This is a genomic window from Dongia sp. agr-C8 (assembly GCF_054658695.1).
On record NZ_BAAGHZ010000003.1, the window covers coordinates 1,106,324 to 1,218,456 of the forward strand.

Annotated in this window: 106 protein-coding genes, 2 tRNA genes and 2 pseudogenes (2 of these 110 running past the window's edge); 72 read left to right on the forward strand and 38 right to left on the reverse strand. The window is 66.0% G+C overall.

From position 1 onward, the window contains the following. From nthA to ACYQ4T_RS19585, 10 genes are all read left to right on the forward strand, one after another. On the forward strand, nt 1-606 hold the 3' portion of the coding sequence (gene nthA, locus ACYQ4T_RS19540; RefSeq protein ID WP_459857717.1) for a nitrile hydratase subunit alpha. Its footprint begins 27 nt before the window's first position; only the last 606 of its 633 coding nucleotides appear in the window; its start codon lies beyond the left edge, outside the window; its stop codon occupies nt 604-606. Next, on the forward strand, nt 603-1,262 hold the full coding sequence (nthB, locus tag ACYQ4T_RS19545) for a nitrile hydratase subunit beta (protein WP_459857719.1): 660 nt from the start codon (nt 603-605) through the stop codon (nt 1,260-1,262). The genes nthA and nthB overlap by 4 nt, the downstream gene beginning before the upstream one ends. Then, entirely contained in the window at nt 1,249-1,629 is a 381-nt protein-coding gene (locus ACYQ4T_RS19550) for a nitrile hydratase accessory protein (RefSeq protein ID WP_459857722.1), read from the forward strand. Before nthB ends, ACYQ4T_RS19550 begins: the two co-directional genes overlap by 14 nt. A 67-nt stretch (nt 1,630-1,696) precedes the next feature. Then, the gene (locus tag ACYQ4T_RS19555; RefSeq protein WP_459857725.1) at nt 1,697-2,326 is read left to right on the forward strand and encodes a DUF6655 family protein; all 630 of its coding nucleotides are present in this window, start codon (nt 1,697-1,699) and stop codon (nt 2,324-2,326) included. A gap of 71 nt (nt 2,327-2,397) precedes the next feature. Beyond that, nucleotides 2,398-3,030, forward strand: coding sequence for an SGNH/GDSL hydrolase family protein (locus ACYQ4T_RS19560; protein WP_459857727.1), 633 nt, complete (start codon nt 2,398-2,400; stop codon nt 3,028-3,030). 219 nt (nt 3,031-3,249) lie between these two features. Further along, nucleotides 3,250-3,660 carry a hypothetical protein gene (locus ACYQ4T_RS19565; RefSeq protein ID WP_459857730.1) on the forward strand — a complete coding sequence of 137 codons (411 nt, stop codon included), beginning with the start codon at nt 3,250-3,252 and terminating at the stop codon, nt 3,658-3,660. 396 nt (nt 3,661-4,056) lie between these two features. Beyond that, on the forward strand, nt 4,057-4,641 hold the full coding sequence (locus tag ACYQ4T_RS19570) for an RNA polymerase sigma factor (RefSeq protein ID WP_459857732.1): 585 nt from the start codon (nt 4,057-4,059) through the stop codon (nt 4,639-4,641). A gap of 17 nt (nt 4,642-4,658) precedes the next feature. Then, nucleotides 4,659-5,345: a hypothetical protein gene (locus ACYQ4T_RS19575; RefSeq protein ID WP_459857734.1), complete on the forward strand. Its 687-nt coding sequence runs from the start codon at nt 4,659-4,661 to the stop codon at nt 5,343-5,345. Further along, nucleotides 5,342-6,820, forward strand: a complete 1,479-nt coding sequence (locus ACYQ4T_RS19580) for a S8 family serine peptidase (RefSeq protein ID WP_459857736.1) — start codon at nt 5,342-5,344, stop codon at nt 6,818-6,820. Before ACYQ4T_RS19575 ends, ACYQ4T_RS19580 begins: the two co-directional genes overlap by 4 nt. A gap of 160 nt (nt 6,821-6,980) precedes the next feature. Further along, nucleotides 6,981-7,817 (forward strand): hypothetical protein, encoded by an 837-nt coding sequence (locus ACYQ4T_RS19585; protein ID WP_459857739.1) that lies wholly within the window; start codon nt 6,981-6,983, stop codon nt 7,815-7,817. Nucleotides 7,818-7,926: 109 nt separating this feature from the next. Here the strand turns inward: ACYQ4T_RS19585 and ACYQ4T_RS19590 are convergent, their stop codons facing one another. Together ACYQ4T_RS19590 and ACYQ4T_RS19595 are read right to left on the reverse strand one after the other, a co-directional pair. Beyond that, nucleotides 7,927-9,474 carry a UxaA family hydrolase gene (locus tag ACYQ4T_RS19590; protein ID WP_459857742.1) on the reverse strand — a complete coding sequence of 516 codons (1,548 nt, stop codon included), beginning with the start codon at nt 9,472-9,474 and terminating at the stop codon, nt 7,927-7,929. Nucleotides 9,475-9,627: 153 nt separating this feature from the next. Continuing rightward, on the reverse strand, nt 9,628-9,831 hold the full coding sequence (locus tag ACYQ4T_RS19595) for a cold-shock protein (RefSeq protein ID WP_395018530.1): 204 nt from the start codon (nt 9,829-9,831) through the stop codon (nt 9,628-9,630). Between the two features lie 522 nt (nt 9,832-10,353). On the opposite strand from ACYQ4T_RS19595, the gene ACYQ4T_RS19600 reads away from it, so the two are divergent. Further along, nucleotides 10,354-10,992 (forward strand): TetR/AcrR family transcriptional regulator, encoded by a 639-nt coding sequence (locus ACYQ4T_RS19600; RefSeq protein WP_459857744.1) that lies wholly within the window; start codon nt 10,354-10,356, stop codon nt 10,990-10,992. Nucleotides 10,993-11,143: 151 nt separating this feature from the next. Then, complete coding sequence (locus tag ACYQ4T_RS19605; protein WP_459857746.1) at nt 11,144-12,352, forward strand: aromatic ring-hydroxylating oxygenase subunit alpha; 1,209 nt, start codon at nt 11,144-11,146, stop codon at nt 12,350-12,352. A gap of 16 nt (nt 12,353-12,368) precedes the next feature. Here the strand turns inward: ACYQ4T_RS19605 and ACYQ4T_RS19610 are convergent, their stop codons facing one another. Beyond that, a complete protein-coding gene (locus ACYQ4T_RS19610; RefSeq protein ID WP_459857748.1) occupies nt 12,369-13,115 on the reverse strand; it encodes an SAM-dependent methyltransferase in 747 nt (248 codons plus the stop codon). 321 nt (nt 13,116-13,436) lie between these two features. Between ACYQ4T_RS19610 and ACYQ4T_RS19615 the strand changes: the two genes are divergently transcribed. From ACYQ4T_RS19615 to ACYQ4T_RS19640, 6 genes are all read left to right on the forward strand, one after another. Beyond that, entirely contained in the window at nt 13,437-13,886 is a 450-nt protein-coding gene (locus ACYQ4T_RS19615) for a PilZ domain-containing protein (protein WP_459857750.1), read from the forward strand. Between the two features lie 108 nt (nt 13,887-13,994). Continuing rightward, nucleotides 13,995-14,594, forward strand: coding sequence for a TetR/AcrR family transcriptional regulator (locus ACYQ4T_RS19620; protein WP_459857752.1), 600 nt, complete (start codon nt 13,995-13,997; stop codon nt 14,592-14,594). Beyond that, nucleotides 14,591-16,417, forward strand: coding sequence for a bifunctional alpha/beta hydrolase/class I SAM-dependent methyltransferase (locus ACYQ4T_RS19625; protein ID WP_459857754.1), 1,827 nt, complete (start codon nt 14,591-14,593; stop codon nt 16,415-16,417). The genes ACYQ4T_RS19620 and ACYQ4T_RS19625 overlap by 4 nt, the downstream gene beginning before the upstream one ends. Then, the gene (locus ACYQ4T_RS19630; RefSeq protein ID WP_459857757.1) at nt 16,414-17,718 is read left to right on the forward strand and encodes a phosphatase PAP2/dual specificity phosphatase family protein; all 1,305 of its coding nucleotides are present in this window, start codon (nt 16,414-16,416) and stop codon (nt 17,716-17,718) included. The genes ACYQ4T_RS19625 and ACYQ4T_RS19630 overlap by 4 nt, the downstream gene beginning before the upstream one ends. After that, on the forward strand, nt 17,715-17,867 hold the full coding sequence (locus tag ACYQ4T_RS19635) for a hypothetical protein (RefSeq protein WP_459857760.1): 153 nt from the start codon (nt 17,715-17,717) through the stop codon (nt 17,865-17,867). Before ACYQ4T_RS19630 ends, ACYQ4T_RS19635 begins: the two co-directional genes overlap by 4 nt. A gap of 20 nt (nt 17,868-17,887) precedes the next feature. After that, on the forward strand, nt 17,888-18,298 hold the full coding sequence (locus tag ACYQ4T_RS19640) for a DUF1801 domain-containing protein (protein WP_459857762.1): 411 nt from the start codon (nt 17,888-17,890) through the stop codon (nt 18,296-18,298). Here ACYQ4T_RS19640 and ACYQ4T_RS19645 read toward each other — a convergent pair. The 3 genes from ACYQ4T_RS19645 to ACYQ4T_RS19655 are packed head-to-tail and all read right to left on the reverse strand — an operon-like array spanning nt 18,295 to nt 20,067. Beyond that, a complete protein-coding gene (locus tag ACYQ4T_RS19645) occupies nt 18,295-18,438 on the reverse strand; it encodes a hypothetical protein (protein WP_459857765.1) in 144 nt (47 codons plus the stop codon). The two genes, ACYQ4T_RS19640 and ACYQ4T_RS19645, sit on opposite strands and share 4 nt — an antisense overlap. Nucleotides 18,439-18,441: 3 nt before the next feature. After that, the gene (locus ACYQ4T_RS19650) at nt 18,442-19,215 is read right to left on the reverse strand and encodes a hypothetical protein (protein WP_459857767.1); all 774 of its coding nucleotides are present in this window, start codon (nt 19,213-19,215) and stop codon (nt 18,442-18,444) included. Nucleotides 19,216-19,221: 6 nt separating this feature from the next. After that, a complete protein-coding gene (locus tag ACYQ4T_RS19655; protein ID WP_459857769.1) occupies nt 19,222-20,067 on the reverse strand; it encodes a DUF2167 domain-containing protein in 846 nt (281 codons plus the stop codon). 210 nt (nt 20,068-20,277) lie between these two features. On the opposite strand from ACYQ4T_RS19655, the gene ACYQ4T_RS19660 reads away from it, so the two are divergent. Together ACYQ4T_RS19660 and ACYQ4T_RS19665 are read left to right on the forward strand one after the other, a co-directional pair. After that, nucleotides 20,278-21,645, forward strand: a complete 1,368-nt coding sequence (locus tag ACYQ4T_RS19660) for a DUF2142 domain-containing protein (protein WP_459857771.1) — start codon at nt 20,278-20,280, stop codon at nt 21,643-21,645. A 104-nt stretch (nt 21,646-21,749) separates the two neighbouring features. Then, nucleotides 21,750-23,120 carry a DUF2142 domain-containing protein gene (locus ACYQ4T_RS19665; protein WP_459857773.1) on the forward strand — a complete coding sequence of 457 codons (1,371 nt, stop codon included), beginning with the start codon at nt 21,750-21,752 and terminating at the stop codon, nt 23,118-23,120. Between the two features lie 21 nt (nt 23,121-23,141). On the opposite strand, the gene ACYQ4T_RS19670 is transcribed toward ACYQ4T_RS19665, so the two are convergent. Beyond that, nucleotides 23,142-24,011, reverse strand: a complete 870-nt coding sequence (locus ACYQ4T_RS19670) for an endonuclease/exonuclease/phosphatase family protein (RefSeq protein ID WP_459857775.1) — start codon at nt 24,009-24,011, stop codon at nt 23,142-23,144. A 179-nt stretch (nt 24,012-24,190) separates the two neighbouring features. Here ACYQ4T_RS19670 and ACYQ4T_RS19675 point away from each other — a divergent pair, with 179 nt between their 5' ends. Continuing rightward, a complete protein-coding gene (locus tag ACYQ4T_RS19675) occupies nt 24,191-25,762 on the forward strand; it encodes a peptide ABC transporter substrate-binding protein (protein ID WP_459857777.1) in 1,572 nt (523 codons plus the stop codon). A gap of 147 nt (nt 25,763-25,909) precedes the next feature. Continuing rightward, nucleotides 25,910-26,857 (forward strand): cation diffusion facilitator family transporter, encoded by a 948-nt coding sequence (locus ACYQ4T_RS19680; protein WP_459857779.1) that lies wholly within the window; start codon nt 25,910-25,912, stop codon nt 26,855-26,857. Between the two features lie 96 nt (nt 26,858-26,953). On the opposite strand, the gene ACYQ4T_RS19685 is transcribed toward ACYQ4T_RS19680, so the two are convergent. From ACYQ4T_RS19685 to ACYQ4T_RS19720, 8 genes are all read right to left on the reverse strand, one after another. Next, nucleotides 26,954-27,247: a DUF2160 domain-containing protein gene (locus ACYQ4T_RS19685; protein WP_459857781.1), complete on the reverse strand. Its 294-nt coding sequence runs from the start codon at nt 27,245-27,247 to the stop codon at nt 26,954-26,956. Nucleotides 27,248-27,258: 11 nt separating this feature from the next. Next, nucleotides 27,259-28,056: a carbohydrate ABC transporter permease gene (locus ACYQ4T_RS19690; protein ID WP_459857783.1), complete on the reverse strand. Its 798-nt coding sequence runs from the start codon at nt 28,054-28,056 to the stop codon at nt 27,259-27,261. Then, nucleotides 28,056-28,919: a carbohydrate ABC transporter permease gene (locus tag ACYQ4T_RS19695; protein WP_459857785.1), complete on the reverse strand. Its 864-nt coding sequence runs from the start codon at nt 28,917-28,919 to the stop codon at nt 28,056-28,058. Before ACYQ4T_RS19695 ends, ACYQ4T_RS19690 begins: the two co-directional genes overlap by 1 nt. 5 nt (nt 28,920-28,924) lie before the next feature. Continuing rightward, nucleotides 28,925-30,001 (reverse strand): ABC transporter ATP-binding protein, encoded by a 1,077-nt coding sequence (locus ACYQ4T_RS19700; protein ID WP_459857787.1) that lies wholly within the window; start codon nt 29,999-30,001, stop codon nt 28,925-28,927. After that, the gene (locus ACYQ4T_RS19705; RefSeq protein ID WP_459857789.1) at nt 30,001-31,089 is read right to left on the reverse strand and encodes an ABC transporter ATP-binding protein; all 1,089 of its coding nucleotides are present in this window, start codon (nt 31,087-31,089) and stop codon (nt 30,001-30,003) included. The genes ACYQ4T_RS19700 and ACYQ4T_RS19705 overlap by 1 nt, the downstream gene beginning before the upstream one ends. 110 nt (nt 31,090-31,199) lie before the next feature. After that, on the reverse strand, nt 31,200-32,936 hold the full coding sequence (locus tag ACYQ4T_RS19710) for an ABC transporter substrate-binding protein (protein WP_459857792.1): 1,737 nt from the start codon (nt 32,934-32,936) through the stop codon (nt 31,200-31,202). A gap of 114 nt (nt 32,937-33,050) precedes the next feature. Continuing rightward, on the reverse strand, nt 33,051-34,580 hold the full coding sequence (glpD, locus tag ACYQ4T_RS19715; RefSeq protein ID WP_459857795.1) for a glycerol-3-phosphate dehydrogenase: 1,530 nt from the start codon (nt 34,578-34,580) through the stop codon (nt 33,051-33,053). 255 nt (nt 34,581-34,835) lie between these two features. Continuing rightward, nucleotides 34,836-35,603 (reverse strand): DeoR/GlpR family transcriptional regulator, encoded by a 768-nt coding sequence (locus ACYQ4T_RS19720; protein ID WP_459857798.1) that lies wholly within the window; start codon nt 35,601-35,603, stop codon nt 34,836-34,838. 141 nt (nt 35,604-35,744) lie between these two features. On the opposite strand from ACYQ4T_RS19720, the gene glpK reads away from it, so the two are divergent. Genes glpK through ACYQ4T_RS19735 form a run of 3 tightly spaced genes read left to right on the forward strand, consistent with a single transcriptional unit; the run spans nt 35,745 to nt 38,455 of the window. Beyond that, a complete protein-coding gene (gene glpK / locus ACYQ4T_RS19725; protein ID WP_459857801.1) occupies nt 35,745-37,235 on the forward strand; it encodes a glycerol kinase GlpK in 1,491 nt (496 codons plus the stop codon). 9 nt (nt 37,236-37,244) lie between these two features. Then, nucleotides 37,245-38,048: an SDR family NAD(P)-dependent oxidoreductase gene (locus ACYQ4T_RS19730; protein WP_459857803.1), complete on the forward strand. Its 804-nt coding sequence runs from the start codon at nt 37,245-37,247 to the stop codon at nt 38,046-38,048. Between the two features lie 11 nt (nt 38,049-38,059). Further along, complete coding sequence (locus ACYQ4T_RS19735; RefSeq protein WP_459857806.1) at nt 38,060-38,455, forward strand: methylglyoxal synthase; 396 nt, start codon at nt 38,060-38,062, stop codon at nt 38,453-38,455. On the opposite strand, the gene glk is transcribed toward ACYQ4T_RS19735, so the two are convergent. Continuing rightward, on the reverse strand, nt 38,452-39,423 hold the full coding sequence (gene glk / locus ACYQ4T_RS19740) for a glucokinase (protein ID WP_459857809.1): 972 nt from the start codon (nt 39,421-39,423) through the stop codon (nt 38,452-38,454). The genes ACYQ4T_RS19735 and glk overlap by 4 nt on opposite strands. A 104-nt stretch (nt 39,424-39,527) precedes the next feature. Further along, nucleotides 39,528-40,418: a transcriptional regulator GcvA gene (gene gcvA / locus ACYQ4T_RS19745; RefSeq protein ID WP_459857811.1), complete on the reverse strand. Its 891-nt coding sequence runs from the start codon at nt 40,416-40,418 to the stop codon at nt 39,528-39,530. A 118-nt stretch (nt 40,419-40,536) separates the two neighbouring features. Here gcvA and ACYQ4T_RS19750 point away from each other — a divergent pair, with 118 nt between their 5' ends. From ACYQ4T_RS19750 to ACYQ4T_RS19760, 3 genes are read left to right on the forward strand one after another with little or no spacing between them, the layout of a single operon-like run. Next, a complete protein-coding gene (locus ACYQ4T_RS19750; protein ID WP_459857813.1) occupies nt 40,537-40,956 on the forward strand; it encodes a tautomerase family protein in 420 nt (139 codons plus the stop codon). A gap of 11 nt (nt 40,957-40,967) precedes the next feature. After that, nucleotides 40,968-41,186, forward strand: a complete 219-nt coding sequence (locus tag ACYQ4T_RS19755) for a hypothetical protein (RefSeq protein WP_459857815.1) — start codon at nt 40,968-40,970, stop codon at nt 41,184-41,186. A 25-nt stretch (nt 41,187-41,211) separates the two neighbouring features. Further along, nucleotides 41,212-41,841 carry a glutathione S-transferase family protein gene (locus ACYQ4T_RS19760; RefSeq protein ID WP_459857818.1) on the forward strand — a complete coding sequence of 210 codons (630 nt, stop codon included), beginning with the start codon at nt 41,212-41,214 and terminating at the stop codon, nt 41,839-41,841. An 84-nt stretch (nt 41,842-41,925) separates the two neighbouring features. On the opposite strand, the gene ACYQ4T_RS19765 is transcribed toward ACYQ4T_RS19760, so the two are convergent. Next, the gene (locus ACYQ4T_RS19765; RefSeq protein ID WP_459857820.1) at nt 41,926-42,300 is read right to left on the reverse strand and encodes a nuclear transport factor 2 family protein; all 375 of its coding nucleotides are present in this window, start codon (nt 42,298-42,300) and stop codon (nt 41,926-41,928) included. A gap of 236 nt (nt 42,301-42,536) precedes the next feature. Here ACYQ4T_RS19765 and ACYQ4T_RS19770 point away from each other — a divergent pair, with 236 nt between their 5' ends. From ACYQ4T_RS19770 to ACYQ4T_RS19800, 7 genes and pseudogenes are all read left to right on the forward strand, one after another. Beyond that, a complete protein-coding gene (locus tag ACYQ4T_RS19770) occupies nt 42,537-43,709 on the forward strand; it encodes an ROK family transcriptional regulator (protein ID WP_459857822.1) in 1,173 nt (390 codons plus the stop codon). Next, entirely contained in the window at nt 43,706-44,449 is a 744-nt protein-coding gene (locus ACYQ4T_RS19775; protein ID WP_459857824.1) for an ATP-binding cassette domain-containing protein, read from the forward strand. The genes ACYQ4T_RS19770 and ACYQ4T_RS19775 overlap by 4 nt, the downstream gene beginning before the upstream one ends. 32 nt (nt 44,450-44,481) lie before the next feature. Continuing rightward, nucleotides 44,482-45,528 (forward strand): sugar ABC transporter substrate-binding protein, encoded by a 1,047-nt coding sequence (locus ACYQ4T_RS19780; RefSeq protein ID WP_459857827.1) that lies wholly within the window; start codon nt 44,482-44,484, stop codon nt 45,526-45,528. A gap of 85 nt (nt 45,529-45,613) precedes the next feature. Then, on the forward strand, nt 45,614-46,612 hold the full coding sequence (locus tag ACYQ4T_RS19785) for an ABC transporter permease (RefSeq protein ID WP_459857829.1): 999 nt from the start codon (nt 45,614-45,616) through the stop codon (nt 46,610-46,612). 10 nt (nt 46,613-46,622) lie between these two features. Continuing rightward, nucleotides 46,623-47,393, forward strand: coding sequence for an SDR family NAD(P)-dependent oxidoreductase (locus ACYQ4T_RS19790; RefSeq protein ID WP_459857831.1), 771 nt, complete (start codon nt 46,623-46,625; stop codon nt 47,391-47,393). Nucleotides 47,394-47,410: 17 nt separating this feature from the next. Beyond that, nucleotides 47,411-47,872, forward strand: coding sequence for a RidA family protein (locus tag ACYQ4T_RS19795; RefSeq protein ID WP_459857833.1), 462 nt, complete (start codon nt 47,411-47,413; stop codon nt 47,870-47,872). 960 nt (nt 47,873-48,832) lie between these two features. Continuing rightward, a pseudogene (locus ACYQ4T_RS19800) lies at nt 48,833-49,099 on the forward strand (DUF2280 domain-containing protein); the annotation flags it as partial. A gap of 164 nt (nt 49,100-49,263) precedes the next feature. Here the strand turns inward: ACYQ4T_RS19800 and ACYQ4T_RS19805 are convergent. After that, nucleotides 49,264-49,911, reverse strand: coding sequence for a pyroglutamyl-peptidase I (locus ACYQ4T_RS19805; protein ID WP_459857835.1), 648 nt, complete (start codon nt 49,909-49,911; stop codon nt 49,264-49,266). A gap of 208 nt (nt 49,912-50,119) precedes the next feature. Between ACYQ4T_RS19805 and ACYQ4T_RS19810 the strand changes: the two genes are divergently transcribed. The 4 genes from ACYQ4T_RS19810 (at nt 50,120) to ACYQ4T_RS19825 (ending at nt 54,091) form a co-directional block, all read left to right on the forward strand. Then, nucleotides 50,120-51,139 carry a sulfate ABC transporter substrate-binding protein gene (locus tag ACYQ4T_RS19810; protein WP_459857837.1) on the forward strand — a complete coding sequence of 340 codons (1,020 nt, stop codon included), beginning with the start codon at nt 50,120-50,122 and terminating at the stop codon, nt 51,137-51,139. A gap of 104 nt (nt 51,140-51,243) precedes the next feature. Beyond that, nucleotides 51,244-51,459, forward strand: a complete 216-nt coding sequence (locus ACYQ4T_RS19815) for a hypothetical protein (RefSeq protein ID WP_459857839.1) — start codon at nt 51,244-51,246, stop codon at nt 51,457-51,459. Nucleotides 51,460-51,463: 4 nt separating this feature from the next. Continuing rightward, nucleotides 51,464-52,867, forward strand: a complete 1,404-nt coding sequence (locus tag ACYQ4T_RS19820; RefSeq protein ID WP_459857841.1) for an FAD/NAD(P)-binding protein — start codon at nt 51,464-51,466, stop codon at nt 52,865-52,867. 96 nt (nt 52,868-52,963) lie between these two features. Beyond that, on the forward strand, nt 52,964-54,091 hold the full coding sequence (locus ACYQ4T_RS19825; protein ID WP_459857843.1) for a porin: 1,128 nt from the start codon (nt 52,964-52,966) through the stop codon (nt 54,089-54,091). Nucleotides 54,092-54,151: 60 nt separating this feature from the next. On the opposite strand, the gene ACYQ4T_RS19830 is transcribed toward ACYQ4T_RS19825, so the two are convergent. After that, nucleotides 54,152-54,784: a response regulator transcription factor gene (locus ACYQ4T_RS19830; protein WP_459857845.1), complete on the reverse strand. Its 633-nt coding sequence runs from the start codon at nt 54,782-54,784 to the stop codon at nt 54,152-54,154. Next, entirely contained in the window at nt 54,772-55,938 is a 1,167-nt protein-coding gene (locus ACYQ4T_RS19835) for a sensor histidine kinase (RefSeq protein ID WP_459857847.1), read from the reverse strand. Before ACYQ4T_RS19835 ends, ACYQ4T_RS19830 begins: the two co-directional genes overlap by 13 nt. 616 nt (nt 55,939-56,554) lie before the next feature. On the opposite strand from ACYQ4T_RS19835, the gene ACYQ4T_RS19840 reads away from it, so the two are divergent. The 7 genes from ACYQ4T_RS19840 (at nt 56,555) to ACYQ4T_RS19870 (ending at nt 64,003) form a co-directional block, all read left to right on the forward strand. Further along, complete coding sequence (locus tag ACYQ4T_RS19840; RefSeq protein WP_459857849.1) at nt 56,555-57,607, forward strand: patatin-like phospholipase family protein; 1,053 nt, start codon at nt 56,555-56,557, stop codon at nt 57,605-57,607. Then, a complete protein-coding gene (locus tag ACYQ4T_RS19845; protein WP_459857851.1) occupies nt 57,574-58,029 on the forward strand; it encodes a response regulator transcription factor in 456 nt (151 codons plus the stop codon). Before ACYQ4T_RS19840 ends, ACYQ4T_RS19845 begins: the two co-directional genes overlap by 34 nt. Before the next feature lie 178 nt (nt 58,030-58,207). Next, the gene (locus ACYQ4T_RS19850; RefSeq protein WP_459857853.1) at nt 58,208-58,687 is read left to right on the forward strand and encodes a hypothetical protein; all 480 of its coding nucleotides are present in this window, start codon (nt 58,208-58,210) and stop codon (nt 58,685-58,687) included. A 14-nt stretch (nt 58,688-58,701) separates the two neighbouring features. After that, entirely contained in the window at nt 58,702-59,238 is a 537-nt protein-coding gene (locus ACYQ4T_RS19855) for a hypothetical protein (protein WP_459857855.1), read from the forward strand. A gap of 7 nt (nt 59,239-59,245) precedes the next feature. Continuing rightward, nucleotides 59,246-59,719, forward strand: coding sequence for a glycine zipper family protein (locus ACYQ4T_RS19860; RefSeq protein WP_459857857.1), 474 nt, complete (start codon nt 59,246-59,248; stop codon nt 59,717-59,719). 119 nt (nt 59,720-59,838) lie between these two features. Next, entirely contained in the window at nt 59,839-60,906 is a 1,068-nt protein-coding gene (locus ACYQ4T_RS19865; protein WP_459857859.1) for an efflux RND transporter periplasmic adaptor subunit, read from the forward strand. 19 nt (nt 60,907-60,925) lie between these two features. Continuing rightward, nucleotides 60,926-64,003, forward strand: a complete 3,078-nt coding sequence (locus tag ACYQ4T_RS19870) for an efflux RND transporter permease subunit (protein WP_459857861.1) — start codon at nt 60,926-60,928, stop codon at nt 64,001-64,003. Between the two features lie 8 nt (nt 64,004-64,011). Here ACYQ4T_RS19870 and ACYQ4T_RS19875 read toward each other — a convergent pair whose 3' ends face one another. The 5 genes from ACYQ4T_RS19875 to arcA all read right to left on the reverse strand — a co-directional run bounded on the left by ACYQ4T_RS19875 (nt 64,012) and on the right by arcA (nt 69,139). Beyond that, nucleotides 64,012-65,358, reverse strand: coding sequence for an amino acid permease (locus ACYQ4T_RS19875; protein WP_459857863.1), 1,347 nt, complete (start codon nt 65,356-65,358; stop codon nt 64,012-64,014). A 16-nt stretch (nt 65,359-65,374) separates the two neighbouring features. Beyond that, nucleotides 65,375-65,812, reverse strand: a complete 438-nt coding sequence (locus ACYQ4T_RS19880) for a hypothetical protein (RefSeq protein WP_459857865.1) — start codon at nt 65,810-65,812, stop codon at nt 65,375-65,377. Nucleotides 65,813-65,928: 116 nt separating this feature from the next. Further along, nucleotides 65,929-66,864: a carbamate kinase gene (gene arcC, locus ACYQ4T_RS19885; RefSeq protein ID WP_459857867.1), complete on the reverse strand. Its 936-nt coding sequence runs from the start codon at nt 66,862-66,864 to the stop codon at nt 65,929-65,931. 2 nt (nt 66,865-66,866) lie between these two features. Continuing rightward, nucleotides 66,867-67,871, reverse strand: coding sequence for an ornithine carbamoyltransferase (locus ACYQ4T_RS19890; RefSeq protein ID WP_459857869.1), 1,005 nt, complete (start codon nt 67,869-67,871; stop codon nt 66,867-66,869). Nucleotides 67,872-67,912: 41 nt separating this feature from the next. Further along, a complete protein-coding gene (gene arcA / locus ACYQ4T_RS19895; protein WP_459857871.1) occupies nt 67,913-69,139 on the reverse strand; it encodes an arginine deiminase in 1,227 nt (408 codons plus the stop codon). A 312-nt stretch (nt 69,140-69,451) separates the two neighbouring features. Between arcA and ACYQ4T_RS19900 the strand changes: the two genes are divergently transcribed. From ACYQ4T_RS19900 to ACYQ4T_RS19920, 5 genes are all read left to right on the forward strand, one after another. Continuing rightward, entirely contained in the window at nt 69,452-71,707 is a 2,256-nt protein-coding gene (locus ACYQ4T_RS19900) for an Orn/Lys/Arg family decarboxylase (protein ID WP_459857873.1), read from the forward strand. Then, nucleotides 71,704-74,067, forward strand: a complete 2,364-nt coding sequence (gene speC, locus ACYQ4T_RS19905) for an ornithine decarboxylase (protein ID WP_459857875.1) — start codon at nt 71,704-71,706, stop codon at nt 74,065-74,067. The genes ACYQ4T_RS19900 and speC overlap by 4 nt, the downstream gene beginning before the upstream one ends. A 17-nt stretch (nt 74,068-74,084) precedes the next feature. Beyond that, entirely contained in the window at nt 74,085-75,410 is a 1,326-nt protein-coding gene (gene potE / locus ACYQ4T_RS19910) for a putrescine-ornithine antiporter (protein ID WP_459857877.1), read from the forward strand. 15 nt (nt 75,411-75,425) lie between these two features. After that, on the forward strand, nt 75,426-76,313 hold the full coding sequence (locus tag ACYQ4T_RS19915; protein WP_459857879.1) for an amino acid ABC transporter substrate-binding protein: 888 nt from the start codon (nt 75,426-75,428) through the stop codon (nt 76,311-76,313). Nucleotides 76,314-76,491: 178 nt separating this feature from the next. Then, nucleotides 76,492-77,958: a hypothetical protein gene (locus tag ACYQ4T_RS19920; RefSeq protein WP_459857881.1), complete on the forward strand. Its 1,467-nt coding sequence runs from the start codon at nt 76,492-76,494 to the stop codon at nt 77,956-77,958. 27 nt (nt 77,959-77,985) lie between these two features. Here ACYQ4T_RS19920 and ACYQ4T_RS19925 read toward each other — a convergent pair whose 3' ends face one another. Continuing rightward, nucleotides 77,986-79,089 carry a fatty acid desaturase family protein gene (locus ACYQ4T_RS19925; protein ID WP_459857883.1) on the reverse strand — a complete coding sequence of 368 codons (1,104 nt, stop codon included), beginning with the start codon at nt 79,087-79,089 and terminating at the stop codon, nt 77,986-77,988. A 272-nt stretch (nt 79,090-79,361) separates the two neighbouring features. Between ACYQ4T_RS19925 and ACYQ4T_RS19930 the strand changes: the two are divergent. Then, nucleotides 79,362-79,565, forward strand: a pseudogene (locus ACYQ4T_RS19930) (Arm DNA-binding domain-containing protein); the annotation flags it as partial. 66 nt (nt 79,566-79,631) lie between these two features. Here ACYQ4T_RS19930 and ACYQ4T_RS19935 read toward each other — a convergent pair. From ACYQ4T_RS19935 to ACYQ4T_RS19945, 3 genes are all read right to left on the reverse strand, one after another. Then, nucleotides 79,632-88,157, reverse strand: coding sequence for a GH36-type glycosyl hydrolase domain-containing protein (locus ACYQ4T_RS19935; RefSeq protein WP_459857885.1), 8,526 nt, complete (start codon nt 88,155-88,157; stop codon nt 79,632-79,634). Continuing rightward, a complete protein-coding gene (locus tag ACYQ4T_RS19940; protein ID WP_459857887.1) occupies nt 88,154-88,438 on the reverse strand; it encodes a hypothetical protein in 285 nt (94 codons plus the stop codon). Before ACYQ4T_RS19940 ends, ACYQ4T_RS19935 begins: the two co-directional genes overlap by 4 nt. A 159-nt stretch (nt 88,439-88,597) precedes the next feature. Further along, the gene (locus tag ACYQ4T_RS19945; RefSeq protein WP_459857890.1) at nt 88,598-88,810 is read right to left on the reverse strand and encodes a cold-shock protein; all 213 of its coding nucleotides are present in this window, start codon (nt 88,808-88,810) and stop codon (nt 88,598-88,600) included. Nucleotides 88,811-89,376: 566 nt separating this feature from the next. On the opposite strand from ACYQ4T_RS19945, the gene ACYQ4T_RS19950 reads away from it, so the two are divergent. Next, the gene (locus ACYQ4T_RS19950) at nt 89,377-89,520 is read left to right on the forward strand and encodes an entericidin A/B family lipoprotein (protein WP_459857893.1); all 144 of its coding nucleotides are present in this window, start codon (nt 89,377-89,379) and stop codon (nt 89,518-89,520) included. Nucleotides 89,521-89,709: 189 nt separating this feature from the next. Beyond that, nucleotides 89,710-90,396, forward strand: a complete 687-nt coding sequence (locus ACYQ4T_RS19955) for a sigma-70 family RNA polymerase sigma factor (protein WP_459857895.1) — start codon at nt 89,710-89,712, stop codon at nt 90,394-90,396. An 8-nt stretch (nt 90,397-90,404) separates the two neighbouring features. On the opposite strand, the gene ACYQ4T_RS19960 is transcribed toward ACYQ4T_RS19955, so the two are convergent. Continuing rightward, entirely contained in the window at nt 90,405-90,659 is a 255-nt protein-coding gene (locus ACYQ4T_RS19960; protein WP_459857897.1) for a hypothetical protein, read from the reverse strand. Between ACYQ4T_RS19960 and ACYQ4T_RS19965 the strand changes: the two genes are divergently transcribed. Further along, a complete protein-coding gene (locus ACYQ4T_RS19965) occupies nt 90,658-90,924 on the forward strand; it encodes a DUF1488 family protein (protein WP_459857899.1) in 267 nt (88 codons plus the stop codon). The genes ACYQ4T_RS19960 and ACYQ4T_RS19965 overlap by 2 nt on opposite strands. 197 nt (nt 90,925-91,121) lie before the next feature. Here ACYQ4T_RS19965 and ACYQ4T_RS19970 read toward each other — a convergent pair. After that, a tRNA-Gly gene (locus ACYQ4T_RS19970) sits at nt 91,122-91,196 on the reverse strand. A gap of 117 nt (nt 91,197-91,313) precedes the next feature. After that, nucleotides 91,314-91,787: a MarR family winged helix-turn-helix transcriptional regulator gene (locus ACYQ4T_RS19975; RefSeq protein ID WP_459857903.1), complete on the reverse strand. Its 474-nt coding sequence runs from the start codon at nt 91,785-91,787 to the stop codon at nt 91,314-91,316. Between the two features lie 158 nt (nt 91,788-91,945). Here ACYQ4T_RS19975 and ACYQ4T_RS19980 point away from each other — a divergent pair, with 158 nt between their 5' ends. From ACYQ4T_RS19980 to ACYQ4T_RS20005, 6 genes are all read left to right on the forward strand, one after another. Next, nucleotides 91,946-92,371, forward strand: coding sequence for an organic hydroperoxide resistance protein (locus ACYQ4T_RS19980; protein WP_459857905.1), 426 nt, complete (start codon nt 91,946-91,948; stop codon nt 92,369-92,371). A 199-nt stretch (nt 92,372-92,570) separates the two neighbouring features. Further along, nucleotides 92,571-93,134, forward strand: a complete 564-nt coding sequence (locus tag ACYQ4T_RS19985) for a prolyl-tRNA synthetase associated domain-containing protein (RefSeq protein ID WP_459857907.1) — start codon at nt 92,571-92,573, stop codon at nt 93,132-93,134. A gap of 101 nt (nt 93,135-93,235) precedes the next feature. Then, complete coding sequence (gene trxA, locus ACYQ4T_RS19990) at nt 93,236-94,174, forward strand: thioredoxin (protein WP_459857909.1); 939 nt, start codon at nt 93,236-93,238, stop codon at nt 94,172-94,174. 16 nt (nt 94,175-94,190) lie between these two features. After that, the gene (locus tag ACYQ4T_RS19995) at nt 94,191-94,901 is read left to right on the forward strand and encodes an LON peptidase substrate-binding domain-containing protein (protein WP_459857911.1); all 711 of its coding nucleotides are present in this window, start codon (nt 94,191-94,193) and stop codon (nt 94,899-94,901) included. A 10-nt stretch (nt 94,902-94,911) separates the two neighbouring features. Continuing rightward, entirely contained in the window at nt 94,912-95,112 is a 201-nt protein-coding gene (locus ACYQ4T_RS20000; RefSeq protein WP_395021648.1) for a Trm112 family protein, read from the forward strand. After that, entirely contained in the window at nt 95,109-95,489 is a 381-nt protein-coding gene (locus ACYQ4T_RS20005; protein WP_459857914.1) for a gamma-butyrobetaine hydroxylase family protein, read from the forward strand. The genes ACYQ4T_RS20000 and ACYQ4T_RS20005 overlap by 4 nt, the downstream gene beginning before the upstream one ends. A gap of 84 nt (nt 95,490-95,573) precedes the next feature. Here the strand turns inward: ACYQ4T_RS20005 and ACYQ4T_RS20010 are convergent, their stop codons facing one another. Further along, nucleotides 95,574-96,866: a UbiH/UbiF/VisC/COQ6 family ubiquinone biosynthesis hydroxylase gene (locus ACYQ4T_RS20010; RefSeq protein WP_459857916.1), complete on the reverse strand. Its 1,293-nt coding sequence runs from the start codon at nt 96,864-96,866 to the stop codon at nt 95,574-95,576. A 53-nt stretch (nt 96,867-96,919) separates the two neighbouring features. Between ACYQ4T_RS20010 and ACYQ4T_RS20015 the strand changes: the two genes are divergently transcribed. Continuing rightward, on the forward strand, nt 96,920-97,705 hold the full coding sequence (locus ACYQ4T_RS20015; RefSeq protein WP_459857918.1) for a class I SAM-dependent methyltransferase: 786 nt from the start codon (nt 96,920-96,922) through the stop codon (nt 97,703-97,705). 89 nt (nt 97,706-97,794) lie between these two features. On the opposite strand, the gene ACYQ4T_RS20020 is transcribed toward ACYQ4T_RS20015, so the two are convergent. Together ACYQ4T_RS20020 and ACYQ4T_RS20025 are read right to left on the reverse strand one after the other, a co-directional pair. Continuing rightward, nucleotides 97,795-99,231 carry a DUF4139 domain-containing protein gene (locus ACYQ4T_RS20020; protein ID WP_459857920.1) on the reverse strand — a complete coding sequence of 479 codons (1,437 nt, stop codon included), beginning with the start codon at nt 99,229-99,231 and terminating at the stop codon, nt 97,795-97,797. Between the two features lie 130 nt (nt 99,232-99,361). Next, the gene (locus ACYQ4T_RS20025) at nt 99,362-101,032 is read right to left on the reverse strand and encodes an adenylate/guanylate cyclase domain-containing protein (RefSeq protein WP_459857922.1); all 1,671 of its coding nucleotides are present in this window, start codon (nt 101,030-101,032) and stop codon (nt 99,362-99,364) included. A gap of 105 nt (nt 101,033-101,137) precedes the next feature. On the opposite strand from ACYQ4T_RS20025, the gene ACYQ4T_RS20030 reads away from it, so the two are divergent. Continuing rightward, nucleotides 101,138-101,410 carry a DUF1289 domain-containing protein gene (locus ACYQ4T_RS20030; protein WP_459857924.1) on the forward strand — a complete coding sequence of 91 codons (273 nt, stop codon included), beginning with the start codon at nt 101,138-101,140 and terminating at the stop codon, nt 101,408-101,410. Next, entirely contained in the window at nt 101,407-102,330 is a 924-nt protein-coding gene (locus tag ACYQ4T_RS20035; protein ID WP_459857926.1) for a DMT family transporter, read from the forward strand. The genes ACYQ4T_RS20030 and ACYQ4T_RS20035 overlap by 4 nt, the downstream gene beginning before the upstream one ends. On the opposite strand, the gene carA is transcribed toward ACYQ4T_RS20035, so the two are convergent. Further along, the gene (gene carA, locus ACYQ4T_RS20040; protein ID WP_459857928.1) at nt 102,331-103,503 is read right to left on the reverse strand and encodes a glutamine-hydrolyzing carbamoyl-phosphate synthase small subunit; all 1,173 of its coding nucleotides are present in this window, start codon (nt 103,501-103,503) and stop codon (nt 102,331-102,333) included. Between the two features lie 175 nt (nt 103,504-103,678). On the opposite strand from carA, the gene ACYQ4T_RS20045 reads away from it, so the two are divergent. The 8 genes from ACYQ4T_RS20045 to ACYQ4T_RS20080 all read left to right on the forward strand — a co-directional run bounded on the left by ACYQ4T_RS20045 (nt 103,679) and on the right by ACYQ4T_RS20080 (nt 111,964). Next, a complete protein-coding gene (locus tag ACYQ4T_RS20045) occupies nt 103,679-104,128 on the forward strand; it encodes a GatB/YqeY domain-containing protein (protein WP_459857930.1) in 450 nt (149 codons plus the stop codon). A 147-nt stretch (nt 104,129-104,275) separates the two neighbouring features. Continuing rightward, the gene (gene dnaG / locus ACYQ4T_RS20050) at nt 104,276-106,210 is read left to right on the forward strand and encodes a DNA primase (RefSeq protein WP_459857932.1); all 1,935 of its coding nucleotides are present in this window, start codon (nt 104,276-104,278) and stop codon (nt 106,208-106,210) included. Between the two features lie 666 nt (nt 106,211-106,876). Next, entirely contained in the window at nt 106,877-108,853 is a 1,977-nt protein-coding gene (gene rpoD / locus ACYQ4T_RS20055; protein ID WP_459857934.1) for an RNA polymerase sigma factor RpoD, read from the forward strand. Between the two features lie 20 nt (nt 108,854-108,873). Then, nucleotides 108,874-109,494 (forward strand): NADPH-dependent FMN reductase, encoded by a 621-nt coding sequence (locus ACYQ4T_RS20060; RefSeq protein WP_459857936.1) that lies wholly within the window; start codon nt 108,874-108,876, stop codon nt 109,492-109,494. Between the two features lie 49 nt (nt 109,495-109,543). Beyond that, nucleotides 109,544-109,619 (forward strand) — tRNA-Ile (locus tag ACYQ4T_RS20065). 63 nt (nt 109,620-109,682) lie between these two features. After that, nucleotides 109,683-110,012, forward strand: coding sequence for a low affinity iron permease family protein (locus ACYQ4T_RS20070; protein WP_459857938.1), 330 nt, complete (start codon nt 109,683-109,685; stop codon nt 110,010-110,012). A 79-nt stretch (nt 110,013-110,091) separates the two neighbouring features. Beyond that, the gene (locus tag ACYQ4T_RS20075; RefSeq protein ID WP_459857940.1) at nt 110,092-111,105 is read left to right on the forward strand and encodes an SIS domain-containing protein; all 1,014 of its coding nucleotides are present in this window, start codon (nt 110,092-110,094) and stop codon (nt 111,103-111,105) included. A 7-nt stretch (nt 111,106-111,112) separates the two neighbouring features. Next, nucleotides 111,113-111,964 (forward strand): PfkB family carbohydrate kinase, encoded by an 852-nt coding sequence (locus ACYQ4T_RS20080; protein ID WP_459857942.1) that lies wholly within the window; start codon nt 111,113-111,115, stop codon nt 111,962-111,964. 6 nt (nt 111,965-111,970) lie between these two features. Here ACYQ4T_RS20080 and ACYQ4T_RS20085 read toward each other — a convergent pair whose 3' ends face one another. Next, on the reverse strand, nt 111,971-112,133 hold the final stretch of the coding sequence (locus ACYQ4T_RS20085) for a response regulator (RefSeq protein ID WP_459857945.1). The gene runs 497 nt beyond the window's last position; 163 of the gene's 660 nt are visible here — the last part of the coding sequence; its start codon lies beyond the right edge, outside the window; it ends in the stop codon at nt 111,971-111,973.

Consider the following 112,133-nt stretch of genomic DNA (forward strand, 5'->3'; position numbering starts at 1 on the left):
GCGCATGATGACGGCTCCGCTCTGCCGGAGATCGCGCTCCGGGTGAAGGCGCTGGAATCGATCCTGGTCGAGAAGGGCTATATCGATCCCGCGGCGATCGACGTCATCGTCGAGACCTACGAGACCAAGGTCGGTCCGCGCAACGGCGCCCGCGTCGTCGCCAGGGCCTGGAGCGATCCCGCCTTTCTCGCGCGGCTGCGCGAGAACGCCACCGACGCGATCGCCGAGCTCGGCTTCAAGGGGCGGCAGGGCGAGCATATGCGGATCGTCGAGAACACCCCTAAGCGACACAACCTCGTCGTCTGCACCTTGTGCTCCTGCTATCCCTGGTCGGTGCTGGGCCTGCCGCCGGTCTGGTACAAGGCCGCACCCTATCGCGCCAAGGCGGTGATCGATCCCCGCGGCGTGCTCGCCGATTTCGGCGTCGCCTTGCCCCAGGAGACCGAGATCCGGGTCTGGGATTCCACGGCGGAGCTCAGATATCTCGTGCTGCCGCTGCGCCCGGCCGGGACCGAAGGCTGGAGCGAAGACCGGCTCGCCGATCTGGTCACGCGGGATTCGATGATCGGCACCGGGCTCGCGCTCACGCCGGGGGCGGCGGCATGAACGGCGCCCAGGATCTCGGGGGCATGATGGGCTTCGGCCCGGTGGTGCCGGAGCGGAACGAGCCGGTCTTCCATGCCGAATGGGAAAAGCGCGCGCTGGGCGTCACGCTCTGCTGCGGCGCGCTCGGCGAGTGGAACATCGACAGCAGCCGCCATGCGCGCGAGACCCTGCACCCGGCCGATTATCTTTCCTCCAGCTATTACGAGATCTGGATCAAGGCGCTCATCAAGCTCCTCGCCGCGCGCGGCCTGGTCAGTCCCGAAGAACTCGCGGCCGGGCGCAGCCTCGTTGCGCCCAAGGTTACGCGACCGCCCTTGCAGGTGACCGATGTTCCGGCACGGCTGAAGAGTGGCGGGCCATGCGACCGGCCGCTCGATCGCGCGCCGCGCTTCAAGGTCGGTGACCGGGTACGGACGGTCAACATTCACCCGACCACGCATACCCGGCTGCCGCGTTATGCGCGGGACAAGCTGGGGGTGATCGAGACTCGCCAGGGCAGCTTCGTCTTTCCCGATACCAACGCCCACGGCAAGGGCGAGAACCCGCAATGGATCTACTCCGTCGTCTTCGCAGGCACGGAGCTCTGGGGCACCGATTCCGACCCGGGCCTCACGGTCGCGCTCGATCTCTGGGAACCCTATCTTGAACCGGCCTGACCTGCTCGCGGCTTTGCCGGCGCTGCCGCGCGACGCGGAAGGGCCGGTGTTCCGCGAACCCTGGGAGGCACAGGCCTTCGCCATGGCGGTCGCCTTGCACGAGCGCGGCACCTTCACCTGGAGCGAGTGGGCGGCGGCGCTCGCCGTCGAGATCAAAGCGGCCCAGGCTGCCGGAGATCCCGATACCGGAGACACCTATTACCGGCACTGGCTCGCGGCGCTGGAAAAGCTGGTCGCCGCGAAGGCATTGGCCAGCCGCAGCGAGCTTGCAACGCGGCGCGATCAATGGGACCGGGCGGCGCGCGCCACGCCGCACGGCCAGCCGATCGAGCTCGCCAACGATCCGGATCAGCGCAACCCGCATTAGCAACCGATTTCGGACCAGATCCGTTATCGAGGCACCGCGCCGTCCTTTCAATTTCCCGCGAGGCCCGATGCATCGGTTCTTGACCGTCTGTCTGACAGCCCTGCTGGCCGCGCTGTTGTCCGGCTGCACCACCACCCGCGAGACCGATCCGCAACGCACCGCGACCGAGCAGCTGCTGCTCTCGGCCGCAGCGGACCGCGCGGCCGAGAGAATCGCGCTCGACCTCGGGCCGGCGCGAAGGGCGTTCCTGGATGCCACCAATTTCGAGGGCTTCGACGGGAAGTATGCGATTGCCGCGATCCGCAGCAGCCTGCTGAAGAAGGGCACGCGGATCGTCGCCGAGAGGAAGGATGCGGACACGATCATCGAGATCCGCTCCGGTGCGCTGTCGATCGACAAGAGCGAGACGCTAGTCGGCATTCCCAGCGTCGATATTCCGATCCCGCTGGCGGGGACTCTCGGCACGCCGGAAATCGCGCTCTACAAGTCCGAGGAACAGCAAGGGATCGCGAAGTTCGCGGCCGTCGCCTACGACGCGAAGGACGGAAGCTTCCTCGGCGAATCCAGCCCGCCGCTCGGCCGCGCGAAGATCACGCGCCAGGTCGTGCTGGTGGTCTCCTGGACCGAGGACGACGTGCACGACAAGGCGGCGACCCCGGAAGCCAGGAAGACCCGCAGCATCACCTTCCAGCCGTAGCGCGCCGCCCCGTAGAGCCTAGGAGGGCGATCGCCTATAATGCCGCCGACATCAGCAAGTGGGGGCGGCTCATGCGCACGATTCTCTGCTACGGCGATTCCAACACCTACGGCACGGCGCCGATGCAGCATCTCGAGGACGACCGCCGTTTCGGCCATGGCCAGCGTTGGGTCAGCGTCATGCGGCAGATCATCAGCGCCGATTGGTGGGTGCTGGAGGAAGGCCTGCCCGGGCGCACCACGGTGCTCGATGATCCGATCGAAGGCCTCTACAAGAACGGCCTCACCTATCTGACGCCCTGCCTGGAAAGCCATCGGCCGATCGATGTGGTCACGATCGCGCTCGGCACCAACGACCTGAAGGCGCGTTTCGGCATGCCCCCCGCCGACATCGCCGCCGGCGCCGGCATCCTGGTCGACACCGTGCGCAGCGCGCTGGCCGCTTTCGGGCAGAGCGCCAAGGTGCTGCTGATCGCGCCGCCGCCGATTCTGGAAGTGGGCTGTCTCGCCGAGATGTTCGCCGGCGGCGCCGCGAAGTCGCAGGCCTTCGCCGCGCATTACAAAGCGGTGGCCGCCAGGCTCGGCGTCGATTTCCTCGATGCCGGATCGGTGATCGCGAGCAGCGAGATCGACGGCATCCACTTCGACCTGGCGGAGCATCAGAAGCTCGGCATGGCGATGGCGGCGGCGGTCAAGCGGCTCTAGCCGCGCAAGGCTGAAAAACCTCTCCTGAATAGCCGCGGCGATTGCGTCGCGGATTGATCCGCCCTGCGCACCCGCCGCGACAATGCGCCGCCCCGCGCTTCAGGTTGCCTTAAGGTCGGCCGGGGACAATCAGCATGGCCCTGTCCTATCGGCGGAGCCGGGAGCCGCGACCGCTTCGGACGCGCGCCGCGTCCCAACAACAACAAGGAGACTGTCAGGATGAATTATCTCAATTCCAAGGAAGCCTCACCGCTCGGCCGCCTCGGTCGCGCTGCGCTCACCGCCCTGTGCTTGACCGTTGCGGCGGGTGCGCTGGCGACCTTCCCGGTCGCCGGCCCGGCCTTGGCCGAGGGCAGTGACCATGACGGCGGCGGCGGCCACGACGGCGGTGATCATGACGGCGGTCACGACAGCGGCGGGCATGACTCCAGCGGCCACGACGGCGATGGCCATGATGCGGACAGTCGCGGCGGGTCGGGTTCGTCGCATGACGCCGGAGACGACCGCAGTGACGGCGATACCGCGGATGCGGCCGGCTCGGATGATCCGGCTGGTCACGATACCGGCGACGACAGCGCCGACCAGTCCGGCACTGTCACGCCGATAACGCCGCCGCCCGCGACCAACTGAGGCCTTCGCGCCTCGCGGCTGCCACGCCCGGCCGGACGTCTCCGGCTGGGCGTTTCTTTTTTCCGCGGGAATAGCGGCACCGGTCGAATCGTTCTGGCGGCAGTCTCTAAGCAATTGGGCGAGCGAAGATTTTCAGATGATTTGCATTAAATGCCACCCAACCGCTCGCCTCGCGGCCCGCGCCTGGGACAATGCCCGGAGCGGCGCGGGGATCAGTCCCAGGCTCAGCCGTCGAGCCGGCCCAAGATGAACCGGGAGATCAAGCGTCCGGGAACAGAAGCTCACAGCCGGTTGTTAGCCGAGTCTGGGAGCGGCCTTTACCCCTCCTTGAGGAAAACAGACAATAGTCTCAGCCTGCGCCTGAGGCGGGGAATAAGGGTCTACACTGGTCGTTCTATGAGCGAAAAGCCGGAGACGAATGCAGCGGGTTTCGACCGCGACGACGAGCGGTCTCGGATGGGTCGCGACATCGTGGCATTGCTCCCCAGATTGCGCCGGTTCGCAGCCGGCCTCACCGGTTCGGTGCAGGAAGGCGACGACGTCGTGCAGACAGCATGTCTGCGGGCCTTGGAGCGGTACCACCAGTGGGAACCGGGGACCCGATTGGACAGCTGGATGTTCCGCATCATCCGAAACCTCTGGCTGGATCGCGGCAAGTCCGCATGGAACCGGCTGGTGCGGAGCGATCCCGATGCCTTGGCGGAAATCGCCGACCATTCGCTCGGGCGTGAGATCGAAGTGCGCGACGAGCTCGCTGCCGCGCGCACGGCGATCGCCGGATTGCCCGAGGCCCAGCGCGAGGTGCTGCTGCTGGTGACGGTCGAGGGCCTGACCTACGAGGCGGCATCCGATGTGCTCGGCGTGCCGCTGGGGACGGTGATGAGCCGGCTGGCGCGCGCGCGCGTCGCCGTGGCGCGCCAGGTGCGCGGCGAAGCGCGCGAGGCGGCGGAAGCGCCGGAGACGGCCAAGCGCCGCAGTTGAAGGATCAGAGGACGGATATGCAGTCGGACGACCGAGCGGGCGAGGAACGGAATGAAGGCGAGATCGATGCCGCCGAGGAGGAACGCATGATCCGAATCATGCAGTATTGCGACGGCGTGCTGCCGGCGCGCGAGGCGGCCGCGGTCGCCGAGGAGATCGCCCGCGATCCGCATGCCGCAAGGCTGGCCGCCGAGATGTCGGCCGGCGCCGATGCGGCGCGCAACGCTTGGGGCAAGTTCGATTCCGGCCCGGTGCCGTTCGAACTCGCGCGTCGCGTTGCGCAGTCGGCCCGCCAGCCGGTCCGGCAAAAGCCGGCCGCCGCTTCCATGGTTGACTGGCGGATCGCGGCTTCGCTGGTGGTCGGCGTCGGCCTCGGCATGCTGGGGCTCATCCTGGCGCAGCAAAGCGGAGACCAGGGCCTGCGCCTGGCCGGATCCGAGCGGATCCAGGAAATCGCCACGGCCGCCGATCCGTCCTGGCAGCCGGCGCTGATGACCGCGCTCGCCAAGGATCCGGAGATGACGAGCGTGAGCTTCGGCGCCTCCGGCACCGAAAACACGGTTCGCGTCGCGCGCTGGTTCGACACCGAGACCGGTCTGCGCTGCGCCGAGTTCGCCAAGGCGACAGGCGGCGCGGTCACTGCCGGCGGCATCGCCTGCAAGAAGCCGGGCGGCGGCTGGGACGTGATCGAACAGGCCAAATGAAGCACCGCCGGCCCGCCTCGCTTTCGGTCCTAATGACCGCCGTCGCGATCGTCGCGGCGGCGGCGCTGCTTTCCGCCACCTTCGCGCCGCAGCACCTCGCCTTCGCCGACCCGGGCAACGGCAACGGCAATGGCAAGGGCGGCGGCAATGGTGGCGGCAACGGCAATGGTGGCAATAACGGCGGCGGTAACGGCAACAGCGGCGGCAACGGCAACAGCGGCAACAGCGGCAACAATGGGAATGGCAATGGCAAAGGCAATGCCAACGGCCTCGGCAACGGCGCCAACGGGAACGGCAATGCCGTCGGACTTGGCAATGGCAAGGCCAAGGGTCGCATCGACGCCACCCCGGATGACAGCGGCGTAACGGGCCCCAGCGGCTCGCTGCCGGGCGATCGCAATGGAAGGAGCGACCGTATCGTTCGCAACGAAGTGGTCGTGACCGACGCGAGCCCCGGGTTGAGCGCCTACGCCAGGGCCATCGGCTTCCAGGTCCTGGGCAGTCAGTCCCTGTCAGCCCTTGGCCTCCATGTCACCCGATTGCAGACACCGGAGGGACTCTCCGCCGCCCAGGCTCGGGACCTGATCTCCGGGCAGTTCCCCGATGCGGTGGTGGACTTCAACCATCTCTACGAGCCGCAGGCCAGCCTCACGCTGCCCTCCGCCGATTATGCCGAGAAGGCGGTGCGCTGGAGCACCGGGCTTCGCGACTGCAGCGTCGCCGCGAAAGTCGGCCTGATCGACACCGACGTCGACTGGTCGGTGCCGATCCTGAGCGGCGCGCATAAGCAGGCTGCCAGCTTCCTGGAAAGCGGCATCGATCCGGCGCCGGTGCAGCACGGCACCGGCATCGCGACCTTGCTGGTCGGCCAGCGAGGATTCGGCCTGCTGCCGAGCGCTGCACTCTATTCCGCCGGAATCTTCGGCGTGGACGGCGACGGCCAGCCGGTGGCTTCGGCAACCAGCTTCGCGTCGGCGCTGAACTGGCTCCTGACCAACAAGGTCGCCACGATCAATGTCAGCCTGAGCGGGCCGCCGGACCGCCTGATGGAACTCGCGGTCAAGCGCGCCCAGCAGAGCGGCGCCGAACTGGTCGCCGCCGTCGGCAACGACGGCACGACCGATGTGCCGCGCTTCCCGGCGGCCTATGCCGGCGTCATCGGCGTGACCGCGATCGATCAGTCGGGGCAGGTCTTCAACGGCGCCAACCGCGGCAGCTTCGTGGCGCTCTCGGCACCCGGCGTCGACCTCTTCCTTCCCGGCCAGCCGAGTGGCGGCGGCGCCAGCGATCGGCTGGTGACCGGAACCTCCTTTGCCGTGCCCTATGTAACCGCGGCGCTGGCGAGCTATGGCAACGACCCGCGGCGGATGTTCGCCGACGCGGTCGACCTCGGCGCGCCCGGCCCCGATCCGATCTTCGGGCGCGGCCTGGTGCAGGGGCCGCAAGTCTGCATCAGCGCGGCCTCGGCCGACTGACGCGCAGGCTCTCGCGAAAAAGTTCCCTCGATTCCTCCGGCTAAATACCTCAATTCGATGGAATATCCGGCTACTCACATCGTTCTCTGCTAGGACGCGTCAACCAAGCCCGTCACTCGGGCGTGAGACGTCTTCTTTGAACGGAACAGGAGTCGGAACAATGGTCCTTCCCAGCCAGCTCTCTTCACGCGAACCGTGGCGCTTCGGCCGTGTGGCGCTGACCGCACTGGTCATCGGCCTCGGTGTGACCGCCGTCTCCGCCCTGCCCCTCGCGGATGTGGCATTCGCCGACAAGGGCGGCAATGGCGGCGGGAAGGGTGGCGGCAATGGCGGCGGTCATGGCGGCGGTAACGGCGGCGGCCAGGGCCATGGCGGGGGCAGCAGCGGCGGCAACGGCGGCGGCAATGCCAACGGCCATGACGGGTCGGGGAGCAGCGCCAGGGCCGGCAAGTCCGACGATGCGCGCGGCTCGGCCGCGAGCGATGACGATTCGCTGAAGGCGGACAAGCTGGGCAAGCTCAACGGCTTCCTCCACGCCGCGCCGAACGCGCTCGCCAACGCCTCGCCGAACTCCGCGATCGGCAAGATCAGCCAGATCTTCCGCGATGCGCTTTCCGACTACGCGGCGGCCAACCAGGACGATTCCGAGGGCGGCACCGACACCGGGACCGATCCGGCCACCGGTCCGTCGGTCGGGGATCTGGGCGCCATCCTGGCCGACGCGACCAACAAGCCGGTCACCGCGGGACAGGTGCAGGCGATCATCGACCGCCTGGCCGAGCAGAATCCCGACGATGCTGGCCTCAACGATCTCGCCGACAATCCCGATGGCGAGACCGCCCAGGACATCGCCGACGCGGCCAACGCCGCGAAGTCGGGTGAGACCGTCGATGAGTCGGATGGCGACGGCACCGACACCGGTACGGAGGCCGATGGCTCGACCGACGGTGGCACCGACGGCACCACCGACGAGACGCCGGTGGCCGCGACGAACTAAAGTCGTCGGGAATTCTAAGCTGCAAGGGGACGAAGCCAGCGCGCTTCGTCCCCATCTCTTTTCCGACTCGCGGCTGCTTGATCCGATCGTGATTCCAGATCGGGCGCCGCTAGAAAGTCGCGCCGATATGCCAGGGCGCGAACTCGTCCTCGCCGTAGCCGAGCTCTTCGCTCTTCGAGCGCCTGCCCGACGCGATCTCGAGCAGCAGCTTGAACACCCGCTCGCCCATTTCCTCGACGCTGGCGCCGCCGTCGAGGATCTCGCCGCAATTGATGTCCATGTCCTCGGACATGCGGTTGTACATCGGCGTGTTGGTGGCGAGCTTGATGCTGGGGCTGGGCTTGCAGCCGAAGCAGGAGCCGCGCCCGGTGGTGAAGGCGATCAGGTTAGCGCCGCCCGCGACCTGGCCGGTGGCCGAGACCGGGTCATAGCCTGGGGTGTCCATGAAGACGAAGCCGCGCTTGGTGACCGGCTCGGCATAGCGATAGACATCGACGAGATCGCTGCGCCCGCCCTTGGCCGCGGCGCCGAGCGACTTCTCCAGGATGGTGGTCAAGCCGCCGGCCTTGTTGCCCGGCGACGGGTTGTTGTCGAGCGAGCCGTTGTCCTTCGCGGCGTAGTTCTCCCACCATTTCAGGAGATCGATCAGCTTCTCGCCGACCTCATGGCTGACCGCGCGGCTGAGCAGCATATGCTCGGCGCCGTAGATCTCCGGCGTTTCCGAGAGGATCGCTGTGCCGCCGTTCTGCACCAGCAGGTCGGCCGCGACGCCGAGCGCCGGGTTGGCGGTGATCGCCGAGAAGCCGTCCGAACCGCCGCATTGCATGCCGAGGGTCAGATGCTTCGCCGGCACCCGGGCGCGCTTCACGTTGTTGACGATCGGCAGCAGCTCGCGGATATGGGCGACCGCGGCCTCGACGGTCTTTCGCGTGCCGCCGACCTCCTGCATCACCAGCGTCTGGATGCGCTGGCCGGCCTTCAAGCCTTCCTCGGTCACCAGCCGCGGCAGCTGGTTGGATTCGCAGCCGAGGCCGATCATCACCACCGCGCCGAAATTGGCGTGCTTGGCATAGCCGCCGATCGTGCGGCGGAGCAGCTTGGTGCCCTCGCTGTCCGGCGCGCTGGCGCAGCCGTCCTTGTGGGTCAAGGCGACGACGCCGTCGACATTGGGATAGGGCGCGAGCTCTTCCGGATGCATGCGGAACCAGTCCGAGATATGCCGCGCGACCGTCGCCGAGCAGTTCACCGTGGTCAGCACGCCGATGTAATTGCGCGTGGCGATGGTGCCGTCGGGGCGGACGATCCCGAGGAAGGTCGCCGCCTTGTCATCCGCCAGGATCGGCATGTTGGTGCGGCCGGAGCCGATCGCGTGATCGGCGGTGCTCGGCCGGAACTCGACATTATGGGTGTGGATGTGCTGGCCGGGCGTGATCGGCTTGGTGGCGACGCCGATCACCTGGCCGAGCTTGCGCACCGGCTCGCCGTCGGCAATCGGCTTGGTCGCCATCTTGTGCCCGCGGGCGATGGTCTCGATGGGCTTCACGTCGAGGCCGAGGTCCTCGCCGGGCTTGAGCTCGCGGGTCGCAACGATCAGCGGATCGGCGGGATTGAGTTGCAGGAACGGCGGCTGGTTGCGGCCGTGTTCGGCGTTGGACATCCTGCTCTCCTCCCAGTGTCACGCAGACCATATCAGGCAGAGCATCGGTCTACTCCGGCGCCGGGGAATGCGCAATGCATGCGAAAAGCAGAGCCGCTATGCGCATAAAAAAAGGGCGGCCGAAGCCGCCCCTATCGAAGAATGCGCTGGTTCTCAGCTGCCCTTGAGATTGGTAGCCGCCGGCTTGCCGCGGTCCTGGACCACGTCATAGCTGACCTTCTGGCCATCGCGCAGCGAGCCGATGCCAGAACGCTCCACCGCCGAGATATGCACGAAGACGTCCTTCGAACCATCATCCGGCTGAATGAAGCCATAACCCTTCTGGGTGTTGAACCATTTGACTGTACCAGTAGCCATAGCTTTCCTCTGGATAGGTGCACAACCTTCGCCCCCCGCGTATTGCGAGCAGACGACCGACGACGCCAAACTTCGAAAGGGATGAGACCGGGCCGAGGCTCCGTAGAGCGAGTGACTGGGCCAACCCAAAGCGAGCCGACGAACGGCCAATATGGCCGCCGTCAGACAACTTTACAATCGAGAATTAACGATAGATTTGCGGCCTGACCGCGCCTGAATAGGGCGCTTGATCTGCATTGGCGCCGGAAAGCCCCGGCAAACAGTTTGTTCTTATATCTTTGTGTGTTACCCGAAAAAAGGCGGAAAGAAGGCAGAGCCGAACGAGGAATTTGATCCTTTCAATCGATCGGGATGATCAAACTCCACAAGGCCCTGCGACGGCTCAAAACCCCGCCGCGTTCGCTCCGTGTTCCTGTCCGCAGAGGCGCCGCGGGTTGACAGGACGACGGCTTCGGTGATAAATGAATACTCATTCAGTTATCTTAGATTAGCAATTGAAATTCAATCTGGTAGTTCGGTATCGTGCAGGCCGTGACTGATCTTGCGCAAAGACGGAATGAGGCGCTCGCCTCCCGGACCAAGGGAGCGATCCTGCGCGCGACCATCGCCGTTATCGCCAAGCACAGCCTCTCCGGCACGACCGTCCAGCTGGTGGCAGAGGCGGCGAAAGTGGCTCCGGGCACGGTGATACTGCATTTCCAGAAGAAGGACGCGCTGCTGCTCAGCGCCCTGGAGCAGGTCGCGGTCGAGTTCGAAGCGGCACGGCGCGCGGCAGTCGAGGCAGCGGGCGACGATCCGGTTGCGGCATTGAAGGCGATCATCGATGTCAGCCTCGATCCCAAGGTGAGCGACCCGGCGAATGTCGCGGTCTGGTATGCCTTCTGGGGCGAGGCCAAGGCCCGCAAGCTCTATCTCGAGCGCATCGGCGCCTACGACACGGTCTGCCAGGACGGGCTCGATCGCCTGTTCGCCGAGATCATCAAGCGCGGCGGCTATCGGCACCTCAATGCCCAAGCCCTTGCCATGGGATTTTCCGGACTGCTGGAATGGCAGTGGCAGGAGATCCTGGTCAGCGGTCGCAGCTTCGACCGCGACGCAGCGAAGCAGACCGCGCGCGCCTATCTTGCGAGCATCTTCCCGCAGGAATTTGCCCCCGACTAGCGGGGCGGCGCTCAATATGAATCGTCATTGCCGGGCTTGACCCGGCAATCTCGCCCAAGCCGGAGCCAGATGCCCGGATCAAGTCCGGGCATGACGATCTTTCAGGGCACATACGGCCCGCAACTTTATCCGAAGCGATAGGAGAGAAGCCATGACCGACCAACGCCCGATCAAGAGCCCGCGCGAGATCGCGCCGCTGGTGTTGCCGGCCTGGACCTATCGCAACGCCGAGTTGAATGAGCTCGAATACGAATCGCTGTTCCGTCCCTCCTGGCAGTTCGCCTGCCACGTGAACCAGGTGAAGAATGCCGGCGATTTCGTGACCCTCGATCTGCTGCGCGATTCGATCGTGGTCTTGCGCGGCAAGGACGGCGACTTGCGCGCCTTCATGAATGTCTGCCGGCATCGCGGCGCCAAGCTGCTGGACGGCGCCGGCACCTGCAAGGCGCGCGTCACCTGTCCCTATCACGGCTGGTCCTACAACCTCCGGGGCGAACTCGCCGGCATGCCGGCCGAGAAGACCTTCCCCGGCGCCGACAAGAAGCAGCTCGGCCTGAGGCCGGTCGAGCTCGAGATTCTCTGTGGCCTGGTTTTCGTCCGCGTCGTCCCCGGCGGCCCGAGCCTGCACGAGATGTGGAAGGACTACATCCACCTGCTCGAGCCCTACAAGCTCGACGAGATGGTGCCGCTGGAGGAGCCCTGGATCGAGAACTGGGCCTGCAACTGGAAGGTCGGCGTCGACAACAATCTCGAGAACTACCACGTGCCGGTCGGCCATCCCGGCTACGACCGCCTGCTCGACAGCGACCTCGGCGGCTTCATGAACGAGCATGGCGTCGCGGGCTCGAAGAGCACGCTCCGCGACAAGCTCTCCTCGCAATGGTCGGAGCGCATGTACCAGCAGATGGCGCCGGACCTGAACGACGCGCTGCCCGAGGAGATCCGCAAGAGCTGGATGTTCTTCACCATGCCGCCCAACATCGGCATCGACATCTACGGCGACAGCATGGACGTGTTCCAGTTCCTGCCGCTCACGGCCGAGACCTGCACCGTGCGCTATCCGATCTTCGTCCGCCCCGACGCGCGGCGCGAGATGAAGGTGCTGCGCTACTTGAACGCCCGCATCAACCGCCAGGTCAGCGCCGAGGACAAGCTCCTCTCCGAGCGCGTCCAGGTGGGCCTGAACTCGCACGGCTTCGAGTTCGGCCCGCTCTCGGAATACGAAGGCTGCATCCACGACTTCCACGACCGCGTGCGCAAGGCCTGCCCGGTGACGACTCTGGCGGAAGCGCCGGCGCAAGGCTCGTTGCGCCGGCTGAACGACGAGATGCTGGGCGCGCGGGAGTCGGCGGCGGCCTGAGCGGCGGGCGGATCGGTCACCGCTTGATCAGCGCGAACACGCCCCAGCCGAGGTATTCGCGCGTGTAAGCGGCGTAGCGCCCGGGTTCCAAGTCGAGCTTGGCGCGAACCTCCGCCGCGAACGGGTCGCCGGGATTGGCGTCAAGCCATCGACGCATGGTGAGCCATTTGGCCGCTTCGTATCGGTCCCAGCTGTCCTGGTCCGCGAGGACCATCTCGACGACGTCGTAGCCGAGCCCGCCGAAGCCGGCGAGAAGCTGCGGCAGCGTCAGGAAGTCGGCGATCCCGCCGGCAAGACAACCCTGGGCGACAGCCTCGGTCGGCGGCAACTGCCGCCAATAGGGCTCGCCGATCAGGATGATTCCGCCGCTGCGCAGGCTCCGCGCCAGCAGCGCGATCGTGCCGGCGACGCCACCGGCGATCCAGCTGGCGCCGACGCAGGCTGCCACGCCGGCCTTCTCCTCGGAGACATGGCCGGCGGCATCGCCGTGGATGAACGCGACCTTGTCGGCGACGCCGAGCTCGACGGCGCGGCGCTTCGCCTGCTCGGTGAACAACGCGCTCTTGTCGATGCCGATGCCGATGATGCCGTGATCGCGCGCCCAGGTGCACAGCATCTCGCCCGAACCGCTGCCGAGGTCGAGCACCCGGTCTCCCGGCTCCAGCCGCAACGCCGCACCGAGCGTGGCGAGCTTCTCGGGCGTCATCGGGTTGTGGATGCGGTGAGCGCTCTCGGTGATGTTGAAGATCCGTGGGATGTCCACTGCGGAAGTTTCCTGGAAGGATGTATCGGCAAGAGAGTGACCGAAGAGGGCTGAGAGAACGACTTGGCCACCCACGGGATACGAAGGCTGCCTCCATGACCTTGCGCCGGATCAATGACCGGATGCGGCGCGGCGCGGATGCTGCGGCGGCTTGGCGCCGGCATCGGGTTCATCTGCTGAACCCGCGGCGCGAAATGCCGCAGCTCTGCGGTTAACCGGCTCTTTGCAATCGCCTGCGAGAATGACGCGGCGATGCGGTCCGCAGCGCCAGAGCGGGCCGAGGCCGCCTTGCCCGGCGGCATGCATTCAGGAGTCGTTGTCATGAGCGAATACGGAAAGCGCGCGACGCCGGTCCCGGTCAAAGCCTTGTCGTCGGAGGCTCTGGCGCGCTGGCGCAGCCGCGAGCGCAAGTTGCTGAGCCATGAGGCCGAAGATCACGACGCCGCGCCACCGGCGACGCCGGAACCGCCGGCCGCCGCGGCGCATTCGGAAGCTCCCGCAAGCGACGCCGCCGACCCCGCGCATGAGCGACATGCCGAGCGGCACATGACCCTGATCGGCGCCCAGGTCGTCTTCAATGACCTGATGAGCACCTATGACTGCACGATCCGCGATCTCTCCGAGACCGGTGCCAAGCTGAAGCTGCATGCGCCGGTCCAGGTGCCCAAGGCCTTCCTGCTGCGTTTCGGCGACGGCAAGGTCCGCCGCTGCAAGGTCCGGCGCCGCAACGCCCTCGAGCTCGGTATCGAGTTCCTGGACCAAGGCTCATAAAACAGTCAGTTAAATCAATAATGTAGCTCCGCGGTTGTCGCGCTGCCTTGACATCTCGCCTCGGCTTTCCTAAGTTAGTGATCGTTCACTAACTATAGAGTTGATGCCATGACCCGCGGCGAGAAGACCCGACAGCGCATCATCGACGGCGCCCTCCGCCTGTTCGCCGAGAAGGGCGTCGATGCGACCTCGATCCGCGACATCGCCGCCAGCGCCGCGATCACCGAGCCCGCCATCTACCGCCACTTCAAGAGCAAGGAGGATCTGGTCTGGGAGATCTTCTGGTCCGGCTATCGCAGCCTGGGCGAGATGCTCGGCACCATCGAGGCGAAAGGCGGGTTGCGCGAACGCCTCGCCGCGATGATCGACACCATCTGCGGGCTGTTCGATCGCGACCAGCCGCTGTTCCGTTTCCTGCTGCTGACCCAGCACGGCCAGCTCGGCAAGATCACCGAGCGCGAGAAATCCCCGGTCCAGGTGTTGCACGATCAGTTGGCCGCCGCGATCAAGGCGGGCGCGCTGCCGCCACAGGATCCCGAGCTCGCCACCAGCACGGTCTTCGGCATCGTGCTGCAGGCCGCGACCTTCAAGGTCTATGGCCGGCTCGGTGAGCCGCTCTCGCATTACGCGGAGCGGCTCGCCGCCGCCTGCTGGGCGGCGCTCAACGCCCCGGCTCCCGATCTCAACCCTGCCAGGAGGAGTTCATGATCGCCGCCATACCGCTCAAAGGGGCGCAGCGCAGCGCGCTCGTCTCCCATCCCGCATTGAGGTCCACGCCGACGCGCGCGGATGCGGAGGAGGGACGCTTCAGCACGCATGACGGCGTCCCGCTCTTCTATCGCCACTGGCCGGAGGCGACCGCGCATCGCACCGGCGCGATCATCCTGATCCACCGCGGCCACGAGCATTCCGGCCGGATGGCGCATCTGGTCCGGGAGCTGGCCTTGCCCGGTTTCGCCTTCTTCGCCTTCGACGCGCGCGGCCACGGCCGCTCGCCGGGGGCGCGGGGCGACAGTCCCGGGATCGATTGCTCGGTGCGCGACATCCAGAGCTTCGTCGATCACATCGCCCGCGCGCATGACGTCGCGGCCGAGGAGATCGCGGTCGTGGCGCAGAGCGTCGGCGCCGTGCTCGCCGCCGCCTGGGCGCATGACTATGCGCCGCGAATCCGCGCGCTGGTCCTGGCCTCGCCCGCCTTCAAGGTGAAGCTCTACGTTCCCTTCGCGCGCCCCGGTCTCGCGGCCTTGCGAAAGCTGCGCGGGAACTTCTTCGTCAATTCCTATGTGAAGAGCCGCTTCCTCACCCACGACCGCCAGCGAATGGCGAACTACGATTCCGATCCGCTGATCACCCGGGCGATCTCGGTCGATGTCCTGCTCGGCCTCGCCGCGACGGCCTCGCGCATCGTCGCCGACGCCCAGGCCATCACCGTGCCGACCCAGCTGCTGATCTCGGGCTCGGACTTCGTCGTCAAGGAAGGGCCGCAGCATGAATTCTTCGACCGCCTCGGCGCGGCGGTGAAGGAGCGGCACGTGCTGGAGGGCTTCTTCCACGACACGCTGGGCGAGCGCGACCGCGCCGAGGCGATCGACCTCATGCGCGCCTTCCTGCTGCGCCGCTACCGCCGATCGCCGCAGCATCCCAACCTGCTCCATGCCGACCGGAAGGGCTTCAGCAAGGACGAGGCGGATGCGCTGGCGCGGCCGCTGCCGGCCGTTTCGCCGCGCCGTCTGTACTGGGCTTTGCAGCGCGCCGGCCTCAAGCTCGCCGGCCGTCTCTCCCGCGGCGTCGCGCTCGGCCATGAGGCCGGCTTCGATTCCGGCGGCATGCTCGACTATGTCTACCGCAACCAGCCGGAGGGCCGCGGTCCGCTCGGCCGCGCGATCGACCGGGCCTATCTCAATTCCATCGGCTGGCGCGGCATCCGCCGCCGCAAGCAGCATCTCGAGGAACTGATCGGCGCTGCCGCCGATGGGCTGCGCGCCGCCAGGCTGCCGCTCCGCATCGTCGATATCGCCGCCGGCCACGGCCGCTACGCGCTCGATGCCATCGCCGAGAACGGCCTCGCGCCGGATTCGGTGCTGCTGCGCGACTACAGCGAACGCAATGTCGCCGCCGGCCGGGATCTCATCGCCGAACGCCGCCTCGAGGGCTTCGTGCGCTTCAAGCAGGGCGACGCCTTCGACCGCGACGGCCTGGCCGCGCTCGCGCCGCGACCGACCCTCGCCATCGTCTCCGGCCTCTACGAGCTCTTCGCCGACAATGCCGGTGTTCGGTGCTCGCTCGAGGGCCTGGCGGCGGCGATGCCGGCGGGCGCCTGCCTCGTCTACACCAACCAGCCCTGGCACCCGCAGCTCGAATACATCGCCCGCGTCCTCACCAGCCATCGCGCGGGCAAGCCCTGGGTGATGCGCCGCCGCAGCCAGGCGGAAATGGATCAGCTGGTTGCCGCCGCCGGCTTCCGCAAGGTCGAGCAGCGCATCGATCCCTGGGGCATCTTCACCGTCAGCCTCGCGGTCAAGATCCAGTGAGCGCCCCGACCGCCGGCACCGCGCAGCTCCCGGTTCCATCGGCGCGGGAGCCGGCGCGCGCCCTGTCCTGGCTCGTCATCTGCGGTGCGCTCTTCATAGCCGGATACGGCGCGGCCAATCTGCTGGCGACACAGCACGGCGAGGCGCACTCGATCCGCTTCGCCTGGGAGCAGGGCATTCCATTCCTTCCCTGGACCATCCTGCCCTATTGGTCGTTCGACCTCTTCTATCCGCTGGCCTTCTTCATCTGTGCCGATGCCGCCGAGTTGCAGCGGCATGTCCGGCGCATCCTGACCGCGCAGCTGGTCGCGGTGATCTGCTTCCTCGCCTTCCCGCTGCAGCTCGACCTCGCCAAGCCGACGACCGAGGGCCTGCCCGGTCTGCTGTTCGCCGCCCTCGGCAGCTTCGATCGCCCCTACAACACGGCGCCGTCGCTGCACATCGCGCTGCTGGTGATCCTCTGGGATCTCTATGCCCGCCATATTCCCCGGCGCCTTCATCTCCTGCTGCATGCAGGGTCGATGCTGATCGGGGTCTCGGTGCTCACCACCTGGCAGCATCATTTCATCGACGTTGCGACCGGCGTCGCTCTGGGTCTGCTCTGCCTCTGGCTCTGGTCGGCGGCAGGCGCGCTGCACTTTCGCCGCGCCGCCAGCGCCAAGCGCTGGCGCATCGCCGGACTCTACACCTCGGGCGCTGCCCTCCTGGCCTTCGCGGCGCTGCAGCTCGGCGGCTGGCATCTGTGGCTGCTCTGGCCGGCGCTGTCGCTCGCCCTGGTCGCGCTCAATTATCTCGCCCTCGGCGCCACCGGCTTTCAGAAGGGTCAGGATGGCACGATGCCGTTGCCGATCCGCCTGCTGCTGGCGCCGTATCTCCTCGGCGCGCGCATGAACGCCTGGCTCTGGACTGCGGCGGACCGTCCGACTGAAGTCGTCGCCGGCGTCTGGATCGGCCGTCTGCCGCACCGCTTTGCGGCGGACGCGCCGGCCTTCGCCACGGTGATCGATCTTTGCGCCGAGCTGCCGGCGGGCCCACATCCCGGCCGCCATGTCGCGATCCCGGCGCTCGACCTCGTCCCGCTCTCGGCGCGGGCGCGGGCCGATGCCGTCGCAGCGATCGAAGCCGCGCGCCCGCGCGGGCCCGTTCTCGTGGCCTGCGCGCTCGGCTACGGCCGCAGCGCCGGCGCGGTCGCGGCCTGGCTGGTCGCGACCGGGCGGGCCGCCTCGCCGGAAGCGGCGCTCGAAATCCTGCGCGCGCGCCGGCCGCGGGTTGCGGTTGACGCTGCGGACCTCCGACGATGACCGGTCTGGCACGGCGCCGACTGCGCGCCGAGGCCTGTGGTGACTGGCTCGGCCTGGTCTATCGCGGCTTCTTCTATGCGCTGATCTCGGCGCCGATCTGGGCTACCCTGCTCGCCCTGGCGATTCTCTTTGGTCGCCGGGGCCTCTGACTGGGAGCAGGAGAACACAGATGAAGAAGAGCGACGCCAAGGAAGGCGTATCGCCGTCCCGGCTGATTGACGCCAGGATCAAGGAGCTCGGCGACTGGCGCGGCGAGCTGCTCGCCAAGCTGCGGGCCCTGGTGAAGGAGGCCGATCCCGAAGTCGTGGAGGCGTGGAAATGGCGTGGCGTTCCGGTTTGGGAGCATGACGGCATCATCTGCACCGGCGAGACCTACAAGAGCGTGGTCAAGATGACCTTTGCCAAGGGCGCATCGCTGAAAGATCCGGCCAAGCTGTTCAATTCCAGCCTTGAGGGCAATACCCGGCGTGCCATCGACTTCCAGGAAGGCGCGAAGATCAACGCATCGGCCCTCAAAGCCCTGATCCTGGCCGCGGTCGCGCTCAACACGGCGAAAGCGAAGTCCAAGAAGAAAAGTTAGCGCCCGTCGTCTTCGCGGGAGTCCGACTTCGGCTTCTCGCTCTGCCGCAGGGTCAGGAAGATCCAGACCGCGGCGAAGCCCGCGGCGAAGAAGCCGCCGACCATGGCGATCGACTGGAAGTCCCAACCGCCGGCATCCATCGTTCAGGCCTCCGGATAATCCGCCGCCAGCCGTTGCCGCTGCGCCGTCGCGGCATCGGCGAGACCCGGCGCGCCGTCCGCGGCGGCGCGATCCAGGGTCAGGCGCAATTCGCTGAGTGCCGCCGGCCGTGCCGCTTCCAGGACCGACGGCAGCAGCGCGGTCGCGGTCGCCGGGCCGGGCGCGAGCAAGGCCAGCCTGCGCGGCGCGTTCAAGGATACCGGCAGGCAGAGCAGTGCCTGGCCGGCGATGCTCCAGAACCCGGCGCTGGGAAGCCGCGCCGCGCGCCGGTCGACATAGCAGACCGCGAGCACCAGCATCGCCGAAAGAAATGCCGCCGCCAGGGCGATCAGCAGGCGCAGCGTCTCCCCGCTCAGCAGCAGCAAGGGCAGGACGACGAACATCAGCAGGGCATGCGAGACCAGCGCGATGCCCATTCTGCGCATTCGGATCTGGAACGCGACCATCTGGCGCAGGCTGAGGAGCGGCGTGCCGGTCTCGCCGGCGTCGATCGGCCGGGTCTTGAAGACGGCGGCGAACGGCGTCAGAGGATTGAGCAAGGCCAGGGTACGGCCGCGCACCGGATAGACGGTCCAGCCGAAATCCAGCGCGACCCGGCAGCGGCCGGCGAGGCCGAGTCCCGCCGCCTTGTTCGGGCGCGCCAGGCTGAACCGGGCGAGCGCCTGGGCCGGTTGGAGCAGGACGACGCAATCCGCCAGATAGAGGCCGAAGAAGATCAGCAACAGGATGAGATCGTCGCTGGTCGCGGCGAGGTTCATCCGCGGCTACGCCTTGCGCTTGAACAGCTTCGCCGCCGCGACCCCGATCGCGGCAAGGCCGATCCAGATGAACTTGCCGAGGAACTTCAGCAGCCCGCTCTTCGCCGCAACCGCCGCGCCGCCGCCGACGATCAGCGCCGCCAGGCCATAGGCCGCGACCTTGTCGCCTTGCTTGAACTCGGCATAGGTATCGCCTGCGTTGAACCGGTAGCCGGCCAAGACCGACTTGAACTCGCCGACATCGGCGTCGAGCGTCTCCGGACCGGTCACCAGGGTGAAGTTGGTGACGCCGCGCCGCCCGAGCACCCGGGTCTGGAAGTTGGTCGAGACCTGGCCGCCCTCGTCCCTGAGGTCGAGGGACCATTCCAGGCGCTTGGTTGCCGGGTCGTAATGCGGTGGATGCCGCCAGCCGACCACATGCAGCTCGCCCCAGCCGTTGCGCCGGCGCTCCGCGTTGCCCTGCTCGGTCGCGTCCTTCATGGTCTTCAGGATCGCGTCGTTGTCGAGCGTCTCCTCGTCCTTGACATAGCCGTCCTCGGAGAAGTCGACCGAGGCCCACCAGTGCAGATCGTCCGGCGCCAGGATCTGCTCCGGAACGTCGCCGGAAATATTCTCGGTGAGCCGCAGGAAATCGTCGGCCTCGTTGCTGTCGAGGAAGACATAGCGCGCCGGCAGTTTCAGCTTGGCGTTTTTCAGGGCGGCGACTTCCGTCGGCCCGTCTTGCCAATGCAGGGCCTCGATCTGCTTCCAGAGCGCATCGGAACTCTCATCGCCGCGCGAATCCGGCGCCATGCAGAAGAGACCGAGCGCGCCGAAGATCGCCGCGGCCGTCCACAACCTGAACCGTCCCATACATGCCTCCCGGTCCCCACTCAACCCTACCGCGAGCCAGACCGCCTTTCAAACCCGATCGTGCGGCGGGCCACAGGAATCCATCGGCGTAGATTCCTGCGCGCTTCTCCTTCCGCTGTGGCCGCGATGTCACGGTCGCCAAGCGGCTGGCGCTCATGCGATGCTTGTGCTACTTTTGCGGAAAATGAACATTATACAATTATTGCAATCATGCTCACCCGCCTGGCGAAGCGACCGGATTGGCTGTTTCTGATCTTCGCCGCGCCGATCGGACTGGCATTGTGCTTCCTCGTCCCGCCGTTGGGCGGCGGCAATGAAATTCTGAACTTTCAGCGCGTCGCGGTTATTGCCTCCGGACAGCTCTCGCCCGGTCCGGCTGCGGTGCCCGGGGGCATTCCCGACTTCCTCGGCGCGGGCTTTGCCTATTTTCACCAGGCCGCCCGATTTCCGATCGGCTTTTCTTCCGACGCGATTCACCGCATGGCCGAGATCGACTTCAAGGCCGAGCAGCCTGCGGTCCTGCCGGCCAACCCGATTGCCGTGCATCATCCCTTCTCCTACCTGCCGCAGGTCGCCGTGTTCTGGGTGGCGGCACAGTTCGGCGCCTCTCCCTTGATCCTGTTCTTGCTCTCGCGTCTGGCGGGACTCCTGGCGGCACTCGGCTTGACCACGCTCGCGATACGGCGGATGCCGTCGCACCGCTTCGCCCTGGCGGCGCTTGCCCTGCTGCCGGCGATCACCTTCGGGCGCAGCACCGTCGATGCCGATCCGGTGACCAACGGCATGGCCTTCCTGTTCATCGCCTGTGTCCTGCGCGAGATCGCCGATCAAGGCCCGATCCGCATCCGCAACCTGCTGCTGCTCGCGGTGCTCGGCTTCGTCTTCGCGCAATGCAAGAGCGCCTATTGCGTGATGCTGCTGCTGGTTCTGGCCATCCCGGGTTCTCGGTTCACCAGCCTGCGCAGCCGCGCCGGCTGGCTTGCGCTGCTGATCCTGCCTGGCATTCTCGCCAGCTTCGGCTGGATGCTGCTGGTCAAAGAGAGCGTGCTCGCCGGCGCCAGCTACCAGACCTGGAGCGGCGCGGCAAACCCGGACCAGCAGCTCGCGCTCATCCTCGGCGATCCCGCCGGCTATCTGCTGACTCTCTTCGACACGCTCTTTCTCACCCCGTTCTTTCGGGACAGCCTGATGGGCCTGGTGGGCATGTTCGGGCCGCCGGTGGTCATGAATCCGCTTACCTGCATGATCCTTCTCCTGCTGTTGCTCGGAACCACCGTGACCGACCCCTTGGAGCGCCCGGTTTATCCGCGCTCCCTGGATGGATGGGTGGCGGTGATTTGCGCGGCCTTCCTGGTCTTGAGCTTGACCCTGCTCTATCTGCAATGGACCGGGCTCGGCGCGCGGGTGATCGACGGCTTCCTCGGCCGCTATCTCTATCCTTTGATGCCGCTGTTGCTGGTCTCGATCAGGGTCCGATGGCGGGCCACCGCCTTCAAGCCGGCCTTGTCGCTGACCTCCGTGGCCGGGCTCGGCCTCACCGCGATGCTGTGGCTGACGGTCCGGGCCTACTACGCCTGAACAATCGGGATGCTGGTGAAGGTGGTGCCGGTCCCGCGCGGCACCCTTCCGCTGGTGCCTGCGTCGTGGCCGATGCTACCCTGCGCGCCGGGGGAATCATCGCGATGTTGCGGCGTTTGCTGAAGCTACCACACTGGCTGTTCCTGCTGTTCGCGGCGCCGATCGGGCTGGTGCTGTGCGCCCTGGTGCCGCCGATGGGCGGCGGCAACGAGATGTACAACTTCCAGCGCGCCGCCGGCATCGCCTATGGGCATGCGCTGCCCGGCGCGGCCGAGGTCCCGGGTGGTATCGCCGACCTGATCGCCGAAGGCTTCGCCTATTTCCACGAAAACCTCGCCTTCCCGATCTCCTTTCCCGAAGCCGAGCAGCGCCGGATGGCGGCGATCGCCCTCCAGGCCGATCGGCCGGCGGTGCTCGCGGCCAATCCGATCGCGGTCCATCATCCGGTTTCCTATCTGCCCCAGGCCCTGGCGATCCGGCTTGGGGCGATGGCCGATGCCACGCCGCTCACGCTGTTCTACCTGGCGCGCATCGCCGGGCTGCTCGGTGGGCTTGCGCTGACCTTCCTGGCGATCCGGACCATGCCGTCGCATCGCTTTGCGCTCTGCGCCCTGGCCTTGCTGCCGCCGATCACCTTCGGCCGCAGCATGGTCGATGCCGATCCCGTCACCAATGGCCTGGCCTTCCTGTTCGTCGCCGCGGTGCTGCGCGAGATGCTGCGCCGGGACGCGGTCGAGGCCCGCGCCCTGTCCCGGCTTGCGCTGCTTGCCTTTCTGGTCGGCCAGAGCAAGAGCGCCTACCTGGTCCTGCTGGTCCTCGCGGTCGCCATTCCCGGCGCGCGATTCCCGACGCTGCGATCGCGCCTCGGCTGGATGGCGCTGCTCATGCTGCCAGGCATGATCGCCAGCCTGGGATGGATGCTGCTGGTCAAGGAGACGGTGCTGAGCGGCACCACCTATGTGACGGCGAGCGGCGGGGTGGACCCGGACGGTCAGCTGGCCTTCATCCTCAGCCACCCGCTGGATTATGCCGCCACCTTCCTGCGGACGCTCTTCACCACGCGGTTCTTTCCCTGGACGCTGTTCCAGTTCGCCGGGTTGTTCGGTCCGCCGGTGGTGCTCCCGGTGACGCTTGCCTTCGTGATCCTGGCATTGTTGCTGGGCGTCGTGCTCTCGGATGCGGCGGAGGCGCCGGGTCCCTATCCGGCGTCGCTGCCCTGGCTGACCGCGGCGATCTTCGCCGGCTTCATCGGCCTCACCATGACGCTGCTCTATCTGCAATGGACCGCCCTCGGCGCGCCGCTGATCGACGGCTTCCAGGGGCGCTACCTGTTTCCGTTGCTGCCCCTGGTGCTGGTGCTCAGCCGGGCGAAGCGGCCGGCTTTCGGCGTCGCGCCGTCCGTCTGGCTCCTGGCCCAGGCGTCTCTGGGCCTGGCGGCGCTGCTGTGGAAGGCGCACGACACCTATTATCATTGAGCCGGGGCTGAACCGCGGCGCTTACGCGATTTCCACCCAGACGGGTTGGTGGTCGGAGCCCTCGGCGTCGCCGTCGATTCGGCAGGACCTCAACCGCTTCGCCAGCCCGAGGGTCACGAAGCTGTAGTCGATGCGGAATCCGGGCTGCCCGCCTGCGGGCGGGAAGGTGATGCCTTCGTCTTCGCGATGCCCGGTCGCCACCCAGGCATCGACCAGCCGGTGCCCGACATCGACGCGGCCATAGCCGAAGTCCTTGTCGCGCGGGCCCACCAAAGCCTCGTATTCCGGCGAGCCCGGGACCAGGTTGAAGTCGCCGGTCAGGATCGCGTCCTCCGGCATCGGCGGCGGGTTCTCGGTCTGCCAGTCGGAATCATGACCGGTCCAGGCGCCGCCTTCCTGGGGCGCCGACCACAGCACCTCGAACAAGCGCGCGATCTGCGCCAGGCGTTCGTCGGGCGTCACGTCGGTGAGGTGGACGTTGTAATGCCGGAGCGCGCCGCCCGGTGCGTCGATCACCGTCTCCAGGAATCCCGCCACCATGTTGAAGACCGGTCCGGTCTTGAACTTCGGCAGGATGTGCAGCCGCGAGGAGAGGATCGGCCAGCGGCTCAAGGTCATCACGCCGAACTGGCGGCGGCGGTTGGCGACCGTGCCGTCGGCCGCGACCGTGCTCGCATCGACGTCGAAATAGGGGCCATAGACCCAATGGTGCTTCGGGAAGCGCCGCGCGATCTCCGCCGGCTGGTCGGTCTCGCCCGTGCGCTTCCAGTTCCGCTCGATCTCCTGCAGCGCCAGGATGTCGGCCTCCTGCACCGCGGCGGCCATGCGGTCGATGTCGATCCGGCGGTCGCGACCCCGCGAAAACTGCGTGTTATAGCCCACCAGGCGCATGCCGGATCTCCTGCGAAATAACTGAACGTTCATTCAATTTGTCACTTGACTTGCCCTGCTGTCGAGCCCGATCATCCGGGCTCAACGGCGCCTCCCGTTTGAAGAAGAGGGCGCGGGGAGAGGGGGCTTTCGTCATGTCGACCGGATTCCGGAAATCTGGACTTGTGGGCGCGGCGATCTTGGCCGGTTCGATTCTCTCGGCGCAAGCCTGGGCGCCCGACGCCCGCGCCCAGGACGGCACGATCGTCGCCGGCATCGGCGACCAATGGCAGAGCCTCGATCCGCAATACAGCTCGGCCTCCAAGGATGCGCAGATCCTCGGCGACGTCTATGAAGGCCTGGTCGGCCTCGACGCCGCCGGCAATCCGGCGCCCGGCGCCGCGGAGAGCTGGGACATCTCGGCCGACGGCCTCACCTACACGTTTCATCTCCGCGACGGGTTGAAATGGTCGAACGGCGATCCGCTGGTGGCGCAGGATTTCGTCAACGGCGCCGAGCGCCAGGAGAATCCGGAGACCGGTTCCTACAAGGCCTATTACCTCTTCACCCAGCTGCCGATCACCGGCGCCGCCGACTACAATTCCAAGAAGTCCACCGACTGGAGCCAGGTCGGCATCACCGCGCCGGATGCGAAGACGGTGGTGATCAAGCTCGACCGGCCGAATCCCTATGCCCTGCAACTGCTGAACTACTACTACATCTCGCCGCTGCATAAGCCGAGCCTGGATGCGCACGGCGCGAAGTTCGTCGAGCCGGAGAATTTCGTCGGCAACGGCGCCTATGTGATCAAGGAACTGGTGCCGCAGTCCCATGTCCTGCTGGTGAAGAACCCGAACTACTGGGATGCCGCCCATGTCGCGGTCGAGAGCATCAAGTATGTCGTCACCGAGGATGTGAACACCGAATTGAAGACCTTCCAGGCCGGCCAGCTCGACATCACCTGGGACGTGCCGACCGACCGCTTCGAGGCCTTGAAGAAGGAATACGGCGACCAGCTCCACGTGGCGCCCTATGCGGCGACCGGGCATCTCACCTTCAACACCCAGAAGGAACCGCTGACCGATATCCGCATCCGCAAGGCGCTGGCGCTGGCGATCGACCGCGACGTGGTCGTCAACAAGATCGCCAAGAGCGGCGACCGCATCATCACCTCTTTCGCGCCGCCGATGGACCCGAGCTATCCGGAGCTCAAAGCCGCGGAATTCAACCCCACGGACCAGAAGGCGAACGATGCCCTGGCGCTGAAGCTGATCACCGAGGCCGGCTACGGCCCCGACAAGCCGCTGACCTTGAACTACTACTGCACCTCCGACGACCTGCAGCGGAAGATCACCCAGGCGATCGCCATCCTCTGGCAGAAGAAGCTCGGCGTGATCAGCCGCATCCGCCTGGAGGAGAGTCAGGCGCTCTACGACGACTTCTACAAATACGAATGGGACGTCTATTGCGACGGCTTCACCGGCGACTATGCCGGGCCGGAGCCCTTCCTGGTCTACCGCACCGAGGCCGCCGGCGCCGCCTATCCCTGGAAGAACGAGGCCTTCGAGGCCGCCATGGCCAAGGCGACCGGCGAGAGCGACCGCGAGACGCGCAAGAAGATCCTGCTCCAGGCCGAGCAGATTCTCTTGGACGACTATCCGGTCGCGATGATGTACCAGGACACCAAGCGCAACCTGATCTCCAAGCGGGTCACCGGCTGGGTCGACAACCCGATCGGTTACCACCTCAGCAAATTCCTGAAGCTGCAATAGCCGCTCATCAAATACGCCGTCATCCGCGGGCTTGACCCGCGGATCTCCATCCAGGTGGGCGAAAGATGCTCGGATCAAGTCCGGGCATGACCTGGTGGTATGCTGCCGTAATTGTGTAACGGCGCCATCCTGCGCCATAAGCAGGGCATGACGCACGACCACGACCACAGCGACCACGGGCATGACCATCACGGCCATTCCCATGGCCTCGGCCACAGCCATCTGCCGACCAATTTCGGCCGCGCCTTCGCGCTCACAACGGCGCTCAACCTCGCCCTGGTCGTGGTTCAGGTCGTCTATGGCCTGATCGCCGATTCGATGGCCTTGCTGGCCGACGCCGGGCACAATTTCGGCGATGCGATCGGCCTGATCCTGGCTTGGATCGCCTATACGCTCGGGCGGGTCAAGGCGACCGAGCGTTTCACCTACGGCTTCCGCTCGGCCTCGATCCTCTCCGCCTTCGCCAATGCCGTGCTGTTGCTGCTGGCGACCGGCGCCATTGCCTGGGAGGCGCTGCGCCGCTTTTCCGAACCGCCGGAGGTCGCGGGCGTCACGGTGATGATCGTGGCCGGCGCCGGCGTCGTCATCAACGGCCTCTCGGCCTGGATCCTGATGGCGGGGCAGAAACACGACCTCAACATCCGCGGCGCCTATCTGCATCTGGTCGCGGATGCCGCCGTCTCGGTCGGCGTGGTGCTCGGCGGCGCGGTGATCGTGGCGACGGGTTGGAACTGGGTCGATCCCGCCGTCAGCCTGGTGATCGCCGCGGTGATCGTCTGGGGCACCTGGGGCCTGTTGCGCGAATCCTTCGAGCTTTCGATGCAGGCGGTGCCGAAGGGCATCGCCCTCGCCGAGGTGCGCGGCTATCTCGAGGGTTTACCGGGAATCTCAGGCGTGCATCACTTGCACGTCTGGGCGATGAGCACGACCGAGAACGCGTTGACCGTGCATCTCGTCTTTCCGTCCGGCCATCCGGGAGACGGCTTCCTGACCCGCGTCAGCGACGAGCTCAGCCACAAGTTCCGCATCCATCACCCGACCATCCAGATCGAGATCGCCGATGGCGCGCCCTGCGCCATCGAGCATCACCATTAGACCCATTCCAGTAGTCGTCATTGCCGGGCTTGACCCGGCAATCTTGCGCAGAGCGGAACCAGATGCCCGGGTCAAGCCCGGGCATGACGGTTGTGGTCAGACCCAGCGGAACACCACGCCGGCATAGACCAGCGCGATCACCAGCGGCGCCCAGAGCGTGGTGTTCACCAGGCCGATCCAGGCCAGGAAGATGAAGGCGCTGCCCAGGAGCGAGATGAACAGCCGGTCGCCGCGGGTGGTGTCGAGGCCGATGATGCCATGCCGCGCGCCGCCGCCGGGCGAGGCCTTCTCCCAGACCGACATGCCGATCAGGCAGAGCAGGATGAAGCCGAAGAAACAGGCGGTCGGCCAGGTCCAGGCCATCCAGGAGATGAGATCGGTGCCTTCCATCCGGTGATCTCCTAGACGCGGCCGAGGGCGAAGCCCTTGGCGATGTAGTTGCGCACGAAATAGATCACGACCGCACCGGGAATCAGCGTCAGGGTGCCGGCCGCGGCCAAGAGGCCGAGCTCATAGCCCGAGGTGCTGGCGGTCTTGGTCATCAGCGCCGCGATCGGCTTGGCGGCGACCGCGGTCAGGGTCTTTGCCAGCAGCATCTCGACCCAGGAGAACATGAAGCAGAAGAAGCAGGCCACGCCGATACCGGCGGCGATGGTCGGGATGAAGATCTTGATGAAGAAGCGCGGGAAGGAATAGCCGTCGACGTAGGCGGTCTCGTCCAGCTCCTTCGGCACGCCCGACATGAAGCCTTCCAGGATCCAGACCGCCAGCGGGATGTTGAACAGCGTATGCGAGAGCGCGACCGCCCAAGGCGTGTCGAACAGCCCGACCGCGGAATAGAGCTGGTAGAACGGCAGCGCGAATACCGCCGCCGGCGCCATCCGGTTGGTCAGCAGCCAGAAGAACAGGTGCTTGTCGCCGAGGAAGCGATAGCGCGAGAAGGCATAGGCCGCCGGCAGCGCCACCAGCACCGACACCACGGTGTTGATGACCACGTATTCGATCGAGGCGACATAGCCCATGTACCAGGTAGGGTCGGTGAAGATCTTCCGGTAATTGTCGAGCGTGAAGCTCTGCGGCCAGGGCGTGAAGCCGCCCAGGATCTCGTTGGTGGTCTTGAACGACATGGTGACCAGCCAATAAATCGGCAGCATCAGGAACAGGATGTAGAGGATCGGGACGATCGAACGTTTCTGCATCACTTCGCCTCGTTCCGCATCATGAGCGTATAGAACACCCAGGAGAGCAGCAGGATGATCAGGAAGTAGATGATCGACATGGCGCCCGCCGGGCCGAGGTCGAACTGGCCGAGCGCCACCTTGAAGAGGTCGATCGAGAGGAAGGTGGTGGCCGAGCCCGGCCCGCCGCCGGTCAGCACCTGGACCTCGGTGTAGATCATGAAACTGTCCATGAAGCGCAGCAGGATCGCGATCGTCAGCACCCGCTTCAGCTTGGGCAGCTGGATGAAGCGGAACACCGCCCAGGCGCTGGCGCCGTCGATCTTGGCCGCCTGGTAATAGTCGTTCGGGATCGCGACCAGGCCGGCATAGCAGAGCAGCACCACCAGCGAGGTCCAGTGCCAGACGTCCATCAGCACCACGGTGAACCAGGCATCGCCCGGCTGGCGGGTGTAGTTGAACTCGATGCCGAGCGCGTTCAGCCCCTTGCCCATCAGGCCGATCTCGGGGAGCGCGAAGACGTTCCACATCGAGCCGACCACGTTCCAGGGAATGAGCAGCGGCAGCGCCATCAGCACCAGGCAGACCGAGACCCAGGGCCCCTTGCGCGGCATCGCCAGCGCGATCGCCAGGCCCAAGGGAATCTCGATCGCCAGGATGACGGCGGTGAAGATGAGCTGCCGGCCGAGCGAGGCGTGGAACCGGTCGGACTGCAAGGTGTCCTGGAACCACTGCACGCCGGACCAGGAGAACATGTTGTTGCCGAAGGTCTCCTGCACCGAATAGTTCACCACCGTCATCAACGGAATGATCGCGTTGAAGGCGACGAAGACGAAAACCGGCAGGACCAGGAACCAGGCTTTCTGATTGACCGTCTTGTTCATGTCTTTCAGCCCACCAGCCAGCCGTCGCGATAGAGATGCGTGTGCTTGGGATCGAACGTCAATTGCGCGGCGCCGCTCGGGATCGGATCGCCCTCCGGCACCAGCAGGCGGATGCGATGCTCGCTGGCCCGCGTCTCGACGATGCGGAAGCGCCCGGCATCGGCCACCTTGGTGACCTCGACCGGGATCGCCGGTCCGGCACCATGTCCGTTGAACTTGATGAACTCCGGCCGGATGCCGATCTCGAGCTTGCCGTCGCTCGGCACCTGGATCGCGCCCGCGAGCGGCACGGCATGGCCGAGGAAGGTCGGGCGGCCGTTCTCGACCGCGCAGGGCAGGGCGTTCATGCCCGGCGAGCCGATGAAATGGCCGACGAAGGTATGGGCCGGCCGCTCGAACAGCTCGACCGGCGTGCCGACCTGCACGACCTCGCCGAGGTTCATCACCACCACCCGGTCGGCGAAGGTCAGCGCCTCGGTCTGGTCATGGGTCACGTAGATCATGGTGCGTCGGATCCGGTGATGCAGCTCCTTCAATTTCGAGCGCAGGATCCATTTCAGATGCGGGTCGATCACGGTCAGCGGTTCGTCGAACATGATGACGTTGACGTCCGAGCGCACCAGGCCGCGCCCCAGCGAGATTTTCTGCTTGCCGTCGGCGGTCAGGCCCGAGGCGCGCTTGTTGAGCGTCGGGGTCAGGTCCAGCATGTCGGCGATCTCACGCACGCGCTTGTCGATGTCGCCGGCGGCGACGCCGCGATTCTTGAGCGGGAAGGCCAGGTTGTCATAGACCGTCATCGTGTCGTAGACGACCGGGAACTGGAACACCTGGGCGATGTTGCGCTCCTCGGGCGTCGCGCGGCCGACATCGGTGTTGTCGAACAGGATCCGCCCCTCGGTCGGGTGCAGTAGGCCCGAGATGAGGTTCAGGAGAGTGGTCTTGCCGCAGCCCGAGGGCCCCAGCAGCGCATAGGCGCCGCCATCGGCCATCTCGAGAGTCATCTCGCGCAGTGCATAATCTTCCGGCTTCTGGGGATTCTGGACGTAGGAGTGCCGGAGCTTGTCGATCAGGATGCGTGCCATCAGCTCAGCCCTCCTTGGTTCAATCCGGCGACGAGATTGTTGTCGCGGTCGAACAGGAAGCCGCGGGCGACATCGACATAGAGCCTGGCCGTCGCGCCGACATCGAAGGGATGCACGCCGTGGGATTGCGAGATCCAGGTGGCGCCGTTGAGATCGACGTGCAGAACGCTTTCCGAGCCGCTCAATTCGGTTACCAGCACGCGGCCCTCGATGGCGACGGCATTGGGCGTCTGCTGGAACGGCGCCACCAGATGCGCGCGGATGCCGAGCAGGTAGTCGCCGTCGGCCAGGCCGCCGATGGCGCCGCTGACCGGCCAGGAGATGCCCGGCCCCAGCACCAGTTCGTTGCCCCGCTTGGTGACCGTGGCGGTGTTGAGCGGCGGATCGGAGAAGACCTGCGCGCTGATCAGGTCGCTGGGATTGCGGTAGATCCGGCCGGTCGGGCCGAATTGGGTGACGCGCCCCTCGTTCAAGGTCGCGGTATGCCCGCCGAACAGCAAGGCTTCCGACGGCTCGGTCGTGGCATAGACCACGATGCAGTGCCGGTCGGCGAAGATCCGCGGCAGCTCGTCGCGCAATTCCTCGCGCAGCTTGTAGTCGAGATTGGCCAGCGGCTCGTCCAGCAGGATCATGTCGCTGTCCTTGACCAGGGCGCGGGCGATGGCGGTGCGCTGCTGCTGGCCGCCGGAAAGCTCGGCCGGCTTGCGGCCCAGCATCGGCTTCAGGCGCAGCAGCTCGGCGACGGATTGCACCCGGCTGTCGATGGTCTTGGCGTCCTTCCCGGCGACGCGCAGCGGCGAGGCGATGTTCTCGTAGACCGTCATATGCGGGTAGTTGATGAACTGCTGGTAGACCATCGAGACGTTGCGCTTCTGCACCGAGACGCCGGTCACGTTCCGGCCGTTGAACCAGATCTCGCCGCTGGTCGGCTTGTCGAGACCGGCCATCAGCTGCATCAGCGTGGTCTTGCCCGCGAGCGTCGTGCCCAGCAGCACGTTGAAGGTCCCTTCCTCGAGCTTGAGGTTGGTTTCGTGGATATGGACGGCGCCATCCACGCTCTTCATCACGTTCTTCAGCTCGAGGGTCATCGCGGATCTTTGGGTCGTTCTTCGGGATCGTTGCCTGGCAGCGATCCCCCGGGGCGTTCCCGCCCCGGGGGATGCCGTGGTCTAGACTAGCACAAGTGCCGGCAGGGAACTTACTGCCAGCGCTTGATCAGCTCGTCATAGGCGATGGTCTCGCCCTGGGGCTTCTCGTTGTCGAGCTTCGCCCAAGGCGCGTGGTCCTTGCTCAGCCACTCGCTCGGATCCTTCTCCGGATTCAAGCGCGGGCCGCAGCCGTGATAGACCTGCTGCTGCTCGTCGGCCTGCTGCATGCGGGCCATCACCTGGTCCATCTGGCCGGCCAGACGGTCCATGGCTTCCTGCGGCGTGAACGCACCGGAGTTGACGTCACCGATGTTCTCCCAGAACAGCTGGGCGAGCTTCGGATAGTCGGGCACGTTGATACCGGTCGGGGTCCACGCGACGCGGTCGGGTGAGCGGTAGAACTCGATCAGACCGCCGAGCTTCGGCGCGCGCTCGGTGAACGAGGCATGCCGGACGGTGCTGTCGCGGATGAAGGTGAGACCGACATGGCTCTTCTTCACATCGACAGTCTTCGAGGTGACGAACTGGGCATAGAGCCAGGCCGCCTTGCGCTGCGGGACCGGGGTCGAGTTGAACAGCGTCCAGGAACCGGCGTCCTGGTAGCCGCGCTGCGAACCTTCCTTCCAGTACGGGCCGTGCGGCGACGGCGCCATCCGCCAGAGCGGGTTGCCCGCATCGTCCACGGTGTTGTTGCCCGAGCTCTTCGGGGCCACCATCGAAGCGGTGAAGGCGGTGTACCAGAAGATCTGCTGGGCGACATTGCCTTGGCTGAGCGCCGGCAGCGACTGGTAGAAGTCGAGGTCGGCGGCACCCGGAGGCGCGTATTTGCGGAGCCACTCGTCCCACTTGGCGACGGCATAGACGGCGGCCGGGCTGTTTGCACCGCCGCCGCGGCTGACCGAGGCGCCGGCCGGGTTGCAGGAACCCTTCTCCATCCGGATGCCCCACTCGTCGACCGGGCGTCCGTTGGGAGAACCGACATCGGCTTCGCCGGCCATCGACAGCCAGGCGTCGGTCATGCGCCAGCCGAGATCCGGCGCGCGCTTGCCGTAGTCCATGTGGCCGTAGACGCGGACACCGTTGACTTCCTTCACGTCGTTGGTGAAGTACTCGGCGATGTCCTCATAGGCCGACCAGTTCACCGGCACGCCGAGATCGTAGCCGTACTTCTTCTTGAAGCCTTCCTTGATCTTCGGATCGTCGAACCAGTCCTTGCGGAACCAGTAGAGGTTGGCGAACTGCTGGTCAGGGAGCTGCCACAGCTTGCCGTCCGGGCCGGTGGTGAACGACTTGCCCATGAAGTCGTCGATGTCGAGGCCCGGGTTGGTCACGTCCTTGCCTTCGCCCGCCATCCAGTCGGTGAGATTGATGGCGCTCTGCAGGCGGGAGTGGGTGCCGATCAGGTCGGAGTCGTTGATGTAGCCGTCGTAGAGATTGCGGTTGGTCTGCATCTGGGTCTGCACCGCCTGCACGACTTCGCCTTCGCCGAGCAGCTGGTGGTTGACCTTGATCCCCGTGATCTCTTCGAACGCCTTGGTCAGGACCTTGGATTCATATTCGTGGGTCGGGATGGTCTCCGACAGCACGTTGATCTCCATGCCCTTGAACGGCTCGGCGGCCTTGATGAACCACTGCATCTCCTTCAACTGCTCTTCTTTCGAGAGCGTCGAAGGCTGGAACTCGTCGTCGATCCACTTCTTGGCCGCGGCCTCATCCGCATACGCAGGAGCCAACCCCCACGCGAGCAGCAAGGCGGCGACCGATACGCTTCGATATAGCGTAGTCATGATCGTTTCCTCCACTAGTGCGCGTTGCTGTTTGCGCCCGGCTCCTGCGCACGATCCGAACCGGACGTCGTTTTCCGCCGCCGCATGACCCGCATCACGCGGCGGAAGAAGGACTCAACTCGCTCGCGCAGCCTCCGGCTGCGCGGCCCCGCTCGGCATCGCGGCTTCCAGGGCCGCGCGCTCCTCGGGGCGCATGTGCAATCCCAGTTTCGAGCGCCGCCAGAGCACGTCCTCGGCGGTCATCGCCCATTCCTCGGCTTTGAGGTAATCGACCTCGCGCTCGTAGAGATCGGCGCCGTAGTTGCGCCCCAGGTCGTTGAGACCATGCGCGCCGCCGATCACCTGCTCGATCCGCGTGCCATAGGCGCGCGCCAGGCGCCGCACCGTCGGCGCCGGCAGCCAGCTGAAGCGCCGGGTCTGCGCCGCCACGAAGGCCTCGAAATCGGCATCGGCGATGTCGCCGCCGGGCAGGGACGCGTCCTTGGTCCAGTCGCCGCCGGCCTTCGGGAAGAAGGGCTTCAGCTTCTGCAGCGCATGTTCCGAAAGCCGGCGATAGGTGGTGATCTTGCCGCCGAACACATTGAGCAGCGGCGCCTTGCCGCCGTTCTCCTCGAGATCGAGCACGTAATCGCGCGAGACCGCGGAGGCGGATTCGCTGCCGTCCTCGTCGAACAGCGGCCGGACCCCGGAATAGGACCAGACCACGTCCTTGGGCGCCAGCGACTTCGCGAAGTGCCGGTTCACCACGTCGCAGAGATACTGGGTCTCTTCCGCGGAGATCGCGACCTTGGCGGGGTCACCCTCATAGGGCACGTCGGTGGTGCCGACCAGGGTGAACTTGCCCTCATAGGGAATGGTGAAGACGATGCGCCGGTCGGCATTCTGCAGGATGAAGCAGTGATCGCCGTCGTAGAGCTTGTCCACGACGATATGGCTGCCCTTGACCAGCCGCAGCGTCGCCTTCTGCTTCTGCTGGAGCGGGCCGGTGATGAACTCGCCGGCCCAGGGCCCGGTGGCGTTGACCAGCGCGCGTGCCTGCAGGCTGCGCGTCTCGCCGCTGTCGGATTTCAATTCCACGCGCCAGAGATCGCCCTCCCGCCTGGCCGCGGTGACGGTGGTGCGGGTCAGGATCTCGGCGCCGCGCTCGCGCGCATCGACGGCGTTCAGCGCGACCAGCCGCGCATCGTTGACCCAGCAGTCGGAATATTCGAAGCCGACCTCGAAGCCGGGCTTCAGGCCGTTGGAATAGGGCTTCTCCTTCAGCGACACCCGCTTCGAGCCGGGCAGACGCTTGCGACCGCCGAGATGATCGTAAAGGAACAGGCCGATCTGGATCATCCAGGCCGGCCGCAGCGTCTTCTCATGCGGGAGAACGAAGCGCAGCGGCCAGATGATATGCGGCGCGGATTCGAGCAGCACCTCGCGCTCGCTCAACGCCTCGCGCACCAGCCGGAACTCGTAGTATTCGAGATAGCGCAGCCCGCCATGGATCAGCTTGGTGCTGGACGACGAGGTCGCGCTGGCGAGATCGCGTCGTTCCACGGCGGTCACCGAGAGGCCGCGCCCGGCGGCGTCGCGCGCGATGCCGATGCCGTTGATCCCGCCGCCCACGACGAGGAGATCGCGCACAGCATCGCCGCTCACGCGCTCATCTCCGCCCGGAAGCTTCGGGCGCGCTCAAGCCGACGCCACTTGAATTTGCGGATCCCTGCCATCGCCTCCCCACGTCCGCCATTCTCGAACCTCCGTCCGGTGGCGGTTTTCGAAAACTAACAGCGCGTTCCTAGGTTCGCAATCGAAAATCAGATGATTAATTTTGCGCGATTGCGAAAAGCGAGAGTTCGAATACGCTGCATCGCACAAGATCGTTGTCCTGCGCGGGGTTAGGTCAGGTTTTTGTCAGGGCTGGTCGACGGTGTAGAGCCGGACGTCGTGCTTTTCGATCTGGTCGAGCACCGATTGGGGCGGCCTGCGATCCGTGAAGAAGGCGTCGAGCATGCCGATATCGCCCAGGCGCACCATCGGCTTGCGCTCGAACTTGGTATGGTCCGCGACCAGGAACACCTGCCGCGAGTTCTCGATGATGGCCTGGCTGACCCGCACCTCGCGATAGTCGAAGTCGAGCAGCGACCCGTCGGCATCGATGCCGCTGATGCCGATGATGCCGAAATCGACCCGGAACTGGGAGACGAAATCGACCGCGGCCTCGCCGACGATGGCGCGGTCCAGCGGCCGCACCACGCCGCCGGTGATGATCACCTCGACCGAGGTATTCTCGCACAGAATCGAGGCTACCTGCAGGTTGTTGGTGATGACCCGCAGCCGCGAATGCTTCAGCAGCGCCCGCGCCACCTCTTCGTTGGTGGTGCCGATGTTGATGAAGAGGGAAGAATCGTTGGGGATATGCTGGGCGCAGAGCGCCGCGATCCGCTGCTTCTCGGTCAGCTGCTGCACCTGGCGCGTGGTATAGGCGGTGTTCTCGACGCTGGAGGCGAGCCCCGCCCCGCCGTGGTAGCGCGAGACCATGTCCTGGTCGGAGAGCTCGTTGATGTCCCGGCGGATGGTCTGGGGCGTCACGTTGAAATGCTGGGCCAGGGCGTCGATCGACATGAAGCCGCGCTGCTGCACCAGTTTCACGATGCTGGCATGTCTCTCTTCGCGCTGCATGGATCGGCTTCCGGCTGGTGACAGTGTCGAGACGGCATCTTGCCACCGGGATTGCGAAACCGAAAGCCGGCCTTTTCGCCCGGTTCGAAATCGCGTATCGATGGGAAAAGCCGCCAGGCAACCGCGGGCAGGGGAGAAACGATGGCGACCAGGGACCTCATTCTATCGATCGACCAGGGCACGACCAGCACGCGGGCGATCGCCTTCTCGACCGGCGGCGAGGCCGTCGCGACCGCGCAGAAGGCGCTGCCGCAGATCTACCCCGCCGACGGCTGGGTCGAGCATGACCCGGAAGAAATCTGGTCGGCGACCGTCGAGGTCTGCCGCAAGGTGCTGGCGGAGGTGGGTCAGGATCGCGTCGGCGCCATTGGCATCACCAACCAGCGCGAGACCGCGGTCATCTGGGACCGGAAGACCGGCAAGCCGATTCACAACGCCATCGTCTGGCAGGACCGCCGGGGCGCGCCGCTTTGCAAGAAGCTGGTCGAAGCCGGCCACGAGCCGATGATCCAGCAGAAGACCGGCCTGCTGGTCGATTCCTATTTCTCGTCGACCAAGATCGCCTGGCTGCTGGAGAATGTCGCCGGCGCAAAGGACCGCGCCGCGAAAGGCGAGCTCGCCTTCGGCACCATCGACAGCTTCCTGCTCTGGCGTCTCACCGGCGGCAAGGTGCACGCGACCGACATCACCAATGCCTGCCGCACCATGCTGTTCGACATCCACAAGAAGCAATGGGATGCGGATCTGCTGAAGCTGTTCGGCGTGCCCCAGTCGCTGCTGCCGGAAGTGAAGCCGAATGCCGGCGTCTTCGGCACCAGCGATGCCGCAACAATTGGCGTGGCGCTGCCGATCGCCGGCATGGCGGGCGACCAGCAGGCGGCGGTGATCGGCCAGGCCTGCCTGAAGCCCGGCATGATCAAGAGCACCTACGGCACCGGCTGCTTCGCGCTGTTGAACACCGGCAACGAGGCCAAGCCCTCGCAGAACCGTCTGCTCACCACCATCGCCTATCAGCTCGGCGACCGCTTCGCCTACGCCGTGGAGGGCAGCATCTTCGTAGCCGGCGCGGCGGTGCAATGGCTGCGCGATGGCTTGAAGCTGTTCCAGGAAGCGGGCGACACCGACAGCCTCGCGAAATCCGCGTCGAACACCAGCAATGTCTACCTGGTGCCGGCCTTCACCGGTTTGGGCGCGCCCTACTGGGACCCCGAAGCGCGCGGCGCCATCCTCGGCCTCACCCGCGACACCGGCATCGCCGAAGTGGTGCGCTCGGCGCTGGAGGCGGTCTGCTACCAGACCCAGGACCTGATGGCGGCGATGAGCGCCGACGGCGGCACGCGGCCGACGGCGCTCCGGGTCGATGGCGGCATGGCGCGCAACGACTGGGTGCTGCAGTTTCTCGCCGACATCCTGCAGCTTCCCGTCGAGCGGCCGCATGTCACCGAGACCACGGCCCTGGGCGCCGCCTTCTGCGCGGGTCTCGGCAGCGGCATGATCGCCGACGTGGCGGCGATCGAGCAGACCTGGCGCCCGGACCGGCGCTTCGAGCCGAAGATGACCGCCGCCGAGCGTGACCGGCGCTACGCGGGATGGCAGGATGCGGTCCGCCGCATCCGCCACGGTGCAAAATAGGGATTCAGCATGAGCGAACTCGCGACCGATATTTCGAAAGGCCTGCTGGGCGAGGAATTCGCCGGCCGCAAGGTGCTGATCACCGGCAGCAGCCGCGGCATCGGCGCCGCCGCCGCTTTGGCCTTCGCGGCGCTCGGCGCCAGGGTGGCGCTGCATGGCACCAAGGACAGCGACACCCTGCGCGCGACCGCCGCCGCCATCGCCAAGGCCGGCGGTGCGGAGCCGGTGGTCGTGATCGCCGACTACCAGAACGCCGCCGAAGTGGAGCGTTCGGTCGCGGAAGCGGCCAAGGGCCTCGGCGGCATCGACGTGCTGATCAACAATGCCGGCACCATGCTCGGCCGCGTGCGCCTCGAGGCGCTGACCGCCGAACAGGTCGATGCGGTGCTGGCGCTGAACGCCCGCTCGGTCGTGGTCGCTTCGAAGGCTGCGCTGCCTTACCTGAAGAAGGCGCAGCACGGCACCATCATCAGCACCACCTCGGTCGCGGCCCGCATGGGCGGTGCGGCGGGTGCCGGCGTCTATGCGGCGGCGAAAGCCTTCGTCTCCACCTACACCAAGGCGATGGCGACCGAATTGGCCGAGACCGGCATCCGCGTGAACGCGGTCTCGCCGGGCTTCATCTTCACCGACTTCCACCGCCGCTATTCGACGCCGGAGCGGGTGAAGGCGATGGCCGACATCATCCCCTTGAAGCGCGTCGGCATGGCCGAGGATTGCGCCGGCGCCTACCTCTTCCTGGCCTCGCACCGCATGGCCGGCTTCATCACCGGCCAGATCATCGAGGTCAACGGCGGCCAGTTGATGCCGTAGCGGGGCAAGCCATGGACAGACTGCGGGTGGCGCTGGTCGCCCATGACGAGAAGAAGCCGGACCTGGTTTCCTGGGTCGAGCAGCACCGGCAGCATTTCAAGGCCTTCGAGCTGTTCGCGACCGGCACCACGGGGCAGCGCGTCACCGAACGCTGCCCCGAGCTGCCGGTGAAACGCCTGAAGAGCGGTCCCTTGGGCGGCGACCAGCAGATCGGCGCGATGATCGCCGAGCGCAGGCTCGACGCACTGATCTTCTTCGTCGATCCCTTGTCGCCGCACCCGCACGACGTCGACGTGAAGGCACTGACCCGCCTCGCCATCGTCTACGACATCCCCTTCGCCCTCAACCGCGCCACCGCCGAGATGATGCTGGCAGAGCTCTGCCTGGCGAAGCGGGCGGCCTCTTAGACCCGGCCTTCCTGGATCGCCGCGGTCAGGGCCACGGCGGTGCCGCGCAGGCCGGCATCGCGGGCCAGGATGACGAAGACCGGGATGGGTTTGAGGAACGGCGTCAGCCGGCCCTTCTGCTCGAAGGCAGTGCGGAAGACAGGACCGGCCAGCGCGTCCTGGATCTTCGGCGGGATGCCGCCGCCGAGATAGACGCCGCCTTGCGCGCCGAGCGTGAGCGCGGTGTCGCCGGCGACGCGGCCCAGCGCCTTCACGAAGAAGGCGAGCGCCTCGACCGCGATCGGGTCCTCCTTGTAGAGGCCGCGCCGCGTCACTTCCGAGGCTTCCAGCATCTGCGCCTTGACGCCGCGATGGGCGGCGAAGGCGGCGTAGAGATTGATGATGCCGGGACCCGAGAGCACGCGCTCGTTGGAGAAATGATCGAGGCTGCCGCGCAGCCGCTTCACGATCGCGAATTCCTCGGCGGTCTCGACCGCGAAGCTGGCATGGCCGCCCTCGCCCGGGATCGGCATCCAGCGGCTGCTCGACCAGACGATGCCGCCGACGCCGAGGCCCGTGCCCGGGCCGACCACCGCCTTGACCGCGCGCTCGACCGGTTGCTCGCCGCCGATCTGCTGCAGGTCGTCGCCCGACAGCAGCGGCACCGAGAGCGCCTGGGCCTCGAAATCGTTCACCAGCAGCGTCTTCTCCGCGCCGGTCGCGGCGCAGAGCTCCTCGGTGGTCATGCTCCAGCGGAGATTCGTGATGGTGGCCTTGTTGCCGGTGACCGGGCCGGCGACCGCGAAGGCCGCGACCTTCGGCGTGACGCCGGTCTTCTTCACATAGGCCGCGGCGGCCTCGGGCAGGGAACGGAAACGCGCGGCGGAGAAGGTGTCGAAATTCGGCTCGACCTGTCCGTCGAGATCGGCCATCGCGAAGCGCACATTGGTGCCGCCGACATCGGCGACCAGGGCGGTGGGATTGCTCAAGTCGAGAATTCTTTCGTCACGCGCGGTTGAATGCGGCGGTAATGTGGCGGCTTCCGCCGCGCTTTCAAAGCGGAAAGTCGCCCCGCCGAAACGTGTCGGCTGAATTAATTCGTTTCGGATTCGCCCGCTTGCGCCAGCAGCCAGTCGCGGAAAGCGGCGACCCGCGGGATCGCCGCCGCCGCCGCCGGGGTGACGATGTAATAGGAGAATCGCGAGCGGACGCCGCGCGGGAACAATCTCACCAAATGGCCCGCTGCGATGGCGGGGCGGGCGAGCGCGCCGCGGGCCAGCGCGATTCCCTGTCCGGCGATCGCCGCCTGCAGCACCAGGCTGGGCTCGGTATAGAGCGGCCCCCGCTCCGGCTCGGCGCGGTCGAGCCCGATCGACTTGAACCAGTCGCTCCAGGGCTGCCGCGCATCGCGCAGCAGCGGCAGCTCGGCGAGGTCGCGCGGCTGCTTCGGCAGCGCGCCGCCGTTGAATCCAGGGCTGCAGACCGGAACGATCTCCTCGTCCATCAGCTTCACCGCCTCGACGCCCGGCCAGTGGCCCGGTCCATAGCGCAGGGCCATGTCGACATCGTCGCGGGTGAAGTCGACCAGGGTGATGGTCGGCAGCAGGCTCACGTCGATCTCGGGATGCCGGCGCTGGAAATCGCCGAGCCGCGGGATCAGCCAGTATGACGCAAGCCCCGGATGCACGCTCACCGTCAGCACCTGGCCGCGCCGCGACGCGCGCACATCCTCCATGCCCTGCTCCAGCCGCGCGAAGCCGTCGCGCACATAGCCGAACAGCCGCTGGCCTTCCGGCGTCAGCACCATGCGCCGCCCCGAGCGCTTGAAGAGGTCGACGCCGAGCGCTTCCTTCAGCACGCGCATCTGAAAGCTGATCGCGCCATGGGTGAGGTTGAGCTCCTCGGCCGCGCGCGAATAGCTGACATGGCGCGCCGCCGCCTCGAAGGCGCGCAAAGCGGCAAGGGGCAGGGTCCGGACCGGCATGCCGATATGTTAGCCAGATTGACAGATTGGGTCAAAATTTCTCGTTCGTATCCCTGGCATTGGCGGTCTACATCCAGTCCAGCTGCGAGCCAGACTCGCGTATTGTATGGAGACAATCATGCCCCTGATCCGGATCGAGATGCGGCGCGGCAAGTCCCGGGATTATCGCCGCGCGGTCGCCGACGGGATCCATCGCGCCCTGGTCGATGGCATCGGCGTTCCGCTGAAGGATCGCTTTCAGATCATCACCGAGCATGACGGCGACGACCTGATCTACGACCGCGAATATTTCGGCGTCGCCCGCAGCGACGATGCGATCTTCGTGACCGTCAGCCTGCGCCGCGGCCGTTCTCCAGCGGTGAAACAGGACTTCTACCGCCGCGTCGTCGCCAACCTCGCCGCCGACCCGGGGGTCAGGCCGGAAGACGTCGCCATCGTCTTGACCGAGAACGGCGAGGCCGACTGGTCTTTCGGCAAGGGCGAAGCGCAGCTCTTGGGCGCCGATGCGCCGCCGATCCGCACCGCGATTCCCGCTTGAAGGAGACGACCATGGTCAACATTCCCTACCGCTCCAGCGAATCTCTCCTGGAGGAGCGCATCTCCGATCGATTGTCGGCGCTGCGCCGCACCGCCGGCGCGATCGTGCTGGCCCTGATCGCGGCGCTGCTGCTCGGCACCTTGCTGCAGCACGCGTCGATCGACGGCAACGCCTTGCAGGATCTCGTGCCGCTGGACGATCCGGCCGTCGCCGCGCTATTTACCGCCTGACGCGGTTTGACTTTGGGGGACGGGGATGAGCGTGTATCGGCTGCACTGTTTCAAGGAATCCGGCAATGCCTACAAGGCGGCGCTGATGCTGGAGCTCAGTGGCTGCGACTGGCAGCCGGTCTGGGTCGATTTCTTCAACGGCCAGACCCGCGGCGAGGCCTTCCGCGGCGAGGTGAACGAGATGGGCGAGGCACCGGTCCTGGAGCACCAGGGCCTGCGCCTCACCCAGAGCGGCGTGATCCTCGATTATCTGGCCGGGGTGACCGGCAAGTTCGGCCCGCGCAACGACGCGGAGCGGCGCGAGATCCTGCGCTGGATCCTGTTCGACAACCACAAATTCACCAGCTACTACGCGACGCTCCGCTTCCTGTTCGGCTTGCAGAAGACCGGCGAGACGCCGGTCACCGAGTTCCTGCGGACACGGGCGCGCGGCGCCTACGGCATCGTCGACAAGCATCTCGCCGGACGAAAATTTCTGCTCGGCGACCAGCCCACCATCGCGGATCTCTCACTGGCAGGCTATGTCTTCTACACCGAGCCGACCGGCATAGACCGCGCCAAGGAATTCCCCAACGTCGAGGCCTGGGCGGCGCGGATCGCGGCGCTGCCGCGCTGGCAGCACCCGCACGCGCTTATGCCGGATCCCGCCTCTTGAGCCGTCATGCCCGGACTTGATCCGGGCATCCGTCTCCAGTGGGCGCGAGATTGCCGGGTCAAGCCCGGCAGTGACGAAAGGTGTTCACTCCCTGAGGTCGTAGTGGAACACCTTCGCGACGATCTGCCAGCGGCCGTCGAGCTTTACGAAGGTCAGGAAATCGGTGAAGAAGCGCGGCCGCACCGCGCATTCCACGCGCGCGAAGCAGGTCACCGGCCCGGCGAACTCGATCGAGATGATGCGGTCGGCCCTGGCCTCGCCCTTGCTGGCCGGCGACGGGCGCTTGTCCACCACCGGGAAATACTCGCCCATGTCGAGATGCAGCAGCTTGCCGTCGGTGGCGCAGAAATAATGCGCCTCCGGGTGGAAGACACGGCCGAGAATCTTGGTGTCGCTGTTGTAGAGGCCGTCGAAATAGTCCTTGAGCACGGCGGTCATCTCGTCGAAACGCGGGTCCATGCGGGCGATCTCCTGAAGGAAGCTGCGCGAGCCTAGATCAGCAAAGGCTGAATTGGAATCGTCATGCCCGGGCTTGACCCGGGCATCTGGTGCAGGCGGCGCGAGATTGCCGGGTCAAGCCCGGCAATGACGGCAACTTGGAGCCCTAATATTGAAAACCGTTTGACATATTCCGGCGCGGGGCGCAGGCTCGCCGGCAACAAAGAAGACCACGCAACAGGGATGGCGTGCCAGGCATGGCCCTCAAAGGGACCAACCAGGAATACGGCCGGCCGTATAACCGGCGCATCGTGCTGGAGACGATCCGTCTCCAGGGCCCGATCGCGCGCGGCGAGATCGCGAAACGCGTCGGCCTCACCGTGCAGACCGTCTCCACCATCATCCGCGAGCTCGAATCCAACGGCTTCGTGCTGGGCGCGCGCGAGGAGCGCCGCCGCCGCGGCTATCCCGCGACCGAGCTCAAGCTCAACCCCGACGGCGGCCACGCGATCGGCGTCCATGTGACGCCGCGCGGCATCGAGGCGGCGCTGATCAACCTCGCCGGCGCGGTGATCGCCCGGCGCGAGCGCAAGCTCCCGCGCCTGAAGCCCACGGCGGCCTTTGACGCGATCGGCGATCTGGTGGCCGCGCTGCGCAAGCAGAAGCCGCGCGGCCGGAGCTTGGGGCGCATGCTCGGCCTCGGCCTCGCGATGCCGGGCCCGTTCGACGTCGAATCGATGAGTTTCGTCGGCCCGACCACGCTCGAAGGCTGGAGCGGTGTCCCGATCCGCGAGCGCCTCGCCGCGAAGACCGATCTCCCGGTCTTCATCGAGGTCGACCACGCCGCGGCGGCGCTCGGCGAGCGGCTCTACGGCGCCGCCCGCGACATCCGTGACTTCTACTACCTGTTCTTCGGCGTGGGCTTGGGCGGCTGCATGGTGCAGGAAGGCAATGCGCTCCGCGGCTCGCACGGCAATGCCGGCGAGATCGGCCATCTGCCGATGGTGCCGGGCGGCGAGGCCTGCCCCTGCGGCAACGCGGGCTGCCTCGAGCGCTATCTCTCCTGCCTCGCCCTCGAACGCGGCGCGCAGAAAGTCGGCGGCGTCGAGGGCTGGATCCGCGAAGTAACCCCTCTCTTCAAGAGTGCGATTGTGGCGATCGAGAACCTGTTCGACCCCCTGACCATCGTGATCGGCGGCATCGCGCCGCCGGACGTGCTCGACCGGCTGATCGCGGCGGCCGACCCGCTGCCGCATTCGGTCGCCGATCGGCGCGACCGCGCGATCCCGCGGGTGATCCGCTCCGCCAACGGCGAGGATGCGGTGCTGCGCGGCGCCGCGGCGCTGGCGGTCTCCGGCGTGCTCTCGCCGCGATTCGGCTTGATGTTCGCGGCCAACGATCCCTTGATGGAACGGGAGGCCGCGGCATGAGCGACACGCTGCTCCAGCTCGACAACATCGTGAAGAACTACGGCGCCATCGAGGCGCTGAAAGGCATCAGCTTCGAGATCGGCCGCGGCGAGGTGGTCGCGCTGTTGGGCGACAACGGCGCCGGCAAGTCCACCTTGGTGAAGATCATCGCCGGCGGCCTGGAGCCGACCTCCGGCCGCATCGTCTTCGACGGCCAGGAGCGCAACTTCAGCTCGCCCTCCGAAGCCAAGGCGGCCGGCATCGAGACCGTCTACCAGGACCTTTCGCTCTGCACCAATGTCGATGTCGTGGCGAACTTCTTCATGGGCCGCGAGATCGTGAAACGCTTTCTCGGCATCCCGATCCTGCAAGAACGCGCGATGCAGGAGGTGGTCGAGAAGGCCATGGCCAACGCCGGCACCCGCATCCCCTCGATGCGCACCAATGTCGAGCATCTCTCCGGCGGCCAGCGCCAGGCGATCGAATTGAACCGCTTCGTCCATTGGGGCGGCAAGCTGGTGCTGCTGGACGAGCCCTTCGCGGCCTTGGGCGTCGAGCAGACAAGGCGCGGCCTCGACATGATCAAGCGCATCGCGGCGCAGGGCATCGGCGTCGTCATCATCACCCATATCATGGCCCAGGCTTTCCAGGTTGCCGACCGCATGGTCGTCATCCGCCAGGGGAAGGTCGCGGGCAATGTCGAACGGGCGAAGACCAGCCCGGATGAGGTCGTCCGGATGATAACCGGCGAGAGTCTCTAGAATCTGAGTTCTGAGGGAAACAGGAGGGCTAAATGAAACGGCTACTGCGTGCAACATTGACGGCGGGTGCGATCGCCATGGCGGCGTTCGCCGCGCACACCGCCAATGCCGAGGACAAGGGCAAGGTCTACTACATGGTGCCGACCCTGCTGGACGAGTTCCAGACCGCTTCGGTCGAGGCCATCACCAACTTCATGAAGGAAGTCGGCTACACGGTCGAGGCGAAGAACGCCGACAACAAGACCGACCTGCAGCAAAGCCAGATGAACGACGTCATCGCCTTGAAGCCCAAGGCGATCATCCTGGCCGCCGTGGACTTCAATGCGCTCGTGCCGTCGATCGAGAAGGCCCGGGCCGCCGGCATCCCGGTGATGATCTTCGACCGTCAGATCAAGACCACGAAGATGGACTTCACCTCGGTTGCCGGCACGGTCGAGATCGGCCATGTCGCCGCCGACCAGATCCAGGGCCTGCTGAAGACCAAGAACGGCGCGGTCAAGGGCAAGGTGCTGCAGGTGCTCGGCGATCCCGCCGATCCCTACACCCTCGAGATCCAGCAGGGCTTCGAGGAGAAGATGAAGGCCTTCCCGGACGTGCAGATCATCTCGCTGCCGGCCATGCAGTGGGAAGCCTCCAACGCCGGCACCATCGTCGCCGACCAGCTGGTGGCGAACCCGGACATCGACCTGATCTTCGTGCATGCGGCGCATCTGGCCGTTGCGGCGGTCGCTTCGCTCGAAGCCAAGGGCAAGAAGCCGGGTGACGTCATGCTGGTCTCCTCCAATGGCGCGCCGGTCGGCCTCGATCTCATCCGCAAGGGCTGGGAGAATGTCGAGGTCGAGCAGCCGCTCTTCGCGCAGGCGGCGGCGCTGGCGATGTTCGCCGACAAGGTGATCAACAAGCAGGAGATCAAGCCGGGCAAGTACGACGTGCTCGGTCTGGAATCCGAGGTCACCATCGAATCCTGGGGTCCGAACATCAAGATCCCGGGTGCGGCGATCAACAAGGGCAATGTCGACGACACCAAGTTCTGGGGCAACCTGAAGCCCCCCGCGACGCCGATCAAGCCGGTCGAATAAGCGCATACTGAAAACACCGGGCCGCCTTCTCACTTGTCAGGGGCGGCGGCCCGGTTCTCTTTCCTGATAAGTTCGGAGCTGCAAGATGTCCCCAGGCCAACGGGCTCTTCTGGAATTCCTGCTCGACAACCTGGTCTGGTTGCTGCTGATCGTCGTCCTGGTCGTCTTCTCGATCGCCATCCCCAATTATTTCCAGGTCGGGATCTTCACCAACATCATCGAAGACTCGACCTATGTCGGCGTCATGGCGATCGGCCTCGCCATCGTCATCATCGCCGGCAACATGGACCTCTCCGTGGAGTCCGTCGCCGGCTTGACCGCCATGGTGACCGGCATCCTGTTCTGCAGCGGCGGCATCGGCCTCAACCCTGACTTCGGCGCGTGGAATTGGGTGATCATTCCGGGCTCCCTGCTGCTGGCGCTGATCGTCGGCGGTGTGATCGGGCTGAGCAACGGCATCCTGGTGGTGAAGCTCCGGATGAACGCTTTCATCGTGACGCTCGCCTCTTATATCTGGGTGCGCGGCCTGGTGCTCGCCATCTCCGGCGGCCGCTCGGCCCAGGGCATGGTGCCGGAGCTCCGGGTCATCGGCATTCCGGTCTTCGATTTTCTGCCGCCGAGCGCCTTCATCGCCATTCTCTGCTTCATCGGTTTCTCTTTCCTGATGCGCCGCACACCCTTCGGCCGCCACGTCACCATGATCGGCGGCAACCCGGTCGCGACCTTCCGCGCCGGCATCAAGACCGACCGCCTGATCCTGATCAGCTTCGTCATCGCGGGCGCGGTCGCCGGCGTCGCCGGCTGGCTGCTGGCGATCCGCACCTCGGGCGCCACCGCCAATCTCGGCGTCGGCATGCTGTTCAAGGCCTTCGCTGCCGTCGTGATCGGCGGCGTCAGCCTGAAGGGCGGCATCGGCCAGCTGCCCGGCGTCTATGCCGGCGTGCTGCTGCTGTCGGCCATCCAGACCGCGATCAACCTGATGGGCCTGCCCGCGCACTACACCCAGCTGATCCTCGGCTTCCTGGTCCTCGCCGCGATGCTGATCGACACATTGAAGCTGCAGATCAGGCAACGGCTGGCATGAGGGGACTGGCATGACCGGGCGTCTCCACGGCAAGGTCGCGCTGATCATCGGCGCGGCGCGCGGCATCGGCGCCGGCATCGCCCAGCGCTTCCACGAGGAAGGCGCCAAGCTCGTCATCGGCGACAGCGAGGCCGAGGCGGGAAGGGCGACGGCGGAGAAGCTCGGCGGCAGGTTCATTACCACCGACATCTCGAAGAAGGCGGATGCCGAGCGTGCCGTGAAGACGGCGCTCGACGCCCATGGCGATCTCCACATCGTGGTGCAGAATGCCGGCATCTATCCCTGGTCGCTGATCGAGAACACCGAGCCGGAGGAATGGGACGCCGTGCTCGGGGTCAACCTGCGCGGCACCTACCTCATCGCCCGGGCGGCGCTGCCGCATATGAAGGCGAAGCGATACGGCCGGATGATCTTCACCTCCTCGATCACCGGCCCGCGCGTGACCAGCCCCGGCCACGGCCATTACTCGGCGTCGAAGGCCGGCATCAACGGCTTCATCAAGTCCGCGGCGCTGGAATTCTCCGGCTACGGCATCACCGTTAATGGCGTGGAACCGGGCAACATCCTGACCGAGGGCATCCAGCAGCACCGCAGCGCCGCCTTCATCAAGACCATGGAGGAGGCGATTCCCTTGGGCCGGCTCGGCACGCCGCGCGACATCGCCAACGCCACGCTGTTCCTCGCCTCCGACGAGGCGGCCTATATTACCGGCACGACCATCGTGGTCGATGGCGGCCAGACCCTGCCCGAGGGCAAGGACTTCCGCCTGCAGCCGGAATAGACGCGGAGGAGGCGCCGATGAGTGCCGAGCAGACGCTGAAGGAGCGCGGAATCGTCCTGCCGGACTGCCCGAGCCCGAAGGGCAACTATGTGCCGGCGCTGGTGCATAACGGCATCCTCTATCTCTCGGGCCAGGGCCCCTTGCAGGAGAACGGCGAGTTCGCCCAGGGCGTGGTCGGCGCGGAGCTCACGGTGGAGCAGGGCTACCAGCACGCGCGATTGACCGGCCTGGTCCTGCTCTCCGCGGCCCGGCAGCTGCTGGGCTCGCTGGACCGGGTCGAGCGGGTGCTCTCGGTCTTCGGCATGGTCAACGCCGTGCCGGGCTTCGGCCAGCAGCCGCAGGTGATCAACGGCTGCTCCGACCTCTTCGTCGAAGTCTTCGGCGAAGCCGGCCGCCACACGCGCGCGGCCGTCGGCATGGGCAGCCTCCCGCTCGGCATCTCGGTCGAACTCACCGCCACCATGGCGGTGCGGGGGTAGCACGATATGGGATCAGGTTCGATCGGATAACTCCGGCGGAGTATGCAGCGCCGATGAGCCCGCTGATTCGACCATATCGCTTCCCGCTCTAGGTCAGGTTCTGCCTCCTCGGTCCATGTTTCATCCAAGGCCAGCTTGCTTCCGGAACTGGCCTTTTCATACGCGTGCCCAGCAGGCGACATCGCGAGCAGAACCGCGATGACGACACCGTGAAGACGGACGGTCATTGGAATCTCTCCGCGTGGTCCGGCCACAACCTTCGATTGGTGATCCGGAGAAGGAGACCCGCCATGGCCCAGAATTCTGGCCCGACGCGATACATTATAAGAGACTGTTTTTAAACGTAGAATTCGGACGGAGCGCTTGCGCCGGAGCAGGCAAAGCGCTATAGTTTTACTCGCAGTGGCCGTGACGCGCCGGCTGTGCCCCGCCCGGGGCTTGAGATCCGGCACCTTCGTGCCGTTCCCGTTCCGATGGTTGAAGCGATCGATGCCTTGCGCGTCGCGCGCTCAGAAGCTCGCGTGCTGCCGATCCGGACCCAGAGAGGAAGAAGAACCGATGGAAACCCTGGAAGAGTTCAAGGCACGGCTGAGGCAGCGTGAGCTGTCCGTGGCGGCGGCCAACCGGCCCACTGCATTGACCCAGCATGTACAGGCGCCGCCCGATGCGGCGGCCAACCGGCCTACTGCATGGACCCAGCATGTACAGGATCGCCCGCTGCCCGCCGCAGGGGCCGAGCAGGCTGCTGCATGGACCCAGCATGTACAGGATCGCCCGCTGACCGCCGCAGGGGCCGAGCAGGCTGCTGCATGGACCCAGCATGTACAGGATCGAGCGCCGCCCGCCGCAGGGGCCGAGCAGGCTGCTGCATGGACCCAGCATGTACAAGATCGAGCGCCGCCCGCCGCGGGGACCGAAGAGGCCGCTGCATGGACCCAGCATGTACAGGATGAAAGACCGATGGCGATCCTCACCGACGAAATCCGGACCTATATCGTCAAGGCCCTGGCCTGCTTCGACACCCCCAGCCGGGTGGCGGATGCGGTCCGGGAAAACTTCAAGATCGAGGTGAGCCGGCAGCAGGTCTTCTGCTACGACCCGAAATCGTCGCAGCGATTGGCGCCGCGTTGGCGCGAGCTCCATGCCGCGACGCGCCAGGCCTATCTGCGCGAGGTCGCCGAGATCGACATTGCGCAGAAGACCTACCGCCTCGCCATGCTCGATCGCCTGGCGCACATCGCCCTGACCAGCAACTATCTGACCGATGCCGCCCGGTTTCTGGAGCAGGCGGCGAAGGAATGCGGCGGCATCTACGAGAATCGGCGGCCGATCGTCGTGAATCTCTCGATGCCGCAGCCGCCCGGGCCGCTGCCGTCCGGGCCGCAGCCGCCCTACACGGGTGCCGATGCCGCCGAGACCGCCAGGGCGATCTCCGCCGCCGCGACCATCATCTCGATCGGCAGCGAGGGCGCGGCGCTTTCGCCGTTGAGCGAGCCTTCGCGCAGCAGTGCCGCGACCTGCTCGGAGGCATAGGGCAGGTGAATGAGGCCGCAAGGCGTCCCGCGCGCGGCGCAGAGGCCGAGCGCGGAATAGAGCGTCGCATTGCAGAGATAGCTGCCGGCCGAGTTCGAAAGCCGGGCCGGAATGCCGGCGTCGAGCAAAGCCGCGCGGATCTCGGCGCAGGGAATCGTGGCCGCGCGGGCATCGGGTCCTTCCGCTTCGATCTTGCGCCCGGTCAGCCGCGCGCCCGCATTGTCGGGAATCTCGAAATCGGCGAGGTTCACGCCGAAGCGTTCGAGCCGGATCATGTCCTCGCCGGTGGCGAGGCCGAAGCCGACATAGAGCGCCGGCGCGGTCTCCCGCAGCAGCGCCTCGAGTGCCGCCTGGTAGCGGGCGAAATCCACCGGCAGCAACCGCCCGACGATCCTGCGCCCGCCGATCTCCCGGCCGTCCAGGCTCGCGGCGATATCGGCGGAGGGGTTGCTGTCGAGCCCGGCGAAGGGCGCGAAGCCGGTGATCAGGATGGGTGCCATCTTCATTCACAAAGCCGGTGGTGTGGGGCTCCTCTTATCACGGCCCCCCGGGCCTGGCGGCCTCCGGGTAAGAAAAACTCGCGCCGCCTCAAATAACTCTTGTTTGTCTATCATATTGATAGAGATAATGCTGGGCCTGACCGGTCAGGGGGTGCGGAACCCGCCGGGGCCGAGCAAAGTTCAGACCGGAACGATCCAGGGAGCGGAGACTAGGATGCTGAAAAACATCATGAAATTCACGTCACGCACGGCTGTGAGCTTGGCCCTCGGGCTGGGGTTGGCCGGTGCGGCCGCGGCGCAGGACCGACTTCTCAACGTCTCCTATGACCCGACCCGCGAGCTCTACGTCGCCTACAACGCGGCCTTTGCCAAGCATTGGAAGGAGACGACCGGAGCGGAAATCTCGGTCGAGAGCTCCCATGGCGGCTCGGGCAAGCAGGCCCGTTCGGTGATCGACGGGTTGGAGGCCGACGTCGTCACCCTCGCTTTGGCTTATGACATCGACGCCATCGCCGAGAAGGGCAAGTTGATCGACCCGAACTGGCAGGCGCGCCTGCCGCACAACTCGACGCCCTACACCTCGACCATCGTCTTCCTGGTGCGCAAGGGCAACCCGAAGGCCATCAAGGACTGGGGCGACCTGGTGAAGGAAGGCGTCGAGGTGGTCACGCCGAACCCGAAGACCTCGGGCGGCGCGCGCTGGAACTACCTCGCGGCCTGGGACTGGGCGCTGAAGCAGCCGGGCGGCAATGCCGACACCGCCAAGGCCTTCGTCGCCGCTCTCTACAAGCATGTGCCGGTGCTCGACACCGGTGCCCGCGGCTCCACCACCACCTTCGCCCAGCGCGGCATCGGCGACGTGCTGCTGGCCTGGGAGAACGAGGCCTTCCTCGCGGTGAAGGAGCTCGGCCCCGACCAGTTCGAGATCGTCGTGCCGACGACCTCGATCCTCGCCGAACCGCCGGTCGCGGTGGTCGACAAGGTGGTCGACGCCCACGGCACCCGCAAGCTGGCCGAGGAATATCTGAAGTATCTCTACTCGCCGGAGGGCCAGGAGATCGCGGCGCAGAACTACTACCGCCCGACCGATCCGGCGATCGCGGAGAAGTACAAGGACAAGTTCCCGGCCCTGAAGCTCTCCACCATTGCCGACTTCGGCGGCTGGAAGCAGGCGCAGGCCGATCACTTCGCCGACGGCGGCATCTTCGACCAGATCTACCAGCCGGCCCAGTAGGTCCGGCACGCCGCTCGACGCGACTAAGCCGGCGCCCGGTTCGTTCTCTCCCTCCCGAATGAACCGGGCGCCATCCCTCGAACTTCCCTGCAGAGGAGTTCCTGATGCTGGCGCTCGCCGAGATCATTGGCCTCATCATTCTGAACGCGCTGCTCCACGCCGCCTTCACCCGCTGGAGGCTCGCACGCCGCATCCGCAGTCCGAAGCGCAGCGCCGGGCTGCGTCCCTCCGCCCATTACCCGATGCACCCCAGCCCGGTCGCCGGCGCGCTCGCGCCGGAGCAGGCGGTGCTGGTCCGTCCCGCCGGCACCGATTGGTAGCGCCGTGGCCCGCGCGATCGGCGTCATCGGCGGCGGCTTCACCGGCGCGCTGCTCGCGCTGCACCTGCTGCGCCGCTGCGACGAGCAGGATAGCATCTTCCTGATCGAGAAGGCCCGCCGCTTCGGCGCCGGGCTCGCCTATTCGACCGGCAACGCGCATCACCTGCTGAACGTGCGCGCCGGCAACATGAGCGCCTTCTCCGCCGAGCCCGATCATTTCGTCGATTGGCTGCGGCGGCTTCCGGACCAGGGCGGCGTCCCACCGGGCCCGGCGAGCTTCGCGCCGCGCGGCCTGTTCGGCGCCTATATCCAGCAAAGCCTCGCCGAGGCGATCTGGCGCGGTCAGCGCGGCGACCGGCTCACCATCGTCAACGACGAGGCGGTCGGCATCGAGCGCGAGGTCGGCGGCATCGCGCTGAAGCTCGCGGTCGGGCGCAAGCTGGTGGTCGATACCGCCGTGCTGGCGGTCGGCAATTTCCCGCCGGCGCGCAGTGCCGGCCCGGTCTTCGGCAATCCCTGGGACGAGCGTGCGCTCCGCGATCTCGATCCGCAGGCGCCGCTGCTGGTCCTCGGCACCGGCCTCACCATGGTCGATACCGTGATCTCGCTGCTGGACCAGGGGCACATGGGATCGATCCAGGCGATCTCCCGGCGCGGCCTGCTGCCGCGCCAGCATGTCGGCGCCATTCCCGACGAGACCGGCGAGATCCGCCTGCCCAAGCCCTGGGACTTCGACCCGAAGCCTTCGGGCCGCAGCCTGGTCGCGCTGACCCAAGCCGTGCGCCGCACCATCGACCGCGCCGAGCGCGCGGGCCGCGGCTGGCGCAGCGTGATCGACGGCCTGCGGCCGCACAGCCAGCGCCTATGGCGCGAGATGTCGCTGGTGGAGCGCAAGCGCTTCCTGCGGCACCTGCGGCCGTGGTGGGACGTGCATCGCCACCGCGGTGCGCCGCAGGTGATGGCGCGGATCGCGGAAGCGCGCGAGCGCGGGCAGCTCAAGATCGTCGCCGGCAAGGTGGTCGCCACCGAGGCGGGCGCCGATACGGTCTCGGTCGAAGTCAAGCTCAGGGGCGGCGACACGCGCGCCGTCTATCGCGGCGCTCGGCTGATCGATTGCTCCGGTCTCAACAGCGATTGTACCACGGTCGATCAGCCGCTCCTGAAGCAACTGCTGCAGGCCGGGCTGATCCGGCCGGATCCCTTGCGGCTCGGCATCGACGTCACCGACGAAGGCGCGCTGATCGACGGCGACGGCCGCCCGGCGGCGGATCTCTTCGCCCTCGGCCCGATCACCAAGGGCGCCTTCTGGGAGATCATCGCCGTGCCCGATCTGCGCGTCGCCTGCGAGGCGATGGCCGCGCGGCTGCTGCCGCAGGCGGCGCGGCCGCAGCGATACGGCGCCCTGTAGCATCGCCTCCCGCCTGCTTGGACCATGGTCCAATTGCGGCGCTCTCTAGCCGTTTTATCGTTGGGACCGCTGGCGTTAGGTCTTCGGGGGTGGGTGATGAAACGCGCGCTGCTCTGTGGAACCGCGCTCGCCGGGGTGGCGACCGCGACCGGCGCCGCCGAGGCTTCGGACGGCGTCAAGCTGGAGGTCGGCGGCTTCTTTAAGCTCACCTACCAGGGGGTCTTCGACAAGAAGCAAGAAGGCCATTTCGGCAATCACCGCAGCGTCGATGCCTTCAACCACAACGCCGAAGTCCATTTCAAGGGCGAGACCACGCTCGACAACGGCCTCACCGTTGGCGCGCAGATCGAGCTCGAGGGCGAGAATGCCGGCGACCAGATCGACATGGCCTTCGTCTACTGGCAGGGCGGCTTCGGCAAGGTGGTGGTCGGCTCGCAGGACAAGGCGATCGCCAACTACTGCCTGCTGCCGCCGGGCGCCACCGGCAACTTCTCGGCCTTCTCGCCGAACTCCTGGGGCTCGAACGACCCGATCGGCTCCAACGCCGCCTGCGTCGATGCCGAGGACAACAACCAGGGCATCGTCTACGGCACGCCGAGCTTCAACGGCTTCCAGCTCTGGGTCAGCTACACGCCCAGCAACAACGCCGAGGACTATACCCAGGTCGGGGTCAATGGCTCCGGTACGCCGACCAATCCCGACGGCACCGCCCATCACACCTTCAGCGCCTACGCGACCTACTCCTACGCCGGCGACGGTTGGGGCATCGACTGGGGCGGCGGCGGCTCCTGGCAGACCCGGTTCAACTATACCGGCGGCGGCAATGACGGAAAGACCAACGAATACCAGACCGGCCTCAACCTGACCTTCGGCAGCTTCTCGGTCGGCGGCGTCATGGAGTATTTCGACGAGGGCGGCGACGACAACGACGCCTATGTGGTCGGCGGCGGCGCGGCCTATGCGATGGATCCCGTGGTCATCGGCATCCAGGGCAGCCACGGCCACTACAACGGCACGGATGCGTTCAGCCTGACCGCCAATCCCGGTGGCAGCCGCAACCTCAACCGCGTCATCGCCACGCTGGACTACGCGATGGCGCCCGGCGTCAACATCGACGCCGAGATCGGCTATACTTGGTACAGGGATTCCGGCGAGGGTGTGCCGGATGCAGAGGACAAGTACAGCGCCTTCAACATCGCCATCGGCTCGGTGTTCGAGTTCTGAGCCCGTGCCCGAATTTTCTTCGCCCGCTGGCGGAGACAGGCCCGAGCTGTAGAGCGCCGATCAGGAGGCCGACGCGGCGCGCTGCGGGCCCAGCGAATAGACCATGCGGACGAGCTCGGCGGTCGAGCGTGCGCCGAGCTTCGAGATCGCATGGGCACGGTGCACCTTCACCGTCTTCTCGACGATGCCGAGCCGGTTGGCGATCTGCTTGTTCAGGAGACCCTCGACCACGCCTTCCAGCACTTGCCGCTCGCGCTGTGTCAGGCTGGTCATGCGGTCGGTCAGCGCCCGCCGCTTCACATCAAGCTCGCGTTCGGCGGCGTCACGCGCCAGCGCGCGGCTGACGGTGGAGAGGAAGAGCTCGGCTTCGACCGGCTTGGTGAGGAAATCGACGGCGCCGGCCTTCATCGCGCTCGCGCAGGCGGGAACCCCGGCCCGGCCGGAGAGGAAGATCACCGGACGGCAGCGGCCCAGCCGCTGCAATTCCTGCTGCAGCGCCAGGCCGGACATTTCCGGCATCAGCAGGTCGAGCACCACGCAGCCGGGAATCTCGGGATCATGCGCTTCCAGGAAGGCGCGCGAAGAGGTGAAGGACTGAGTCAGTCTTCCCTCGCTCTCCAGCAGCCGCGTGAGCGCGGTCAGGATCCGCCGGTCGTCATCGACCAGATAGACGACGCTGTTCAGGTTGCCCATGTCCCCCTCCGTTTCACTGCAGGCAGCGAGAAGCCGAAGACCGCGCCGCCGCCCAGGTTGTCTTCGAACCAGATCTCGCCGCGATGTCCGGAAATGATCGCGCGGCTGATCGTCAGGCCCAGCCCCATGCCGTTACGCTTCGTGGTCACGAACGGCTCGAACAGGCTGTCGCGCAGTTCCTGCGAGAGGCCGGTGCCGTTGTCCGCCACCGTGATGACAACGCTTTCATCGCAGCGGCGCCCGGTTTTGACCACAAGACGATGCTCGGCCCAGCGCACCGCGGCCATGGCGTCGCAGGCATTGCGCACCAGGTTGATCAAGACCTGCTGGATCTGGATGCGATCGGCCCGCACCGGTGGCAGCACCGGCGTGCAATCGAGCACCACCTCCACGCGCCGCTCGATCATCTCGCTGTGCACCAGGCGGAAGACTTCCGCGACGACCTCGTTGAGGTCGATCTCGGAGAAATCGACCTGCTCGTTGCGAATGAGGTTGCGCAACCGGGTGAGCACCGCCCCGGCGCGGCGGTCGTCCTCGATGATGTCTTCGAGGATGCTGCTGATTTCCTCGATGCTCGCGGCATTGCGGTTGAGCAGGCGCTGGCCGGCCTGCGCGTTGCTCAGGATCGCCGTCAGCGGCTGGTTGAGCTCGTGGGCCACGGCGCCGGACAGCTCGCCCAGGGTGGAAACCCGGGTCAGGTGGATCACCTGCCGGCGCAGCTGCTCGGCCTCTTGCTCCAGCGACTTGTAGTCGCTGATGTTGCGCAGCGTTCCCGCCATGCCGGCCGCCGTCGCGCCGTCGCTGACACGCCTGGCGCCGAGCTGAACCCAGACCGGGCTGCCGCCTGCATTGCGGATCCGAAATTCCTGCTCAAAGCTTCCGCTGGCGCGGACGGCCTCGAGCAGAGCCTTTCCAGCCGACGGATTCTGTCGGTCGGTGAGGCGGCCGAGAAATCCGTCGAGGCTGCCGATCTCGCCGTCAGGCGCGCCGACCAAATTGCAGCAATAGGGATTCATCCAGACCAAGTCGGACTCGGCCTCCCAGAACCAGAGGCCTGTGCCCGCATTCTCGGTCGCAAGCTCCGCATAGGGCGTGGCCAGCGCATCGACCGCTGCAATACGTCGCCGTTGCTTGCTCGCCTGGTCTTCGATCACGTCGACTATCTCCCTACCGACACAAGAGTCCGGAAGACCGTTTCGAACGACATGCTCAACGCGGCTGGGTCGCTAGCAGGCCGCCTGCGTGCTCAACGCTCGGCGCCGTTCCGCATCGCCGATCGGGTGAACCCGATTGATTCCATTGCGCGGAAGGTACGTTGGGAAGGTGCGACGTCCATCGGCATCAAGACGCCGACCGGCAGACACGCAGGCTGTCTCGCGTCCGTCTGCAACCCCACCCCCCACAAGGCACGTCCCAGCTACGCATGGGATGATATTCTCCGAATTTGACCCGCACAAGCACCCTTGCAACCAATCGGAGCCGATCCTTGGGACCAAGGTCCATCTGGCGGGTCGCCGTAGCCAATACAGAATACCGTCCTGGGTTAGGGGCGCTTTGATAGGAATCAAAATTCGTCGGTGAAGTACGCCTTCATTGACCATCGCAGGCGGGGTTCGCTTGATGCGAAGGGCGGCGCAAAGGCTCATCGCGGCTTGCAGTATTGTGCTGCTCTTCGCGCTCACCGGCTGTGAGGCGCTGCTCCGGCAACCCGCCCCGACCGATCGCGCCCCGCCGGTCCTCGAGGGCTTCAAGGACGTTCGGTATTACCCAATGAATCCGGCCCTGCCGCCGCCGCCCAGCGTCGGCGAGGCCTTCCTCAATGAGCCAGCGGACTCCTATGAACGAAATCCCGATTCCCTGGTCTACAACTATCTCGCCGTCTCCGGCGGCGGCTCGGACGGGGCATTCGGCGCGGGTCTTCTGAACGGTTGGACCCGGTCGGGCACGCGGCCGAAGTTCAAGTTCGTGACCGGGGTCAGCACCGGCGCCCTGATCGCGCCCTTCGCCTTCCTGGGCCCGGATTACGATGAGACGCTCCAGCAAGCCTACACCACCGTGGACGCACAGCGCCTATATCTTGCACGCAGCCTGGTGAGCCTGCTCTGGGAGGAATCGCTCAACGACAACAAGCCGTTCCGCGACATGATCGCGAAATATGTCGATGAAAAGGTCCTCGGCCGCATCGCCGAGGAGCACAGGAAGGGCCGGCGGCTCTACGTGCTAACCACCGACCTCGATCGCGAGGAGCCGGTGGTCTGGGACATGGGGGCGATCGCGGCCAGCAACAGCCCGGCCCGCCTCGACCTGTTCCGCAAGGTGATCCTCGCCTCCGCTTCGATTCCGGCATTCTTCCCGCCGGTCCTCATTAACGTGAAGATCGACGACGTCCAGAAGGACGAGCTGCATGTCGATGGCGGCGTCTTCGCGCAATCGTTCTTCGTCGGCAACCAGATCGACCTCAGGGCTCTGGAGCGCCGCGCCCACCCGGAATGGCAGGGCAAGATCACGCATCGGCTCTATGTGATCCGCAACGGCCGCCTCGACCCGCAGCCGCGCAAGGTCGACCGCAGCCTGGGCTCGATCACGGCCTATTCCATCGATTCGATGCTGAAGGCGTCGGGCATCAACGACCTCTACCGACTCTATCTCGGCGACCTCGCGGGGGAGCTCGAGCTGCGCTATGTCGCGATCCCGCACGACTACGTGCCGAGCTCGCTGGACGAGTTCAACCAGGCCGAGATGATCCGGCAATACAACCTCGGCCTCGCAATGGGCGAGAAGGGGATTCCATGGCAACGGACACCGCCGGGGTGGCAGAAGTGAAGGCCGAAACGCGCAGGGACAAGCCGATCGGCGCTGGCTGCACCACCCGGTATGTCGCCGTGGTCGACGACGATCGTTCGGTTGGCGTGGCGCTCTGCCGGTTGCTGCGCGCAGCGGGCATCGAGGCCAAGGCCTTCGTGTCGGCCGCGAGCTTTCTCGACAGCATGCAGGATCGCCTGCCCGACTGCGTGGTGCTCGACGTGCAGATGCCCGGCATGAATGGACTCGAGCTGCAGCAGCACCTGAAGGACACCGCCGTCGGCCTGCCGGTGATCATGGTCACCGGCCGCGACGAAGCCTCGATTCATGCGATCTGCATGGCGATGGGCGCCAGCAGCTATCTGCGGAAGCCGCTCAACGACGACGACCTCCTGGACGCGGTCGAGCGCGCCATCGCCGGACGGTCGGCGCGGCGGATCTGATCGAACCGGATGGGACCAAGGTCCATCTGTGCGGCGCGGACCGCCATTCCTATCGTTCCAGCGCCGGGCACAGGATGGACCCCGTGTTCGGCCCCATACCGGAGCAGCAAACCGGGTGGCAATTTCCCCCTCATTTGCCACCCGGGCCGCTGACGCAGTCGGGGACGATCGGAACCTCATGGACGAGAGCCGCAGCCAGTTTCGATCCGGGATGATGTGGACGCGCCGCGGCCTTCTGCTGCGCGCTGCGGCGGCGCCGGCACTGCTGCTGGCGGCACCGGCCATGGCGGACAACTTCGTCAAGTCCGGCACCGTGCAGATCTCGCAGACCCAGATCGCCTTCATGGGCAGCGCCAACCTCGGCGGCGGCAAGCTGAATTTCGGCGGCAAGACCTATCCCTTCACCATCGGCGGCCTGGGCATCGGCGGCTTCGGTTTCTCGAAGATCGAAGCGACCGGCACCGTCTACAACCTGAAGAGCCTCGACCAGTTCTCCGGCGCCTATGCGCAGGGCCGCTACGGCATCGCGGTCGGCGACCGTAGCACCGGCGAGCTCTGGCTCAGCAATGTCGAGGGTGTGGCGATGTCGCTGAAGGCGAAACGCGAAGGGCTGGCGCTGTCGCTGGGCGGCGACGCGATCTACATCGATCTCGCATGAACCGGAGTTCCGCGATGCGCAAACACCTCGTCACCCTGCTGGCGTTCCTGATGGCGCTCCCCCTGCTGGCGGCCGCGGCGGGCGCCGAGGATGAGGCGCCGATCAAGGCCTTCTCCGCCTGGAACGCGCGCGGCCAGATCTTCGATACCGGCGAGAACCGGATGACCTTCGTCGGCTCCTTCACCGGGATCGTCTATGTCGACGGCGCCCAGGGTCCGATGGATGCCGGATACATGATCTGCCCGACCGTGGTCGATGTGAACACGGTGGACGGCAAGGAGAAGGCGAAGGGCCGCTGCACCATCACCACCAAGGACAGCGCGCGTCTCTACGCGGATTTCGAATGCAACGGCGTCCGCATGGTGGGCTGCCACGGCGACTTCACCTTCACCGGCGGGACCGAGCGCTTCAAGGGGATCACCGGCGGCGGCCCGGTGACCATCCGCAGCAGCGTCGATGAAATGGCGGCGGGCGGCGGCAACATCATCAACGGCGTGGCGGCCGGCATCATCGTCTGGCCGAGCCTCACCTACAAGCTGGCGGCGCAGTAGGGTGGCGATGAAACGGGCCCTTGTCTTCGGCGCTTCGCTCGCGACCCTGCTGGCCGTTGCGCGGCTTGGGCTCGCCCAGCAGGCGCCGATAGCCTATCCCAGCGCCGGCCAGTCGATGGAGCAGCAGGCCCAGGACGAAGCCGACTGCCGCAACATCGCAACCCAGGCGACCGGGGTTTCGCCTTACAGCACGCCGCCCGAATACTATTCCGGCGGCACCTCCGGCCCCGGTGCGCTGGGTGGCGCCGCGCGCGGCGCTGCATTGGGCGCGGTCGGCGGGGCCATCGCCGGCGATGCCGGCAAGGGCGCTGCGATCGGCGCCGCGGTCGGCGGGACGGCCGGCATCATGCGAAAGAATCGTCAGCGCCGGCAGGAGGCACAGGCCGACCAGCAGGCCTACAACGCCTATCAGGCGGATCTCCAGAAATACAACCAGTCCTTCGCTGCTTGCATGAGCAGCCGCGGCTACGTGATGCGCTAGGCCGGCGCGCTTCTTCTTCAAGCGAATCAAGCGATTGGACCAAAGGGCAATTGCGACCTTGGCAACGCGTCCCGTCCAATGCCAAGGACAGCGAGGGTGGGCCGAGCATGAAAAATCGAGTGGTTCTGACGCTCCTGGTCGCGGGCCTGGTGTGCGGCGGGCGCCCGCTTGCGGCCGAAGAACCTGCCGCGGCACCGGCCGCCCCCGCCATCGATGTCGCCGCCGCGCCGGCGCAGGAAGTCGACTGGCAGGAGAAGATCAGCTCGATCGGTGTGGCGGAAGCACTGCAGGGCGTCGACATCAGCGGCTCGGAATCCGGCAACGTGGTCGAGATCCTGTTCGATTCCGGCACCAAGGTGAAGGCGGGACAGCCGCTGGTCCGCCTCGACACTTCGAAGGAGGAAGCCGATCTCAAGGCGACCCTCGCGCAGATCCCCGCGGCCAAGACCGACCTCGAGCGCAAGAAGCAGCTGATCAAGTCCGGCGCCGTCGGCCAGAGCGATGTCGATGATGCGCAGTCCAAATATGATACCCTGGTTGCGGAGTCGGGATCGCTGAAGGCGACGATCGCGCGCCGCACCTTGACCGCGCCGTTCGGCGGAATCCTCGGCATCCGCCTGGTCAATCTCGGCCAGTATCTGCAGCCCGGCGACCATGTGGCCAATCTCCAGGACCTCTCGGTCATGCGCATGCGCTTCCTGGTGGCGCAGAAGGACTATGGCCGGATCAAGCTCGACCAGCCGATCGAGGCGCGCTTCGATGCCTATCCGGGCGAGGTGTTCAAGGGCCGTATCACTACGATCGAGCCGTCGGTCAAGTATCAGAGCGGCATCATCCCGATCCAGGCCGAGATCCCGAACGCCGAGGAGAAGCTGCTGCCCGGCATGTATGCCAGCCTCGACGTGCTTCTGCCGGAGCGCGGCAAGAAGGTCGTCGTGCCGGCCAGCGCAGTCTCCTTCAACCTCTACGGCGAATCCGTCTATGTGGTCGACCAGGCCAGCAGCACGGTCCAGCAGGTGATGGTGCAGACCGGTGCCACGCGCAACAACGCGGTCGTGATCGAGAAGGGCTTGAAGGCCGGTGATCTCGTGGTGGTGGCGGGACAGCTCAAGCTTTCCAACGGCTCGAAGGTCAAGGTGGTCGAAGGGCAGGCCTTGCCGGAGATGACGGAGATTCCGGTCCAATAGCCCGAAAGGCGCCGCCCGCGTGTTCACCGATCCCTTCATCCGCAAGCCGATCCTGGCGCTCACCCTGAACCTGCTGCTGGTGGTGGCCGGCCTCGCCGCAGCCGCCTCGCTGCAGATCCGCCAGTTCCCCAAGATGCAGTTCACCGTGGTCACGGTCACCACGGTCTATACCGGCGCCTCGGCCGATCTGGTCCAAGGCTTCGTCACCCAGCCCTTGCAGGAGCAGATCGCCGCCGCCGACGGCGTCGACTACCTCACCTCGGAGAGCCGGTCCGGCACCTCGGTCATCACCGTCTACATGCGGCTGAACTATTCGTCCTCGCTGGCCCAGGCCAACATCCTGGCCAAGATCCAGGCGGTGCGCGCCGATCTCCCGAAGGAAATCGAGGACCCGAAGCTCGACATCAGCCAGGGCGACATCACGCAGCTCATCTACTTCACGGTCTCCAGCGACCAGATGAGCGCGGCGCAGATCACCGACTATGCCAAGCGCGTGATCCAGCCGAAGTTCTCGACCGTCCAGGGTGTCTCCAAGATCAAGTATTACGGCGAGCGCGACTTCGCCATGCGGGTCTGGCTCGACGCCCGGAAGCTCGCGGTCTACGGCATCACCGCCAAGCAGGTGCGCGACGCGATCGCCAACAACAACTACCAGACCACCGCCGGCCAGATCCGCGGCGAGTACAGCAGCTTCGACATCGACGCGAAAACCGGCCTGGAGGTTCCGGAAGACTACGGTGCGATCATCGTCGCCTCGAACGAGAAGGGCATCGTCCGCCTGCGCGACATCGCCAGCGTCGACCTCGGCGCCGAGGATTCCGACATGGTGGTCAAGCTGCAGGGCAAGCCGGCGCTGATCATCGGCATCGACCCGACCCCGGAAGCCAACCCGCTCGACGTGGCGCATGGGCTGAAGGCGCTGCTGCCCGATCTCGAGCGCAATCTCCCGGCCGGCATCAAGCTCGCCGTCGCTTATGACACCTCGATCTTCATCGAGAAATCGATCGAGGAAGTGGAGCACACGATCATCGAGGCGGCGGTCATCGTCACCGTGGTGATCTTCCTGTTCATCGGCTCGCTGCGCGCCATCATCGTGCCGATCGTGGCCCTGCCGCTCTCGATCATCGGCGTCGCCATCTTCCTGGCCGCACTCGGCTTCAGCATCAACCTGCTCACCCTGCTGGCGATCGTGCTGGCGATCGGCCTGGTGGTGGACGACGCGATCGTCGTCTTGGAGAACATCGACCGGCATATGAAGCTCGGCAAATCGGCCTTCCTGGCGGCGATCGCCGGGACCCGCGAGATCGCCGTGCCGGTGATCTCGATGACCATCACGCTCGCCGCGGTCTATGCGCCGATCGCCTTCACGCCGGGCATCTCCGGCGCCCTGTTCAGCGAGTTCGCGCTGACGCTCGCGGGCGCCGTCTTCATCTCCGGCTTCGTCGCGCTGACGCTCTCGCCGGTCATGTGCGCCATGGTGCTGAAATCCGGCGGCAAGCCCGGCAAGGTGCAGCATTTCATCGAGCACAACCTCGAGAAGCTCGAGCGCGGCTATCACGGGCTGCTGGAGCGGGCGCTGAAGGCGCGGATCGTGGTGATGATCTTCGCGGCCTTGGTCTTCGTCTCGCTCTACCCGTTGTTCAGCATGATCCGCTCGGAGCTGGCGCCCAGCGAGGACCAGGGCGCGATCGTGGTGCAGACCTTCTCGCCGGCCGGCGTCAACGCCGACTACCAGGAGTTCTACCACGACAAGGTCAGCGACTCGCTCTCGCGCATCCCCGATGTCGGCAGCTGGTTCACCCTCGGCGGCACGCCGACCCTGCGCCAGGGTACCGGCATCGCGGTGATGAAGCCCTGGGACGAGCGCCAGGGCAGCTTCGACGAATCGCTGCGCTTCGCCCGCGGCGACCTCACCCACGTGGTCGGCCTCAAGGCCAGCGCCTTCTCGCTGCCACCCTTGCCGGGCTCCGGCGGCGGCCTGCCGATGCAGTTCGTGCTGAGCACCACCGACGACTACAAGGTGCTCGCGCAGATCATGCAGGGCGTGGAGGAGAAGGCGAAGGCCAGTGGCCTCTTCACATTCACCGACGTCGATCTCAAGTTCGAGAACCCGACCGCGGTCGTCCGGGTCGATCGCGACAAGGCCGGCGCCTACGGCATCAGCATGGCCGATCTCGGCACCACCTGGCTCACCATGGTCTCCAACGGCTATGTCAACCGGATGAGCGTGCAGGGCCGCTCCTACAAGGTGATCCCGCAGACCCCACGGGTCGATCGGCTGACGCCCGAGGCGCTGACCCGCTATTACGTCATCGCTGGCGACGGCTTCCCGATTCCGCTCTCCAACCTGGTCGATGTGAAGACCGAGGTGCGGCCGATCGCGCTCACCCAGATGAACCAGCTCAACTCCGCGACCCTGAGCGCGACGCTCGCGGCCAATGTCACCATGGGCGACGCGGTCCAGTTCCTCGAGCAAACCGCCCGCGAGGTCATGCCGCGCGGCATGGGCATCGAATACAAGGGCGAGTCGCGGCAGTTCGTGAAGGAAGGCGCCAGCCTGATGGTGACCTTCGCGCTGGCCATCGTGGTGATCTTCCTGGTGCTCTCGGCGCAGTTCGAGAGCTGGCGCGATCCCCTGGTGATCATGGTCTCGGTGCCGCTCGCGATCACCGGCGCGCTGCTGCCGCTGGCCGGTGGGCTGATGAGCCTCAACATCTACAGCCAGGTCGGCCTGATCACGCTGGTGGGCCTGATCACCAAGCACGGCATCCTGATCTGCGAAGTCGCCAAGGAGCGGCAGGAGAAGGAAGGCGTCGATCGGCGCAAGGCCGTGCTCGAGGCCGCGACCCTGCGGCTGCGCCCGATCCTGATGACCACCGCGGCGATGATCGCCGGCCTGATCCCGCTCCTGAACGCGACCGGCGCGGGTGCCGCCAGCCGCTTCGCGATCGGCATCGTCATCGTCTGCGGCCTGGCGATCGGCACGCTCTTCACCTTGTTCGTACTGCCGTCGCTCTACACCTTCCTCGCCTCCGACCACCGCAAGGGTGCCGCCCAGCGCCAGGCCCAGCTCGCCGAGCTCGAGAGCCTGAAATAGACTTGGGCTCAGTCGGCGGGGACGGAGGCGGCCGCCTTCGCGGCCGTCGCCTTCTCGCGCCACTTCCGCCAGGTGTAGAGCGGAAGCCCGGAGATCATCACCAGGAAGCCCCAGAACACGGCATGCTCGCCCGAGCCGTAGAGGGCCCAGAGCGAGAAGGCGAAGGCCAGCAGCGCCGCCACCGCCGAGAACACGACCCGGGCCGGGAAGATGGCGCGGCGGTCGACCATCAGCTGCAGCAGCGCGGTGGCGCAGAAGGCGTAGGGCACCAGGGTGGTCATGGTGCCGACCAGCACGATGACCTGGAAGGCATCCACCAGGCCGCCGCGGAAGTTCATGGCAATCAGCACCGAGACCAGGACGCTCGACGTGACCAGCGCGTTGCCGGGCACGCCCTGGCGGTTCAGTTTGGCCAGCGCCTCCGGCAGCAGGCCGTCGCGGGCAGCGGCCATCGGAATCTGCCCCTGCAGCAGGATCCAGCCGTTGAGCGCGCCGATCGCCGCGATGATGGCGCCGGCCGCGATCAGGTAATAGGCGCTGTCGCCGATGATGATGCGGGCGGCATCGGCGAACGGCGCCGTGGAAGCGATCAGGTCGCGCGCCGGCAACATGCCCAGCACCACGGTCACCGACGTGAAATACACGATGCCCGCGGCGAAGGTGCCGAACAGAGTGGCGCGCGGGATGGTCTTCTTCGGATTCAGCACGCCGTCGGCCGGCACGGTTGCGGATTCGAGGCCGAGGAACGACCACATGGTGAGCGCGGTCACACTGGAGATCGCCGCCAGCAGCGAGGTCTCGGGGATGCTGCGTCCGAGCACCGGCCGGGCGACGTTGTCGAAGTCGAAGAAGAACCAGCCGGCGACGCCGATCAGCACCAGGGGAATCAGCTTCAGGATGGTGAAGATGTTCTGCAGCAGGCTGAAAAGCTTCACGCCGCGCAGGTTGACCACCGTCATGACCCAGAGGAAGCCGATCGCCGTCAGCGCGCCGGCGACCGGATTGGCGAGCGCGGGGAAGAATACGGCGAGATAGCCGATCACGGTCACCGCAATGGCCGCGTTGCCGATCCAGGCGGTCTTCCAGTAGCACCAGGCGCAAAGATAGGCGGCGAAGTCGCCGTAGGCTTCGCGGGTATAGGCGTAGGGGCCGCCTTCGCCCCCGACGCTGCGGGCCAGGTTGGCGAATACCAGCGCGAGCAGCAGGGCGCCGCAGCCCGAGATCGCCCAGCCCCAGATGCTGATCACGCCGTAGCCGGCCATCAGCGAGGGCATCAGGAAGATGCCCGAACCGATCATATTGCCCATGACCAGAGCAACGCAGCTCCAGAACCCCATGACGCGCGGCTTGCTCATGCGATTCCCCTCGCGCTTATTTCTTGTGGCGGCGGCGATACTCCGCCTGCAGCAAGGCTTGAACTTCGTCGCGCCGCGGTCCCAGCAGCACCACGACGTAGAAATCGACCACCCAGACGCTGCCGTAGGCGCGGAGCGCCCGGAAGCGGAGATCGCGCAAGCTCGCCACCAACGCGTCGCGGGCCTGCAGGTCGTCGAACTGGTGGACATTGACCACGGTCGGGTCCTTGGGATCGTAATCCGCGCAATCGACCGCGACGCCGACGCTCACCGAACGCACGGCGCCCTGGAAGTGCGACACGAAGGGATCGATCTCGCTGGTCTCGCAGGCCTTCAGTCCGGCATCCGTCAGGAACTGCTCGACCGCGTCGAGGGTCATCGGCGCCGGCGGCGCCAGGGTCGTATCGGACTGTGCGAAGGCCGCGCCGCAGGTGAGGCCCGCAGCGGATATCAAGGCAAGGCAACCGGCGATCGGACGGCGGGACATTCTGCGGACGCTAGGGCAGGGCTCGAAAGCGTCGCAATTGGACCATGGTCCAATTGGATGAGGGCGGGCGGCTGAGCTTCCGCTCAGTGGAAGGTCAGCGTCTCGAAAGCCGTGTTGATGAGCGTGCCTTTCTCGCCGCGGACGATCGCCTGGATGTCGGCGAGCGCGCCGATCGCCGCGGTCTTTCCGGTCTGTTGGGCGAAAGCGCAGGCGGCATCGACCTTCGGCCCCATCGAGCCCGCCGGAAACTTGTATTGCGCGAGTGAAGCGGGACTCGCCTGGTGGATGGCCTTGGCCTCTGGCGTGCCCCAGCCGACGAAGACCGCATCGGCATCGGTCGCCATGACCAGCAGATCGGCCTCGAGGTCGCGGGCCAGCAGTTCCGAGCAGAGATCCTTGTCGATCACTGCCTCGACGCCGACCAGCAGCCGCTCGGCGCCTTGCTGGTACATGGTCGGGATGCCGCCGCCGCCGGCGCAAGTGACGACCGTTCCCCGTTCCAGCAGCCACTTGATCGGCCGGATCTCGAAGATGCGCTTCGGGAGCGGCGAGGGCACGACCCGGCGCCATTTCTGGCCGTCCTGCTTGAAAACCCAGTTCTTCTCCGTCTTGATCCGGTCGGCCTCGGCCTTGTCGTAGACCGGGCCGACGAACTTGGTCGGGTCCTGGAAAGCGGGGTCGTCGCCGTCGACCTCGACCATGGTCAAGAGCGTGGCGAACGGCACCTCGAAGGGCAGCAGGTTGCCGAGCTCCTGCTCGATCATGTAGCCGATCATGCCCTCGGTCTCGGCGCCGAGCACATCGAGCGGATAGGCCTCCTCCGGCTTGTAGGCGGCGCCCTGCAAAGCCAGCAGCCCGACCTGCGGGCCGTTGCCGTGGCTGATCACCAGCTGGTGCTCCTTCGCGACCGGCGCCAGGGCCTCGGCCGCGACCCGGACGTTGCGCCGCTGCGCCTCCGCGGTCATCGGTTCGCCGCGTTTCAGCAGCGCGTTTCCGCCGAGGGCAACCACCACCCGCATTATCAGTCTCCCAACGTCGCGACCAGAAGCGCCTTGATCGTGTGCAGGCGGTTCTCGGCCTGCTCAAAGGCGATGTTCGCCTCTGATTCGAAGACGTCGTTGGTCACCTCGAGCCCGTTCTTCATGCCGTAATCCTTGGCGATCTGCTTGCCCATGGTGGTCTCGGTGTCGTGGAACGCAGGCAGGCAGTGCATGAACTTGACCTGCGGATTGCCGCTGGCCTTCATCAGCTTCGGGTTCACCTGGTAGGGCGTCAGCAGCTTGATGCGCTCCTTCCAGACTTCCTTGGGCTCGCCCATAGAGACCCAGACGTCGGTGTGGATGAAATCGACACCCTTGACCGCGGCCTTGACGTCCGCGGTTATGGTGAGCTTCGCGCCCGACTTGGCCGCAAGATCCTTCGCGATCTTCTGGTATTCCGCCGAGGGCCAGAGCGATTTCGGTCCGGCCAGGCGCACGTCCATGCCCATCAGGCAGCCGACGATCATCAGCGAATGCCCCATGTTGGATCGGGTATCGCCGACATAGGCGTATTTGATCTGGCTGATCGGCTTGTCGCTGTGCTCGCGCATGGTCATGACATCGGCCAGCATCTGGGTCGGGTGATATTCGTCGGTCAGGCCGTTATAGACCGGCACGCCGGCATACTTCCGCAGCTCCTCGACGCCGGCCTGGGCCGAGCCGCGATATTCGATCGCATCATACATGCGCCCCAGGACTCGCGCCGTGTCCTTGAAGGATTCCTTGTGGCCGATCTGCGAGCCGGCGGGATCCAGGTAGGTCACATGTGCGCCCTGGTCGTGGCAGGCCACCTCGAAGGCGCAGCGGGTGCGGGTCGAGGTCTTCTCGAAGATGAGGCAGATATCCTTGTCGGTCAGGTGCTTCTGCTCGGTCCGCGCATACTTTGCCCGCTTCAGGTCTCGGGCGAGATCCAGGAGATACTGGAACTCCCGCGGCGTATAGTCCTGCACGGTCATCAGCGACCGGTTGCGGAGATTGAAGCCCATCGGATTCTCCCTTCAGGGTGACTGGGTCAAATCGAGCAGCGTCAGGCCGGATCGCGCGAGATCGGGCAGGTCATGCAATGGCCGCCGCCCCGGCCGCGGCCGAGCTCGGCGCCACGCACGGTGACGACCTCGACGCCGGCCTTGCGCAGCAGCGTGTTGGTGTGGGTGTTGCGATCGTAGGCGACGACCACGCCCGGCTCCAGCGCCACCACGTTGTTGCCGTCGTCCCACTGCTCGCGCTGCGACTCGTAGGCGTCGCCGCCGGTGGCGACGGTGCGCAGCTTCTTCAGGCCGAGCGCGCCGGCGACCACGTCGAGCAGGTGCCCGGAATCGGGCCGCACCTCGATGCTTCCCTCGTCGTTGGCCGGATAGACGCTGTAGCAGCGAACCTGGTCCGCCACCTCCTGGAAATAAGTCACGAGATCGCGGTCGCAGAAAGTGAACACGGTGTCGAGATGCATCGCTGCGCGGCTCTTCGGCATCAGGCAGCCGATGACGCGGGTCGCGGCCTTCTGCTTGAACAGCGCGCGCGCGACCAGGCCGACCGCCTGGTGCGTGCTGCGCTCGCCCATGCCGACCAGCACGGTGCCGTTGCCGATCGGCATGACGTCGCCGCCTTCCAGCGTCGCCCGGTCGAAGTTCTCGTCGGAATCGCCCCACCAGATCTTGACCTCTTCCTGTTGGAAGAACGGATGGAACTTGTAGATCGCGCGCTGCAGCAGGGTCTCCGGCTTGCGGGCCGGCCAGTACATCGGATTGACGGTGACGCCGTTGTAGATCCAGCAGGACGGGTCGCGCTGGAACAAGGTGTTCGGGATCGGCGGCATGATGAAGTCGATCTCGCCGAAGGCCGCCTTCTGCATCGACTTGTGCCGGCTGTCCGGCAGGTCGGAGATCGCAATTCCGCCGATCAGGAAGTCGGCCAGCTGCTTGGCCGGCACCTCGTCAAGCCAGGGCCGCATCACGGCGCAACCCATGACGCCCAGCGAATTTTCGGTGATCCGGCGATCGAGGACGAATTTCCGGGCCTCGGGGATGGCCATGATGTCAGTGAGGAGATCGGCGAGCTCCAGCACCTCGACGCCGCGCTCCTGCATCTTCTGTACGAAGTCGTAATGGTCCTTCCGCGCCTCGGTGACCCAGATCACGTCGTCGAACAGCAGGTCCTTGCAGTTGCCCGGCGTCAGGCGCTCATGCGCGACCGACGGCCGGCAGACCATGACCGTCTTGAGCTTGCCGACTTCCGAATGAACCCCGAACTTCGGCATCAAGTCCTCCCAATCGCTGAAGCCGCGCTTCGCGCCTTCTGCGGTGCGCCGGCCTCGCCCCGATCTCCTTGAAATGCCTTTGCCTTTGCCCTCGGGGCTATTTGGACCTTAGTCCAATCGGCGAATCCGGCGCTTTGACCGAACGCAATGCCGCGATGCCAGCGCACAAATGCGACCCGGCCTCGCGGCCCATGGCCTTTGGGCCAAATTGACCCCGCGCAGCCTTCCCGCAGGATGGCGGCTACGGAGTCGGAGGCGTGACCGGGGCGTCGCGACGCCCTCGTTGCATGCAGCCATCACGAAGGGACGTCCATGGAACTGTTTCAGGCCTTTCCCATCGCCATCATCGACGAGGATTTCGAAGGCGAGACCGCGGCCGGACGCGGCATGCGACGCCTCGCAAAGGCGATTGAGGCCGAAGGCATCCGCGTCGTCTCCGGCTTGAGCTATGCCGATGCCTACCAACTCGTGAACGTCTTCAACAACGAGGCCTGCTGGATCGTCTCGGTGGACGGCCTCGAGGACAATCCGAAGCAGTGGGACCAGCTCGAGGAAATCCTCGCCGCCAAGCGGAACCGCAACACCAGGCTGCCGATCTTCCTGTTCGGCGACAACCGCACCGCCGAGGTCGTGCCGACGCGGGTGTTGAAACATGCCAACGCCTTCATGCGTCTGTTCGAAGATTCCGACGAGTTCATCGCCCGGGCGATCGCGCGCGCCGCCAAGGTTTACATCGACGGCCTGGCGCCGCCGATGTTCAGGTCGCTGATGGAATACACCCTGAATGCCAGCTATTCCTGGCACACCCCGGGCCATGGCGGCGGCATCGCCTTCCGGAAAAGCCCGGTCGGGCGGCTGTTCTATGAGTTCTTCGGCGAGAACACGCTGCGGTCGGATATCTCCGTGTCGGTCGGGTCGGTGGGCTCGCTGCTCGACCATACCGGGCCGATCGCGGCCGGCGAACGCAACACCTCGCGCATCTTCGGCACGGATTCAACCCTGTTCGTCGTGGGTGGAACCTCCACCGCCAACAAGATCGTCTGGCACGGCACGGTCTCGCGCGGCGACCTGGTGCTCTGCGACCGCAATTGCCACAAGTCGATCCTGCATTCCCTGGTGATGACCGGGGCAACGCCGATCTATCTCATCCCCTCGCGCAACGGGCTCGGCATCATCGGGCCGATTTCCCGCGACCAGTTCACCCCGCAATCGATCGCCAAGAAGATCGCCGCCAGTCCCTTCGCCAAGGGGACCAGCGGCAAGGTCCGCCTCATGGTCATGACCAACTCGACCTATGACGGACTTTGCTACAATGTCGACGGCATCAAGAAGTCGCTCGGCAAGTCGGTCGATATCCTGCATTTCGACGAAGCCTGGTACGCCTACGCGAACTTCCACGAGTTTTACGACGGCTTCCACGGCATCTCGTCGTCGAAGCCGGAGCGGTCCGAGCACGCGATCACCTTCGCGACGCAGTCCACGCACAAGCTGCTGGCGGCGCTGTCCCAGGCCTCGATGATCCATGTCCAGAACGCGGAGACCGCGACGCTGGACATGGCGCGATTCAACGAATCCTTCATGATGCATACCTCGACCTCGCCGCAATACGGCATCATCGCCTCCTGCGATGTCGCCGCGGCGATGATGGAGCAGCCGGCCGGCCGCGCGCTGGTGCAGGAGACCATCGACGAGGCGCTGGGCTTCCGGCGCGCCATGACCGCGGCGAAGACCCAGCTCAAGGGTTCCTGGTGGTTCGACGTCTGGCAGCCGGACGCGATGGCCAAGAAGCCGGTCGCCGATACTGCCGCCTGGACCCTGAAGCCCGGCGACAAATGGCACGGCTTCGAAGGCCTCGCCGCGAATCACTGCATGGTCGATCCGATCAAGGTGACCATCCTGTCACCGGGCCTGTCGGCCGACGGCGCGATGCAGGCCCAAGGCATTCCCGCGGCGATCGTCGTGCGCTTCCTCTCCGGGCGGCGGATCGAGATCGAGAAGACCGGCCTCTATTCCTTCCTGGTCCTCTTCTCCATGGGCATCACCAAGGGCAAGTGGAGCACCCTGGTGACCGAGCTCCTGAACTTCAAGGAGCTCTACGACGCCAACGCGCCGGTCGCCACGGCGATCCCCAGCCTCGCCGCCCATGGCGACTTCTACGCCAAGATGGGCCTCAAGGATCTCTGCGACGCGATGCACAAGGTGTACCGCGCCGACAAGGTGCCGCAGGCCCAGCGCGCCATGTACACGGCGCTGCCGGAGATGGCGCTGCGGCCGGCCGATGCCTATGAGCGCTTCGTTCGCGGCAAGGTCGAGAGCGTTGAGATCGATCATCTGATGGGCCGCACTCTCGGCGTCATGGTGGTGCCCTATCCGCCGGGCATCCCGGTGATCATGACCGGCGAGCGCCTGACCAAGCAGACCAAGTCGATCCAGGACTACCTGCTCTATGCCCGCGAGTTCGACGAGAAGTTCCCGGGCTTCGAGACCGATATCCACGGGCTCCGCTTCGAGCCTTCGCCCAAGGGCCGGCGCTACCTGGTCGATTGCCTCACGGAGAAGGGGCGATGATCCCGCGCTCGGTCCGCTCGCCGACCATCCCGATCCCCTTCAACAAATTCCTGAAGGTCGTGGCGGTTGTCGATCGGAACAATCCGCAGACTAAGGAGCTCCTGGACCAGATCGCGGCTCAGAACTACGAAGTCGAGATCAGAGACCATTTCGATCACGACCTCGATGAGGATACGGATGTCGGTGCCTATATCGCCTTGATCGACGGCGACTGGCGGGAGCCGGCCCGCGCCATGGCCCGTGCGATCCGGGCGCTCGGCTTCGGGACGCCGCTTTGGGCGCTCGCCGACTCGCACCAGATCGCGGACTTGAGCATCGTCGCCATGGTCGGCGAGGTCGAGGGCTACATCTATCTCGGCCAGCAGACCCCGGTCTTCTATGCCAAGCAGGTGGTGGCAAGCGTCGTTCAATACGGAATGAAGCTCATCCCGCCGTTCTTCGGCGGGCTGCTGGCCTATGATTCCGAGGCCAACATCGCCTTCGACTGTCCGGGGCATCAGGGCGGGCAGTTCTATCTGAAATCCCCGGCCGGCCAGCTGTTCTTCAAGTATTTCGGCGAGAGCATCTTCCGCAACGATCTCTGCAACGCCGATGTCGATCTCGGCGATCTGCTGATCCATGAAGGCCCCGCGGCCGAAGCGCAGAAGCATGCGGCGCAGGTCTTCGGCGCCGACCGGACCTATTTCGTGCTGAACGGCACCAGCACCTCCAACAAGGTCGTCACCAATGCGGTGCTGAAGCGCGGCGACCTGGTGCTGTTCGACCGCAACAATCACAAGTCGATGCACCAGGGCGCGTTGGTGCAAGCGGGCGCCATCCCGGTCTTCCTGCCGACCGCGCGCAACCCCTTCGGCATGATCGGCCCGGTCGATTGGGAAGCGTGGGACGAGCAGGCTCTGCGCGATCGGATCCGGGCGAACCCGCTGGTCAAGGACAAGAGCCTCGCCGACCGGGAGCGGCCGTTCCGCCTGGCTTGCATCCAGCTCTGCACCTATGACGGCACCATCTACAACGTCCGGAAGGTGCTGGAGCGGATCGGCCGGCTCTGCGACTACGTGCTCTGGGACGAGGCCTGGATCGGCTACAACGCCTTCCATCCGCTGTTCGAAGGCCACAGCCCGATGCGGCTGGAGAACCTGACGCCGGACATGCCAGGGCTGTTCTCGACCCAGTCGGTGCACAAACAGGGTGCCGGCTTCTCCCAGGCCTCGCAGATCCACAAGAAGGACAACCACATCCAGGACCAGAAGCGCGCCGTCAACCACAAGCGCTTCAACGAGTCCTTCCTGATGAACGCCTCGACCTCGCCGTTCTACCCGCTGTTCGCCTCATTGGACGTCAATGCCGAGATCCACAAGGGCAAGGCCGGCGAGATGATGTGGGACCGCTGCATCGCGCTCGGCATCGAGGTCCGCAAGAAGCTGCGCGAGATCGTGGCCCGCTACGAGAAGGCCGGCTGGGGGCCCGAGGAGAAGTGGTTCTTCGATCCCTTCGTCCCGGACAAGGTCACGATCCGCGGCTCGAAGTTCACGGGCGACGTGACCGGCGCCGCCTGGGAAAGCCTGCCGACCGAAGTCATCAAGCACGAGCAGCAATGCTGGAACTTCAAGCCGCACAGCAACTGGCACGGCTATGCGATCGGCGCCGAAGGCTATGCCATGGTCGATCCCAACAAGCTCATGCTGCTCACGCCGGGCATCGACCGCCAGACCGGCGGGTACCTCGACTTCGGTGTGCCGGCCACGGTGGTCGCCAATTATCTCCGCGAGCAGCGGATCGTGCCGGAGAAGTGCGATCTCAACAGCATCCTCTTTCTGATGACGCCGGCCGAGGACGAAAGCAAGCTCAACACGCTGATCGCCCGGCTCGTCAAGTTTAAGAATCTCTGGGACGCCGATGCGCCGCTGGCCGACGTATTGCCGACGCTCTACGCGGCGCACAGCGCGCGCTATGCCGGCTACACGATCCGCAAGGTCTGCAAGGAGATGCACGACTTCTATCGCCAGGCGGACATCAAGGAGCTGCAGAAGCGCTGCTTCCGGGCCGAGAGCTTCCCGGAGCTGGCCATGTCCTCGGAGCAGGCCTATGAGGCGCTGGTCGCCAACGAGGTCGACTACGTGCCGATGACCGAGGTCAAGGGCCGCGTCGCCGCGACCCTGGCCCTGATCTACCCGCCGGGAATCGGCGTCATTGTTCCCGGCGAGCGCTGGGACGATCGCGCCCAGCCGATGCTCGAATACTTCAACGCCTTCCAGGAATCCTTCAACCGCTTCCCCGGCTTCAACTACGAAGTCCAGGGTGTGTACCAGGAGCGAATCGACGGCCAGATCAAGTTCCACACCTACGTGGTCCGCGAATAGCGGCGAGGGGGAGAGTCATGCCGAAAAAGAAGATGAACCTGATGCAGCTCACGTTCATCGTGGCTGTGAACATGATGGGCTCGGGCATCATCATGCTGCCCGCCAACATGGCGCAGGTCGGGGGCATCTCGCTGCTCTCCTGGATCGTGACCGCCTTGGGCTCGATGGCGATCGCCTACGGCTTCGCCCAGGCCGGCCTCTTGAACCAGCGGGCCGGCGGCATGGCCGCCTATGCGGAGGAGGCCTACGGCAAGTCGGGCTACTTCCTGACCTTCTTCCTTTATTTCCTGTCGCTGGCGATCGGCAATGTCGCGATCGCGATCTCGGCGGTCGGCTACCTGTCCTCGTTCATTCCCTGGCTCTCCTCGGCACCGATCGCGACCTGCATCGGCGTGATCGCGCTGGTCTGGATCACCTCCGCCGCCAACTTCGGCGGCCCATCGATCACCGGAAAGATCGGCTCGATCACGGTCTGGGGCGTTATCATCCCGGTCGGTCTCCTGTCCTTCCTCGGCTGGTTCTGGTTCAGCTCGGAGACCTTCGCTGCGGCCTGGAATCCGCAGGGCCTCAGCCTAGGGCAAGGCATGGGGTCTAGCATCTCGCTGACGCTCTGGGCCTTCCTCGGCATGGAATCCGCGGCGCAGAACTCCGATGCGGTCGAGAATCCGAAACGCGATGTGCCGCTGGCCTGCATGTTCGGCACGCTTGGCGCCGGCGTGGTCTACGTGCTCTCCACCACCGTGATCCAGGGCATCGTCCCGAACGCGGAACTCGCTGCCTCCAACGCACCCTTCGCCCTCGCCTATGCGCAGGCCTTCAACCCGGTCGTCGGCAAGATCATCATGGCGCTTGCGGTGATGGCCTGCGTCGGCTCGCTGCTCGGCTGGCAGTTCACGATCGCCATGACCGCCAAATCCGCCGCCGAAGAGCGAATGTTCCCGGCCTTCTTCTGCCGGCTGAACGGCATGGGCGCGCCGGTCGTGGGCATGATCGTGCTGGGCGTGCTGCAGACCCTGCTCGCGCTCTCGACCATCTCGCCGACCTTGAGCGAGCAGTTCTCGGCGCTCGTCAATCTCGCGGTGGTGACCAACGTCATTCCCTACATTATCGCGCTTTCGGCCCTGTTCGTGATGATGAAGGCTGCCGGCGTCACCGGAGCGAAGTTCCAGATCAACACGGTCGTGACCGTGGTGGCCATGCTCTACAGCGTCTATGCGCTCTATGCCTCGGGCAAGGACGCGGTGCTGGGTGGCATGCTGGTCACGGCACTCTGCTTCCTGATCTGGGGCTTCATCGCACCGCGCTTCACCGGCCCGCGGACTGCGTCCGCCGTGGCGGCCTGACGCAGGGAGGACAGCATGATGATCCGAATCTCCTTGGCGATCGCCCTCGTCGCCGGCGCGCTCACCGCGGCGGCGGCTTCCGCCCCGGCCGGGGCCGGCCCGGTCGCCGACCGCATCAAGGCGGCCGGCAAGATCGTGATCGGCTATCGCGACGGCGCCGCGCCCTTCTCCTTCAAGAACGAGCAGGGCCAGCCGGCCGGCTATGTCATCGATGTCTGCCAGGCGGTGGCCGACGATCTGCAGGTGCCGGTCGAATGGGCGCCGGTCGCCGCCGACAATCCCTACGCCGCGGTGGCCGAGGGCAAGGTCGATATCCTCTGCGGTGCGACGGAAACGCTGTCGCGCCGCAAGGAAGTCTCGTTCTCCATCCCGATCTTCCGCAGCGGGCTGGGCGTGATGGTGCGTGCCGACGCGCCGGTCCAGCTGCGCCAGGTGCTGAACGGCGACCCGGCTGGTCCCGTCTGGCGCGGCTCGCCCGCCCGCATCCTGGACCAGAAGACCTTCGCCGTGATCAAGGGCACGACCAGCGAGGAGATCCTGAAGGGCGCGCTGCGCAAGCTGCAGATCTCCGCCAAGGTGACGGAGGTCGAGTCCTTTCAAGCGGGGGTCGCGGCCGTCGCCGACCGCAGCGCCGACGTGCTGCTGGGCGACCGCTCGATCCTGGTCGAGTCCGCCCATTCCAGCCCGGAGGCGGCCAATCTCCTGGTGATCGACCGGATCTTCACCACCGAGCCGGTGGCGTTGCCGCTCGACCGCAATGACGAGGACTTCCGGCTGTCCGTGGACCGGAGCCTGAGCCACCTCTACCGCTCGAACCGCTTCCGCGACATCTATCGCAAGTGGTTCGGCGAGCCGGACGAAGCCGCATTCGACTACTTCCGCGCCGCGGCCTTGCCGGACTGAGGGCCTCAGGCTCTTCAGCATTTTCCGCGGGCCACACACAGGGGTCTGCAATCGCAGTGCGCCGTCGTGACGATCCTCACGAAGGCGGCTTTGATTCCTTGCCGTCTCCACCCACCCGCTACCCTATGGCCATCCAGGTTGCGATCCATGGAGGCGTGCTATGCATCGATCTCTCAGAGTGGCCTTGGTTCTCCTCTCCCGTGCAATGGCCTTCATCACAGCGCTCATGCTCGGCGCGGCAGGCGCCACGGCCGATGGCTGGCCGGTGGCGCATGGCAATCCCGCCAACACCAGCTATCAGAACGTGGTGACGGCCCCCGCAGCGACGCCGGTGAAGGTCATGAATGCGCTCGGCACTTTCGCCGACGGCATGACGCCGATCATCTCGGCTCAGGGCAATGTCTTCCTCGCCACCCGCGAAGGCAACATCATCGCGCTGCGGTCGGACGGGACGCCCTGGTGGAGTTTCCAGCTGCCTTACGAGTGGTCGGTCCGCTCGACTCCCGCCGTTACCAGCCGCGGCGAGCTCTTCGTTCTGGCCTCGCGCATCGTGAACGATCACCGCAGCAGCACGACGGAAAAGCGCATCGAGAGCCAGCTGTTGGGCTTTGCCGACGGCGGGACGCTGCTGTTCCAGATCACGCTGCCGCGGCGCGGCACCGGCGGCATCAGCACCGCACCGCTCAACATCGTGCGCGATCCCGGCGGCTTTGAGTCGGTGGTGTTCCCGATCCAGTACATTTTCCCGGGCGGAGGCTACTACCAGGAGCTCTGGCTCATGGCCTACAACCGCTTCGGCGTGGTCGAAGGTCAGGTGAAGGTCGCCGACACGCATGGGACGATGGAAACCGCCGATCTGCGCTACGGCTACCATTTCTTCATCAACCTCGAGCCCGATGGCATTCCGCATTACCAGCGGCCGATGCACGCGGTCGCCGTTCCGCATGGCGACGGCCTCGATCCCTCGATCGTCGTGGTCAACGACGAGATGGGATCGGTGGCGCGTTATCGTTTCACCGGCCGCTATGGCGACGGCTTCACCGAGATCGAGCGCTGGCAGCAGGGCGGGAAGGATCCGGCGGTCTCCGCGCCGGTCGTGGCGCTGAACGGCGCCGTCCTGTTCAACCGCCTGCACGACGTCCTGGTCCTGCAGACCGACGGCACGGACCAGCTGCGCAAGCTCAGCGGTGACCCGGGGCGCGCCCCGCCGGCCGTGCTCCCGAACGGCCGCGTGCTGCACGCCTCCGGCAACGAACTGCAGGAAGCGGGCGGCGGACCTTTGGTGTCGAATTCGACCTACGATTCGCCCACCGCCACCCGGAGCTATATCTACAGCGCGGAGATGAGCCGCCTGGCCACCTACCGGCTGGACGATCTCTCGCTGGTGGCGAGCTATGAATGGGACCTCGGCGGGCGACAGCAACCCGCGGTCGGACCGCTCGGGCATATCTATGCCCTGACCTTCAATGCGTTCTACATCTTCCCGCCGGATGCCAACGTGGCCACCGGCACCAACATCGGTCCGGGCGGCGTTGCCGGCGCGACCACCGAGCCGGGCAGTGCCGGAGCCGCGCCCAATTCGGTGATCAAGACCGGCACGTTCAACCCCGCCATTCTGACCCAGCCGGGCGTCACGAATCCGTAGAGCATCGATCCCCGGGCCGCGGCGGTCTCAGGCCGCGGCCCGGCCGGTCACGGGATCGGCCATCCGCGGCTCGATGTCGCCGTGGAACTCCGGCCGGTAGGGCTTGGCGGTCGGCGGCAGCGCCCGCTTGATGAACCAGTCGGGATTGCGCCGCTGGATCCGCACCGCCCGGATCACCTCCTTGTAGCCTTGCCACAGGTTCGGCGTCGGCGCCGGCAGATCGTCGCGCAACAGGGCGTGCAGCTTCGGCAGCGCGTGATAGGGCACCATCGGGAACATGTGGTGCTCGACGTGATAGTTCATGTTCCAGTAGATGAAGCGCGAGATCGGATTGAGCATGACGGTGCGGCTGTTCAGCCGGTGGTCGAGCACGTTCTCGGCCAGCCCTCCATGTTGCAGGATTCCGACCAGCACCATGTGCCAGCAGCCGTAGAGCCGCGGCAGGCCGATCAGCACGAAGGGCAGGATCGACTGCAGATAGAGCGCGGCGGCAGCGGTCGCCGCGTAAATCAGGCACCAGACCCGCGCCACACGGAAGACGCGACGGCGCTCGCTCTCGGGAATATAGAGCGCTTCCTGCGGGTCGAGCCGTCCGCCGGCATTCAGCAGCATCAGCCGCAACGCCTGCAGCACGTCGAAGACGCCGAAGAAGTTGCCGAGGATGCGCAGGACCTTGGCCGGCCGCATCATCACGATCTCCGGGTCGCGGCCGACAATGACCGTGTCGGTGTGGTGCCGGCTGTGGCTCCAGCGCCAGGTTACGGGACTGCGCATGATCATGAAGCAGGCGAGCTGATAGACCGCGTCGTTCATCCAGCCGGTGCGAAAGGCGGTGCCGTGGCCGCATTCATGCCAGCGGCTGTCCGAGGCCGAGCCGTAGAACACGCCATAGGCGGCGAAACACGGCAGGCACCACCAGGTGCCCCAGGACCAGGCACCCAGCCCGCCGAACACGACCATGGCGCCCAGCCAGATCGCGGTGTCGCGGAGCGCCGGCTGGTCCGAGCGCTGCATCAGCGCCTTCATGGTCTTGCGGGGGATGTCGCTGTGATACCAGGCGGCGGAGGCGAGGCCACGCTCGACGGCCAGTGCGCCATCCGGTCCGGTCAGGCTGTAGTCGCGCGTGTGCATCAAGGCTCCCGGCAGTGCGGCAGTGAGTTTAGGGCTCTACGCAGGAACTTGAAAACTGGAGCGGGCGAAGGGATTCGAACCGAGCCGCCATTCCCTTATGTTCGGCTACGGACGCTGACGTGCGATAAGCGCTTACGAAGCTTTGACATTTTCAAAGACGTCGCCGAATCTCATTTCTCTCGGCTCCAGCCAAGCTCTCTTTCTGGAGCTTCTCCAGCGCTTCCCCGTCGGATTCATGCCGTTTTTCGGGGAAGCAGTATTAAGAACAGATCATGGCCAAACTCAGCAAACGCTCTGTGGATAGCCTCGCATCGCTCTTCAATCGCGATGTCTTCGCCTGGGACGGCGAAGTCCGCGGCTTCGGAGCCCGGGTCAAGCCGAGTGGCGTGAAGACCTACTTCATCCAGTATCGAAATTCAGATGGCAGGACGCGACGGATGGTCATTGGAAAGCACGGGAATCTGACGACCGAGGAGGCCAGGGACCTCGAGACCACGGAAGCAGGCGGGTGGAGTGAGTGCCTGAGGGGGAGAGGCTATCGCCTAGCCTATCGTGACCGAGAGTTGATGATCGCCCGGTTCGAGGCGAATGCGCACGTTGCCATCATTGCTATCGACTACTCTGCCATCCAGGACCGCCTGGCAGACGCTGCGACCTGTGCCCGGACGATTTGTGCAACTGATCACCAAACGGCTTGATTCCACCCGGATCGTCGCCTCGAAACCCGGCCACGCCGACGGGATGCATGGACTCAAAACCAAGAAATCACCTTCCCGGCGGATGCCGAGGATGCCTTCGATGCCGGCGCGATACATCCAGGCGGCCGAGCCGGTATACCAGGTCCAGCCGCCGCGGCCGGCATGAGGCGCCACCGAATAGACATCGGCCGCGATGACATAGGGCTCGACCTTGTAGCGCTCGAGCTCCGCCGGCGTGCGGGCATGATTGATCGGGTTCAGCAGCCCGAACAATGCCTGGGCCTTGTCGCCCTGGCCGAGCTTGGCGAACGCGAGGATGGCCCACATGGCGGCATGGCTGTATTGCCCGCCGTTCTCGCGGATGCCGGGCGGATAGCCCTTGATGTAGCCGGGATCGCTGCGCGTCACGTCGAAGGGCGGCGCAAACAAGAGCGCCAGACCCGGGTCGTCGCGAACGAGCTGTCGCTCGAGGGCCGCCATTGCGGTGGCGGCGCGTTCAGGATCGGCGAGCCCTGACAGGACGGCCCAGGTTTGCGCGATGGAATCGATCCGGCATTCCTCGCTTTGCTCCGATCCGAGCCATGTCCCATCGTCGAAGGTCGCGCGCCGATACCAGGCACCGTCCCAGGCTTCGCGTTCCATGGCATCGCGCAGTGAAGCCGCCTGGTGACGCCATGTTCTCGCTCGCTCCGGCTCGCGGTCCTCCGCGAGGGGTGCAAAAAGGGCGACGGTCCGGAGCAGCAGCCAGCCGAGCCATACACTCTCGCCTTTGCCGCCTTCGCCGACGCGGTTCATTCCGTCGTTCCAGTCGCCCGTGCCGATCAGCGGCAGGCCGCGTTCGCTGACCAAGGACAGGGATTGGTCTAGCGCACGGGCGCAATGCTCGAACAGAGTGCCCGACTGGTCCGAGACCATCGGCTGGAAGAAGGCGTCGTGTTGTCCCCCCGTCAGGGAGGGACCTTCGAGAAACGGGATGACCTCGTCCAGAACGGCGGCGTCGCCGGATGTTGCAACATAGCTGGCGGTCGCGAAGGCCAGCCAGGCCCGATCGTCGGAGATGCGTGTCCGCACGCCCTGGCCGGTTTGCGGCAGCCACCAATGCTGCACATCGCCTTCGATGAACTGTCGGGCGGCGGCGCGCAAGAGGTGCGCCCGCGTCTCCGCGGGACAGGCGAAGCTCAGCGCCATGCCGTCCTGCAACTGATCGCGGAACCCGTAGGCACCGCTGGCCTGGTAGAAGGCCGCGCGGGCCCAGATGCGGCAGGCGAGAGTCTGATAAAGCAACCAGCCGTTCAGCAGGATGTCCATGGCCCGATCGGGCGTTTTCACCTGAATCGTCCCGAGCACCGCGTCCCAGTGCTCCTCCACGGCCGCGAGGACAGCATCGAGATCGGTTTTGCGGTAGCGGTTGATCAGCGCGCGCGCGGCTTCAGCGGAGCCGCATTCCCCGAGGAACCACACAACCTCGATCGTTTCGCCGGCGGGAATCTCGACCACGCATTGCAGCGCTGCGCAAGGGTCGAGGCCGGCGCCCCGCGTGCCGGAGAGCTTGGCGCCGGCGAGCAAAGCCGCCGGCGCGGCGGTGCCGCCATGACGGCCGAGAAACGCGGCGCGGTCGGTCGTCCAGGCGGTCTGACGGCCGCGAAGGTCGGCAAAGGCGACCCGGCCGGGAAAGGCGACACTCCAGGGGTTGCGCGCCAACAGGGCGCCGCTGACGCCGTCCAGCTCCGTGACGATGAAGGGAGCAGAGGCGCCACGAGATGTGCCGAGGACCCATTCAGCGTAAGCGGTGATCGCGAGGCGGCGCGGGCCGTCAGAAAGATTGCGGAGCGTCAGACGGGAGATCTTGATCGGATCCGCGAGCGGGACGTATTGCAGCAGCTCGGAAGCGATGCCGCTCACCTGATGCTCGAACCGGCTGTAGCCATGACCGTGGCGTGCCACGTAGCTGCCGCCATCGTTGATCGGCTGTGCGGTCGGGCTCCAGACCGCACCGGTCGCTTCGTCGCGAAGGTAGATCGCCTCGCCGGTCGGATTTCCGACCGGGTCGTTCGACCACGGCGTGAGCTGATTCTCCCGGCTGTTCTCCGCCCAGCTATAGCTGCACCCCTCGGCCGAAGCCTGGAACCCGAAGGCGGGATTGGCGACGACATTGATCCAGGGAGCCGGCGTCGTGTGGTCTGCGTTGAGAACCGTCACGTATTCCCGACCGTCCTTCGCAAAGCCGCCGGTTCCGTTGAAGAACTCTAGATCGGGGGGGCTCGGCGTGATGATGCTTTCCGCCGGAATCAGGCGATCGACGTCTGGCACGCGCTCCCCGGTTGCTTTCGGCAGGCGCGCGAGCTGCTCGGCAATGCTGCCGCGCCGCGCCACCAGCGCCACGCGCGCCACCGATTGCAGCAATGCCCGTGCCTCGACGGTCATCAGATCGGCGCGCAGGACGGTTATCGAACCTTGCGCCAAGTCGCCGTTGAAGCGCGGGCGGGATTGGCTGCTGCGCACGGCGGCCTCGATTGCCGACTGAAGATCCTGCAGGTAGGAGGAAGCGCGCTCGTTCACGATGACGAGATCGACTGCAAGACCCTTCATGCGCCAGTATTCATGCGCACGCAGCAATTGCCGGACCTGCGCCATGTCCTCGACATCGTCGACGCGCAGCAGCACGATCGGCAGATCGCCGGAAATGGCGTGCGGCCACAAGCCCGACTGAGGCCCGGCACCTCGGATGATGGTCTCGGAGGGCGGCCGGAAGCGCCGATCGGAATAGAGGATCGGCGCTGCCAGGCTCTGGAAATCCGCGGCCTCGGCGGACTTGATGTTGAGATGGCGAAGCTGCACCTGGGCTTGCGTCCAGGCGAGAGTCTTTGCCCGCTCGAATGCGTTCGCGTCGTGGTGCTTGTCGATCAGGTCGATCAGTGCACTGCTGGAGGGGGCGACCAAAGTCCAGAAGGCGATGCGCGCAACCCCACCCGGCGGAACAATGATACGCTCACGCAGGGAGAAGATCGGATCGAGCACGACCCCGACCGTATCGGACAACGGCGTGCCGCCAACGATGGCGCCTGGCGCGGCGACATGTCGGTTCCGGCCGAGAAATCGCGCCCGATCGGTCTCGTATTGCGGATCGCCGACGGCGTCTCCTTCGACTACGGCGAAATGCGCTGCCCAAACCTGCGGCTCATCGGGCGAGCGGCGGCGGCGCGCAGCGACCAACGCACCATATTCGGGAAGATACTCGGTCTCGATGAAGAGTTTCGAGAAGGCAGGATGCGCATTATCGGCGGCGGGTTTGGTCAGAACCAACTCGGCGTAGGAGGTCACCTCGATCTCGCGCGGGCGGCGGCCGCTGTTGGTGAGTGAGATGCGCCGTACTTCCCCATCGTCCTCGCCGGAGACGATCACATCCAAAGCTGTCGTGAGGGTGCCGTCGCGACGAAAGAACTCCCCGCGATCCTCCGCAAAAGTGACTTCGCCGCGCTCCACCTCGCGTCCGAGCGGCTGGATCCCGGTGGTCCAGACGTTGCCGCTCTGCGCGTCTCGGAGATAAATGTGCGATCCCCAGTCGTCGCGGGTCGGATCCTCGCGCCAACGCGTTATGGCGATATCGCGCCAGCGGCTATAGCCGGCCCCTGCGGCGGTGAGCATGAGGGCGTAGCGCCCGTTCGAAAGCAGATGCGTGACCGGCGCCCCCGAGATGGTGGCGGCATCGAAGCGGCGCTCGGTTGGGGCTTCCGTGTTGTCCCTGGCGGCCGCGGTCTTGACCTCCTCCGCCCGCGGATGCGCGGTGGCGACATCCCGCGGCATCCGTTCTTGGAGCAGCAAGTCGCTGGCCTGGATCATCGGTTCGCGGTGGAAGCGGTCGCGCATCTTGCCGTCGTTCAGCGTGTTGGCGATGGCGACGATCGTCATGCCCTGGTGGTGCGCCATGAAGCAGCGGACGACGACGGCAGCTTTCCCCTCGGGAAGCCGGGCCTGGGTAAAATCCAGAGCCTCATAGAAACCGAAACGGCCATTCGCACCCAAGGTGGAAAGTCGGTCATAGTTGAGCCTGGCGCGCTGCGGGTCGACCATCGTGGCGAGGCCGGTCGCATAAGGTGCGATGACGACGTTCTCGGATAACCCCCGCTTCAAACCGAGCCCGGGCACGCCGAAGTTGGAATACTGGTAGGTGAACTCGAGGTCGCGGGCATTGTAGGCGGATTCCGAGACACCCCAGGGGATGCCTAAGGAACGGCCGTAGGATTCCTGCCGCCGCACGATGAGCCGATTGGTCTGCTCCAGCAGGCTGCCGACCGGCGCGCGCATCACCAGCGACGGCATCAAATATTCGAACATCGAGCCCGACCAGGAGATCAGTGCCGATCCGCTGCCGATTGGGGTTGCCGCGCGGCCCAGCCGGAACCAGTGACGGGTCGAAACGTCGCCTTTGGCGATGGCAACCAGGCTGGCGAGCCGCGCCTCCGAGGCGAGCAGATCATAGCAGCTTGGATCGAGGCGGCGATCGGCGACCGAATAGCCGATCGAGAGCAGTTTCCGCTCGGGGTCGAGCAGGAAGGCGAAGTCCATGGCCAAGGCCATCGTGCGCGCTTCGCCGGCAAGTGCCGTCAATCGATCGTCCAGGGCTTGCCGCTGCCCGCGCTGCCCGCCGGTTTGGAGGCGGTCGCGGCTTTGTTCGATCACGCATTTCCGCAGCGCATCCACCCAGAAGATCAAGTCGGCCGGCGGATCATCGGTGGCCGTCGGCATGAGATCGTGCGCCGCCTTGGTCGCTTTTGCACTCAGCCGCATCAAAGTCGGCAGCAGACTCTCGTCGGCCTGCCCGCGGCTGAGTTGCTTGTCGATCTTTTCCAGGATTGCGGAAAGCGCTTGCCCCGACGTCCCGGTGGCGACCGGCAGAGCGGCAATCGCTTCGCGCGCCAGAAGGAGAGCGTCCGCCATCCCGCGCCGATCCGCCGCGTCCAAGGCGGGGGAGCGCCATTCTTCGCAGGCATTGGCCATCGCGATCAGATGGCCGGCCAGATTGCCGCTATCCACAGACGAGACATAGGCAGGCGCCAGCGCCTGAAGGTCACGCGTTCCATACCAGTTGAAGAAATGGCCCTTGAACCGCGGCAGGCGCCGCAACGTTGCGAAAGTCGCTTCCAGGCGCTCTACCGTCTCGACCGTCCCAGCCCAGCCGAAATCCCGGGCGGCAATCGCCGACAGGAGATAGAGCCCGATGTTGGTGGGCGACGTTCGCTGCGCAACGACAGGCTTTGGATCCTCCTGGAAATTGTCCGGCGGGAGCATGTTCTCCGCGGGAGTGACGAACGTCTCGAAGAAGCGCCAGGTCCGTCGCGCGATCAGACGCAGCGCCTGCGCATCGGCATCCGAGACGACGAACTGTTGTCCCTCCACCGGCGCCCGGCTGGCCCAATGCGCGAGGGCGGGCGCGCCGAGCCAGGTCAGTCCGAAGAAAAGGGCAAGCGGCCAGGACGAGGGCGCGACCGCCACCGCCCCCGCCGCAATGATGGAGCCGAGCGCCGCGCCGCCGGCCAGGGCTCGATAGGACGCGCGGAAGTCGAGGCGGGGCCGCCCGGCCGATTGTGCCGCCGTGGTCCATTCCAGCAGGTGGCGGCGTGACGAAAACAGCCGTGTCAGCGTGCGCGCAATGGCATCGCCTGCACTCCAAGCCTGGTCCGCCAGAAAGACCACCGAAAAAATCGTTTGCCTGGTCGCGAGCTGCAGGTCGGACGCCAGATTGCCAAGGTGGTTGCGGAATCGGATATCCGGACGACGCGGCACCAACGACGAAAGCACCGGGAGCAGCGCCGGAAGCGCGATACTGCAGAGAACGAGCAGGGTCCCGGTTGCCGCGGCCGGCATCGGAAACAGCCAGCACAGCCCGAGTGCTGCCAAAGTCAGCGGCGCGGTGAGCGAGCGCTTCAGGTTGTCCAGTATCTTCCAGCGCCCGACCAACGGCACCCGCTGCCGACCGAATATCCATGGCAGCAGCTGCCAGTCGCCGCGCATCCAGCGATGCTGGCGCCGTGCCGCGACGTCATAGCGGGGCGGGAAGTCCTCAATCACCTCGATGTCGGATGCGAGGCCGGCGCGGGCGAAGATGCCTTCGAAGAGATCATGGCTGAGCAAGGCGTTTTCCGGCACGCGGTTTGCGAGGGCGGCCTCGAAGGCGTCGACGTCATAGATGCCCTTGCCGGTATAGGAGCCTTCGCCGAAGAGGTCTTGATAGACGTCGGAAACGGCCGCCGCGTAAGGGTCAATGCCGCCGGGCCCGGAAACAATCCGCTGATACAGCGATCCTTCCCGGCCGATCGGCAGGGAAGGCGTTACCCGGGGCTGCAAAATGCCGTAGCCATTGACCACCCGCTGCTCGGCCGGATCGAATATCGCCCGATTGAGCGGATGCGCCATCTTGCCGATCAGACGCAGCGCTGCGTCGCGCGGCAGGCGGGTGTCTCCATCGAGGGTGATGACATAGCGCACATCGAGGGGTACCGCGGGGTCGAGACCTGCGACCGGCACGAAGCTGGTGTCGGCGGCGCCGCGCAACAATCGATTGAGCTCATGCAGCTTGCCGCGCTTACGCTCCCAGCCCATCCATTTGTCCTCGGATGGATTGAAGATGCGCCGCCGGTGGAGCAGCAGGAACCGGTTTCCACCTCCAGGGCCGGGTCCGTGACGCACATTCAGATCGGCGATGGCCCGTGCCGCGACGTCGAGCAGCACGGCATCACCTTCCATGACCTCGTGGTCCGCGTCCAGCCCATCGGTGAGGAGCGCGAAGGTGAGGTCGCCACCCGCACCCGCAAGGTGATGCACTTCCAGACCTTCGATCTGGCTCAGTACCGCATCCTCGGTGGTCAGCAGGGTCGGCACCGCGATCATCGTGCGCAACGATGCCGGGACCCCCGCAGCGAGTTCGAGTCCGGGCAGCGTAATCGCACCGAAACTCCAGGTGACCGCGCGATTGACCAATGCGGTCGCCGGACCGGTCGCCGGAATGAAGGCGAAAAGCAGGAAAAGCGGGTACCAGCCAACCGGCAGGCCGGAAGCGGCCAGCGCCCACAGTGACAAGCCGAGCAGAACAAAGGTGGTCAGCAGAATCCCGCCGACATAACCGCCGAGGCCCAGACGAATGTTGAAGCGGGTGATGGATAGCCGGACCGGAGCCCGGAATCCGATGCTCTCCTCGAAAGGTCGGCGGCCTTCGGAAATCAGATGATAGCCGGGGTCTCCGCGCCGTTCGGCCGCTTCCGGCTCCGCCGCCGCAGTCTTGCGCGATGTCTCCAAGGCGCGTTCGGCGATTTCCAGTTCCGAGTAGGCCGATCCGCGCGCGAGCTGCTCGATGGCGCTGCGATAGAGATTCCGAGTCGCGAAGTCCATCGCGGCAAATCCGCTCGCGGTGCCCAATTCTGCATCCACCAGACTCACGCTTTCGAACCAGGTCGCCCAATCGATGTCCGAAATCAGGCGCATGCTGGTGATGATATTGCGCACCGTGAGATTGGCGGCACCCTGCCGCTGCAACACGCGCTGCACCACATCGTCGATATTCGTGCCCTGAAGCGCGAGACGTTCCGTGAGCCAGCCGAGCGCCGGCGTGGTCTTCGGGTCCTGATCCCGCAAGCGCTTCGCGAGCTGCGCCGTGAAACGCTCCGACAGCGGCTCTGCGGAGCGCGTGGCGATATCCGTCTCCAGTGCGGAACGTGCGTTCCCAGCCGTCAGCAAGCGGTCGGCGAGCGCGTCGGCTTGCGCCCGCGCGTCGTCGCCGGCTGCAATCCGCTCCGCCAGGCGCCTCAAATTCTCGATCAGCACGATGCGCAACGTGATCGCGACCGCCCACAATTCTCCGATCGTGAGCGGCTGGACGCGCTGATAGGCGGCGATGTAGCGCCGCAAGGTTTCGGGATTGAAATGACTGTCCGTATGGGCCACGAAGGCCCAGACGAGGCCGAAGACGCGAGGGTAGCCGGCAAAGGGACCGGCGGCCAGCTTCGGCAGCTGGCGATAGTAGCCCGGCGGCAGGTCGTCACGGATCTCGCGGATTTGCTCCTCGACCAAGTGATAGTTGTCGAGCAGCCACTCGGCGGCCGGGACGACGTCGAGCCCGGCTTCGAGCTCCGCAGCGCTTCGGCGATAGACCGCGAGCAGCACCGCAGCATTGTCGTTCAGCCGCGCATGCAGCGAAAGAACCTTGGCAGGCTTGGCCGTTACCGGCTGGGCGGCGGCCAGGCTTTCCGCGTGCTGCTCCAATCGTTCAATGCTGAATAGCTCTTCGCGTACCGGTGTCGAATCGTTCCACGGCACCGGCGGAGTGCGACGGCCGATGCTGTTCCGGAACAGGATTGCGAAGGATCGTGGATTCAAGTGCCGCCGATGCTCGCCGATGGACCGCGGAGGTCGGCCTCAAGCGCGCCCTCGAGTTCGCCGGGTTCAACGGGAAAATCCTGCCGCAGCGTGGCGACCACTGAAACAGCCGGCGTATGCAACGTGCCGGCGGTGCGCCGATAGGCGGAAAACGACAGGCCCAGGATCTCTGCTTCGTCTACGACCAGCCGGTAGGTTCCGGCCGGCAGCGCCACGTCGCACGATCGCAGCGTGAAGGGATGACGAAATGTCACCATGGTCTCAGTGCTTCGATCGGGCATCTGCGTGCTCCATTCGAAAAGAGAAGGCCCCGCAACCTCATCAGGCGCGGGGCCACTATGTCTTTGCGCCCGATTGGGACGATCGCGCCTCACATCGCGCTATTTCGAACCGCCAGTACATCCGTGGTCGATCCGAAGGAATCCAATGCGAGGCTGCGCTCAGTCCAGGACCTTCAAGCTCTCGGCCGACATCTTGCCGCTCCTTTGATCGGAGGCGAGCTCGAACTCGAGCTTCTGGCCTTCGCGCAGATGGCCGATCCCGGCGCGCTCCAGAGCACTGATATGGACGAAGGCGTCCTTGCCGCCCGCGTCAGGTGTGATGAAGCCAAAGCCCTTCTGGGCGTCAAACCACTTAACGGTTCCCGTCGTCATGAGGAAACCCTTTCCTAAAAACAGAGTGTGCTGACCTGCAAAGCGCGGGCCGTCGAAATCGCATTTTCGGGAGAGAGGAGTATCAGCTTGGCGCGAATGGCTTCTGCGCAAGGCCAAGTCTTCTGGCCGTCCATCGACTGTCTTTACATGGTCCTGCAGCGTCGCGATTGCAAGGCTTTATTCCTCAATGTGCAGAATTGAACAGCGCGCAACCCTCGGCTCAGGCATATGACTTGTAGCGACGCCTTGGAGGGTTTGTGCCGGCATCGGGCTGCGCTTGGTGCAATCTCAATCGTCGCCTGCGCGGCAGTGTCGATCGGTCTGCTGGCATTTGCCTGATGGTCGCGCCAGCGGTACGCCGCAACGGCCGCCTCAGTTTATTTTACATCTTCTATTGTAATTCTTAACAAAGATACAATATTACATGAACAGCGGCAGACGCTAATACGGTCATCCCGGCCACTCCCGCCTTCACCACCCAATCTGGCATTTGATCCTGGATGCGTTCGGCTCAGGGCAGATACCCGCTTGCGGAGCGCGTCCATCGCAGTCAAGGAGCATTGCTCATGCGTACCATCAACCTGCTGACTGCCGTCGGATTGGCAGCTTTACTCGCGCTCGCCGCCTGCCACACCACCGCGGGCGTCGGCAAGGATCTCTCGAGCGCGGGCGGAGCGCTTACGAAAAGCGCCAACAAGCATTCCTACTGACGTCGACGGCGCCGGTCGTGCGACCGCGGACCGGCCTGTTCGCGCCCAATGGGCAGCGGAGATCGGTCGGGAACTCAGTCCGAAAAGGGTGACGCCATCATGATGAAATACTTTACGCCGCCGATCGTCGTTCCGATTGCGGTTGTGGCACTGGTCCTGATCGCCGCCTTCCTGCGAATGGCGTGAGCCATGCTGACATCGAGACACGAGCCGCCCGTCGCACCAGCCGAAGCGGAAAAGACTGTCGCCAGTCCCATGGTCGCGGCCGGGTCTCTGTCCGAGACAGAGACCGCCGAACGTCACGCCGTCGTCTGGGCCAGCGTGGTGGAGTATCTGCCGGATCTCCGCGCCTTTGCCAACGCGCTGGTGGGAAGTCGCCATCAGGCAGACGACCTCGTGCAGGTCGCGATCCTGCGCGCGCTCGAAGCGGCCCAGCAGTTCACGCCGGGTACCAACTTCAAGGCCTGGGTCTTCACGATTCTCCGCAATGTCCTCTACAACCAGTGGCGCTCGCCGGCTTCCCGACACATGAGCCTCGACGATTGCATCGAGTACGCGCCGACCGTCGCGCCGAGCCAGCAGATGACGCTCGAGTTCTGCGATTTTCGCCGCGCCTTCGCTCAGCTGGTGCCCGAACAGCGCGAGGCCCTGCTGCTCATCAGCGTTTCGGGCTTCGAATACGGCGAGGCTGCGGCGATGTGCGGCTGTGCGATCGGTACGGTGAAGAGCCGGGTTTCTCGGGCGCGCGCCGTCCTGAGGGGCCTGATGGACGGCGGTTCGATGGCGCTGCGCCGACAACACGTGTCACCAGTCGCGATGATGGATGTTGCCGGATTTGGCGTTTCAGGTGTCACGGCTGCCCGACCTTACTCCTGAGGAATGACTCAAATGAAACTTGGAATCATCCGGCGTGCGAGATTGGGCGTAGAGGAGCCGGCTTCCCGCACCTTCAAGCGCCTGGAGCGAACCTGCCTGAGCTGCGGGACTGCTTTCGACAGCGCTTGGGCCGGTGAGAGGATCTGCCTGCGCTGTAAAGGGACAAGTGCCTGGCGCATCGGTATTTCGACCACCTCGACCGGCTCCAGCCACAGCCATTCGAGATCGGGCCGCAGGGCCGCCTCATAGGAGAAGGGCCACATGGCACTCAGCTTCCCAAATCAATCGCGCAGCTACGACTCGCGAAAGCAATGCGTCCGGTTTTGGGCCCATGACGCATCATTCGAGATCCCGTTTTTCGTCGAGGCCGGTGCACTGGCCCGCATAGATCCCGAAGCGACGTCTGACGAGGCTGGGCTGCTGGGCGTGTTCGATCTCAACCGCGATCGCATCTGCGCCGCGGCCGGACGTGCTTATGCACGCGATCGGCGCGGCTCGTACACATTGGCGGCGGCGGACCTGGGATGATCCCCAGCGCGCATCTCATCGGGCTCATGTCTGGGTGCATGAGCGCAGATAAGGGCCGTTGAGCGCCGACGCCTCTCGCGCCAACTTCTTCAGCACAGAGCCGAACCGCTCAACCCAATCTGCTGCATCCAGGCGCGTCCTGGAAGGCACGAGGCTCGCGCCGATGCAGTGAGGAACCGACCAGTCATTTTGAAAACTGGAGCGGGCGAAGGGATTCGAACCCTCGACCCCAACCTTGGCAAGGTTGTGCTCTACCCCTGAGCTACGCCCGCGCTCCGTCTGCCTATTATAGAGAGAGCCGGGAAGGGTGTCCCGGCCGGGCAGCGGCGCGCATCATAGCGGCCGGATTTCCATTTGCAAGCGGCCAATGGGCCTTTTTCTTCAAAGATTTAGGCGGACTCGGCCGTGGCGGCCCGGAGATTGGCGGCCAGCGATTCGAGCTGCCCCCGGAGCGCCGTGAGCTCGCCGAGCGTGAGGCCGGAGGCGCAAAACAGCGCCTGGGGGATGCCCTTGGCCTTCTGCTTCAAGGCCCGCCCGGAGCCGGTGAGGCTGATCCGGACCTGGCGCTCGTCGGCGGCGTCGCGCAGCCGGCTGACCAGCCCGGCCGCCTCCAGCCGCTTCAGCAGCGGGGTCAGGGTGCCGGAATCGAGCCCCAGCCGGCCGCCGATCGCCGAGACCGTGACGCGATCCTCCTGCCACAGCACCAGCATCACCAGGTATTGCGGATAGGTGAGCCCCAGCGGCTCCAGCAGAGGCTTGTAGGTCGCGTTGAAGGCATGGGCCGCGGCATAGACCGCAAAGCAGAGCTGGTTGTCCAGCCTGAGGACCTCGCCGGTCCGGGCGCTTTCCGATGCGTTCTTCATTCTCCGCTCCTTGAACCGCCGGCCGCCCGAAAAATTGATCTTCGGGCAACGTGATCCTTGTCACAAGATTTTAATTGTGCACAATTGAGTTGTCCACTATGTAATTCCCCACTAGGACGCAATCAAGCCATCCCCGATCACCCGCAAGGAGAACACCCATGTCCGTGAATGTGCTCTACACCACCTCTGCCACCGCCACCGGCGGCCGCGACGGCGAAGCCGCGACCAAGGACGGCAGCTTCAAGGTGAAGCTCTCGACCCCGAAGGAGCTCGGCGGCGCCGGCGGCCCGGGCAACAACCCGGAGCAGCTCTTCGCCTCGGGCTATTCGGCCTGCTTCATCGGCGCGATGAAGTTCGTCGCCTCGCAGAAGAAGGTCGCGGTCCCGGCCGACACCACTGTCACCGCGACGGTCGGCATCGGCCCGCGCTCCGAAGGCGGCTTCGGCCTCACCGTCTCGCTCGACGTTAGCCTGCCGGGCATGGACAAGGCGGCGGCGCAGAAGCTGGTCGACGAGGCCCATCAGGTCTGCCCGTATTCCAACGCCACCCGCAACAACATCGACGTCAAGCTGAAGGTCGCCTAGCAACCAGCGTCATTGCCGGACTTGATCCGGCAATCTGCTGCAGATGCGCGGGTCAAGCCCGCGCATGAGGCGGAATGTGGCGGCCACCGTCTTCCCCTCACCGGACGGTGGTTGCGCCTCATTGGGTTGCAAGAGAACGGGCCGGCCGATACCTTGCCGGCCCGTTTTCGTTTCTGGCGCCCCAAGGTTTTAAGCCATCATGTCCGAAGCCCCGCAAGATCCATACGAGCTGCAGAAGAACCTGCCGACCAGCCCCGACCAGCTGCTGGAACGGCTGGGGGAGCTCGGCATCTCCAGCCACACCGTCGATCACGCGCCGGTCTTCACCGTCGAGGAGTCGAAGGATCTGCGCGGCCAGCTGCCGGGGGGCCATGTGAAGAACCTTTTCCTCCGCAACAAGAAGGAAGAGATGTGGCTGGTGACGGTCGAGGAATCCAAGCGGGTCGATCTCAAAGCCCTCGGCGAGAAGCTGACCGGCGCCACCGGCGGTGCGGCGAAACTCTCCTTCGGTTCGGCGGACCGCCTGATGCAGTATCTCGGCGTCATCCCCGGCGCGGTGACACCCTTTGCCGTCATCAACGACAAGGGCAAGGCGGTGAAGATGGTGCTGGACCAGGACCTCATGCGCCACGACGTGCTGCACGCCCATCCGCTGGTGAACTTCAAGGCCACCGCGCTGGCGCCCAAGGACCTGCTGCGCTTCCTCGAGGCCGAGGGGCATCCGGCCCAACTGATGGCGATCCCGGTCAACGCCGGCCAATAAGACGCGGATATGACGAGCGAATTTTCCTTGATAATCCGAGGCTTGATCGGAAAGCCGGGACGCGCCATCTATAGGGCCAATTGCGCAATCGGAGCATGACTATGGACCAATTGATCGGCGGCGCGCCCGGGGCCGGCCCGGCCGGCGCGAATGCCGCGGACCTCATCAAGGACAGCGACCAGAACAAGTTTGCCCAGGACGTGCTCGACGCCTCGATGCAGGTGCCGGTGATCGTCGATTTCTGGGCGACCTGGTGCGGACCCTGCAAGACGCTCGGGCCCCTGATCGAGAAGGTGGTGAAGGAAGCCAAGGGCGCCGTGCGTCTGGTGAAGATCGACGTCGATCACAACCAGGCTCTCGCCGGCCAGCTCCGCATCCAGTCGATCCCGGCGGTCTATGCCTTCTTCCAGGGCCGCCCGATTGACGGCTTCGTCGGCGCGCAGCCGGAAGGCCAGCTCCGCCAGTTCGTGCAGCGCCTCGCCAAGATGGGCGCCGCCGGCCAGGGCCCCTCGCCGATCGACGAGGCGCTGGAACAGGCCGAGGCCGCCTTCGCGGAAGGGGATTACGGCGCCGCCAGCGCGATCTTCGGCCAGGTACTCGACCATGAGAGCGACAACGCCAAGGCGATCGCCGGCCTGGTTAAATGCGCGATCGCGACCGGCGATCTCGCCGGCGCCAAGGAGATGCTGGCCGGCGTCACGCCGGAGATATTGAAGAATCCCGCGGTCGCTTCCGCCGCCAGCCAGCTCGAGCTGGCCGAGGCGGGCCAGAAGGCCGCCGGCCAGACCCAGCAGCTGCAGGCCCGCATCGACGCCAACCCGAAGGATTTCGAGGCGCGCTACGATCTCGCGGTCGCGCAATTCGCCACCGGCGAGCGCGAGGCCGCGATCGACCAGCTGCTGGAGATCTTCAAGGCCAACCGCGCCTGGAACGAGGAAGCGGCCAGGAAGCAGCTGGTGAAGTTCTTCGAGGCGATGGGACCGACCGATCCGATGACCCTGGCCGGCCGCCGGAAGCTCTCCTCGCTGATGTTCTCCTAACGAAGGGCGATATCCCATGGGCTCGGACCAGCCGGAGGCGGGGAAGTCGCGTTCGAGCTTCGAGCCCGGCTTCGCCGATCTGCCGCGCCGCATGGCGATCTTCCCGCTGACCGGCGCGCTGCTGGTGCCGGGCGGGCGGATGCCGCTCAACATCTTCGAGCCGCGCTACCTGGCGATGACGCGCCATGCCCTGGCCCAGCCCGATCGCCTCATCGGCATGGTGCAGCCGAAGCAGCGCGGCATCGAGCGCAAGACCGATCCCGACTTCCAGCCGGAGGTGGAGCAGGTGGGTTGCGCCGGCCGCATCATTTCTTTCGAAGAGACCGATGACGGCCGTTACCAGATCACGCTCTCCGGCCTGGTCCGTTTCAAGATCCGCCACGAGCTGCCGCGCGACGCCGGCGGCTTCCGCCTGGTCGAGCCGGATTTCGCGCCCTTCGCCGGCGACATCACCCAGGGCGACTACACGCTGGCCGGCCGCGCGCGCTTCATCGCCACCTTGAAGGGCTATTTCGAAACCCGCAGCGCCACGGTCGATTGGAAGGCGATCGACGCCATGGCCGACCGCCAGCTGGTGATCTCGCTGGCCATGCTCTGCCCGTTCTCGCCGGACGAGAAACAGGCCTTGCTCGAATGCCGCGACCTGGTGCAATTGGGCGAGATGCTGCTGGCCTTGTTCGAGCTCGCGGTGCGCGGCCGCACCGACGACCAGCGGCCTTTCCATTGAGGGCATGACCATGTCCGACCCCGTCGCCGTCGACCCCAAGCTGCTCGAGATCCTGGTCTGCCCGCTGACCAAGGGCCCGCTGATCTATGACGCGAAGAAGCAGGAGCTGTTCAGCAAGCAGGCCGGTCTCGCCTACCCGATCCGCGACGGCATCCCGATCATGCTGGCCGACGAGGCGCGGCCGCTGACCGACGACGAGATGCGCGCGTGACCTTCGAGGTTCCGAAGGTCCGCCAGGTCTGGCCGCTCGAGATCCGGCTGAAGAGCCAGGAGAAGGCGCTGGAGATCGACTTCGACGACGGCTCGAAGTTCCGCTTCCCGGCCGAGCTGCTCCGGGTCGAAAGCCCTTCAGCCGAAGTGCAAGGCCACGGGCCGGGCCAGAAGACCCTGGTCACCGGCCGCCGCCATGTCGGCATCATGGCGGTCGAGCCGGTCGGCAACTACGCGATCCGGATCAAGTTCGATGACCTGCACGACACCGGCATCTACACCTGGCGCTATCTCTACGGCCTCGGCAAGCATGCCGACGAGCTCTTCGCCGCCTATCTGCGCGCCCTGGAAGAGCGGGGGCTGAGTAGAGAACCTTAACCTGAGACCGTCACCCGCGGGCTTGACCCGCGGGTCTTTCACCGACGGCACGAGATGCGCGGGTCAAGCCCGCGCATGACGGAGTCAGAGCGGCAACCCGCGCACCAGCCGCGGCAGGTCGCCGACCACGCCCATGGCGTGTTTCATCGCCATGCGCTTCAGCGGCTTGGCGAGATTGAAGGCGAAGAAGCCGAGGTCGCGCGCGAGCCGCACCGGCGGCAGGTCGTTGGAGAAGAGCCGCACCAGCCCGTCGGTGAATCCGGTCAGCAGCAGGTTGTCGAACCGCCGCCAGCGCGCATAGTTCTCCAGCACCGCGAGGCTGCCGAGATCGAGGCCCAGGCGATGGCCGTCGACCAGCGCTTCCGCCAGGGCCGCGACGTCGCGGACGCCGAGGTTGAAGCCCTGGCCCGCCACCGGATGAATCGCATGCGCCGCATCGCCGACCAGCACGGCGCCGTCCTTGGCATAGGCATCCGCCAGCAACAGCCGCATCGGGTAGGAGAAGCGCGGGCCGATCGGGGTCAGCTTGCCCAAGGTGGTGCCGAAGCGGCGTTCGATCTCCGATGCCAGGCTCGCGTCATCGAGGCTCAGGAGCCAGGGCACGATCCGCGGGTCCTCGGTCCAGACGATCGACGAACGATGCGTTCCGTCTTCTGCATCGGTCATGGGCAGCATGGCGAAGGGCCCGGCGGGCAGGAAGTTCTCATGCGCGACGCCGCGATGGTCGCGCTCATGCGCGACGGTGCAGACGATGGCGGTCTGGTTGTAGCCGAATTCCTTGAAGCCGATTCCGGCAAAGCGCCGCACGCTCGACCCGCGACCGTCGGCGGCGACGACCAGCCGCGCGCGGATCTCGCTGCCGTCCTGCAGATGCAAGGTGGCGCCGCCGCTCTCGAACTGCACCTCGGCGACGCGGGCCGGCGCGATATGCGTCAGGTTCGGCGTCTCGGCGAGGCGTTTCAGCAACCCGCGGCGGATCGCGCGATTCTCGACGATCCAGCCGAACGGCGGCTGCGCCCCGGCCGCGACCGCGCCCGCCGGCAAGTCGCGATGGCTGTAATGGACGAAGAACGGGCTTTCATGCGCTGCACCCGCGAGGCTCGAGCGCCAGCCGCCGTCGGAGGCACGGATCTCGCGAATGGGGGAGGCGTCCGCCTCGAGATACTGCCAGGCGCCGATTCCCGCCAGCACCTGCTGCGAGCCATAGGCAATGGCCGAGGAGCGCCCGTCGAAGGTCGCTTCGGTCATTGCCGGCAGCGGCTCGGCCTCGATCAAGGTGGTTTGAATCCCCGCGCCCGCCGTGGCCGCAGCCAAGGTCATGCCGACCAGGCCGCCGCCGACGATCGCGATTTCCGGGGAGGAGCTCCTGCGCATCATGCCAGGCACCTTGCCCGGCTTGCATTTCGCCTGTCCAGAAGCAAAATGGACGCATGACTGTAGGGTTGAGCTTCAAGACCGACTGGAATCACGCGGCCGGCGACTATGCCAAGCACCGCGCCGGCTTCCCCGACTGGTTCTTCGACCGCATCGAGGCGGCCGGGCTGTTCCGGCCCGGCATGCGCGTGCTCGATCTCGCGACCGGCACCGGCACGCTCGCGCGCGGTTTCGCCCGGCGTGGCGGCATCGTCACCGGCCTCGACATCGCGCCGGAGATGATGGCGCAGGCCAAGGCGCTCGACGCCGAGGCCGGCGTCTCGGTGGATTATGTGCAGGCGAAGGCCGAGACCACCGGCCAGCCGGCGGCGCATTTCGATCTGATCAGCGCCGGCACCTGCTGGTTCTGGTTCGACGGCGATCTCGCCGCGGCGGAAGCCCGGCGGATCCTGAAGCCCGGCGGGCATCTCCTGATCGCGATGCTGGCCTGGCTGCCTTTGGCGGGCAACGTCGTCGCCGCCACCGAGCGGCTGATCGAGAAGCACAACCCGGCCTGGACTCTCGGCAACTACCACGCCGGCGGCGTGCGCTACATGCGCGATCTCGCCAATGCCGGTTTCGGCAACCGCGAAAGCTTCTCGGTCGACTACGACATCCCCTACAGCCACGAAGCCTGGCGCGGCCGGATCCGCGCTTCGGCCGGCGTCAGCGCCGCCAGCTTGAGTCCGGAAAAGGTCGCCGCCTTCGATGCCGAGCACGCGGCGATGCTGTCCCGCGATTTTCCCGCCGACCCGATGCTGGTGCCGCACCGGGTGGTGGCAAGTTGGGGGCGCAAGCCGTAGATGGAGACCGTCATCCGCGGGCTTGACCCGCGGATCTTTGGCCGACGGCGCAAGATGCCCGGGTCAAGCCCGGGCATGACGCTCCTGGATTAGAACTCCATCCGCACCCGATAGGTCAGCTTGGTGCTGCCGTTGGCGGGCACCTCGACCAGCCAGCCCGCGGTATGGGCGTCGAGCTTCTTGTGCTCCTGGCTTTCCTTGATCATCTTCCAGTCGCCCGGCATCTGCTCGCGCAGGTCTACGGTGATCTTCTCGGCCTTGGCGTTCTTGATCTCGACCTCGTACTCGTTCTCATAGACCCGGTCGCTGATCTGCTCGAAGTCGGTCTGCTTGGCGCGGGCGGTGATGTCGAAGGCCTGGCCGAGGGTCAGGTTAACGTCCTCGTTCTTCGGCGTGTGGTCGATCGAATCCTCGCCGACGAAGACCGCATCGCCCTGGCTGTCCGCCTTGTAGACCCGCACGATGCCCTTGGGCAGCGGCACGCCGACATGCGACTGCTCGTCGTTGACGAATTTCAGCTTCACCGTCGCGTTCACCCGATCCGCCTCGCCGAAGCTGGTCGAATAGCGGCCCCAGACATTGGCGGCATCGGTGATCAGGTACTGCTTGGTGACCGGCACGCCGGCGGCCGCCATCAGCGCCACCTGCTTGGTCTGGTTCTGCTGGATGGTGACCGGCGTGTCGAGGCGATAGAGGTGATACTCGAAGGCCTGCTCCTGCACCATCTTCGGCGCGGCCATCGCCGTCTCGGCCATCATCGGCGCCGGCACCATGTCCCGCCGCAGCATGTCCTGCACCTGGTTCACCTGGCCGGCGACCAGCTGCAGCTTGGCGTCCTTGTAGGTGACGCCGCTCTGGTTGGTGAGCGTGACGAGACCGTTCAGGTCGATGGTCTTCTCATCGGCCGACAGCGAGGCGACATAGTCCGCCTGCCAGGCGAGCCCGCGCGAGAGATAGGAGAGCGCAACGGTGGTCGGCCCGGCCTTGTCGGCGATCGCCTTGGTGACCAGGGTGGGCCGCGCCCGCAGGTTCGCCGGCACGCTGCTGAACACCAGGCGGCCGGGCACCGCGGTCTCGATCCGGTCGCCGATCTGCAGCACCACCATGCCTTCGGCGACCGAGAGCACCTTGGCGTCCTCGGAGGTATCGGCACCGGTGGTCGGGTTGGTGCGGATCACGCGGATCGTGCTGCCGACCGACTTCTCCAGCAGCTTCTGCGGCGTCAGCAGATCGAAATCGAAATTCTGCTCGATGACCTGGAAGCCGCCGCCCTGGGCGGTGAGCAACGCGGTCTCCGGCCGGATCCCGGCCGAGACATCGACGAAGGCGAGTTCGTTCAGGCCGGACTTCAAGTCCACCTTGCGCTGGTCGCGGATCAGCGCCAGGTCGGAGTTGTAGATGGTGACCGCGATGCCGGCTTGTGCATCGGTGCCGACCGAGACCTCGTCGGCAAGCGCTGGCCCGGTGGTGGTGAGTGCAGCCGCAACCAGAGCGGCGCGGGCCAGAGTCGATTTCGTCGGGATCATTTTGCCTCCGAATTACCCAAAAGGGTTTCCCCGTGATGACGCAGGGTTATGACGGTGCCGACCGATCTCGGCAAGACTATGGCGAGGGATGGGCGGCGGCAAGGCGGCCGATGGTGCGGGCCGTCACGGATCAAAGCTCCAGTGTGGCCGCGTTCTTGATCGCGCAGACGTGAAGCGTGGCGCTGCGCCCGCGGAGCTCGATTTCATGTGCCCGGCCGATCTCGCCCGACAGCTTCGCCGCCTCCAGCAAGGCCTGCGAAACCACCAGCTGGCAATTCAGCTCCTTGGTCGCGGTCTCCAGCCGGCTCGCGGTGTTCACCGTGTCGCCGACCGCGGTCAGGCTCTGAATGTTGCCGAAGCCCATCTCGCCGACGATCGCCGGGCCGTAGTGGATGCCGATGCCGATCCGCAGCGGGGCTTTAAGCTCCTCGCCGAAGCCCGCGTTCATCTCGGCGAGGTTGATCGACATGCGCCGGGCGGCGTCGAGCGCCTGCATCGCGGCATTGCCGCCCTTGCCGTCGACGCCGAACAGGGCCATGACGCCGTCGCCGATGAACTTGTCGAGATGCCCGCCCGCGGCGATCACCGCCTCGCCCATGGCCCGGAAATAGCGGTTCAACAGGAAGACCACGTCATAGGGCAGGCGCTGCTCGGAGAACTGGGTAAAGCCGCGGATATCGGCGAACAGCACCGCGATCTCGCGCTCCTTGCCGGAATGGAAATCGTTGCGCGCCTGGGCCTGGCTCGGGCCTGCCGTCGAGGTCAGCAGCGGCGCCACCTTCACATAGCCCTGCGGCTTGGCCTGGCAGGCGAGGCGGGTGCCGGGCGCGGCGCCGACCCGCGCCAGCACCTTCAGTTCCTCGATGCTGGGCGGCGGCATCGTGGCGTCGCCGGCGAGGATCCGCACCCGGCAGGTCGAGCAGCGGCCGCGCCCGCCGCAGACCGCGGCATGCGGGATGTTGCCGATGCGGCTCGCCTCCAGGATCGTGCTGCCCGGCTGGATGTTCACCACGCGGCCATCCGGATAGGCGACGCGGATCGCGCGATGCCGGATCAGCCAGTCGCGGGTGTAGCGCGTGGCCAGCACGCCGACCACGATCACGCCGTAGCCGATCAGCGAAATGTTGAGCCAGAAATAGAGCGCCTCGACCGCCTCGCGCCCGGGTAGGTTGCGACGCGCTGCCATGTCCTGGAACCAGCCCGGCTGCTTGGCCAGCGCCAGCACTTCGCGCGCCGCCTGGGAGAAGCCGAGCAGGGCCAGGAGGGGGATCAGCAGCGCCGCCGTATAGAGCGCGACCCGCGCCTTCGGATACCAGGGCTTCAGCCGCAGCCAGAAGGCGAGGCCGATGCAGCCGTGGATCCAGGTGACCAGCACCGCCGCGGTCTGCACCGCGACCAGGACCGGATTGGCGGCGAGCGCCAGCACCGTCTCCTCATAGGCATCGTCGAGGCCGAAGGCGTAATGTGCAACCGCGGTGCCGAGGAAATGCAGGGTGAGCAGCGGCGGGATCGAGAGGCCGAGGATCAGCTGCGCGCCTTCCGCGACCGGCATCCTGAGGCTGTGCCGGTTGTAGAGCGCGCGCATGCCGAGCGCGAAATGCGTGACCAGCGACAGCAGGAACAGGATCTCGACCGGCGGGAAGCGCCAGAAGGCGAGAAACGGGATCCGTCCCCAATCCATCGCCTCCAGCGAAATGAGGCCGAGCGCGTGGTTGAGGTTGTGGGTCAGCACATAGAAGAACAGGATGAGGCCGGTCGCCAGCCGCACACGTCCCAGGAGTAGCGTCGAATTGGCCGGCAAGCGGCGCTCCCGATTTGGCAACATCCCCCCTTGGGATAACAGCCGGCGCCATGATAAGAGCCTCGGGCATGAAATACGACCAAAACCACACGGGCCGTAACGGTAATGGCTGAGGAATCGCCGAAGCCGCTGCTCAGGGATTTCGCCGCCGAGCGCCAGGCCGAGCGCCAGCGGCGCCGCGCCGAGCGCCGGATGATGCTGGCGAGCGGCCCGGCCTCGCCCTGCGTCAGCGTCTGCCAGATGGACCCGATGACCGGCTATTGCGTCGGCTGCCTGCGGACCCTCGACGAGATCCGCGACTGGATCATCTCGACCCCCGACGAGCGCAACAAGATCCTGGCCGAGCTTCCCGGGCGGAAAGAACGGTCCGGCTTGTGAGCCCTTCGAGCGCGCGCCACCGCACCGGCTTCCTGCTGCTGGTCAGCATCACGCTGTTCTGGGGCATCAACTGGCCGGCGATGAAGCTCTCGGTCAACGAGGTGCCGGTCTGGGCCTTCCGCACCATCTGCCTGCTGGTCGGCGGCATCGGCCTGCTGGCGATCTGCCGCGCCTTCGGCTACAGCCTCTATGTGCCGCGCGAAGAGCGGCGGCCGCTGCTTATCGCAGCCCTCGGCAATATCACCTGCTGGCACATCTTCTCGGCGCTCGGCGTCCATCACATGGCGCCGGGTCGCGCTTCCATCCTCGCCTTCACCATGCCGCTCTGGGCCGCGGTGATCGCGGCACTCTGGACCCGGGAACGGCTGACCGGCTTGACCGTCGCGGCATTGGCGATCGGCGCCGCGGGCCTCGCCGTGCTGGTGGTGCCGGACTGGGCCAACATCGTCTCGCGCCCGGCGGGACCGGTCTTCATGATCCTCGCCGCGATCTCCTGGGCGGCGGGCACGGTGGCGCTGAAGCGCTATCGTTTCACCATCCCGACGGCGGCCTTGGCCGGCTGGCAGATGCTGCTCGGCGGCATCCCGATCTTCGTCGGCGCCGCGCTGTTCGACCGCGGCTTCGATCCCGGCAGCGTCAGCACGACCGCCTGGATTGCGGTAGCCTACGCCGCCGTCATCCCGATGATCTACTGCCACTGGGCCTGGTTCCGCGTGGTCTCGCTCTACCCGGCTTCGGTCGCGGCGATCGGCACCCTGGCGATTCCGGTGGTCGGCGTCATCTCCAGCGCCTGGTTCATCGGCGAGCGCATCGGCTGGTCGGAGATCGCGGCGCTTGCCTTGGTGCTGGCGGCGCTTACTTTGGTGCTGGTCGTGCCCGCGCTGAAGAACCGCGCGGCGCCAGTGCCGGAACCCGAATAGCTACCGTTTGCGCGCCTCGATCTTCTCGACGAAGCGTTGGAAGAGATAGTGGCTGTCCTGCGGCCCCGGTGACGCTTCCGGGTGATACTGCACCGAGAAGATCGGCTTGCCGCTGACCTCGATGCCTTCGTTGGTGCCGTCGAACAGCGAGACATGGGTGACGTTGACGTTTTTCGGCAGGCTTTCCGCCATCACCTCGAAGCCGTGGTTCTGGCTGGTGATCTCGACCTTGCCGGTGGCGAGGTCCTTCACCGGATGGTTGGCGCCGCGATGGCCGCGCGCCATCTTCCGCGTCTTGCCGCCGAGCGCCAAGGCCAGCATCTGGTGGCCGAGGCAGATGCCGAAGATCGGCAGCTCCTTCTTCATCAGCGCCTGGATCACCGGCACCGCATAGGTGCCGGTCGCCGCCGGATCGCCGGGGCCGTTGGAGAGGAACACGCCGTCCGGCTTGTGCTGCAGCACGTCGTCGGCACTCGCGGTCGCCGGCACCACGGTCACGTCGAAGCCCGCGCTGGCGAGGCAGCGCAGGATGTTGCGCTTGGCGCCATAGTCGATGGCGACCACCTTCAGCTTCGGTTCGGCCTGCTTGCCGTAGCCGCTGCCGAGCTGCCACAGCGTCTCGTCCCAGTGATAGGTCTGGCGGCAGGTGACGTCCTTGGCGAGGTCCATCCCGTCGAGACCGGGCCAGGCCTTGGCTTCCTTGACCAGCGCGGGAATATCGAACACGCCGTCCTTGGCATGCGCGATCACGCCGTTCGGCGCGCCGCCGTCGCGGATCCGCTTGGTGAGCGCCCTTGTGTCGACCCCGGCGATGGCGGGGAGCCGGTGTGATTTCAGCCAGGCGTCGAAATGCTGCGCCGCGCGCCAGTTCGAGGGCTCGGAGATATCGGTCGCCAGCACCGCGCCGCGCGCGGCCGGCGTCACCGTCTCGATGTCTTCCGGGTTGGCGCCGGTATTGCCGATATGCGGGAAGGTGAAGGTGATGATCTGCCCGGCATAGGAAGGATCGGTCATGATCTCCTGGTAGCCGGTCATCGAGGTGTTGAAGCAGACCTCGCCCACCGCCTTGCCCTCGGCGCCCAGGCCTCGGCCCTTGATGACGGTCCCATCGGCCAGCACGAGAACGGCGGTCGGCTTCGGGGTATCGTCGATCGAGGCGGGCGGTTGGCCCATGGCAGTGTCCTTCTAGAGTTGCGAGGTTCTAGGCGCTGCGGCTTCGAGCGTCAAGCCGTCGCTCCGGAAGAATCGGCCGGTAAATCAATGGCTTGTATGCGGCCGGCGCAATTGTCAGACGGGCGCGAATCCTTTAGGTTCAACCCTTTCCCGCACCCATAAGGTTAAGATCGCCATGCTGCGCGAGCGTTTCAACGAGGATCTGAAAACGGCGATGAAATCGCGTGACCAGGCGTCGGTTTCGACCCTGCGCATGATCCAGTCCACCCTGAAGGACCGCGACATCGCCGCGCGCCCGGCGGCCCAGATCGACGAGGCCGCGATCATCGACATGCTGCAGAAGATGGTGCGCCAGCGCCAGGAATCGATCGAGCTCTACAAGCAGGGCGGCCGCCAGGAACTGGTCGACAAGGAGCAGGCCGAGATCGACCTGATCGAGCGCTACATGCCGAAGAAGCTCTCGGAAGCCGAACAGGAAGCCGCCATCGCCAAGGCGATCGCCGATACCGGCGCCGCCAGCATCAAGGACATGGGCAAGGTGATGAACGCGCTGAAAGCGGCTTATGCCGGCCGTATGGATTTCAGCAAGGTCGGCCCGGCGCTGAAGGCCAAGCTCGGCGGCTGATTCTTTCCACAACTCATCCCTGATTTATCCCGCGATTTGTCCCCATTTCGAAAGAAGAAATCGGGGCGCCTCATGGCAATTTAAGTTTGGCTTATCGTCTCTCCCACTCGGCTGTATGGTCCAGATCCGAGATGTTGGGAGACCTGCTTGGCCTTTTCGCCGGCCTTTCTGGATGAGTTGCGCCGCCGCCTGTCGATCTTCGACCTGGTGGGCAAGAAGGTGCGCCTCAACCGCCGCGGCAAGCAGGCGACGGGCTTGTGCCCCTTCCACAACGAGAAGAGCCCGAGCTTCCACGTCTATGACGATGACGAGCCGCATTACCATTGCTTCGGCTGCGGCGCCCATGGCGACGCCATTACCTTCGTCATGCAGACCGACGGGCTCGACTTCCGCGACGCGGTCGAGCGTCTCTCCGCGGAAGCGGGTCTCGAAGTGCCGAAGGACACGCCGCAGGACCGCGAGCGCGAAGAGCGCCGGGCCAGCCTCGGCACGGTCATGGAAGCCTCTTGCGCGTTCTTTCAAGCGCAGCTCGCCGGCAGTCCGGGCGCCGGCTATTTCCAGCGCCGCGGCCTGACGTCCGAAACGATCAATCGCTTTCGCCTCGGTTTCGCGCCGGACAGCCGCGTCGCGTTGAAGAATCACCTGGCCAAGCTGAACATCCCGGAAGCGCTCGCGATCGAAGCCGGCATGCTGATCAAGCCGGAGGATGGCGGCCCGACCTATGACCGCTTCCGCAACCGGGTCATCTTCCCGATCGCCGACACCAAGGGCCGGATCGTCGCCTTTGGGGGAAGGGTGCTCGGCGACGAGAAGCCGAAATATCTCAATTCCCCGGAGACGCCGCTCTTTCACAAAGGCCGCCAGCTCTACAACATGAACTTCGCCCAGAAGGCCGCGCGCGACGTGGGCGAGGTCATCGTCGTCGAAGGCTATATGGATGTCATCGCTCTCGCCCAGGCGGGCTTCCCGCAGGTTGTGGCGCCCTTGGGCACCGCGCTGACCGAGGAGCAGATCGAGGTGCTTTGGCGCCTGGCGCCCGAGCCGATCCTCTGCTTCGACGGCGACGAGGCGGGCCAGAAGGCCGCCGCCAAGGTGGCCGAGCGGGTGCTGCCGATCCTCAAACCCGGCCTCTCCTTGAACTTCATCAACCTCGTCAACGAGGAGAGCGGGGGCAAGGAAGATCCCGACTCATTTCTGAAGAAGCATTCTGCGGGCGAGTTCCGCGCCTATCTCGACGCCCGCAAGACGCCGCTCTCCGGCATCTTGTGGACCATCTTGCGCAAGGAGCGGCTGCTCGACACGCCGGAGCGCCGCGCCGGCTTCCGCGCCGACATCAACCATCTCACCAATCTCATCGCCGAGAAGTCGGTGCGCGAGGAATACCGCGCGCATTTCCAGGGCATGCTGCAGCAGATCTCCGGCGGCGAGGTCGGCGGCGCGCGGATGGCGCCCGGCGCGCGGCGCCAGCGCAGCTTCCGCGATGACGGCATGACCGGCGCCGACGGGCGCAACTACTCCTTCTTCGACTGGCGCTTCCTGCCGCAATTCTACAAGGAGTTCGGCGGCGAGGCCCTGCAGCAGGGCTGGCATTCCGTCCGGCGCCTGCCGGTCGAGGCCTTCCTGATGACGGTCATCCACCACCCGGACCTGCTGCACAAATACATCGAGAACCTGAAGTCGCTGGAGATCGGCGACACCCAGCTGGCCAGGTTCCGCAACCGCCTGGTTCGGATCGCGATCGAGGTTCCGGAGCTCAACGGCACCGCGCTTTGGGGTCAGCTGGTGCAGGAGGGTTTCGGCGAGTTTCTGGAATCGCTCTCCTTCCGCACCCATGCGCTCCGCTTCACCCTGCCGATCGCCGATGAGGCGGCGGCCGAGGCGGGGCTGCTGCATGTCCTCGGGATTCTGCACGAGCACGACCTCCGGGCGGAACGGGACAGCGCCGGCAAGCTCTGGGCCGAGGATCCCACCGAGGACAACTGGCGCCGGTTCGAGACCTTGCGGGACCTGCTGTTGGAGGCGGAAAGCCGCCGCCGCGACCTCGACCCGGTCTTTGAGACGCCGGCCCGGGGCGTTCACTAGACGGCGTTCACCCGGGACGAACCCGGCCGGGCTGTATCATCCCTCCTGCGGCTTTTGCTATCCTGCCCGGCCTCAGCCGAGGCGGCGGGGCCCGGAACCGGCCTTCCGGCAGGCGGGTTAACCATGCCGGATCCGGCGTTGCCGGAATCGAGCCCAGGGGACGGAATTTGTGGGCGAATCTGTGGATAAAGGCCTTGCGGCAGAGGCACTTCGGGCGGGTCAGCTTGACAAGCCGGAGGCCGCCATTATAGACCAGCCGGCCCGTCCGCAGCGCCTTGATTCAGGCGCATTGCAGAACCATCTGAGGGACCTAGGCTCTCCGCCGCCCTCGGCGGTCTGTGGCGCGGACCGGCTGCAGCAAAGGAACCCTTCCGCCGGCCGGCATTTGGCCCGGGCCGTGGAGGGGCTTCTGCACGTGATGGGCGTGCTGCGGGAGCGCGACGAGGTGCGTACAGGGTTCGAAGGAAGCGCCCGCCGGTTGCAGCATCCGCTGCACCTTCTTCGCTTGGATGAGGCGGCGGCGCTCGAACATCAGGGCGCTTCATTGCGACCGAAGCTCGGGATGATCCCATCGGTACGAACAGACGGATTGGCCAGTGCGTGATGCGCGGCTCCCATGGGATGGGTGGGCGCGCGTCCTCAAGATCGAAAGCGAGTGGTGATTAGATGGCAGTGAAACCGCAGGCCAAGCCGGAACCGGTGAAATCCAAGGACGAGGCCCAGGACGGCCCGTTGATGGACGGCCTCACTGCGGCCTTCAAGAAGATGCTCGCCAAGGGCAAGGAGCGCGGCTACGTCACCCTTGACGAGCTCAACGCCAGCCTGCCGCAGGGCCAGACCAACGACCAGATCGAAGACATTCATACCATGTTGAGCGACATGGGCATCAATGTCGTCGAGAACGAGGAAGCGGACGAGGGCGAGGGCGAGGCCCAGCCCGCAGGCGAGGGCGAGCAGGAAGAATCCCGCGCGGTCGGCAACCTGGACGACGCCGATGTCGGCCGCACCGACGACCCGGTCCGCATGTATCTGCGCGAGATGGGCTCGGTCGAGCTGCTGTCCCGCGAAGGCGAAATCGCCATCGCCAAGCGCATCGAGGCCGGCCGCGACATGATGATCGGCGGCATCGGCGAAAGCCCGCTGACCCATAAGTCGATCGTGGAATGGCGCGAGAAGCTCAAGGCCGGCGCCCTGTTGTTGCGCGACATCATCGATCTCGACGCCACCATGGGCGGCAACCTGCCGGAGGGCACGACGCTCGAAGGACCGGGCGCGGGCTTTGCGGAAGAAGAGGAAGAGGCCGAGGAGGCCGAAGAAGGCGCCGAGGGCGAGCCGAAGCCGGAAGGCGAGAGCGCGGAAGAGGGCGAGGAAGCCAATCTCTCGCTGGCCGCCATGGAGCAGACGCTGCTGCCGCAGGTCATGGAGACCTTCGACAAGATCGCGGCGCTCCATAAGAAGCTGGAGAAGGTGCAGATCAAGCGCCTGGAGACGATCCGCGCCGGCGAGGAGCTCAATCCCCGCAGCGAGAAGGCCTACGAGAAGCAGAAGCTCGAGATGGTCGAGCTGATGCGCAGCGTCAAGCTCAACAACTTCCGCATCGAGTTCCTGGTCGAGGAGATGTACGACCTCAACCGGAAACTCATCGGCATGGAAGGCCAGCTGCTGCGCCTGGTGCAGAAGGCCGGCGTGAAGCGCGAGGAATTCCTGCAGCGCTATTACGGTGCGGAGCTCGATCCGAAGTGGCTGGCCAAGGTCGGCCGCCTCAGCTCGAAGGGCTGGAAGAACCTCGCCGCCGACCACAAGGACGAGACCAAGAACATCCGCGGCCAGATCGCCGAGATCGCCGAGCAGGTGAACCTGCCGATCGGCGACTTCCGCCGCATCGTGAACGTGGTCCAGAAGGGCGAGCGCGAAGCCGCGCGCGCCAAGAAGGAGATGGTCGAGGCCAACCTGCGTCTGGTCATCTCGATCGCGAAGAAATACACCAACCGCGGCCTGCAATTCCTCGATCTGATCCAGGAAGGCAATATCGGCCTGATGAAGGCGGTCGATAAGTTCGAATACCGCCGCGGCTACAAGTTCTCGACCTACGCCACCTGGTGGATCCGGCAGGCGATCACCCGCTCGATCGCCGACCAGGCGCGGACCATCCGCATCCCGGTCCACATGATCGAGACCATCAACAAGCTGGTCCGCACCTCGCGCCAGATGCTGCACGAGATCGGCCGCGAGCCGACCCCGGAAGAGCTGGCCGAGAAGCTGCTGATGCCGCTGGAGAAGGTGCGCAAGGTTCTGAAGATCGCCAAGGAGCCTATCTCGCTCGAAACGCCGATCGGCGACGAGGAGGATAGCCACCTCGGCGACTTCATCGAGGACAAGAACGCCGTCTTGCCGCTCGACGCCGCGATCCAGGCCAACCTGCGCGAGACGACGACCCGCGTGCTCGCCTCGCTCACCGCCCGCGAGGAACGCGTGCTCCGCATGCGCTTCGGCATCGGCATGAACACCGACCACACGCTCGAAGAGGTCGGCCAGCAGTTCTCGGTCACCCGCGAGCGTATCCGCCAGATCGAGGCCAAGGCCTTGCGCAAGCTGAAGCACCCGAGCCGGTCGCGGAAGCTGCGGAGCTTCCTCGATACCTGATCCAACCAGAAGCCGGGCTGATGCCCGGCTTCTTGCTTTTTGGGGGCAAGATGCCGGACCGGATCCTCGTCCTCTATGGCTCCTATCGCCGCGATCGCATGGGGATCCGGCTTGCCGACTATGCCGTCGCGCAGCTCCAGGCGCGCGGCAACGATGTCGAGCTGATCGACGCCAAGGCGCTCGATCTCCCAATGCTCGATCGCATGTACAAGGAATACCCTCCCGGCACGGCACCGGCGGCGCTCGAGACTCTGGCTCAGAAGATCAAGAGCGCCGACGCCTTCGTGTTCGTGACCGGCGAATACAATTGGGGTCCGCAGCCGGGCTTGAAGAACCTGACCGACCATTTCCTGGAAGAATGGTTCTGGCGCCCGGCCGGGATCCTCAGCTATTCGGCTGGACGCTTTGCCGGTGCGCGCTCCGCCATGACCTGGCACGGCATCCTCTCCGAGATGGGCATGGTGGTGATCTCCAGCACCATCGGGGTCGGTGGGATCGGCAAATCGCTCGACGAGAACGCGAAGCCGATCGGCGAAGGCGGCGCCGCCCTGGAACGCGCCTTCCCCCGCTTCGCCGACGACCTCGCCTGGTGGACCGAAGCCGCCAAGGCACAGCGCGCGCGGAAAGCGCCGCCGTACTGAGGTGTCTTGGCCAGGAGCCCGGTTATCTGGTATCGCTTCCCAGGGTTCAGGGCCTGTAGTTCAGCGGTTAGAACGCGCCGCTCATAACGGTGTTGTCGTCGGTTCGAATCCGGCCGGGCCCACCACCCTTCGCTTTATCGGCTATGCGCCCTCCGGAACCCCAACGCCCCCCGCGCTGTTGGGCTCCTATGCACTCGAACCCGCTCGCCCGTGCGCTCACCACCTTCGGGGTCTGGACCGCCAGTCCCTGGGCTTTCGCCGTGTTTCTGCTCTACACGGCGTCGTGGCTGGCCTTCGAGCGGGAGACGCTGGACTGGCACGGCATGGCGACCCTCGCCACCTGGCTGATGACCCTCTGCATCCAGCGCGCGGAGCACCGCGACACGCAAGCGATCCACGCCAAGCTCGATGCCCTGATCCGTGCCACCCCCGCCACCCGGGATGACGTCACCCATCTCGACGAGGAGGAGCCGGAAGTCATCGAGAAGCGCCGGGAGCACGACAAGCTGCAGGATTGAAGACCCGGCGCCGAAGCCGGGTGAAAAACCGCCGGCGCTGCGCTAGAACCCTTCCCGAGACACCATGAGGAAGGGTTTGATGCTGAATTTCGATGCGGATCGCTTCGTGAAGATCGAGACCGGCGCCGTCGCCATCGCCGGCGAGGTACGGGCGCTGGTGAAGAAGCTGCTGGGCGAAGGGGTCGACCGGCTCTATTTCATGGGGACCGGCGGCGTGCAGCTTTTGACCCATCCGGCGACCGAGCTTGCCGGGCGCCGCTCGAGGTTTCCGGTCGCCGGCGCCTATCCGGCTGAGGTCGTGATCGATCCGCCGGCGGCGCTCGACAAGAACAGCCTCGTGGTCATCCCCTCGCTTTCCGGCACCACCAAGGAAAGCCTCGCGCTGCTCGGTTTCCTGAAGGCGCGCGGCGTGCGCACGCTCTCGCTCACCGGGCACAAGGATTCGCCGCTGGCCCAGGGCGCCGATCACAACTTCAGCAACTTCGCCGAGGACGACACCTCGTCGGAGATGTTCTACCTGCAGACCCTGCTGATCGTCCTGGCGATCATGGCCGAGCGCGGCGAGTTCAAGGATTACGACGCGACCGCGGCCGAGCTGCGAAATCTTCCCGGTCTGCTGGTCGATGCCAAGGCAGCCTTCGAGGGCAAGGCGGCGACGCTCGCCGCCGAGATCAAGGACGAGCGCTATCACATCTTCACCGGCGCGGGCTCGGTCTGGCCCGAGGCCTATTACTACGGCATGTGCATCCTGGAAGAGATGCAGTGGATCCGTACCCGGCCCGTCCACGCCGCCGACTTCTTCCACGGCACTTTGGAGCTGGTCGAGCCGGGCGTCAGCGTCTTCGTCTTCAAGGGCGAGGATGCCGCACGTCCGCTGGCCGAACGGGTCGAGGCCTTCGCCAAGCGCTTCACCGACAAGGTCCGTGTGCTCGACGCTGCGTCCGTGGCGCTCCCCGGCGTCTCGGCCGAGACCCGCGCCCTGATCTCGCCGGTCATCCTGGCGACCCTGCTGGAGCGCCTCAGCGCGCATCTCGAAGTCCTGCGCAACCATCCGCTGACCACGCGCCGCTACTACAAAAAGGTCGAATACTGAGCCGGATATGGCTGCGGTCCAGCCCCTTCTTGTCGCCATCGGCGACAATTGCCTCGACGTCTATCTGACCAAGGCGGCAATGACGGTCGGCGGCAACGCGCTCAACGTCGCCGCGCATTGGCGGCGGGCCGGCGGCGCCGCCCGCTATCTGGGCGCGGTCGGCACGGACGCAGAGGCCGCGGTCATCCTCGAGGAAATCGAAAAAGCCGGCCTCGATTCCGGCGATGTCGAGCGGCGTCCCGGCCGGACCGCCGTGACCCTGCTCAGCGAGGAGGCCGGCGACCGCCGCTTCCTGCTGGAAGACCTCGGCGTCGGCCGGGACTACCTGCCTCCGGAAGAAAGCCAGGGCGTCATCGCCGCCGCCGACTGGGTGCATCTCGGCACCAATGCCAATCCGGATCTGGTGCGCCGCCTCGTCGCCGGACGGGTCAGGTTCAGCATCGACGTCTCGACTGCCCATGACGCAATGCCGCTCGCCGGCGTGCCGATGGTCTTTGCCTCCGGTCCCGACGATCCGGACGCGGCCGTCGCACCGATTGCCGATCGCCTGCATCGGGCCGGCGCCCGGGACGTCGTCGTCACCTGCGGCAGCCGCGGCGCGTACTTCCGCGCGGACGAGGGGACGCTGCTGCACGCCCCGGCGACGCCGGTCGCCGTGGTCGACACCTGCGGCGCCGGCGACAGTTTCATCGCCAGCTTCCTCGCCGGGTTCGCCGCGCAGCGCCCGGTCGCCGCCGCGTTGCACGAAGCCGCGGCCACGGCCTCGCAGGCCTGCCGCTATGTCGGCGGCTTTCCGCAGGCGCCGCGCACCATCCCGGACTGGCTGCTGGAGAAATACGCCGCGGTCATCGACGCCTGAACCTGCTCAGCCCGCGGCGCGCGGCGCGGCCTCGCCGACCAGCCCGGCGCCGATCGCCAGCCAGACCAGATGCGCGTCGGTGCGGGCGCCGACCTTGCCCTTGATCTGGTAGTGGTAGTTCCGGACCGTCTTCAAACTCAAATGCAGCGCAGCGGAAATCTCCTCCGCC

Bases quoted from the DNA above. Each gene is read 5' to 3' on its own strand.
- nthB (WP_459857719.1), top strand. From the start codon at position 603: ATGAACGGCGCCCAGGATCTCGGGGGCATGATGGGCTTCGGCCCGGTG.
- ACYQ4T_RS19555 (WP_459857725.1), top strand. From the start codon at position 1,697: ATGCATCGGTTCTTGACCGTCTGTCTGACAGCCCTGCTGGCCGCGCTG.
- ACYQ4T_RS19560 (WP_459857727.1), top strand. From the start codon at position 2,398: ATGCGCACGATTCTCTGCTACGGCGATTCCAACACCTACGGCACGGCG.
- ACYQ4T_RS19565 (WP_459857730.1), top strand. From the start codon at position 3,250: ATGAATTATCTCAATTCCAAGGAAGCCTCACCGCTCGGCCGCCTCGGT.
- ACYQ4T_RS19570 (WP_459857732.1), top strand. From the start codon at position 4,057: ATGAGCGAAAAGCCGGAGACGAATGCAGCGGGTTTCGACCGCGACGAC.
- ACYQ4T_RS19575 (WP_459857734.1), top strand. From the start codon at position 4,659: ATGCAGTCGGACGACCGAGCGGGCGAGGAACGGAATGAAGGCGAGATC.
- ACYQ4T_RS19580 (WP_459857736.1), top strand. From the start codon at position 5,342: ATGAAGCACCGCCGGCCCGCCTCGCTTTCGGTCCTAATGACCGCCGTC.
- ACYQ4T_RS19585 (WP_459857739.1), top strand. From the start codon at position 6,981: ATGGTCCTTCCCAGCCAGCTCTCTTCACGCGAACCGTGGCGCTTCGGC.
- ACYQ4T_RS19590 (WP_459857742.1), bottom strand. From the start codon at position 9,474: ATGTCCAACGCCGAACACGGCCGCAACCAGCCGCCGTTCCTGCAACTC.
- ACYQ4T_RS19595 (WP_395018530.1), bottom strand. From the start codon at position 9,831: ATGGCTACTGGTACAGTCAAATGGTTCAACACCCAGAAGGGTTATGGC.
- ACYQ4T_RS19605 (WP_459857746.1), top strand. From the start codon at position 11,144: ATGACCGACCAACGCCCGATCAAGAGCCCGCGCGAGATCGCGCCGCTG.
- ACYQ4T_RS19615 (WP_459857750.1), top strand. From the start codon at position 13,437: ATGAGCGAATACGGAAAGCGCGCGACGCCGGTCCCGGTCAAAGCCTTG.
- ACYQ4T_RS19620 (WP_459857752.1), top strand. From the start codon at position 13,995: ATGACCCGCGGCGAGAAGACCCGACAGCGCATCATCGACGGCGCCCTC.
- ACYQ4T_RS19625 (WP_459857754.1), top strand. From the start codon at position 14,591: ATGATCGCCGCCATACCGCTCAAAGGGGCGCAGCGCAGCGCGCTCGTC.
- ACYQ4T_RS19635 (WP_459857760.1), top strand. From the start codon at position 17,715: ATGACCGGTCTGGCACGGCGCCGACTGCGCGCCGAGGCCTGTGGTGAC.
- ACYQ4T_RS19640 (WP_459857762.1), top strand. From the start codon at position 17,888: ATGAAGAAGAGCGACGCCAAGGAAGGCGTATCGCCGTCCCGGCTGATT.
- ACYQ4T_RS19645 (WP_459857765.1), bottom strand. From the start codon at position 18,438: ATGGATGCCGGCGGTTGGGACTTCCAGTCGATCGCCATGGTCGGCGGC.
- ACYQ4T_RS19650 (WP_459857767.1), bottom strand. From the start codon at position 19,215: ATGAACCTCGCCGCGACCAGCGACGATCTCATCCTGTTGCTGATCTTC.
- ACYQ4T_RS19655 (WP_459857769.1), bottom strand. From the start codon at position 20,067: ATGGGACGGTTCAGGTTGTGGACGGCCGCGGCGATCTTCGGCGCGCTC.
- ACYQ4T_RS19660 (WP_459857771.1), top strand. From the start codon at position 20,278: ATGCTCACCCGCCTGGCGAAGCGACCGGATTGGCTGTTTCTGATCTTC.
- ACYQ4T_RS19665 (WP_459857773.1), top strand. From the start codon at position 21,750: ATGTTGCGGCGTTTGCTGAAGCTACCACACTGGCTGTTCCTGCTGTTC.
- ACYQ4T_RS19670 (WP_459857775.1), bottom strand. From the start codon at position 24,011: ATGCGCCTGGTGGGCTATAACACGCAGTTTTCGCGGGGTCGCGACCGC.
- ACYQ4T_RS19680 (WP_459857779.1), top strand. From the start codon at position 25,910: ATGACGCACGACCACGACCACAGCGACCACGGGCATGACCATCACGGC.
- ACYQ4T_RS19685 (WP_459857781.1), bottom strand. From the start codon at position 27,247: ATGGAAGGCACCGATCTCATCTCCTGGATGGCCTGGACCTGGCCGACC.
- ACYQ4T_RS19690 (WP_459857783.1), bottom strand. From the start codon at position 28,056: ATGCAGAAACGTTCGATCGTCCCGATCCTCTACATCCTGTTCCTGATG.
- ACYQ4T_RS19695 (WP_459857785.1), bottom strand. From the start codon at position 28,919: ATGAACAAGACGGTCAATCAGAAAGCCTGGTTCCTGGTCCTGCCGGTT.
- ACYQ4T_RS19700 (WP_459857787.1), bottom strand. From the start codon at position 30,001: ATGGCACGCATCCTGATCGACAAGCTCCGGCACTCCTACGTCCAGAAT.
- ACYQ4T_RS19705 (WP_459857789.1), bottom strand. From the start codon at position 31,089: ATGACCCTCGAGCTGAAGAACGTGATGAAGAGCGTGGATGGCGCCGTC.
- ACYQ4T_RS19710 (WP_459857792.1), bottom strand. From the start codon at position 32,936: ATGACTACGCTATATCGAAGCGTATCGGTCGCCGCCTTGCTGCTCGCG.
- ACYQ4T_RS19720 (WP_459857798.1), bottom strand. From the start codon at position 35,603: ATGCAGCGCGAAGAGAGACATGCCAGCATCGTGAAACTGGTGCAGCAG.
- glpK (WP_459857801.1), top strand. From the start codon at position 35,745: ATGGCGACCAGGGACCTCATTCTATCGATCGACCAGGGCACGACCAGC.
- ACYQ4T_RS19730 (WP_459857803.1), top strand. From the start codon at position 37,245: ATGAGCGAACTCGCGACCGATATTTCGAAAGGCCTGCTGGGCGAGGAA.
- ACYQ4T_RS19735 (WP_459857806.1), top strand. From the start codon at position 38,060: ATGGACAGACTGCGGGTGGCGCTGGTCGCCCATGACGAGAAGAAGCCG.
- gcvA (WP_459857811.1), bottom strand. From the start codon at position 40,418: ATGCCGGTCCGGACCCTGCCCCTTGCCGCTTTGCGCGCCTTCGAGGCG.
- ACYQ4T_RS19750 (WP_459857813.1), top strand. From the start codon at position 40,537: ATGCCCCTGATCCGGATCGAGATGCGGCGCGGCAAGTCCCGGGATTAT.
- ACYQ4T_RS19755 (WP_459857815.1), top strand. From the start codon at position 40,968: ATGGTCAACATTCCCTACCGCTCCAGCGAATCTCTCCTGGAGGAGCGC.
- ACYQ4T_RS19760 (WP_459857818.1), top strand. From the start codon at position 41,212: ATGAGCGTGTATCGGCTGCACTGTTTCAAGGAATCCGGCAATGCCTAC.
- ACYQ4T_RS19765 (WP_459857820.1), bottom strand. From the start codon at position 42,300: ATGGACCCGCGTTTCGACGAGATGACCGCCGTGCTCAAGGACTATTTC.
- ACYQ4T_RS19770 (WP_459857822.1), top strand. From the start codon at position 42,537: ATGGCCCTCAAAGGGACCAACCAGGAATACGGCCGGCCGTATAACCGG.
- ACYQ4T_RS19775 (WP_459857824.1), top strand. From the start codon at position 43,706: ATGAGCGACACGCTGCTCCAGCTCGACAACATCGTGAAGAACTACGGC.
- ACYQ4T_RS19780 (WP_459857827.1), top strand. From the start codon at position 44,482: ATGAAACGGCTACTGCGTGCAACATTGACGGCGGGTGCGATCGCCATG.
- ACYQ4T_RS19785 (WP_459857829.1), top strand. From the start codon at position 45,614: ATGTCCCCAGGCCAACGGGCTCTTCTGGAATTCCTGCTCGACAACCTG.
- ACYQ4T_RS19790 (WP_459857831.1), top strand. From the start codon at position 46,623: ATGACCGGGCGTCTCCACGGCAAGGTCGCGCTGATCATCGGCGCGGCG.
- ACYQ4T_RS19795 (WP_459857833.1), top strand. From the start codon at position 47,411: ATGAGTGCCGAGCAGACGCTGAAGGAGCGCGGAATCGTCCTGCCGGAC.
- ACYQ4T_RS19805 (WP_459857835.1), bottom strand. From the start codon at position 49,911: ATGAAGATGGCACCCATCCTGATCACCGGCTTCGCGCCCTTCGCCGGG.
- ACYQ4T_RS19810 (WP_459857837.1), top strand. From the start codon at position 50,120: ATGCTGAAAAACATCATGAAATTCACGTCACGCACGGCTGTGAGCTTG.
- ACYQ4T_RS19815 (WP_459857839.1), top strand. From the start codon at position 51,244: ATGCTGGCGCTCGCCGAGATCATTGGCCTCATCATTCTGAACGCGCTG.
- ACYQ4T_RS19825 (WP_459857843.1), top strand. From the start codon at position 52,964: ATGAAACGCGCGCTGCTCTGTGGAACCGCGCTCGCCGGGGTGGCGACC.
- ACYQ4T_RS19830 (WP_459857845.1), bottom strand. From the start codon at position 54,784: ATGGGCAACCTGAACAGCGTCGTCTATCTGGTCGATGACGACCGGCGG.
- ACYQ4T_RS19840 (WP_459857849.1), top strand. From the start codon at position 56,555: ATGAATCCGGCCCTGCCGCCGCCGCCCAGCGTCGGCGAGGCCTTCCTC.
- ACYQ4T_RS19845 (WP_459857851.1), top strand. From the start codon at position 57,574: ATGGCAACGGACACCGCCGGGGTGGCAGAAGTGAAGGCCGAAACGCGC.
- ACYQ4T_RS19850 (WP_459857853.1), top strand. From the start codon at position 58,208: ATGGACGAGAGCCGCAGCCAGTTTCGATCCGGGATGATGTGGACGCGC.
- ACYQ4T_RS19855 (WP_459857855.1), top strand. From the start codon at position 58,702: ATGCGCAAACACCTCGTCACCCTGCTGGCGTTCCTGATGGCGCTCCCC.
- ACYQ4T_RS19860 (WP_459857857.1), top strand. From the start codon at position 59,246: ATGAAACGGGCCCTTGTCTTCGGCGCTTCGCTCGCGACCCTGCTGGCC.
- ACYQ4T_RS19875 (WP_459857863.1), bottom strand. From the start codon at position 65,358: ATGAGCAAGCCGCGCGTCATGGGGTTCTGGAGCTGCGTTGCTCTGGTC.
- arcC (WP_459857867.1), bottom strand. From the start codon at position 66,864: ATGCGGGTGGTGGTTGCCCTCGGCGGAAACGCGCTGCTGAAACGCGGC.
- ACYQ4T_RS19890 (WP_459857869.1), bottom strand. From the start codon at position 67,871: ATGGGCTTCAATCTCCGCAACCGGTCGCTGATGACCGTGCAGGACTAT.
- arcA (WP_459857871.1), bottom strand. From the start codon at position 69,139: ATGCCGAAGTTCGGGGTTCATTCGGAAGTCGGCAAGCTCAAGACGGTC.
- ACYQ4T_RS19900 (WP_459857873.1), top strand. From the start codon at position 69,452: ATGGAACTGTTTCAGGCCTTTCCCATCGCCATCATCGACGAGGATTTC.
- speC (WP_459857875.1), top strand. From the start codon at position 71,704: ATGATCCCGCGCTCGGTCCGCTCGCCGACCATCCCGATCCCCTTCAAC.
- potE (WP_459857877.1), top strand. From the start codon at position 74,085: ATGCCGAAAAAGAAGATGAACCTGATGCAGCTCACGTTCATCGTGGCT.
- ACYQ4T_RS19915 (WP_459857879.1), top strand. From the start codon at position 75,426: ATGATGATCCGAATCTCCTTGGCGATCGCCCTCGTCGCCGGCGCGCTC.
- ACYQ4T_RS19925 (WP_459857883.1), bottom strand. From the start codon at position 79,089: ATGCACACGCGCGACTACAGCCTGACCGGACCGGATGGCGCACTGGCC.
- ACYQ4T_RS19940 (WP_459857887.1), bottom strand. From the start codon at position 88,438: ATGCCCGATCGAAGCACTGAGACCATGGTGACATTTCGTCATCCCTTC.
- ACYQ4T_RS19945 (WP_459857890.1), bottom strand. From the start codon at position 88,810: ATGACGACGGGAACCGTTAAGTGGTTTGACGCCCAGAAGGGCTTTGGC.
- ACYQ4T_RS19950 (WP_459857893.1), top strand. From the start codon at position 89,377: ATGCGTACCATCAACCTGCTGACTGCCGTCGGATTGGCAGCTTTACTC.
- ACYQ4T_RS19955 (WP_459857895.1), top strand. From the start codon at position 89,710: ATGCTGACATCGAGACACGAGCCGCCCGTCGCACCAGCCGAAGCGGAA.
- ACYQ4T_RS19965 (WP_459857899.1), top strand. From the start codon at position 90,658: ATGGCACTCAGCTTCCCAAATCAATCGCGCAGCTACGACTCGCGAAAG.
- ACYQ4T_RS19960 (WP_459857897.1), bottom strand. From the start codon at position 90,659: ATGTGGCCCTTCTCCTATGAGGCGGCCCTGCGGCCCGATCTCGAATGG.
- ACYQ4T_RS19975 (WP_459857903.1), bottom strand. From the start codon at position 91,787: ATGAAGAACGCATCGGAAAGCGCCCGGACCGGCGAGGTCCTCAGGCTG.
- ACYQ4T_RS19980 (WP_459857905.1), top strand. From the start codon at position 91,946: ATGTCCGTGAATGTGCTCTACACCACCTCTGCCACCGCCACCGGCGGC.
- ACYQ4T_RS19985 (WP_459857907.1), top strand. From the start codon at position 92,571: ATGTCCGAAGCCCCGCAAGATCCATACGAGCTGCAGAAGAACCTGCCG.
- trxA (WP_459857909.1), top strand. From the start codon at position 93,236: ATGGACCAATTGATCGGCGGCGCGCCCGGGGCCGGCCCGGCCGGCGCG.
- ACYQ4T_RS19995 (WP_459857911.1), top strand. From the start codon at position 94,191: ATGGGCTCGGACCAGCCGGAGGCGGGGAAGTCGCGTTCGAGCTTCGAG.
- ACYQ4T_RS20000 (WP_395021648.1), top strand. From the start codon at position 94,912: ATGTCCGACCCCGTCGCCGTCGACCCCAAGCTGCTCGAGATCCTGGTC.
- ACYQ4T_RS20010 (WP_459857916.1), bottom strand. From the start codon at position 96,866: ATGATGCGCAGGAGCTCCTCCCCGGAAATCGCGATCGTCGGCGGCGGC.
- ACYQ4T_RS20015 (WP_459857918.1), top strand. From the start codon at position 96,920: ATGACTGTAGGGTTGAGCTTCAAGACCGACTGGAATCACGCGGCCGGC.
- ACYQ4T_RS20020 (WP_459857920.1), bottom strand. From the start codon at position 99,231: ATGATCCCGACGAAATCGACTCTGGCCCGCGCCGCTCTGGTTGCGGCT.
- ACYQ4T_RS20030 (WP_459857924.1), top strand. From the start codon at position 101,138: ATGGCTGAGGAATCGCCGAAGCCGCTGCTCAGGGATTTCGCCGCCGAG.
- carA (WP_459857928.1), bottom strand. From the start codon at position 103,503: ATGGGCCAACCGCCCGCCTCGATCGACGATACCCCGAAGCCGACCGCC.
- ACYQ4T_RS20045 (WP_459857930.1), top strand. From the start codon at position 103,679: ATGCTGCGCGAGCGTTTCAACGAGGATCTGAAAACGGCGATGAAATCG.
- rpoD (WP_459857934.1), top strand. From the start codon at position 106,877: ATGGCAGTGAAACCGCAGGCCAAGCCGGAACCGGTGAAATCCAAGGAC.
- ACYQ4T_RS20060 (WP_459857936.1), top strand. From the start codon at position 108,874: ATGCCCGGCTTCTTGCTTTTTGGGGGCAAGATGCCGGACCGGATCCTC.
- ACYQ4T_RS20070 (WP_459857938.1), top strand. From the start codon at position 109,683: ATGCACTCGAACCCGCTCGCCCGTGCGCTCACCACCTTCGGGGTCTGG.
- ACYQ4T_RS20075 (WP_459857940.1), top strand. From the start codon at position 110,092: ATGCTGAATTTCGATGCGGATCGCTTCGTGAAGATCGAGACCGGCGCC.
- ACYQ4T_RS20080 (WP_459857942.1), top strand. From the start codon at position 111,113: ATGGCTGCGGTCCAGCCCCTTCTTGTCGCCATCGGCGACAATTGCCTC.